Raw genomic sequence first — 115343 nt, forward strand, 5'->3', positions numbered from 1 at the left:
GACAGGATTGACCATTCGTGGTCGGTGAGTTCGTAGCGGCGGCGCGTCATTCCAAGGCTCCCTCATTCGGAAGCCTTGAATCATCGGCGCGACTAAACAACAAGTGGTTTTATGAGTTTACGACCTAGGGGGGTCGAAGATGACCTTTGATAACGACGTTGAGCTGGCGCTTGCTACCGCCTGCGAAGAACTTGAGATGACGCGACAAGATATGATCCGCCTCATCATGCGCGAATGGCTGGAGCAGTACGGTTTTCTACCGTTCCGTGAGCTGCACAAGGGCAGCGAAACAAAGGAAATGCATAGTACCGAAGTCGCTGGCTAACTCAGCTCGAGCACCCCCGCACCATCCTCTCGCTCCCTGATCCCCTTGAAACGAGGCGTGCCGTAGCTTCCCGTCATCCGTCCAGGCGCGATATTCGACCTCGGCAAGCTAGGGCCGGCGAATGAACCAAAGGGCCAACTTATCCGTTAGCGCCTGAACGGAGGCGGAACGGAGGCGGCGATGGAGCAGCACCAAATGATGAGCATGGGGTGGGGCCGTTTCGTGGCGATGATCGCCACATCGACGGTCATCATGTTCTTTCTGATGTACCAGCTCGTTTACAGTTGGGACCATGCGCTGTTCAGCTTGACCCGGTTCATTTCCTCCCTGGTGATGGGCTGCGTCATGACAGCGGTAATGCTGGGTTTCATGTGGCGGATGTACCGGCCAGAGGTCGCGAAAATTGCCGTACTTGCGGTGGCGATCATCGGATGCGGGGTGCTGCTGATGGTGAACCGCAGCCAAGCGCTAATCGGCGATATCGACTTCATGAAAGCGATGATCCCGCACCACTCCATAGCCATTAACAACGCTCGACAGGCTGACATTCGTGATCCGCGTGTGCGCTATTTGGCAGACAGGATTACTCGTGATCAGGTGAAGGAAATTGCCGAAATGAAAATGCTGATCGAGGACATTGAGCAGCATGGCAGGCGCGCCAACGAACCGCTGGCTGCCGGTCCTGCGACTTTGAAGACCGAGGGTGCGAGCGAGGCACGGGATTTGTTGAGCGGCAAGTTACTGACGGAAAAGCCGCTGTAGCCGAGACCCGCTAGTTGGCCCCTTGCTCTGAGCACCAGCCGGAATGGAACTCTGGGCCCGCAGCTAATCAACATTGACACCACTCGCCCGCTGCCAGGTTCGGCGCGCGCGTGTTTGGTTAGTTAAGCAGCAACTTAATAAAGACTTAATTTTGAGGGATAGCACCTATCTCAGGGCTTGCTTGGCCTCCGGTGCATTTCCGCCCCGCCCGTCAGACTCCCCCACTTCCGACACGCAGCCAGCCGTGCCGCTGCCTAATGGAAAACTCCAGCAGCGACCGTTGCAGCGTCCGTCACCGTTGGCTGTACCGTGTTTCAACACCTACCGAGCGGGTCCATTGCCCGACGCAAGGGAGGGTTGCAGTGAAGAGCAAACACGATGAGGACGCGAGCATTATCAGCGGCTGGGAGTCTCGAGGAGGAGATCCGGATCGGTCTGGGCAATCCCACCAGTATGGCCGCCGCTTCGAGGGGGATGGGACCTATACGATCTATCATGTTTTCTCCGGGAACGTCGCAACGATCGGCGCCTGGAAGATGGAGGGGCTCAGCCCAAAAAATGCAGCGAGGGCATTGCGTGTATTAAACAACCCACCTGGAGGTCTGCGTTAATGACGAAATCTTATGTTGGAAGCTTTGGCTATCATTTCAGCTTGGTCGATTTCGTGATCAAGTCAATGCCCGTACTATGCATCGGAACGGCCATTGTCATTACCCTTTGGGAGGTGCTCTGGTAATCCCGCAAAGAGGGCCCGCTAGCGGGCCCTCTTCTAGATCAATCGACTAATGAGCAAAGTTAATAAATAGACGTCTGAAAGACGCGGGTATAACTCCCCTGACTTCGCCGGTCCAATCACTTTAGTAATTCGTAATTTACGACGTTCGGAAAGACCCTGCCGAATACCTACCGGACGGAAGCGGCATTACAGAGCACCAGCTACTGCAACGGCTGTTGACGCGATTGAAAGGTCAGCAGGCGAATGACTGGCAGAGATGGTGGCCGGACGAGGATGGCGGTGACCGATAGGGCACGCTCAACTTTATAGAATTCGTGCTCGCGACGCCTTTTGCGGCGAAGTTTGAAACTCTTCCTTGCCAGGTCGGCCAGATCACGTGCATGATCTTAGCCAAGATACGTGGCAGCCCAAGATCCCATGCGCTTGGGCAATGAAGAGGTCGCGCGATGTTGGGCAACACGAACAGGCAAACACGATTCTGCCTGCTGGCATCAACTTGCTGGACGAAGTTTTCACTAAAATTCTCACGAAAAAAGGCCTTCCGCGCGATAGCGAAGCGGCTGAACGGATCGCCAGAGCGCTATTGTCCATCACCAGTCCGGCGTGCGTGAGCGGGCCGCATGCGAGAAATGGTCGAGCGCGGCGAATAAGAGCTCTCGAACTGACGCCTATCAAGCTGATGCCAGCGGTGGTCTGTCGGCTAGAAGCTGGGAAACTGTCGTCACTAGGTCTTCTAAGGGGAACGGCTTTTCGAGCATGACACTGTTCGATACACCCTTTGACTGCCAATCTAGGGAGCCATGTCCACTGATATAAACGATAGGTAAATCCGCATTCTTCTCTCGCGCAATGCGCGCGACGTCCCAGCCGTCAGGGACCGAACCGAAGCGAATATCAGTCACCACTCCTGCAATTTCCGAGTCTGTAGAGTTTAGGAGTTCTATCGCCCTAAAGCCGCTCGTTACCGTCAGGACGAGGAATCCGGCGTCAGCGAGGGCGCCTTCAAACTCGATCAGGAGCAGTGCTTCGTCATCCGCGAGTAATATTGTAGCCGATTCCATGTCCGGGTCCTCGCGCGATGATATCTCGCCAACGCCGTGAGGCTCAAACAGTTCCCGTTTCGACAGAAGTAAAAGGTATTTTGCTCCCCCGGGCGGCCCGCGCTGAGCGCGCCTTCGTTGAAATCCTATCCCTTGGTTCGCAGTCCTAGTAACGGCGTGCGGCTGCGAAAACTGGTGACCCTCACTAACTCACGGAACCATCGCTGGTCCAGAACGTTGCGCGCCCAAATACCACAGCCCCGGAGTTTATGCTCTGCCCTGATGGGCTGTCCCGGGCAGAACGAACCGCGCCGAGCGAATGGCTGAGACTTCAGATTGACAGAGCGCCATAACGTCAGCTCCAGTCGGCTCCTGTACGCCCTCCAACTGCCGGAGCTGGCCTGAGCAGGCAGCGCCCTACCTCGCCGGGGGGGCTGTCAAACCCGGGCTACGGCTCGCAACGTTATCAACGCTTCGTCGAGTCGGGGTTTCTCCCCATTGCCTTTGCAAGCCATTTACGATTCACAAACCGTTCACTCTAGCTCGCCGCTTTCGGGCTTGCCTTTTGCTCGTCTGCGCTCGTCCAGCAGATTGAGCAAATCGGTGAGATCGTCCGCATCGAAATAATCCAGGCCGGTCTGCGATATGCCCTCCCATCGAGCAGGCCAGCCAGTGAAGCGATCAATCACGCTCCAAAAGCCGTTGCTGTCGTCATGCAATTCGTATCGCTGGGTCATACCGGCAGTTTAGCGCGCCCTTGATTGCTGCGCTACAGCGCCTACGCGCTGGCAACGATTGACAACGTTGGTGGCCGGATGACAACGACGACGGCGGCTTCGGCGGCGGCCCGCCCCTCGCCTCGAAATGGCGGCCAAATACAACGCTGCAGTCGGAACCATCTGCCCGGCTGATCGTTAAACCCGGTCTCCGACGGAGCGGCAGCGTCCTCGTTCCCTCCCATCGCCCCCCCCCCACGCATAAAGGCGCGCCCACGCGGTGACGTGGTCGTGATGGTCATGTGGAATTCCTGTGGTGGTGGTGACAGGTGAACAGGGGGGAACCGTCACAGACGGCGCCGAAGTCCGCGCGCTTCTCAAACGAACCCGGCATGCTGCGCGAGCAGATGAACTCGGGCACCGCCTTGTGTTTGGTCCATGGGATGGGCGGATTAAAAACGATAGGCGACTGTGCAGCGGTATATGCGATGCGACTCCTCCCAAGCGCATCGCCAGGTATCGCGTATCACTCTCGCCTGTCGCTGATGCATCGGCGCCAGGCTTTTCTTTGCACACATACAAAGAAGCGGCGACCTCAACCCGAAGGGAGCCCGCCGCAAGCAGCATGGCAACGACCGCGACGCTGCCGACAAGGCGGGAAGCCGTTTGAAGGGCTGAGCGATCGTGTATGATGCGAAGGAAACTCGGGGCTTCAAATGGCAAGTGTTCTTAATCAGGCGCTGGTTGACTTAATCAGCGAGCAAATCAAGCAGCGGCATGTGAGCGAACTCCGCGCCGTGCTCTCGACTGGCAACGAGATCACCATGCATGCGGAGTTCACGGTCGGCCGCGACTTCATAATCTATCGGACGGCGAAGGATAGCAGCGGCAAGTGGGCGATGACCCCGTTCGCTCACATCGTTCAGCTGATCGTTTAATTGCGGCCGCTCAGCCCTACAATCGTCCGTCACCGGGGCGCCATGGTAACTGACCCGCCATGCTTACTAAGCAGGGGTGCCGACACTCTCGAATAATTGCTGATGCCGCGACACGGAGCAGTTGACGGGCTCATAGCTTTCTCTACCATCAAGGTCTCACCACGGGAGGCTTAAATGGAAAGCGCAGGTGTAGGCTGGATTGCTGCAATCATCATCGGTGGGGTCGCCGGTTGGCTCGCCGAGATGTTCATGAAGTCCAACATGGGACTCATTATGAACATCGTCCTTGGTGTCGTTGGCGCGTTCGTGGCCAACCTTTTACTTAGCCTGATCGGCGTGAATCTCGGTGGCTGGATCGGGTACCTAATCGCCGGTTTCATCGGGGCCTGCATTCTCATCGCAGTTGCCCGAGCGATCAAACGATAAAAACAAGAAGCGCCAGGGACACGGATGCCGAGCTCAACCTGGCGCATGATTGCCATGTCGCGAACGACACCACACGCCGCCTGCCCTCGTAGGCGTGAAAGTCGAAAGGCTTGAAGAGAAGCCCCGGCATCGCCTCCAGAAGTACCTCCTGGAGCTTCTGCGGAACGATACCCGCTTGGTAGCGGAAGCCCTCAGGCAGATTGCGGCGCGGGTTTCCGAATAGGTCTCCTTGCACTGAAGCACCTCGTTTTCGGGACGCAAGCCTGCCTTGGAGAACATTCGAGAGGCTCGCACGTTCCCCGAAGCGCCAAGCGGGAGTTTACCGCCCGACCTGGGGGAGAATATCAATCAGCCGGACCGGACGCAGGCCTCTCGCATCCACCCCCACATCGAACTGCCGCGGGATCGGCTTCAACCTGCCATGGGAGTGCCCGTGCAGATTAATCGACTTCTTTCCCATCTGGTTCCATGTCCGGAACGGATAATGGCAAAGGACGAGCAGCCGTCCATCGACCATCAGCTCCGCGTAATGCTGCACGCTGTGCCAGCCGCTCGCCCCGGTCGTGTCGATCGGGTCGTTGTTGCCTACGATGAGGTGCTTGCGGCCGTTCAGACGGGACAGCAGATCTTCGGCAAGTCCGGTTCTCTTTGCCGCGAAGTCGCCAAGGTGCCAGACGTCGTCCTGCGGCGAGACGGTTTCGTTCCAATTGGCGATCATGGCGGCGTCATGCTCGGCCATATTGGAAAACGGGCGGCGGTCGATGCGAAGCACACGCGGATCGCCGTAATGCGTGTCGCCCGTGAAATAGATCATCTCGCCAACCGCTGTCCCTGCCCGGCCGCCGCGGTCGTACCGCATGCGAACAATCTTCGGAACATTCATCCGTTTGCCGGGTTCTGGCAACCCCTGCTGCCTCGCGCGACTGACCTGCCCCGCTCCGGTGCGCAGGATGCCGCGACTGATGCAAATCGAGAGGGTGTGCTCATGCCATCTCCCCACCGAACGCCTAAGGCGGCACCCATCCCGCCTGCCGGCTCAGCGCTGATCCTGCTGAAGATCAACGGCGTCGACCATTCCCTGTCGATCGACCCGCGTACCTCTCTGCTGGACGTTCTGCGCGAGCATTTGAGCCTTACCGGGCCCAAGAAGGGATGCAACCAGGGCGCCTGCGGGGCCTGCACGGTTTTGGTGGACGGTCAGCGCGTCCTGTCCTGCCTGTCGCTAGCGCTTCAGCTTGAAGGACGGGAGATCACCACGATTGAAGGCATTGCCAACGGCGAGCTTCACCCGCTTCAGACCGCATTTATCGAGCATGACGGTTTCCAATGTGGTTATTGCACCCCCGGGCAGATCTGTTCGGCGATCGGAATGTTCCGAGAACTTCAAAGCGGCTTGCCGAGCGCCGTGACCGGGGACATGGCCGCGGCTACGATCGAATTCTCGGACACCGAGATCAAGGAACGCATGAGCGGAAACCTCTGCCGTTGCGGGGCTTATGTCGGCATCTGCGAGGCGATCCACAGCGCATTTGACCGCAAGGTGGCGAAATGAAGAGCTTCGCCTATGCGAGAGCGACTGATCTGGAAGCCGCCGTGCAGCTCCTCTCCAAGACGCCGAATGCGAAGTTGCTCGGCGGCGGCACCAACCTTGTGGACCTGATGCGCGAGAACATCGAACAGCCGGACGCGCTGGTGGATGTGACCGGGCTGCCTCTGGACCGGATCGAGGAGCGGCCGGATGGCGGCCTTGCTATCGGTGCGACGGTGCGGAACACGACGGTCGCCGGTCATCCGGTCGTGCGGGACCGCTATCCGCTTCTGGCCCAGGCGATCGTGTTCGGAGCATCGGGCCAGATCCGCAACATGGCGACCGTTGCGGGCAACCTCATGCAGCGAACGCGTTGCCTCTATTTCTACGACCACGCGGCGCGCTGCAACAAGCGTGCACCGGGAGCGGGATGCGATGCGATCGGGGGATTCAATCGGATGCACGCGATCCTCGGAGCCTCGGACAGCTGCATCGCCACGCATCCGTCCGATATGTGCGTCGCCCTGGCGGCTCTCGATGCGAAGGTGAACGTCGTCGGGCCCAGCGGCGCGCGCACGATTGCCTTAGAGGACTTCCACCTTTTGCCGGAGCATACCCCCCATATCGAGACCGATCTGCAGCCCGGCGAACTTATCACCGGCATCGAGATCCCGCCGCTCGGCTTCGCCAGGCGCTCGCTCTACCGGAAGGTCCGCGACCGCGCGAGCTATGCTTTTGCCCTGGTCAGCGTGGCCGCCGCTCTGGAGATCGACAGCGGCAAGGTCAGGAACGTCCGCCTGGCGCTCGGGGGCGTGGCGCACAAGCCGTGGCGGGCTACCGAAGCCGAGCGCGTCCTGACGGGAGCGAACGCTGGTGCCGAGAGCTTCAGACAGGCGGCGGAAGCCGAACTCGCGCCGGCAAGAGGCCTAGCCCATAACGCCTTCAAGGTCGAGTTGGCGAAGCGCACGATCGTCGGCGTGTTGGGCGAATTGGCCGGAGGGTAAGATGAGCGTCCTGCAGAAGCTTATGGAAACCGTCGTCCAGTTCATGCCCGACAAGGCGCCGGACCCGCTCATCCACAAACACGGTTACCTCGGCACGCCCGTCAGCCGCGTTGACGGGCAGCGGAAGGTGAAGGGTGAAGCGCGCTTCGCCGCGGAATTCGAGATCGAACATCTGGCCTATGCCGTTCCGGTCTCCAGCACGATCGCCAAGGGACGGATTGTCGGAATCGACGCCTCCGATGCGGAAAGGAGTCCAGGCGTCATAACGATCGTCACCGCCGAAATCGCCCCGAAGATGAAACGACCGCCACTCATGGACGTAAGGCACATGGACAAGGGGTTCGCGGCCAGTGATCTCGCTGTTCTGCAGGACGACGAGATCAGTTGGAATGGGCAGCCCGTCGCGGTTGTCGTTGCCGAAACGCTCGAACAGGCGGAGCATGCGGCTTCGCTCGTGCGCGTCGACTATGATGAGAAAGCAGCGCGGGTTTCGTTCGCGGACCTCAAGGCGGAAGCGACCGTGCCGTCCGCCGTCATGGGCGAAGATCCGGAACTGAAGATCGGCAACCCGGAGAAGGCTTTCGCGGCGGCGGCATTCAAGGTCGACCATCTCTACCGGACACCGCACTACAACCACAACGCCATCGAGCCGCATGCGACGATTGCCGCCTGGGACGAAGACGGCAGGTTGACGGTTTTCGACTCGACCCAATTCGTAAACGGCTGCAAGCACGCACTCGCCGGGATGTTTGGCCTCAGGGGGGACGACGTGCGCGTCATCGCGCCATTCGTCGGCGGGGGCTTCGGCGGCAAGGCCGCCTTGTGGAATCACACCGCGCTCTGTGCGGCGGCGGCCGAAGTCGCCAATCGCCCCGTCAAAATGGCGCTCGCCCGCGAAGACGTTTTCCGCCTCATCGGCGGCCGCACGCCTTCGGAACAGCGCGTCGCGCTCGGCGCCGATGAGGATGGAAAATTCGCGGCGATCATTCACACCGGGGTGACGGCGACGACGACCCACGCCAAGTTTCCCGAACAATTTTCATTGACTCCGCGGCATCTCTACGCCTCGCGGACAATGTCCGTCGGTCAGAAGGTCGTCGATCTCGATACCGTCGCCAACACATGGATGCGCGCGCCGGGGGAATCGATCGGCACTTTCGCTCTGGAATCGGCCATAGACGAACTCGCCTACGCGATGAAGATCGATCCGGTCGAACTTCGCCGCTTGAACGAGCCCGAAAAGGATCCCACGAAAGGCACGGAATTTTCGAGCCGTCATCTCGTCGAGGCCTACCGGCGCGGCGCGGAAAAGTTCGGCTGGAGCCGGCGGCCGGCCGAACCGTGTTCGCAGCGCGATGGAAATTGGCTGATCGGACAAGGCGTGGCGACGGCCTATTACCCGGTCTTCCGCTTTCCCGCCGCAGTTCGCCTTCGCATTTCCGCCGACGGCAGCGCAGTCGTGCAAGCGGCGGCAAACGAAATGGGTATGGGAACGGCGACGGTGCAGATTCAGCACGCAGCCGACCGTCTCGGCCTGCCGCTGGAGATGGTTTCATTCCGCTATGGAGACTCCGCCCTGCCGGACTCGCCGATCATCGCCGGCGGCTCGAGCCAGACCGGCAGCATCGCCGCGGCGGTGCAGGTGGCAGTCGAAAAGATCCATCGCGAACTCATCAAGCTCGCCGGTAACGGCTCGCCGTTGGCAGGTGCAAACGTAGAGATCGAGGCACGCGACGGCGGGCTTTTCCTGTCCGGCGAGGGAAACAAGGGCGAGACCTATGCCTCGATCCTGAAGCGCGCCGGCCGTGATTTCATTGAAGTGGAAGAGACTTCGGGAATGCCGTTCGAGGTAATGAAGTACTCCATGGCCTCCTACGGCGCGCAATTCTGCGAAGCTCGCGTCAACCGGGAATCGGGCGAAGTGCGGATTTCGCGCTGGCTCGGCTCCTTCGATTGCGGCCGGATCCTCAATCCGAAAACGGCCGTCAGCCAGCTTCGCGGCGGGATCGTCATGGGGATCGGCATGGCTCTCGCGGAGGAAACCCTGCTCGACGCGCGCCGCGGGCGGATCATGAATCCGTCACTCGCCGAATATCATGTCCCGGTGCATCTCGACGTGCCGCATATCGAGGTCATCTACAACGACATTCCCGACGAACATACGCCGCTTGGCGCACACGGGGTCGGCGAAATCGGCATAACGGGCGCAGCTGCGGCAATTGCGAATGCCATCTTCCACGCGACGGGAAAACGCATTCGCGATCTGCCGATAACGCTCGACAAGCTGCTATGAGAGCGCTTTCAGAACGACGCACTTTCCTCGGAAGAGCCTTAGCTCCGTCCATCCCGGATCATCGAAAAATAGTCGTCGAACCCGACCTGGCCGCCCTTCAGAGCGACCTCCATGCCGTCCACCCTCGGATCGGCGCTATGCGCGGTGCAGAGAGGCGATCCCGGCGACTGCGGAAGCGGCAGCCGCAATGTAAGCGCGTCGACAGAAAGCTGGCCAAGGGCGTGGCTCGACGTATCGCCCCCGGCGATCACAGCGCGGCGGAGCCCGGCCCGCGTCACCAGTTCTCTCAGCAGCGATCCGAGCCGTTCGCCGATCCGGTGACGCGAGCCATCCTCCAGAGGAATGGCTTCGCCCCGATCGGCAGAGGGGCCGAGTGCGGTATAGAGAATGATGCTCCGGCCCTTTTCCAGACAGGCAAGCCCCCGCGCAACGGCATCCTCGAATGTCGAGCCGGCATCCGTCGCCGCGAGTGCGACTGCATCGAGCCCTATCCCCTCGAAACCGTTCTCCATCGCATGACGGATTTGCCGCTCCGTGGTCGGAGAGACGCTGCCCGAAACCACTGCGATCCGGTCGACCGGTCCAGGCGACGCGAATGCCGGCGCTTCGCCGAGCAGGCCAAGGCGACGCCATTCGCGAACGAGTGCATATTCGATGCCGGACGAGCCGCAGACGAATTGCCCTTCCGCCGTTCGCGTCCGCCAGAGCTGGCGCCCGACGACGGCCTGGCTCCCCTCATCCGCGACATCGAAAAGGACGAGTTGGTGATCCGCGAAAGCCCTGTCGGCGAACGCGTCCACGTCCGGCGACGCGAGTTGCACGAGGTCTACAAGAGCCGCGCTGAGCGATGTCTGACGCGAAAGGTGAAGGCGGATATCCGCCTCGTTCATCGGGGTTACCGGATGCCTGCTCATCACCGGATGGCGATCGATGCGGTAGGTTTCGCCGCGGAAAGGGGCGAACAGATTGCCGAAGGCGGTGTAACGGCGGATCTGCGGTGCGCCGATGACGAGCGGTACCGGTGCGGCGCCGAAGACATCCCGCCCGATCTCGATCGCCTTGCCTATGTTGCCGACACCGGGGCTCGAATCGAAGGTCGAGCAAACCTTGTAATGGGCGATCTCCGCCTTCAGCGCCTTCAGCCACAGAAAGGCCGGAGGAAGGTTTTCCGCCATCCAGCCCGGCGTCTGGCTGCGGCTGGTGCCCGCGAGCCCAAAGGCACGGCAATGGCCGAAGCGCTCGAAGAGCGAAGACTCGGGCACCTTGAGAAACAGCGCGGTTTCGACCCCGTGGGAGGAGAGTGCCTCCATCACGTCGGTCGAGCCGGTCAGATCGTCCCCGTAGTAGCTGAGCAAGGGAATGTGCATTGGGGTCTCCGGTCGCGCGGAAGTCAGGCGCCCTTGCCGACGGCGAATTTTTCGAGCGATTGCGCCAGTTCGGGGTGATCCCTGGCATAATCGGCCAACGGGATGCCGGCGACTGCCGCCTCCCAAGCTTGGCATACGGCCCTGACGCCGGCGCCGGGTCCGCCCGGATGGCTGACGATGCCACCGCCGCAGAGATAGAGCAGATCGGTCGTATGCCCGGTCCGTGCATAGGTCTCGGGCGCCTGTCCGCCCCATTGACCCGACGCTACGACCGGCAGCGGACAATCCTCCTTGGAAAAGAGCGGCGTGCTCACGGCCTCGAAGGACTTCACGAAGCTCTCGTCAGGTTCCCAGTATTTGACGCGGATGCCGTTGATCTGGAACTGGTCCACCCCCAGGAGGCGCCAGAATTGCTGCCAGACCGAAAACTCCATGCCCAAGCCGCCATGACGCGTGAGAATGTCCCACCCGTTGCGATGGGCGTGGAGAACGAGGCCGGAGCGCTTGCGCAGGAAAGCGACGCCGCCCATTCCGACGGAATTGATGTTGACGACCGCCGCATTGCCGCCGGCCGCGACCACCAGATCGTGGTTTCGCATCATCTCATCCGGATCGGTATGGGATATGCCGAAGGCATACATCACCTTCTTGCCGGTCTTCTGCTCGTGGTCGAGGATTCTCGGCATGATGGCTGCAATCCGCGCACTCAGCGGCGAATAGGCCGGGCTCATCAGCTTCTCGTCATCCTTGATGAAATCCACCCCGGAGGAAAGCAGGTCGCCGACGAGCATCGCCGTTTCCTCGGGCCGCAAACCCAGCGCCGGCTTGACGATCGTCCCGATGATCGGACGGCCTTCGACACCGGTCAAGCGCCGGCTGCCGGCAACACCGAACTGCGGGCCCGGATGCGCCGCCGCGAACTCCGGCGGCAGCTTCATATCCACGATGCGGATGCCGGTCATTCCCTTGATGGAATAGACGCCGCCGATCGCAATGGTCATCAAGGCGGAAAGATCCGTTCCCACCGCATCGAGCGGGAAGGCAATCTCCGCATCGGCCCGGTTAAAGCGCGTGGCATTTCCCGCCTCGTCCGGCCATGAGGCTCGATCGGCGGTTTCGAGGTGGCGGATAGCCACTACGCGAGCGGCCGCCCGCGCCTTCAACTCTTCGCTTTCGCCCGGCACCGGCACGAACGTTCCGGTCGACTGGTCGCTTGCGATCTTTCTCGCCAGGACTTCGATGTCTCCCGGGGTCTCGATGCGGTAAGTGATGCGTATCACGGCAGCGCTCTTTGCATTGGATTCAGTAGCGTCTCTCGTGCAACTGGTATAATGAGTATCTGAGTTAGGCAAGAGAAATCTCGCCTGCCGGAAGAAACCTGCCTATAGAGAATGATCCGCAAGCTGCTGGAGTTCACATGGTCATGCAATCCGAGCCCATCATCCGCAGGAAACTTTCCGACGAGGTGTTTGCGCGGCTGAAGGCGTTGATCGAAACCGGCGAGCTGCAACCGGGAGACGAAATGCCCTCCGAGCGGATGCTGATGGAGCGCTTCCAGGTGGGACGCCCGGCCATTCGCGAGGCGATGCAGGCACTTGCCAATATGGGGCTGATCGAGATTTCGCATGGCGAGCGGGCCAAGGTGCTGCAGCCGACGGCGCGGTCGCTGCTTCGGCAGGTGGATGCCGCGGCCAAGATCATGCTTGCGGCCTCCTCGGATTCGCTGGAACACCTGAAGAGCGCGCGCATCTTCTTCGAACGCGGCATGGCGCGGGAGGCGGCAAGCAGGGCCGAGGCCGCCGATATCGCGGCGCTGGAGGAAACCTTGAAGCGGCAGCAGGCGGCACTCAAGGATCCCGATGCCTTCATCGCCGCGGACATGGCGTTCCACACCCGCATTGCCCAGATTTCCGGCAATCCGATATATACCGCCGTCAGCGAGGCGATGCTCGGCTGGCTCAAAGAGTATCATACGGAAATGCTGATCTGGACCGGCCGGGAGAACGTGACCCTCACGGAGCACGAGGAAATCATCGATTGTATCCGCCGCGGCAATCCGGACGAAGCCGAGCAGGCGATGATCAGACACCTCGAGCGCTCCCGCACGCTCTATGCCCCGAAGGGCAGGTAGACCGGAGGCATCCCGCTCGGCTGCAGTCCGCTGATCAGGCGGTTCGCGTGCGGCCGAATGCGCGCAACAGCAAATTCACCGAAACGGCGATCTTGTCGATATCGGGAACGTCCCGGGAATAGCGCCCGGTGTAGAGCTTGATGATCATCTTGTCCCGCTCGAATCCACGCAGGTCGTAGTGAAGATGAAGGTAGTAACGCTGCTTGTCGCCGGTGCGGGTGATGTCCCCGCGCCGCTGCGTTACCTGCTTCAGATCCGCTTCGAGCGGCGCGAAGCCTTCGATGTTCAGCTTGACCTTGGTCGATTTGAACCGTGTTTCCGTCGAAACCGCCACCACCGCCTTGTCCAGCGAGAGGCTCACGAGGCGGCCTTCGAGGCCATCCACATCCACCGGCTCGTCGAGCTTGAACGCCTGCAGCAGGCGCCGCGGCTTCTCGAAGCAGATAAGCGAGGCGATGATCAGCACCACGATGTTGATGCCCGACCAAAGCGCAGCAATGGCCGAGAACGAACCCTCTACCCGCGCCGTCTCCGGAACGATGTTGATCAGGAGGCCCAGCGCGGTAACCACGATGAAGCCGGCGATCCAGGTGAAAGTATAGGCGTCGAAGACGTTCTCCTCATTGCTGCTGCCCTTCGGGGTCACCTTGAATGGCTTGCCGAAGGGCCTGACCAGACTCGAAAGGACGGTCGGCAGCATGCGGAAGGTCGAGAAGGTACCGACGGCAGTGGAAACCACCGGAAGGTAGCGCGTCGGCGTGAGCCAAAACATCAGCAGGAAATAGGCCGCGAGCAGGGGCACCTGGTTCGAGACATAGTCGGCGACATTCGTGAAATAGAGCGGCAGGGCGCCGAACCACAGATAGATTATGGGAATGAGAAGCACGATGAAGCGGACCAGATATTGCACCAGCCACGACATGGGCAGGAACATGACGCGCTGAAAGAGCGAGAGACCCGGCCCGCGTAAGGGGCCGTTGTGCAGGTAGAGCGTCTGGATACCGCCTTGGCACCAGCGCTCGCGCTGGACGAAATAACCGGTGAGATTCTCGGCCGCCAGCCCCATCGAGAGCCGCTCGTTGAGATAGCGCGTCTTGAAACCCCTGTTGAGCATCGACAGCGTCGTCAGCAGATCCTCGGTGATCGACTCGGTCGGGAAACCGCCGATGGCGTCTACCGCCTTGCGCCTCGCGATCGAACAGGAGCCGCAGCAGAAGCTGACGTCCCAGCCGTCGCGGCTCGGGGCGATCTCGTCGAAAAACAAGCGTTGCTCGTCGGGCCATAGGTTCTCCAGTCCGAGATTGGACTGGATCGGATCGACGTTGAAGAAGTGCTGCGGCGTCTGCACGATACCGATCGTCTCGTCCATGAAGAAAGGCAAGGTGCGCCGGAGGAAACTGCGATAGGGCACGAAATCGGCATCGAAGACTGCGATGAAATCGCCTGAGCTGACGCGCAATCCGTTGTTCATGTTCCCGGCCTTAGCATGCGCGTTGTCGCTGCGCGTCACATGGATCGCACCGCGCCCCTCGCAGAAAGTCCTGAGCCAGTCGCGCCGGCCGTCGTCGAGCACATAGACCTTCAGCTTGTCCTTGGGATGATCGAGCGCAAGCGCCCCGACGATCGTCCGTTCCAGAACGTCGAGCGGCTCGTTGTAGGTCGGTATGAAGACGTCGACCGTGGGAAGTTCCCGTTCGTCTCGCTCAAAGAACTGCCGCTCGAGCCGATCCCCCTCGGCGCTGCGGTCGACGTAGCGGCTCATCAGGATGAGGAAGAGCACGACCTCCGAAAAGGCGAGGAACTCCACGATGAAGACGAACCAGACCCAATAGAAATTGGCGCCGTCGTTCGGATAGGGAAGAACGGTCTCGGTGAAGCGCCAGATCAGGTAACGCAGCGCGATGGCAGCGACGAAGACGCAGGTGACAGCGCGCGACCAGCTCCTGTGGCGCGACCAGTTGAACGGCCCGAGGAGAAAAAAGGCGATGACGAGTAAGGTCGGCGCCAGCGCTAGAAGAGACTGAACCACAAGCTTTGAACCCACTGCGCCAGGTGAAGGCTGCGCTTGGAGAAACGAACCTGGGCCGTTCGCCCGACCTGACAGAAATTCGCGAAATCGGTGTTGAGTGCCGACGGAGCGAGCGTGACGCGGATGCGGGCATTTCGCTCCTCGGTCTCCGGCTCGTTGGCGGCCAGCGTGTCCTTTTCCACGACCGCGGACGACCCCCTGACCGCTTGCACGCGGCCTTTGAAGACATCTCCGCGACCGAAGAGCCGGACCTCCGCCTCGCGGCCGGGATAGATCTCGTCATAATCGACTTCAGGAACCAGAATATCGACGAACAGCTCGCGGCAGTCGAGGATGCGCATCATCTCGTTGTTCAGAATGACATTGGAACCGCTGACCACGTTGCGGCTCCAAACGACGCCATCGATGGGCGACGGGATCGTCGCGGCTTCGAGACTGAGAACCCGCCTCTCCTCCTCGGCTATCTGCTCGTCCGTCTGTTTTGCCCGTGCCTCGTTCTCCGCGATCCGCGTATTGAGATCGTGGATGCGGACGATCACCTCGTCCTGGCGCTGTCTGGAATAAGGCACGTCGTTCTGGCCATCGCCGACGATGAATATGCCCTGACGCACGGCTTTGAGGCGTTGCTGCAGCAGTTCCACGGTCAAATTGCTGATCTCGAGTTCGCCGCCGGCGGCCGCACCGGCGGCTTCCGCCGCCTCCACCATCTTGCGGGTGAATATCCCCTTGGCCTCGAGGTCCTGCCGCCGGACGAGGTCGACCCTCGCTACGACGTCCTGCGCGCGCGACACTTCGACCCTCTTCTGCAGGATCTGAACCTCGCGCTCCAGGCTGGCGATGGTCGCGTTCCTGAAAATGTCGAGCCGCCCGGCTAGATCATCCCGCAATCGCGCGAGTTCATCCCGCTCCCGCCGCAGCGCCGCGACGCGCTCGACGGCGGTTCGATGATCGGTGCGCAGCGACGCCAGGATCGCTCTGTTGACACGCTGGTTACGGATCGTCGCGAGCGTTTCACCCTCTGCCACCGGCGTTCCGATCCGAGGCGCCGGTTTCTCGATCTCACCGTCGATCGGCGCATTTATCACGGCAAGGCGTGCGTTTACCGTCCCATCCAGGCTGCTGTAGCCAGTCAACCCGGGCAGCAGGACGGCAATTGCAAGCGCCAGGAGGAGGATGCCGACGGTAATACGTGTGAGCCGATGGTTGAGGATCATGTCAAATTACTCACTCGGGTCAGCCGGTTCGGCTGATACGCTGCTGCAACTCTTCTCGCGACGCCGCGCCCCAACTCAAGTCCGGCTCGCCGCATCCCGTCACGATTGAATGGTATTCTTTGCTGAGCAACCCTCAAATTTGCATGTTTCCGTGGTGAACTGCGCAAAACTTCGGCGAGTGACGGAGAGTGCCCGCATTACTCTAAGGTTTAAGGATAGCGCGCCGACGTTTTTTTGCGATAGGTCGGAGGGCCGCCGGGCTTCCCCTAACAAGGGACGGGTCGCCCGGATCGCCATCTTTTACGAACGACGGAGACAGAAATGGGACAAGCCGTACGAATCCCCACGAACGAGCGTCAAAGGTTGCTCGCAGTCCGTTCGCTCAATTCAATCGGCAGCGCTCCCACGCCCGAACTCGCAACACTGGCCGAGCTTGCCAAGGGCATCTTCGACGTTTCCTACGCCGCCATAAACATCATCGACGAAGACTGGCAGCGGATCGCCGGTCAGGCGGGCTTGAGGATCGGCGAATGCTCGCGCGAGATGTCCATATGCACGCGGGTCGCCTTCGCGGACGAACTCCTCATTATCCCGGATCTGGCGGAAGACCGTGAACTGAAAACGAGACCGTATGTGGTCGGAAGCCCGCACTTCCGCTTTTACGCCGGCGCGCCCGTCTATGTCGAGAACCTGCCCGTCGGCAGCTTCTGCATCCTCGATGGCCGGCCAAGGGATCTTTCCGACGAGCAGGCGCAGAACCTGCGCCGATTTGCGGCGGTCGCCAGTGCGCTTTTGAGCCTGCAGAAGGCGAATCTCGTCATGGGCCTCGCCCATAACCAATTACAGAATGCGGCCATCACCGATCCGTTGACGGGCCTGTTCAACCGCTCGGCCCTGTCGTCGATCGTCGACGGGGCTCTCCACCACGCGATCACGGCGGGTCAGACCTTCGGGGCTCTTTATCTCGACATGGATGGATTCAAGGCGATCAACGACGAGCTTGGCCATCACGCCGGCGACGAGGTTCTGTACGAGGCCGCCAACCGGATTCGCTCGGTCATCAGAGCAGGCGACATCGCGATCCGCATGGGCGGCGACGAATTCGCCGTTTTCATTCCGAATCCGCCCAATGCACCGGCGTTCGCAGCGGTTTCGCAGCGGCTGGTCGCGGCCTTTCGCGAACCCTTCCAGGTAGACGGCAAGGCGGTCCTCGCACGCATCAGCATCGTCGGCGCCCTCGCCCCGTCCAACGGGCAGCAACGAGCGGAGCTGCTGAACAGTTGCGACAGGGCTCTCTACGCGGCAAAGCGTGACGGTCGCGACCGTTTCGTCGTCCTCGACGCCTGACGGAAAGGCAACGACAATGAGAGCTGCATGGTACGAGAAAAATGGCGCCGCCCGCGATGTCCTGGAGGTTGGCAGCCTTCCCGAGCCTATCCCCGGCCCCGGAGAGGTCCGCGTCCGCATACATGCGTCCGGCGTCAATCCGTCCGACGTGAAGGCCAGGGCGGGACGGCCCCTCATTGCCGGGAGAATGATCCCGCACAGTGATGGCGCGGGCATTATCGACGCCGTGGGAACGGGCGTCGCAGGCGAGCGCATCGGCGAGCGGGTATGGACCTGGAATGCCGCCTGGCGACGTTCGAACGGTACGGCTGCCGAATATGTGGTCCTTCCGCAGGATCAGGCGGTTCACCTGCCCGATAACGTATCTTTCGAGGAGGGCGCCTGCCTCGGCATTCCAGCGCTGACGGCACTTCGCGCGGTGACCACGGACGGAGCCGTATTTGGAAAAACCGTGCTGGTCACCGGAGGTGCGGGCGCAGTCGGCGCTTACGCCATTCAGTTCGCCAGGCTTTATGGCGCGGCGCGCATCGTCACGACCGTCAGCTCGTCGGAAAAGGCCGAAATCTGCACGCGGCTGGGAGCCGACTACACGATCAACTACAGAACGGAAGATGTCGTCGACCGGATAGGGGGCATCACCAACGGGCGCGGCGTCGACCGAGTCATAGAGGTGGACGCCGCCACGAATGTCGAGATGCTGCCAGGCATCATAGCGCGGGACGGACTTTGCGTGATCTACGGCTCCAGCAAGCCGGAAATCTCATTCGAGTTCTTTCCGATGATCCTCGCCGGCGCCGCGGCGCGGTTCTTCATCGTCTATGAGATGTCGCCGGAAGTGCGCGAGCAGACCGTCGGCGCGCTGCAGGGACAGCTGGCATCCGGGCTTCTCAGACATCATATCGCCGAAACATGCGCGCTGGACGACATCGCCGCAGCCCACGAGGCGGTCGAGAGCGGGAAACCGGTCGGCAACGTCATCGTTTCTCTCGCTCGGTAGGCCGCGGCAGGGCCAGGCGGTCTTCTGGTCGGTGCACATCTCGGAGGCCCCGGTCACCGGCGAGCTTCGCGCCTCCCTTTCCCGTGCGGGCGACAGTCGTCACGGAGCTCCTTTCACCCGGCATCCGCCTGGAAATCCTCGCCACTGCGGTCTGCTCCCCGGATTGAGCAGTTCAAGCGACAGCCCAAGCCGGCTGCACGCGTTGCTGCTGCAACGGAGTCCTTCGCCGCATTTGAGATTCTTGCGACTCGCGGCCTGGCCGGGCGGGCGGGCCATTCTCAACAAATTTCCGCGAATTCAAGCAGCGCGGCTTGACCGGCATGCGCATGTGGTGCTTACTGGTAATACCAGTTGGGACCATTTGCATGAACCCTGTGCTATCCGAAGGCGCCGATGAACTTGCGGGAACGGAAAAGGTGCTCTCCTTCTTCCGGGAGCAGCTGTTGTCCGGTGCGCTCAAGGTGGGCGACAGGCTGTTGGGCGAGAGGGAGCTTTGCCTCGCTCTCGGCGTATCGCGGCCGGTGCTGAGGGAGGCTTTGCGGTCACTCGCCAATCTCGGCTTCCTCGATATCCGCCATGGCAAGGGTGCTTTCGTGCGCAAGGCCGACGTGGGCGTCTTCGGTGATTTCCTGACGTTCTGCCTCGCCCAGCAGCCCGATATGCTCGACGACATCATGCAGGCTCGTGTCGCGATCGAATGCCAGGCTATCCGTCTTGCCTGCATCCGCGCGACGGATAGCGACCTCTCACGCATCGGCGGCCTGCTGACACGGCTGATGGACACGCTTCACGACGCCGAAGACGGGGGCGCTGCGGACTTCGCCTTTCACATGGCGATCGTCGAGGCCAGCCGCAGTCCCGCGCTCGTCACGGTTTACCGCTCGATATCCGACCTTCTGAAGCGCAGCCATGTCCAGCGGCGCGCCGAGACGAGCGACGCGCCCGGCATCACCGACTATCTCGTGGAGGCCCATCGGGAGGTCTTTCTGTCCATTCTCGCGCGCGATCCGGACAAGGCCGACAGGATGCTGCGCGAACATTTCGCCATCGGCGACGAGCTTCGGCGCAAAAGCTACATAGCTGCCTTCACCAGGAAGGGCGCGCCGCAAGAAGAGGAAAAAGAAGCAGACAGCTAGTTTTATCCAGGGAGGAGGAGAGCATGCTGAACTTTCTGAAACATGGCCGGATGGCCGGCGCCGTGCTGGGAGCCGCATTGTTTGCCGGAGCCGCTTCCGCAACCGAACTGCGCTACGCGCATGTCGGCGCAGAAGGGGACATCCAGACGGTCTATGCGGCACAGGCGGCGGAGGGCATCGCGGCCGCGACCGGCGGCGAAATCACCGTCACAGTCTATCCCGCCAGCCAGCTCGGCGGGGTTGCGGAAATGGTGGATGGCGTGCGCATGGGCTCGATCTCCATGGGCCATCATGATTTCGCTTCCCTCGCACGACTGGTGCCTGAGGTCGCCGTCTTCAACGCGCCTTTCATCTACCGCGACGGCGCCCATGCGCTCGCTGCGACGGACCCGCAGTCGTCGCCCGCCCTCCAGGCGATCAACGAAAAGCTCATCGCACAGGGCGTGCGGATCATCGGGCGCATCTATCGCGGCGACCGCCACATCTCCTCCAACTTCCCGGTAAAGACGCCGGCGGACCTTGCCGGCAAGCCTTTCCGAGCGGTCCCGCTCGAGCTATGGGTTTCGATGGTCAAGGGCTTCGGCGCCATTCCCACCCCGGTCGAGGTTGCCGAACTCCCGACCGCGCTGATGACGGGCGTGGTTGTCGGCCAGGAAAATCCGCTGACCATGATCGCCTCCAACAATCTCAACGAGGTGCAATCGCATCTGTCGATGACGGGTCACATGCGCGCCGTGCTCGCCGTCTTCATCAATGAGGAAGTCTGGCAGGGATTGAGCGAAGAGCAGCGGACGGCTCTGACGAAGGTCCTCGACGAGGAGGCTCAGAAATCGCTGAAGATGGCGACCGAATCCGAAGCCGATCTGGTGAAGGAACTCAAGGGCCGCGGCATGACCGTCATCACCGAGGCCGAAGGGCTCGACGTCGCGGCGTTCCGTGAAAAGGTCAGCGCCCAGATCCGGCAGGACTTCCCGAATTTCGCACCGCTCATCGAGCAGATCGAAGCGGTGAAGTAACCGAACAGCTGCAGGGGCAAGCCACTGTCCCTTGTCCCTGCAGCGCCTGTATTTTTCAGCCAGAATGGGAGGGGAGAAGATGCGTCTGCCCGAACGTGTCCTGACGATTGTCGTGGTTGCCGTGATGGCGGGGCTGGTCATCGTTCCGACGGCTCAGGTCGTCATGCGCAGCGTCTTCGGCCTGCCTTTCATCGGTGCGGAGGAACTGACGCGCTTCCTGCTCATCTGCCTGGTGTTCCTCGCCTATCCACTCGTGGTCGGGCATGGCGAGAATATCGTCATGGGCGAGTTCAAGGCGGCAATGTCGAGGAAGGCGCGCGCGATCGTGAATGTCGCGATCTCGGCCTGCGCGATCGGCGTCACGGGGTTCATCGGCTGGGTCACGGCCATGAACATCACCCGGAACCTGACCAACGCCACGCCGACCCTCGGCATCCCGTTCTGGATATTTCTGGGCGCCACGCTCTTCGGTTTCGCGGGTGCGGCGCTCGTCCATCTTCTGCATCTGCGCAAGCCGCCGCAGGCGGATAAGAACGTCGCAGTCTGAAAGGTTGGTTTCATGGGTTTTCTGGTCGTTGCGGCCTTCCTCGGTCTGTTCATGCTTGGCTTCCCGGTGGTCTACGCCATCCTGATGCCGTCAATTCTCTACGTACTTGTCGAGGGCTTGCCGTTCGGGCTGCTTGCCCAGCGGATCACCTACGCGCTGGATTCGTTTCCGCTGGTGGCCGTGCCTCTCTTCATCTTCGTCGGCAACCTCATGAACCTCTCCGGCATTACCGATCGCATCTTCCGCTTCGCCTATACGCTCGTCGGGCGAATGCCGGGCGGCCTGGCGCAGGTCAACGTCTTCGGAAGCCTGATCTTCTCCGGAATGTCCGGGGCGGCGCTGGCTGACATCGGGGGCCTGGGGCGCATCGAAATCGACGCCATGAAGAAGCGCGGCTTCGATCCGTCCTTCGCAGGCGCGGTAACTGCCGCTTCCGCCACGCTCGGGCCGATTTTCCCGCCTTCCATCCCGCTTATCGTCTACGGCTCGGTCACGAGCGTCTCGATCGTCCAGCTCCTCGTAGCGGGCATCATGCCCGCCGTGCTGTGTACCGCCCTGCTGATGCTCACGGTGCTGATCGTCGCCATCCGACACGGCCATGCGCGCGCGGAGCGCTGGCCGACGGCAGGCGAGCTGGTCGGCACGCTGGTGCCGGCGCTACCGGCCATTCTTGCTCCGGCGCTCATGGTCGGCGGCATGACGGCTGGCGCCTTCACACCGACCGAGGCGGCCGCGATAACGGCCGTCTATGTCATCTTCATCAGCGGCGTCTTGTACCGTGAACTGACGCTGGCGCATCTGTGGCATTCGGCGGTTCTGACGGCCCGCAGCTCCAGCGCGATCCTCATCATCGTCGCCTCGGCCGCGCTTTTCGGCTGGATTCTGGCGGTCGAGCAGGTGCCTCAGACCTTTGCGGCGACACTGCTCGGCTGGTCGAAGGACCCGCTGATGCTGCTGATCATCGCAAATCTGATCTTCTTCGTCGCCGGCATGTTCCTCGACTCGACGACCGCAACGCTGCTTCTCGTTCCCATCATAGCCCCGCCGCTCGTGATGGCCGGTGTCGACCCGGTTCAACTCGGCATCGTGACGATCTTCAACCTGATGCTCGGACTGCTGTCGCCGCCGATGGGTTTGTCGCTGTTCCTCGTGTCGGATATCGCCAAGGTGTCCATCCGGCAGCTTCTGCGAGCGCTTGTGCCCTTTTACGTTCCGCTGGTTTCCACGCTTGTTATCCTCACTTTAGCGAAGGACTTCACGCTGTGGCTGCCCCGCCTGATCGCCCAGTAATCTTTTCTCCAGGAGACACCAATATGCGTATCGTCATCGGTTCCGACCATGCTGGCTTCCACCTCAAGGCCACGATCATCGACCACGTCACCTCGCTCGGCCACGAGGTGTATGACGCAGGCTCGTACGATGCGAACCCGGTAGACTTCCCCGACATCGCAAAGACGGTCACTTCCTCGATCATCGAGGGCAAGGCGGATCGCGGGCTAATGGTCTGCGGCACCGGAGTCGGCGCCTCGATCGCGGCCAACAAGGTGAAAGGCATTCGCGCCGCAGTCTGCCATGACGTGCATTCCGCCCATCAGTCGGTGGAGCATGACGACGTCAACGTCATGTGCATCGGCGCCCAGATCGTCGGCGCATGGTTGGCAAGGGATCTCGTTGCAGCCTACCTCGCCGCCGAATTCTCCACCGACGAGGATTTCCGGCGCCGGGTGCGCAAGCTCGCCGAAATGGACGAGCAGCGCTGAGTATCCGCCGGGCCGGCTCCGCGCCGTCCGGCCAAACTCGCGCGTCTATTCTTCCTTGCTGACCTCGCCATCCACGAGGTGGATGCGGCGATCCATGCGAGCAGCCATGCCCAGGTCGTGCGTCACAGCGACGACCGTCTTGCCGCGCTCGCGGACAAGCCCGTCGAGAATTGCGAATACCTGCTCCGAACTCCTGCTGTCGAGGCTTCCGGTCGGCTCGTCGGCCAGGATCAGCGGCGGATCGTTGGCCAGCGCCCGTGCGACCGCCACGCGCTGGCGCTGGCCGCCCGAGAGCTGATCCGGCCGCTTGTCGAGATGATCGGCGAGGCCGAGCGAGGACAGCAACTCGGTCGCCCGGGCCCGCATCGCGTCGCGGTCGAGGCGGGCGAGCTTGCGCATCGGGATTTCAACGTTCTCACGCGCGGTAAATTCCGGCAGGAGGAAATGGAACTGGAAGACGAACCCCATCGTGGCGAGGCGGGTCTCCGCCCGCTCCTTCTCGCTCATGGGCTCCGTATCGCGGCCGCGGACGCGGAGCATGCCTTGCGTCGGCTTGTCGAGCAGCCCCAGCAGATAGAGCAGCGACGACTTTCCCGATCCCGAGGGGCCGGTAACGGCCACGAACTCGCCTTCCTCGATGATGAGGTCGATGTCCTTCACCAGCGTTACCGGAACCGTCTCATGCAATATACGCGTGAGGCCCTGAGCCTCGATCAGCGGGCTCATGTGGCACCCCTTATGATGTCCACCGGATTGACGCGTGCTGCCCGGCGCGCAGGCAGGTAACCGGCGACCGCTGCCGAGGACAGGGCGAAGGCTGTCGCTACGGCATAGTGAAGAATGCTCCACGCGATCGGCAGCCTGGTCATTTCCTGGCCGGTCGCGGCAATTTCGAACCGCACCCGGGAAAGGGCGTAGGTGATCGCGAAACCGAGCGCCCAGCCGAGAAGGGAACCCGCTATGCCGATCGCCAGGCCCTCGATCACGAACAGACGTCGCATGTCGGCTTGCGAAAAGCCCAACGACTTCATGATGGCGATGTCGCGCGCCTTCTCGTGCGTGATGGTCGAAACGATGTTGAAGATGCCGAAACCCGCTACCAGCATGATCGCGGCGACGACCGTGTACATGATGACGTTGCGCACGACGAGCGCTTCGAGAATGGACTCGTTCGCCTCCTGCCACGCGACCGCCTTGTAGCCGAGTTCGGCCTCCACGCGACGCGCCACGGTGGGCGCGGCGTTCGGGTCGTCGAGCTTGATGCGGATCTCGTTGATTGCATTCGGCCTGTTGGACAGGATCTGGGCGTTCTTCAGCAGCACATAGGCTTCGCCTTCGTCACGCGCCGTGGTGCCGGTATGAAACAGGCCGACGATCTTGAAGTTGCGGGCAAGGCCTTCCGAAGACACGGCGGTAATCGTATCGCCGAGCCCGGCACCCAGCCTCGAGGCCATGGTATCGCCTATCACGACGTTGTTGCCGCCGGCCGCAAGCGCGCCGAAGCTGCCGGACTCGAAATCCTCTACGATGGGCGAGACCTTCACCTCCTTCTCCGGCTCGATCCCGATCACCACGGCGCCGACTTCCCGGCCCGAGTAGCGGATCACGCCCTGAACGTTCAGGACCGCGGCAAGCCTGCCGGGCATCCAATCTTCCAGCCAGGAGACCGCCTTGGTCGGATTGATGATGCCGCGCCGGTCGTCCCGCGGCCTCAGCCCGGATATGGCGACGGCTGCGAAGAGGTCTTCCGCCGGCTGCCGCCGCGCCGAGCGCTGTTCATCGGTGACATCGACATGCGGCATCGTGTCGACGAGCTGGCGAACGAAATCGTCCTGCCCTCCCTGCATCAGCGCCGCCATGGCGATCGAGAAGCCGACGCCGACGGCGACACCGATGACCGCGACGAGGGTCTGGCGGCCGCGGCCGGCGACGTGCGTCAAGGCAATATCGAAGATCAGGCGCATGGCGTTCAATTCGTCGTTGTTTCAACTACATCCACCCGAGTCCCGTCGGTTAAATCGGGGGGCAAGGGCGAGATTATGCGTGCGGTTTCCTCCAGGCCGGAAAGGATCTCTACGCCGTTCGTGCCGCGGATGCCGGTCTTGATCTCGCGCAGTTTCGCCGTCCCGCCTTCTACCACCGCGACTCTAGTGCCGCTGACCGCTGCCGCGGGGATGACCAGAGCGTTGCGCGACACGCGGACCACGATGTTTACGTCTGTGGACATACCGATTCTGAGCGGCGTGTCCTCCGGCAGCCGAAGGCGAACACGGTAAGTTTTCGTAACGGGATCGCCCTTCGGCGTGATGCTGTCGACAACCGCCTCGAGCGCGCGCTCTGGAAACGCATCCGACCGAAGGTAGGCATTCTGGCCCACTTCGACCCGCGGAATGTCCTCTTCGTTCACCTCCGCCTCCACGATCAGCGGTCGCGGCTCTCCGACCCAGAAGAGAACGGTCCCAGGCTCGGCGACCTCGCCGATCTCTCCATCCTGCCGTAGCACCCGCCCGTCGCTGGGCGCGCGCAGCACATAGGCCGCAAGTCGCGCCTCCTGCCCCGCGATCAATGCCTCCAATTGAGCGACGTCGGTGCGGGCCCTGTCCACCGTCTGCTCGCTTATCGTGTTTCTTTCGGCTAAGGCGAGCTTGCGGCGGTATTCTTCCTGGGCAAGCGACAGGCGCGCCTGCAGCTCGCTCAGAATCGCCCGCGCCTCCGTATCGTCCAGGCGCGCGAGCGCGGCACCCTTTTCCACCCGGTCGCCCTCGCAGTTGCACTGCTCGACGATCCGCTCGCGCACTGTCGAAGTGACCTTTGCCCAAACGCGCGGCTCCACGACGCCGCTCGCATAAACGATCTCAGCCGCATCACCGCGCTTCGGCATCACGACCGAAACAGGCACCGCCCGGGTCGCATACCAGAAGGCAACCGCACCGACTGCGGCGGCTATCGCAATACCCGCCGCGTAGCGCCTCATCTGCCGCATAAGCCGCACGAACCACTCCTGAAACTCACTCGCATAGACTGTCAGGATAGCATTAGACCGACCGTCGGTCTATAATCGCACACAGGACTTCGCGCATCCTGCCAACACGTGTAGAACGTTCTTCTCCGGTTCAGGACAAGTCTATGCCACGAATCAAGAAATCGCCTGACGTCAGAACGAATGAGATCATCGGCTGCGCTGAACGCCTGTTCTTCGAGCAGGGATACGAAAACACGACCGTTAACGACGTGATCCGGGAAGCGAATGTTTCCAAGGGCGCGTTCTATCACTACTTCGTTTCGAAGGAGGCACTGCTGGAGGCAGTCGCCGCGCGCATGGCACGCCAAAGCTTGAAGGAACTGCAAACGGTATTCGAGGATCCCTCCCTCGACGCCGTCGGCCAGCTGAATGCCCTTTTCGCGGGTTCGCGGCGCCTGAAAGTGGACATGGCGCCGCAATTGAAGAATACATTCAACGCACTTTTCAAGCCGGAGAACATCGTCCTCTATCATCGCATCGACGTAGCGGTTAGCGCTGTGACACTCCCCTTTCTAACCGAACTTCTGAGGCGCGGTCACAAGGAGGGGAGCCTCGACGCACCCGATCCTGAAGCGCTCGCGCCGATGCTGTTGTATTTGCGGCTTGGCGTCGCCAAGACGATGCATCGGGCTCTGCAGCAGACCGAAGCCGGCGACCTGGACGGCGCGGCGCGGACGCTGGATGGCTGGATGCGCACCTACGGGATGGCTGTCGAAAGATTGCTGAAGATCCCCGAGGGGACGATCGAAGTAACGGAACCGGGCTTTTCGCGCGCATTTCTGGAAGCTTCCGTCTAGCTCCTTGAAGCCGATACTTCCGGACGGAAAACCGCTGCGCACTTTTCCTGGAAGTGCGTTAACCCCATTAAGCTTCGCACTTCCGGACGGAAAACCGCTGCGCACTTTTCCTGGAAGTGCGCTAACCCCATTAAGCTTCGCACTTCCGGACGGAAAACCGCTGCGCACTTTTCCTGGAAGTGCTCCGGATATCCCCGATATTCACCGGCGATAGCCCTGATGGGTCAGTGGAGCCGAAGCATTATGCGTGCTAGTCCTTCGTCAGCCGTCTCGGACGGGGGAAGACGGTCAGAGGCCTGGCGCTTCAGCGACTGGCCTCGCCGGGGGCTGGGGCACAGCACGCCGGCAATCCGGATGGGTTCGAAGCTCGACGTCCTGGCGGAATCAGGGCTTACCCGAGCGAAAGGCCCTGACCGTTATCGGCCAGGGCCCCATTCATTTCCCACCAGCTCAATAAGACAGCACGGACACGGCAATACGGTCTCCAGCACAGCCCATTACAAGCCATAGCGATGCAAGAAGATGTGTCGGTGCAAGTGGGATATTACACAAACGTATTACTATAACCAGTAACAAATTGGGGGTATTCGCATTAAATCGGCTCGTGAATACCATCTGCTCCGAGCCGAACCGGAGCTACCCTCCCCGGACGGATGAGCGCCAAATGAGATCAGGCCGGAAGCGAACCGATCGGTCGACCGGCTCCTGCCTCTCGTTGACGAGCCAAGCAACCGCCTCCCGGGCTATCCTGTCCACGGGTTGCGCGAAAGTGGTCAGGTCATAGGAGGACCAGGCGGCCTGTTCAATGTCGTCGAAACCCGCGACACAGAGCAGATCGGGAATGGAGACACGGAACTGGTGGCGCGCGGCATCCATGAAGCCGCATGCAAGGAGATCCGTGGCACAGAAGACCGCATCGGGACGCTCGACGAGTGTCAGCAGCCGCTGCGCCAGAACGCGGCCGCTTTCGTAATTTGTCGGCCCGTGACGCTCGACCAGAACCGGGAGGCCCGCTGCTTTTGCCGCCGCCACGAAACCGTGTTCGCGCGCCATCAGGCTCGGGGTGCCGGCTTGCGAATTCGCGAAGGCAAGACGCCGGCAACCCGCGCGCACGAAAGCGGTGACGACCCGCCCCGCCGCCTCCGCGTCATCGAGATTGATCCGAAGCGGGCCCTGCTGGTCGTCGTCGCGGTTGATGAGGACGAGGCGCTGGCCGTTCTTGAGGCAGAGCTGGGTAATCGACCGGTCGGGCATTCCGGACAGGATGATCGATGCATCTGCGCGGTACCGGATTGCCTGTCGCAACGCGAGATCGACGCTGCCGTCCGAGCGGTCCGTGTTGATCAGCATGGCGACCTTGCCGGCGTTCTGCAATTGCTGCGTCATCCCCCGGATCAAATTGGCGCGGTAGGGCGTGCTCATCTCGGATACGATAAGGCACACAATGCCACTCTCGTTTCGCATCAGTCCGCGCGCGAGATGGTTGACGTGATAGCCGAGCGCTTCCGCCGCCTCCACCACCCTTCGCCGGGTTTCGGGCGAGACGCTGGCGCCCGGCGTAAAGGTACGGGAGACGGCTGAGCGTGAGACGCCCGCCCGCTCTGCGACTTCCTGGGCGCTGACAAACGGCTTCTGCGGCATTCACGACCTCTCCTCGATCCTGCACGCAGAATTGCACCATTTTGCAATTGCGTGCAACGCCATCATATCACGCCCTATCGAACAAATTTATTGACACTCCCCATATCATCGTGCAGCATTTGCACGCGCTTGCAAAAAGCGTCCGGCTCGGAGGCGCCGGCACAATCTGGGAGGAAACCGATGGGTTTGGTTAAACTGGCCGCGGCAGCGCTCGCCGCGGGTGCGACGTTCTTTGCCTTTTCCGCGCAGGCCGACGGAAATCTCAATCTGATCTGCTCGGCCGACGTGGTGATCTGCGAGCAAATGAAGGGCGTCTTCGAAAAGAAGACCGGCATCTCCGTCAACATGGTTCGCCTGTCTTCCGGCGAAACCTATGCGAAGATCCGGGCCGAGGCGCGCAACCCCAAGACGGACATCTGGTGGGCGGGCACCGGCGACCCGCATCTGCAGGCCGCCTCCGAGGGACTGACGCTCGAATACAAGTCGCCGATGCTCGGCGAATTGCATGAATGGGCCGTCAAGCAGGCCGAGAGTGCCGACTACCGCACGGTCGGCGTCTATGCCGGCGCGCTCGGCTGGGGCTACAACACGGAGATCTTCAAGCAGAAGAACCTGAAGGAGCCGAAGTGCTGGGCGGACCTGCTCGATCCGTCCTTCAAGGGTGAAGTCCAGATTGCCAATCCCAATTCTTCCGGCACCGCCTATACCGCGCTTGCAACGCTCGTTCAGATCATGGGCGAGGACGAGGCTTTCGACTATCTGAAGAAGCTGAACGCAAACGTGTCGCAATACACGAAGTCCGGGTCCGCACCGGTGAAGGCCGCAGCGCGGGGGGAAACGGCAATCGGCATCGTGTTCATGCACGATGCGGTGGCGCAGACGGTGGAAGGCTTCCCGGTGAAGTCCGTGGCGCCCTGCGAAGGCACCGGCTATGAAATCGGCTCGATGTCGATCATCAAGGGTGCAAAGAACCTCGAGAGCGCCAAAAAGTGGTATGACTGGGCGCTCTCCGCCGACGTGCAGTCCAGTATGAAGGAGGCAAAATCGTTCCAACTTCCTTCCAACAAGACGGCCAAGGTGCCGGAAGAGGCGCCGAAGTTCGAGGACATCAAGCTGATCGATTACGACTTCAAGACCTACGGCGATCCGGCCAAACGCAAAGAGCTCCTGGAGCGCTGGGACCGGGAGATCGGCGCTGCCGCGAACTGATCGCGCAACGCGCCTTTCAAACGGGTTCGAGCCGCCGGGAAACCGTCGGCTCGAATCCGGCAATCTCGGCCAGATGAGCTGTTCCGCTCGCATCGCGTCCTTTGTAACGGCAGCGATCTCGCTTGTATTCGGAAGAACTCATCGTGACACGGCGGGACGGACAGCCCATCCATGAAAACCCACAACCGCAGACTGGATATCGCGCTGGCTCTCGGGCTTGCTGCCTTCCTCCTCCTTCCCTGGTACAGGATCGACGGCGGTTTCTTCGCCTTCGGCTGGCTTTCCGCTTTTCCGGAAGAACCGGCCGCAGCGCCGGGTCTGCTTCAGATCGCTTCCTTCGGTAAATGGTGGCTGATACTTCCGGCGCTGGCCATGATGGTCGCCGCCGCTGCTCGCCTCATCGGCGATCCCGCGCGGCGAGGAAGCTTCCTTGCCTGGACAGGCGCAGGCGGCATCGCCGTTTTGGCTCTTCAGGGCCTCGCCATCGGCTTTTCCGGCTGGAACTGGACGATCAGCGAAGCGCTGTTCGGCGCGCTTGCGGACGGCCAGCCCTCGATGGGCGCGGGGGCGGTGTTCGCGGCGCTCGTCTTCGTCCTCCTTTTCGCCTTCGGGCTGGCCGAACGCGGCGTGATGAAGGGCGACGCCTTCGTCGTCTCGGCCATCTCGATGCTTGTCTTTCTCGTCGCCGTCTTCGTCTTCTATCCTGTCGGGAGCATGCTGGTCGGCGCCTTCCAGGATTTCGACGGCTCCTTCAATCCGGAAGGCTTCACCCGCAATATCGTGGATCCGTCGATCTGGAGTCTCGACTGTGTCGTCGGCGGCGGGCGCTGCGGGATCGCGTGGCGGACTTTCTGGCTGGCGGTGATGACCGCAGGCGGCTCGACCATCCTCGGCCTTGCCTTCGCCCTGGTCGCGACCCGTACCGGCTTCCGTTACAAACGGAGCCTCCGGCTGTTGACGGTGCTGCCGATCATCACGCCGCCCTTCGTGGTCGGCCTCGCGCTCACTCTGCTCTTCGGTCGTTCAGGCGTCATCACCGAAGCCCTGTCCACGCTGATCGGCGTCGAGCCCGGCCGCTGGCTCTATGGCCTCACCGGCATCTGGATTGCGCAGGTCCTGTCCTTCACGCCCATCTCCTTCCTTGTGCTGATCGGCGTCGTCGAAGGCGTCAGCCCGTCGATGGAGGAGGCCTCGCAGACGCTGAGGGCGGACCGCTGGCGCACTTTCTGGCGCATCTCGCTGCCGCTGATGAAGCCGGGGCTCGCCAATGCATTCCTCATCGGCTTCATCGAAAGCATGGCCGATTTCGGAAATCCGCTGGTGCTGGGCGGCAGCCATGGCGTTCTTTCGACGGAAATTTTCTTCGCCGTCGTCGGCTCGCAGAACGACCCCTCCCGCGCCGCCGTGCTCGCCCTCATTCTCCTTTGTTTCACGCTGACGGCCTTTTTGGCGCAGCGCTTCTGGCTTTCGGGAAAGAGCTTCGCAACGGTTACCGGCAAGGGCGACAGCGGCAGCCACGCCGCCCTGCCGCGCACGGTTTCAATCGCGGTCCATGCCCTGGTCATCCCCTGGGCGCTCTTCACGCTCGTCGTTTACGGCATGATCCTCGTCGGCGGCTTCGTGAAGACCTGGGGGCTGGACAACTCGCTGACGCTCGCCCACTACGTCAAGGCATTCTCCGTCGAGTTCCGCGACGGCAGCATCGCCTGGACGGGCGTTGCCTGGAACTCCTTCTGGACGACGATGGAGATCGCCCTGATATCGGCACCGCTCACGGCAGCCGTCGGGCTCCTGACCGCCTATCTGATCGTGCGCCAGAGGTTCGCCGGCCGCGAACTCTTCGAGTTCGCCCTGATGATGAGTTTCGCCATTCCGGGGACGGTCATCGGCATCAGCTACATCATGGCCTTCAACCTGCCGCCGCTCGAAATGACCGGCAGCGCTCTGATCCTCGTTGCCTGTTTCGTCTTCCGCAACATGCCCGTCGGCGTGCGCGGCGGGGTGGCGGCGATGAGCCAGCTCGACGGAAGCCTCGACGAGGCATCTCTGACGCTCCGGGCCGATAGCTTCCGCACCATCCGCAAGATCATTCTGCCGCTTTTGCGGCCGGCGATTACGGCCGCCCTCGTCTATTCCTTCGTGCGCGCGATCACTTCGATCAGCGCCGTCATCTTCCTGGTCAGCGCCGAGTACAACATGGCGACGGCCTATATCGTCGGGCTGGTCGAAAACGGCGAATACGGGGTGGCGATCGCCTATTCCTCCATGCTGATCGTGGTGATGATATCGGTCATTGCCGGCTTCCAGCTTGTCGTCGGCGAACGCAGGCTTCGGCGCGAAAACCGCATCCAGGCCGTTGCCCGCGCGCCCACTCCCCTTCCCCAGGAGAAAACCGCATGACTGTCGTGGCTCCCGGTTCCGTCGTCTTCCGGAACATATGCAAGAAGTTCGGTGCCTTCACCGCCATTCCCGACCTGTCGCTGACCATAGAACCAGGCACGCTCGTCACGTTGCTCGGACCCTCCGGCTGCGGCAAGACGACGACGCTTCGGATGCTGGCCGGCCTCGAACATCCGACATCCGGCCGCATCCTGATCGGCGGCAAGGACGTGACGATGCTGCCCGCAAACGAGCGCGACGTCTCGATGGTCTTCCAGTCCTATGCTCTCTTCCCACACATGAACGCCCTCGACAACGTGGCCTACGGCCTGGAGTCGTCAGGCATGAAGCGCAAGGAAGCGCGCGAAAGAGCCGAGGAAGGACTGGCCCTGGTCGGCCTGCCCGGCATGGGCCAGCGCCTGCCGGCCGAGCTCTCCGGCGGGCAGCAGCAGCGCGTCGCGGTCGCCCGTGCACTGGTGCTGGAGCCCCAGGTTCTTCTCCTCGACGAGCCGCTGTCAAATCTCGATGCAAGGCTGAGGCGCCGCGTCCGGACCGAAATCCGCGAACTGCAGCAGCGGCTCGGTTTCACCGCGGTCTATGTCACGCACGATCAGGACGAAGCCCTCGCCGTCTCCGACCGCATCATCGTGATGAAGGACGGGAGCATAGCCCAGGAGGGCGCCCCGCGCGAACTCTACGAAACGCCGGCCTCCGCCTTCATCGCCGACTTCATGGGCGAAGCCAATGTCGTTGCCTGCGACGTGATCGACGTCGACGGTCACGAGGCCACGATCCGTGTGGAACGGCTGACGCATCGCGTGAGCGGCCGCGGAATGCGCCCCGGACCGGCGAAGCTTGCGGTGCGCCCGAACGCGATCACGCTGGAGCCGTCCGCAGCCGGCAGTTTTTCAGGCGAGATCACCCATACGGCCTATCTCGGCGATCATGTGGAGTACGAAGTCAAGACGGCAGCCGGGACGCTCTTCGTGGTCGACCCGGCGGTGGAGCGGGCACTTGCGCCCCAAACGAATGTGGCAATCGCCTTCAAGGAGCGCGGCATTGCCCTCATCAACGGTTAGCCCCGGCAATTTGCAACCAAGGATTCCCTCATGACTTCTCACGTCGTCCCCGGGCTCGAAGCCCGCCTGGCATTGGCCGAAACCATCGGGCGCGAGGCGGGCGCAATGGCGCTCGATTTTTTCGCTCGCCGCGAAACGCTGATCATCGAAACGAAGCGCGACCCGCAGGACCTGGTTTCGATCGCCGACCGCGAAGTCGAAAATCTCATCCGCGATCGGATCGCCGAGGCGTACCCGGACGATGGCGTGCTCGGCGAGGAGTATGGTCTCGTTCCCGGCCGCTCAGGCTTCACATGGGCGGTCGATCCGATCGACGGCACGAGCCCTTTCGTCAACGGCATGCCCAACTGGTGCGTCTCCATCGCCCTCGTTCATGCCGGCATACCGGTGGTGGGGGTCATCGCCGCACCATGCCACGGTGAACTCTACGCGGCAGCACTCGGCCTCGGCGCGCGTCTCAACGGCAAGGCGCTGACGCTCGATGGTTCGCGCACCATTCGCAACCACGTGACCGGGCTCGGCGCCAACAACTATGTCAAGCCGGCCTTCGTCGGACAGATGGTCGAAAACCTGCTGGAGGCCGGCGGCACCTTCATGCGCAACGGTTCCGGCGCACTCATGCTTGCCTATGTCGCCGCCGGCCGTCTGGTGGGCTATTACGAGCCCTATATGCACGCATGGGATTGTCTCGCCGGCTACTGTCTCGTCCAGGAAGCGGGCGGCTGGCACCTGCCCTTCCCCACTGAGGGAGAAAGTTTGACCCGCGGCTCGATCGTCCTTGCCGCCGCGCCCGGAGCAGTCGACGACCTGAGGAAGCTTGCGGGCGTCTGACACTCGCGACCATGCTGAATTGGGATTGCTACCTGAACGGCACGGCTGCAACTTTGAGCTCGCCACGTTCCTGAACAGCCAAGGCATGCTCCTTGACCCGGGATTCGGCGTCCCCTATTTCAGCTCCATGGATATGACTGACCAGCTGCGGGCGCATTCGAAGTTAAATTCGACAAGGCTGGCGCTTCAGAGATTGGAACGCGGACGGGACCCGTGGGCGTTGCGCTGGCAGGCGCTGCTTGCCATCATCGACCTCAGCATCCTCGCCTTTTTCATCCTGGGCCCCTATCTGAGAGCGGGTCCGTCCTATCTCATCATCGACTACATCATCGCCGCATGGATCGGGTGCGAGCTCATCGCGAGAGCGTTGGCCGCGCCTTCGATCGAGCGTTTCCTCCGGCGGCCGATGACCTGGATCGATGTGGTCATTCTCGGCACGCTTCTCTTCCCCGACCTGCTGTTCAACTTCGCCTTCCTCAGGGTGATGCGCATCTGGGCGATCGGCAAGAGTCCGCTCCTGCTCGAAGGTCTTCGCCGCGCCGGGTGGTCGCATCTGCAGGATGTCTTCCGTGCCTGCCTGAACTTTCTCGTATTCCTCTTCGTCGTCACCGGCTTCGTTTACACGACGTTCTTCTATCACCGGGAAGGCGGCGAAGGTTTCGTCGATGCACTCTATTTCACGGTGGCTACGATCACCACGACGGGCTTCGGGGACATCACCCTGCCGGGCACGCTCGGCAAGCTCACCTCGGTCATCACGATGATCGTCGGCATATCGCTGTTCGTAAGGCTCGCCCAGGCCGTTGTCAGACCCTACAAGGTCAGTTTCCCCTGCCCTCAATGCGGCTTGCAGAGGCACGACACCGACGCCGTCCACTGCAAGGCCTGCGGTCATCTGCTCAACATACCCGATGAGGGTGACTGAGATGTACGAGACGTGAGGCTTTCAGTGTTTCAATGAAGAAGTGAAACGCCTTTAAATATTACACATCTCCGCCCGAAAACCGCTGCACCTAACCCTTCGTCTTGGCTGTCGCGACCGGCTCCGTGGTCAGATGAAAATCAACCATCTCCTTTTCAGTCAGGTAATAGAGCCGGTCCGGCGGTGTTTCGAGAGCATTGATCCAGAGGCCGGGGCCGACTCCCATCGTATCGAGATGGCGGGCGACTCTGGCAGTGGTGGATTGTGCGAAGGACATGGCTTGGGCCGGTGTCGGCCGTTCCTCGCCGCCGCTGAAAACCTGATGCACGCCGATCAGTGCGTCCTTTTCCGCCACACGCGCGACACCCCCTGCAAAAACGATCGGGCAGGAGGACGCGCAGAGCGCCTTCGATGCCACCTTGGTATCGAGCTTCTTCTCGCGGATCAGTTTCGACATCGCGAGCGCATCGTCCACCGAACCACCCGGCGAGTTGAAGGAAACGGTCCTTACATATTCGCCGCGCGCTTCGATCTCCTCGGCGAAGCGCGAACCGGCGCCGAGGTCGATCGTGCCCTCGGCGATAAGTACGCCGCCGGATCGGAGATCGAACCTCATCGGCTGGCGCAGCACTTCGTCGGAGCTTCCGGGTTGGACTGACGGGCCGTTGGGCGCAGCTTCGGTCACTGCCGGAGGCAGGACCGGCCGATCCTCGAGCATCGGATCGAAGCCGGGCAGTCCGGCATTCATCGCGGAGATTTCGCGCAGGTCGATCAGCAGGAAGACACTCGCGGCCGCCAGCATCGCGAAGAAGGCGCCGCGCATCAGCACACCGTCGTCGATCCGGACCAGCGCCTTGATCGCTTCATCGATCCTCATGCGACCGATCCTTTGCACGCGTCCTCGGGTCGAGGCTGGTGATGTTGTTCGGCTCCTCCGCTTCCGCCTGAGCCACTATGTCGCCGAGTTGCCCGCCATTCGCCGTCACGGCGCGCTGCACTTCCAAGGCCTGCAGGAGCTCGGCCGCCGTGATGCGCTCGGCAAAGGGCAGCTTCTCCTCCTGCTTGCGGATGGCGCTGTGAACCGCGGCCAGAATGAAGACCAGCACCCCCGGCAGCAGGTCGATGGAAATGGCGCCTGCCCAGGCGGGAATGAAATCGGTCGCATAGCGCAGTACCGCCTCGGCGGACGAAAGCGGAACGAAACGCCGCTCCGCCACCGGCGCACGCGCCAGTATTTCGTCAGCCGCTTCGGAGAGGACCTTGGATTGCGCCGCCACCGAGGCTCGGACAGTCTCCATCACCCGGTCCTGGCGATTGACGAGATCGGCATCGCCGCCGTCGGCCACGGGTGCGATGAAGCCGAGCGACAGGTCGTCTGCGGCACGGCGGATCGAAGGCGCGATCGAAGTCTGTCCGAGCGACGTTATGACGCCTGTGAGCGCCACCACTTCCGAGGAGAACTGATCGGCGCGCGGTGCGACCGCACCCGGCGCGGAAACCAGCGTCCGCATCGTCTCGAGCCGCTTCTGCCCCTGGTTGAAAAGTACCGTCACCTGTTCGCGGGAGGCGTTGATACCGTTTTCCAGATCCTTCATCTGAGCCGACATTTGCGACAGAAGCTGCACCACGCTTCCGGACCCCGTCGTGCCGGTGAGCGCTCCCGATTGCCGCTCCGAAGCGGCAAGCTGGGCGAAGCGTTCGGATGCGCGCTGGATATCGGGCAGCAGGCTCTGGGCCGCAAGCGCGTTCTGATGCGCCTGGTCCAGGTCGGCGGTATAATCCTCCACCGTTTCCGCAAGATGCTGTTCGAGCGCGGCGGAACCTGCCAGCGCCGCCGCATTGAGCCAGCTCGACATGGCGATGATCATTGCCGCACCCAGAGCCATCACGCCCAGCATGGCGGCCCGGCCCGTATGGTGGGTCACATGCGGATAGAAGCGGGCCATATAGGACCAGAAGGCGTAGATACCGACGGAAACCGAGGCCGAATAGATGATCGCCGCGAAGAAGACCGACGTCGGGGAGCCGTCGAGAATGCTGCGGACGCCGAGATAGGTATAGACGCCCGAGGCAAGCGCCAGCACCGCAAGTGCAAAACGCGTCATGGTTTCCACGGCCGCAACACCGTCATGCAAACGTTGGGATGCGCCGAGGGCCATGAGCACCATCTCCTCAGAGGAATGTATTCCTTAACAGAGAATGAAGAAACGGGCGGAATAAAGGCTGCCCGCAGGGCGAAGAACTGGGATGCCGGAAAGAACCTTCCCGGAAACCGGAGGCGTCATCGAACGAGGTAGCTCTCGACTGCGCCTATGCCCCGTAGCTCCAGCGCGCAACGGCGCTCGAGCGTCCATTGACTGCGCAGCGCGCGCTTCGTCGCCTCGGAGATCTGTATGCAATCGGCCACCCCCTGGGATTCGAGCCGGCTCGCTATGTTCACCGTTTCTCCCCACACGTCGTAGACGAACCGGAGCCGCCCGATCAGTCCGGCGACGACTGGCCCCGTATGGATTCCGATCCGAACCCGAAAACGGTCGGGTCCGGCTTCCGTGTCCTGCAAGGATCGAAGCATGGACTTTCCGAGGGCCACGACCCGGTCGGCATGATCCGGCGCAGGCTCCGGGATCCCGCAGGCGGCCATATAGGCGTCTCCTATGGTCTTGATCTTCTCGACACGGTGCTGCTCCGTAAGCAGATCGAACCTCCTGAACATTCCGTCCAGACGCCTGACCAGATCGGACGCAGTCGATCTTGCTGCAATGGGCGAAAAGCCGACGATATCGGCAAATAGAATGGAGACCTCTTCGAAGCGGTCGGCGATGATCTCTTCGCCATCCTGCAGCCGCGCAACGATCTGGTCGGGCAGGATCGCGCGAACGAGGGAATCCGCCCGCAGCTTTTCCGCTTTTATCTCCTGGAGGTAGCGATGCTCCCGGTCGAGCCAGCGCTTTTTCTCGAGCGTGGAATTGATCCGCGCGCGCAGAAGTATCGGATTGAAAGGCTTCGTCAGATAATCGTCGGCGCCGGCCTCGATGCAGCGGGCTACCGCCGTGACATCACTCAAGCCCGAGATCATGATGACCGGGACGTGCTTCCATCGCTCCTCGGACTTCAATCGCGACAGCATCTCGATGCCGTTCATGTCCGGCATCAGAATGTCGAGCAGGATGAGGTCGAACTCGCCCTCGGCCAATTTCGCCAGCGCGGACAGTCCGGATTCGGCGGTGACCACGCGGTGACCTTCGCGCCGCAGCCGCCGGGACAGGAGATCACGATTGCTGGCCACGTCGTCGACGACGAGGATCCTGCCCCCCTGCTCCGGCCATGCAATCTCTTGCGCCTTGAACAGAAGTCGCTCGAGCCCTGCCGCGTCGATTTCGGCGCGTTCCCCCGGTTGAAGCATCTCGACCGTTTCCCCGCGCGAAAGACTGGCGATGGCGTCGACCTGCCTCAGGAGCTCCGCCGCCGCCGACAGTATCACATGGAGGTCTTCCTTCAGCGCGTGCTCCGGCGCATCGCCTGCCTCTTCGAGGATCATTTCGGAATAGCCTATGATGGCGTTGAGCGGGGTGCGCAGGTCGTGGCGGAGTCTTGCCTCCGCCTCCGCTTCTCCTTCCTCCAGGGCGCAGGCCGTGCCCTCGAGAAGGCGATCGATAAAGCCGTTCAGTTGCCTTGCTGCAGCACCGATCCGGTCGAGATCGCTGTTAATGTGGATCAAACCGAGATCCCGCGCCTGCTCGATCAGCAGTTCCTGGAAGCCCAGGATTGCCCGCGCCGGGCCGGCCAATCGCTGGGCCACGTGAGCGGCGATCGCCTGGTGCTGGAAGTCGTTGCCGGTGGTCATTTTCCCACCTATACCGCGAGCAGCTGCTCGATCTTGCGAACGAGTTGGGGCAAGTCGACCGGCTTGCTGTCGTAATCGTCGCATCCGGCTTCAAGGGCCATCTCCCGGTCGCTTGCCATTGCATGCGCCGTCAGGGCGATGACCGGTATTCCGGATGTCAGCGGATTGGCCTTGATCCGTCGTGTCGCTTCCCAGCCGTCCATCACCGGCAGGCTCATATCCATGAGGATCAGGTCCGGCTTTTCGGATGCGGCAAGTTCGACGCCGGCCTTTCCGTTTTCAGCAATCAGCACGTCGAAGCCCCGGCGAGACAGCCGCCGGGAAAGCATGTCGCGGTTCATTTCATTGTCTTCCACCAGAAGGATTCTCGTCATTTGCGGCTCTCCTCCTGCCTATGTTCAGCCGTCCGCGAGGGCTTTGCCGACCGAAGCGCCCGTTCCGATCTGACGTTCGAGTGCCGCGACCAGCTGGGAGCGGCTGTTTGCGCCTTTGTTCACGACAGCGACCGCACGGTCGCGCAACCATTTCAGCTCGTTTGCGGAGAGGTCCTTCGACGTGACCACCACCACCGGAATGTTCTGCAGCTCCGGAATCCTCTGCATTTCGCTGAGCGTCTGGAACCCATCCATTTCCGGCATCAGAAGGTCGAGCAGGACGAGACGCGGCAGAATCCGCTTCATCATTTCCAGTCCGCGGATCCCGTCGCCCGCTTCGTGTACGGTCCACTTTCTCTTGACCAGAATGCGCCTGAGAAACTCGCGGGAGGCCTGGTCGTCGTCGACGACCAGAACGTCGTGCTTGCCGCCCCCGAATGTCTCGATCGTCCGGACCAGCTTGTCGGTATCGATCGGCTTCGTCAGATATTCGACCGCGCCGAGCGAAAGACCCAGCTCGCGGTCTGCCAGGATCGTCGCCAGGATCACCGGGATCGTGCATAATTCGGGATCGTTCTTCAGAGCGCGCAGGACCGACCAGCCGTCCTGATGCGGCATGATGATATCGAGGATGATCGCGTCTGGCCGATGCTTGCGTGCGGCAGCCAATCCTTCCTGTCCGTTCGATGCCTCGATCGAAGCGAGGCCCGCTTCCGCCAGTGCCTTTGCGATAAGGCTGCGGGCAGCCGGCTCGTCGTCGATGATGAGTGCGGTGCGGCCCGACCCGACCTGCGGTACGGGTTCGGCCGGCGGTCCGTCGGCCTCTCTCTCGCACTGCGCCGGCACCTCCATGGTGAACATGGAACCCTTGCCGAATTCGCTTTCGACGGTAACGACGCCGCCGATCATGCGGCAGAAGCTGCGCGTGATGCTCAAGCCCAGGCCCGTGCCGCCGTAGTTTCGGGTGGTTGAGGCATCCGCCTGGGTGAAGGCATTGAAAAGCCGTTCCTGCTGCTCCGGTGACATGCCGATGCCGGTGTCGGAGACCTGGAACACAAGCCAGTCGCGGTCCGATCTTTGCTCGCGCCGGACCCTCAGGGTCACCCGCCCGCCATTCGTGAACTTGGCCGCATTGCTGAGCAGGTTGAAAAGGTTCTGGCGCAGCTTGGTCTGGTCGGAATGCATCTCGCCGAGATCGGCTTCGAAGTCGTGCGTGAACTCGTTTCCGTTCCTGGCCATCAACGGCGCGACCGTCGCCGCAACGTCACGGAGCAGGTCGGCAACGCTGAAGGTCTCGAGGAAAACCTCCATCTTGTTCGCCTCGATCTTCGACAGGTCGAGAATGTCGTTGATGAGCGAAAGAAGATGGCGACCCGCGGACGCTATCTTGTCGAGGTCCGGGACGAGCTCCTCATCCTCGTGGTCGCGTGCCTCCTCTATCAGCATCTCGCTGTAGCCGATGATCGCATTGAGGGGCGTGCGCAACTCGTGGCTCATGGAGGCGAGGAACTGGCTCTTGGCCTCGTTTGCCGACTCCGCGTGGCTCTTCGCGCGCTCGAGTTCGACCTGCCGCTGCTTGAGCTCGGTGATGTCGGTGTAGACGGCGACCGTTCCGCCATCCGGAATCTTTCGTTTGCTGATGCGGACCCACTTGTCGCCGAACCGCTTCTCGTCAACGAGGCCGGCAGGGTCCCGATGCAGCCTTACGCGCTCGTCGACCCACTCTTGCGGCGACTTGCCTTCGAGATCCACCTGGCCCATCTCCAGGTTCTGCTCCACGATTTCGCGGAAGCTCCTGCCGCGGAGCGTATTCGGCTTGTGGCTCGGGAAGATTTCGCAATATTTGCTGTTGGCGACCAGGATTCTGTCCTCGGAATCATAGAGGACGAAGCCATCCGAAATCACCTCGAGCGCGGCTGCGATCGTCCGCCGCTGCCGCTCCGCTTCGTCTTCGAGTTTTTTCTTTTCGATGGCGCTTTCCCGGAAGAGCGAAAGCGTCCTTGCCATCGCTCCCAGTTCGTCGCCGCCCTCTTCGGGGATATCGACGTCGTAACGTCCCTCCGTCAGGTCGCCGATGACGCGATTGAGGCGCCGCAGCGGGCCGACGATAGAGCGCAGGACGAGGAGCGTCAGCAGCGAACCGATCAACACCACGCCGCCCACCAGGATGGCCGCGGTCGTGGCTGTCTTCTCGGTTTGCACGACGACCTCGTTGCGGGCAGCTTCCGCCTCGGCCTTTACCTGTTCCACGAGCCTGTTGAGATCCGCATCGACCTTGCCGCTGTGGGTGCGCGCCTTTGCCAGCAAGGCGTTGCCGACGATGCGGTTGTCCTGGGTGTAACTGTCGGCTGCCTGCAGAGCCGTTTCGACATAGGCGTCGACTTCCGTACGAATTGCCTCCACCGCCTCGGGCGCGTGCTTCGCGAGGCCCGCCAACTGCTCCTGCAACCGTTCGCGGGCCTCGTCGGCGTTGCGCTGTGAGTTCATCAGCAGACTGACGGAGAGATCGGTCAACCAATATCTGAGATCGCCGAATGCCACATGGGCCGATGCAGCCGATGCCGCCCGATCGAAGAGCTCCCTGGTTTCGGCCATGCGCTCGGCACTGCGATAAAGCGCCTGCGTGAGAAACAGAGATGAAAGGACAAGGCTGATCAGGCCGGCCGCCGTGAGCGCGGCCACGCGGGCAGAGATCGGCAGATCGGTGATCCGGCTGTCGAGCCTTTTCGCGGGCCGGGCGGCCTGTGTCGACCCGAGCTCATGCCCAAGCGCGCTCATTTGAACAAGACGATGCTGATGGCACCGCCCAGATCGCCGGCCTTGCCGCCTTCCTTCGGATAGCCGGTGACGTCGATTTCACCCTTAGGCGAACCATGACAGGAAAGACAGGACTCCGTGTAATATTCCGGCAGCAGCATCCGGAACGCCGGGCGGCCGTTCACCTGCGTCACTTCCGTATAGAGTTCACCCTTCGGCCTCTGCGGATCCGAGAAGACCTCGTTGATGACCCGGGCCTCCCAGGCATCGGGAAGCGACTTGCGGTTACGCACCAGAACCTCCGGCGCCGTCACGCGGACCAGCGCCTCATTGCCCGCCTTGACGGCAAATTTCTCGTTCATCAGACGCGCGAAAATGGCCGGGACGAAACCCTTGAACCCGATACCGGGGCGGTTTATGTCGTCCTGCTCTTCATTCACGACTTCCCGCATCGCCTCGATCTGCGCCTGGAGAAGCTTGCGGTCGCGATCCCCGAGATCATCCGAGATCAACGGATGGCCGGTGCGCTCGCCATAAAGGGCGATCGCTTCGGCCGTGAACCGCTCGCCGTCGAGTTTCTTGTCTCCGATTGCCGGGTCATTGATGAGCGACTGGTAATTCGAAAGAACGTTTCGGGCGGCTCGCAATAATTCGGCAAGCCGCGTCCCGGTCGCGACGTCATCGGCCTCCTCGGCAGCAAGCGAAGGTGCGAAGAGCGCGCAACCGCACAATAGCGTGACGATGCAGTTTCGCGCCAGGGCTGCAAGAGCTTCCATTTTCTTACCCCCCAGGAGGAAGCGCAAGCCCAGAGGATACCACAGGAGGGCGCGTGGAAGGAGTCACCAGTAGTCGTCGCTCTCGCGCTTTCGCGCTCAAGCCTTCATCCGACCGACGTGAATCACTGCATATCGATGCGGGCAGCCGCATAAGCGGGCAGGTCGAGGCTGTCGCTTTGGTGCGCTTTCGCCTCCGGTCCCTCCGCGCCATCGCGCAACCAGCTCTCGTCGAGGAGCGTAAGGCTACGCGCGCCGGCCTCGGGAAGCGTCACCCGTTGCAGATCGGGTGTGAGATTGGCAAGCAACAAGATGGCCGTTCCATTCAACGCCGCACCAAGGCCGGCAACGCGTTCGGGCGCGGATGTTTCGACCGCGATCCGCATGCCGTCCGACAGCTGCGCGAGCCAAGTCAGGACATGTGACAGCGGTCTCGTCCGACCGGCTTCGACGGGTTCCCCGGCGCCGGCGATCAGCCCGAATGGTCCGGTAAGCGTTGAAAGCGTCAATAGCTCGGGCTCCGCATCGGCAACCGTCGCGGCATAGGCGAGCGTCCAGGCAGCGCCGAAGAGCGCATTATGTCGGGGGTCCCGCGCCGCCATGGCGATCCGCTTGCCGAACGGATTGTCCTTCGTCGCGCTGCCATAGGGGTTCTGGCGCATGGCAATCGTGGAGGGACCGATGCGATAGGGCTTCGCGCCATAGATCGCGCGGACGGACCGGGTTACGTCCCGCAACGCCTCGAAGGTCTGCATCACGCTCGTGTCGTCGGCCGCATGGACGATCGGGCTGGTGCAGTGGGTGACGTAGGAAAGTCCTTCGGCGGGCACCCGCTTACGGTTGAGCTCGGTGAAATAGCTGAACATGCCGCCGCCAAGCGGTACGCCCGGAAACGCCTTCCGAGCGGCCGCATAGATGTCTTCGAGCGGCGGGCAGTCCGGCCAGACGCTACCGGGCGGCGTCGACTGCCGGTCGACCGAGGGAGAGACGGCCAGGCTTGCGAGATCGAGGCCGCTCTGCAGCACAAGCTGCGCGATCTCGCCGAGTTCCGCATCGAGGGGGCGCTTGCATGGAACGAAACATTCGAGTGTCACCGCACAGCCCGACGCGTCGGCCACGCTTCGGAAGTGCCGAAGGTCAGCCAGACCGTGTCCGGCATCCGGATCGAAATGGCAGACGAGATGCCGTGCGCCGACCTGCTTCAGAAGGCCCGCATTGCCCAGCTCTTCGGCTGCAGCGTCCGGCCGCAGGCCGATGCCGATCTCGGGCAATCTTCCCGCATCGCGCCTGAGCGAAAGGCGAATTTTGCCTTGCCTGCTCTCTTCCGGCTCGACGGTGTCCTCAGCCGCGAGAATCGAAAGCGTCACGCCCTGGTGCACCGTCTCACCCGCCTTCAGCAGATAGGGCCAGGGCAGTTCCAGCGGGCGCACGTAGGTCTTGTAGGAGCCGTCGGTCCAGTTCCGCTGGTCCTCCATCTCGAACACGTCGCCGGCGAAGCGGCATTCGGCCTTGATGCCGGGCGAAACTTCGTGGGTAATCGCGGCGATGTCCATGAACGGCTGCCAGGGCTCGATGAGGTCCGGGAAGACCGACCGTCCGACCGTGCCGTCTCCATGCTCCACCTCGACCGGCCGCCCGGCCAGACCGACGATCGGATGCAGGACGGCGAAGCCGGCGCGCGCCGTTTCGAAATCACGATCCGGCGTGAAGCGCGCGCCGAAGGCGAGGCGGCCGGGCTTCAGGTCGATGGTGGCGCTGCAATCGAGAAGAGCCCCGTTCGGCGACCGGAATCTGGCGGAGTACCGAACGACTGTCCCGGCCCGGCCCTCCTCAACCGTCAGGTCGCCGATTTCCGCCTCGCAGGTGCCCCAATCCCGGTCTCGGACGAGAAAGGAGATGGCCCTGAGTACCTCCTTGCCGGCAAAGCGGATCGTGCGCAGATTGCCGCTAACGAAATCGGCGCTCAAGCGGCCCGCCTCGATCCTGCGCGCCTCCGGCTCCTTCTCGTCGGTGCCGAAGAGGAGAAAGGCACGGGAGACCGTCATCCGAGAACCTCCGCGGGTGAAACGGTCCGCCCTTCCGCCGCGCTCAGATAGGAGGCCTCGACCAGGGCGAAGGTCTCGAGATTGTCGCGGCCGGACGTATCCGGCTCGCGTCCGGCCCGCAAGGCTTCGATCCAATGCTGCTGGATCAGCGCGACGCTCTCCTGAATGTTGTGCCAGGGAGGCGACGCCCAGGAAAGGACGGGCGGTTCCACATTCGTCAGCTTGGTAGCCCCCTTCGCGTGAACGGCAAGGTGATAGCCCTGCGTTAGCCGCAAGGTGCCCTTGCTCCCGTCCACCTCCACGAGGGTCTCGGGAAAGGGCTCGATCGGCAGCCTGGTCGCGTAGCTGCAGTCGACGATCGATGTGATCCCCCCGTCATGGTCCAGGAGCATCGTCGCGACGTCCTCGCCGGCAATCGCCGGATTGACCCGGCGCGTGCGCGCGGTCACCGCCGTCGCATCACCGAAGATGTAGCGCGCGACGTCGAGCGCATGAATGCCGAGATCCTCGATGATGAAGCGTTTGCCCGTTGCGAGATAGGGCTGGCCGGAGAAGACGTCATAACCCGATCGGAAGCTTATCCGCCCCCAGAACACCTCGCCGATCGCGCCGCTGTCGATCGCCGCCTTTACCGCCCGTATCGGCGACTGCCAGCGGAAATTCTCGTGAACCATGAACGCCACGCCTGATTTCGCGCAAGCCGAGACCATTGCCTTGGCGTCCGCCATGGTGGGCGCGATCGGCTTCTGACAGATCGTCGCGACCCCGTGTCGCGCGGCCATTTCCACCAGCGCCCGGTGACTTCCCACGGTCGTGGCGATGTCGACGAAATCGAAGCCGCCATCGGCAAAAAGGTCCTCGGCCGAGGTGTAGCGCCGCTGAATGTCGAACGCGTCGCCGACCGCCTTCAGCCTCTCGGGATCACGATCGCAGATGGCCACGATGCGCGCCCCTTCGGCGTCACGCCAGCCGTGCATCTGGTTGACTGCGAAGAACCCGCAGCCGATCAGCGCGCCTTTGAGGTCTGTCATGCCCGTCACCCCTTTTTCGCAAGCTGCATCAGCGTGACCTGTTGCTGCAGCCGGCGTTGCGCCTGATCCACCACGACGGCGACGATGATCACGATCCCCTTGATGACCATCTGCCAGAAGGACGAGATGCCCATCATCACGAGACCGTCGGAAAGAATGCCGATAACGAAGGCGCCGATGATGGTGCCGCCAATCGTCCCGCGGCCGCCGGACATCGACGTGCCTCCGAGAACCGCTGCGGCAATGGCATTGAGCTCGAAGGAATTGCCCGTCGCCGGGTGCGAGGCCATGAGTTCCGACGATATGACCAGTCCGACGATCGCCGCGCAGAAGCCGGAGAACATATAGACGAACATCTTCACCCGGTCGACCCGGATGCCGGACATGCGGGCGGCACGCTCGTTGCCGCCGACGGCGAAGATATGCCGGCCGATCGGCGTGTACCTGGCCACGTACGCGGCCGCGAGCGCCACGACGATGAGGATCCAGATCGAAACCGGCAGGCCGAGAAGCCGGCCGGAACCGAGGAAGGCAAAGCCCGTCGTCGCGAGTTCCGGCTTGCCGACGAGGTTGGGGAATGTCTGGCCGCCCGATGAAAGCAGGGCAAAGCCACGCGCGACATAAAGCGTGCCGAGCGTGGCGATGAAGGGTGCGACGTTGAGCTTGGTGATCAGGAGCCCGTTGACCGCGCCGATGACGATCCCGACGGCGAGCGTGATGAGGCAGACCTCGACGACGTTGAAATAGACCGTGTAGCCGAACTGCAGATCGATGCCGTTGAGGATGAGCCCGCCGGCAACCATGCCGCAGAGCCCGACGATCGAACCGACGGAAAGATCGATGCCGCCGGTGATGATGACGAAGGTCATGCCCATGGCCAGGAAGGCGTTGAGCGCCACATGCTTCGACATCAGGATCAGATTGGCGGTCGAAAGAAAGTTCGGCGCGAAGATCGAGAAGAAGGCGATAACCGCGAAGAGGGCGATGAACGTCCTGAGCTTCATCAATGTGAGCAGCACCGAGCCGCTCGTCGCGTCGGTTGCGTTGGTGGTCGTCGTTGCCGTCGTCATCAGGCGTGTTCCCTTGTCGTTTTATGACCCTCGGCCGAAGCCTTCACGATCATCTCTTCCGTGGCGTCCGCGCGGTCGATGACCGTGACCAGCCGTCCGTTGCTCATGACGGCGATGCGGTCGGAGAGCGCCATGACCTCTTCGAGGTCGGAGGTGGAAAAGAGGATGGCGAGCCCCTCGCCGGCAAGCCGGCGCATGGTGCGGAAGACGTCCGCTTTGGCGCCGACATCTATGCCGCGGCTGGGTTCGTCCATCAGCAGCACCTTCGGTTTGGTCATCAGGGCCTTGCCGATGACGACCTTCTGCTGGTTGCCGCCGGACATCGAGGTCACCTCGAAGTCCGGGTTGGGTGCCTTGATGGAAAGATCGCGGATGGCCGCAGCGATCGAGGCCCGCTCCCGCGCGCCGACAATATGGAAGCCGAAGCGCACGAAGCGGTCGAGGCTCGCAAGCGTCAGATTGCTGGCGATGGAAAGCGCCTGGACGAGACCCTCGCGCTGGCGATCTTCCGGAATGAGCGCCAATCCTGCGCCGATCCTGCCCGACGTGTCGCTGGCGTCGACCTCCGTCCCGCCGACGAAGATCCGCCCCGAGGAATGCGGGTGCTGACCCATGACGCATTCGAAGAACTCGCTGCGGCCGGCCCCCATCAGCCCGTAGATACCCAACACCTCGCCCGCACGTACCGAGATCGAGACATGGTCGACCGCGAGCCCGCCGGTCCGGCGCGGCAGGCAGATCTCCTCGGCACGGAACGCCTCCTCCCCGAGGCGGTGGTCGACCGATTTGGCGAAGTCCTTCGCGTCCGAGCCGATCATCGACCGGACGATCCATCTGGTGTCGATGTCCTTGACCATGGCGTGGCCGGTGATCTGTCCATCCCTGAGCACGGTGATGTAGTCGCCGATCCGCATCAGCTCTTCGAGCCGGTGAGAAATGTAGACGATCGCCACCCCTTGCGCCTTCAGCTCGCGGATGACCTTGAAAAGGACATCCACCTCCGCCGCCGAAAGGGCCGACGTCGGTTCGTCGAGAATAAGGATGCGGGTATCGAGCGAGATCGCCTTGGCGATCTCCACCAGCTGCTGCTGCCCGATCGGCAGGTCTTCGACGAGCGTCTCGGCATCGATCCCGGCATCGAGCCTGTCGAGGAACCCGGTGGCCCTCTCGACCTGCGCGCGATGATCGATGCCGCGAATGCCCCGGTTCAGCTCACGGGTCGCGAAGATGTTCTCGGCAACCGAGAGGTTGCCGAACAGGTTGAGTTCCTGAAAGACCATGCCGATGCCGTGGCGCTGCGCGTCGGCGGGCGAATGGAATTCCACCGCCTGGCCGTCGAGCAGGATGCGGCCGAGCGAGGGCTTCTCGACGCCGGCGATGATCCGCATCAGGGTCGACTTGCCGGCACCGTTTTCGCCGACGAGCACGTTCACGGCGCCGCGCCGGAGCGAAAGGTTCGCATGGCGCACCGCAACGATGCCCGAATAGACCTTCGTCACGTCTTCGAGGCGCAGGACGCAATTGTCGTCGTCAGCTGGGTGCATGATCATCCGCCCACCGTCAGCTGAGCCGGAACGAACAGCGGCAACTGGCCCTTGGCGGGCAGCGGATAGGCGCCGACAGCGTCGAGCTTCTTGCCGACAAGTCCGTCGCGGGACAGCTTTTCCAGCACCAGTCCGTTGACATGCGTGTTGAAGGCCTTGCCGAACTGCGCCCACTCGATCTGGTTCTTGAATTCGTTGAAGTTGACGAAGTCGAGGCTGTCGCGGATCGCCGTGCCGCGGATTGCCGGGCCGATCTGCACGCGTGCGTCCGCCTTGCCGTCGCCGTTCGCATCGACTTCCACATAGGCCGAACGCGACTTCGTCTCGGCCTTGACGATGGTGCCTGAGAGACGCGCCGCAAAAGTCCAGGGGGCACTTCCCTGCTTTTCCTTGTGGCCGTATTTGGCACCCGCCGCCTGCGGATCGCTCTCGGCGAGAGCTGTCACTTCGACGAACGGACCGGCCTTTCTGTCGAGATAGGGAAGCACTTCTGCGTCCCAGATCTCGGCGACCATGCGATTGGGATTGAAGCCGCCGGAGGCAGCCTCGGCCGCCTCTTCGGCAGTCGGCGTCTTGATGATCTTGCAGCCCGAGAGTGCCATCACGCCCGCAACCACAAGTGCGGCCGCGACCTTAAACTTCGGCATCGAAATTCACTCCATGACAGGACAGGCGCGCAGCGTATCGGCCGCGTGCCCAGCGCATCGCCCCGAAAAACGAAGCCGGTTTTCGGTAAGCACGGTGCGCAGATTCAAAGCCTTAGCGGGTGCGGACGGTTTTCGCCCGCTCCCGCTCCAACCCCCTGGAACCCGATCAATCCGCCAGCGCGAAGGTCTCGAGCTGGTCGGCGTTTTCGCTATTGATCAGCACGCAGTCCATGAGCTGTTTTTCTTCCGCCGGCGCCTTGCCGGTGGTGATGTATTCGTGAGCCTGCTGCACCGCCATCTGCGCCTGGGCGTAGGCCGGCTGCAGGACGGTGGCCTTGATGCCGCCGGACTTGATCGAGTCGCGAACGTCGTTGGAGCCGTCGAAGCCGACGACGATCACGTCCTTGCGGCCGGCCGCCTGCAACGCAGCGATCGCGCCCATGGCCATCGTGTCGTTGCCGGAGATAACGCCCTTGATGTCGGGATTGGCCTGAAGGATCGTCTCCATCTTGCTGTAGCCCTCGGTCTGGCTCCAGTTCGCCGACTGCTGCGCCACCATCTTCATCTCCGGATATTCGTCGATGACGTCGTGGTAGCCCTTCGAACGGATGCCGGCGTTGAGATCGGCTTCGCGGCCGAGCAACTCGACATAATTGCCGGACTCGCCCATCAGCTTCACGAATTCCTCGGCACCGAGCTGCGCGCCCTGATAGTTGTTGGAGACGATCTGCGAGACGGCGACACCGGTAGCATTGATCTCACGATCGATCAGGAAGGACGGCACGCCCGCATCCTTCGCCTTCTGGACGGCCGCAATGGAGGCTTCAGAGCCGGCATTGTCGAGAATGATCGCCTTGGCCCCGCGGCCGATCGCGGTGTCGATCAGCTGCGATTGCTTGTTCGCATCGTCGTCATGCACGAGGACCAGCGTTTCGTAGCCGAGTTCCTTCGCCTTGGCCTCAGCACCCACCGCTTCGGCCTTGAAGAAGGGGTTGTCGTGCGACGGCGTAATGATGGCGATGAGATCGGCCGCATAGGCCGGAATGGCGGAGCTCGCCGCCAATACCGCCGCGAAAGCGGCGATGGTCATTCTGCGTGTCAGTTTCATCTGCTTTTCCTCCCAGGTTGAAAAAACGTCGGAGCTGTCCTCACAGGCTCCGGTATTCCGTTCGCGCGATCAGGTGATGCGGCGGATGCTGTCGGCGATCTCCTGCGGCTCGAAGACGCGTTTCCAGTCCTCGCGCATGAGCATCGGCTTGCCGAATTCGATGGCCTTGTTGCAGGCGTCGGAGAAGACGCCGGGCGCCTCTTCGAAGATCACGGCGCCGAGCACGTTCATGTGGCCGAGCAGGAAGTCGCGCGCGGCCTCTTTCGGGACGCCACGCTTGACGCACTCCTCCATCGCCTCACGCATGACGACCAGCAGCGAGGCGCAGACCGTTTCGGAGAGGCCCGGCTCCAGCAGCGCAATCTGTTCGACCGTCACCCGGTGCGAGCGCATTACCGGCGCCCAGATGACCTTTGCGATCTCCTCGCCGAGCGCGTAGGCCTCTTCCGGCCCCTGCATCAGTGCGGAGACGATGTGCTGCTTGGCCGCGACACCGCCGAAGAAGTCGCGCTTGGCCGCCGGGTCCGTCTCGTCGTTGAAGATCGGCGGGTGGCAGGGATGGGTAACGAAATAGGTAAGATCGCCGCGCTCCGGCAGATGACCGGCATAGGGTGCCGCCGCATCGAGGACGATGACCATCGTGCCGGGCTTCAGCCTATTCACAATCGCAGAAGCAACCTTGCCGATCGCCGTATCCGGCACCGCCAGAATGACCACCTCGGCACCGTCCAGCGCCTCATCGGCAGCGACGGCCTGAAGCCCGAGCTCGTCGGCCAGCCGCGCCTTGCCCGCCTCGCTCACTTCGACATGGCGCACGTCGAAACGCGAGCCTTTGAGGTTCTTGGCCAGGCGGCAGCCCATCTTTCCGCCGGCGCCGAACAGGGCAATCGATGTCATTCGCAACTCCTCAGCTATCTCGACGATCCGAATAGCCGAACTGGTATAATGAGTCAATGAGCATATCAGCAGCCGATAGCCGCAAAGTAGCCAGCGGTTGACAAGTAACGGTGTTCGGATTATTACTGACGAAATTCGAAATTCATCACTCATCAGCAGGAGACAGGATGAGCGATCTCGCAGACAACGCCGCCGATGCAGCCCGCCAGGAAAACGTGACGCGTATTCTTGAAGCCGCGGAGCGGCTGTTCCGCCATTACGGCTATGCCAAGACAAACGTCGCCGATATCGCGCGCGAGCTCGATATGTCGCCGGCCAACATCTACCGTTTCTTCGCGTCGAAGACGGAAATTCATCAGGCGCTTTGCTCGCGCATGCTCGGGGCAAGCTACCAGCAGGCGCTGGAAATCGCGCGTCTGCCGCTCAGCGCTTCCGAGCGGCTGAGGCGCTACGGGCTGGGGCAGCACAAGCTCACCGTCGAGACAATGCTCGACGAACAGAAAGTCCATGAAATGGTCGTCGTGGCGATCGAGCGCGACTGGCACGTGATCGAGAAACATATCGGCCGTCTGGACGAGCTCCTCGCAGCTATTATCCGCGAGGGGATCGAAGCCGGAGAGTTCGCCGAACAGGACCCCGCTATCGCCGCCAGATGCTTCGGCGCCAGTCTCGTCACCCTTTGCCATCCGCAGATCGTCGCCCAGTGTCTCGCCAAGGAAAACCGCGCGACACCCGAGGAGCTCATCGAGTTCGCGATCCGGGCGCTGAAAAATTAAGGCTTGCCGCTCCAACATGTGAGCGGTTTCGGGGCGAAGCCATGCACAAAAACGCCGCGCCGCCGCAGAGCGGCCAAGGAGAGTAAGAGCGATGTTTTCAGGAAGCCCCCTCAACCGACCGTTCGCCGCCCGTCTCCTCACCGCGATTCTGCTGGGTGCCGTTCTCTCCGGCTGCTCGGAGGAGAAAGTCGAGACGAACGAGACCATACGCCCGGTCAAGGTCGTGGAGATTGCTCCGGCCGGCGAGCCGCGGGAGCTTCACTATTCCGGCTCGGTCAAAGCGCGCACGGAGATGAATCTCGGTTTCCGCGTCGGCGGCAAGATCACCGAACGGCTCGTCAATATCGGCGACCGGGTCAAGCCGGGTGACATTCTCGCCCGTATCGACGCCACCGACTATCGGCTTGCGGTCACGAGCGCAGAGGCAGACCTGCTTGCCGCCGAAAAGCAGGTGCGGACGACAGCGCTTGCGAAACTCCGGGCCGAACAGCTCTTCAGCAAATCGTTTTCCTCCCAGGCTCAACTCGATCAGGCAACCCTTCTTTACGATCAGGCGGTCTCGACGCGAGACGCCGCGGCTTCGTCGCTGAGCCAAGCGAAGAACCAGGTAAACTATACGGACCTCAAAGCCGACCAGAACGGCATCGTCACGATCGTAAACGCCGATATCGGCCAGGTCGTCGGCACCGGAACGCCCGTCGTGACCGTCGCGGTCGACGGCGAGAAGGAAGTCGAAATCGCAGTGCCGGAGACGGATATTGCCGAATTCAAGCCCGGCAAACCGGTCGGGGTGCGCTTCTGGTCGAACGACATGCTTGTGCTCGACGGGCATGTGCGCGAAGTCTCCGGCAGTGCCGATCCGCGCTCACGCACCTTTGCCGTACGCGTCAGCCTGGCGAACGACGGGCGCGTGCTTCTCGGCATGACGGCGACGGTCGAGGCGGCTGCGGAAAGCTCGGCGCCGCTCGTTTCCATCCCCCTGAGCGCGCTGTCGAAGAAGGACGGCCAGAATATCGTCTGGATCGTTGACCGTGACTTCTCGACCGTCCATGCGCGCCCGATCAAGCTCGCCGATTTCGCCGATAACGGTGTGCGGGTCGCCGAAGGCCTCGGCGCCGGCGACCTCGTCGTCGCCGCAGGCACACAGTTCATGGCCGAGGATCTGAAGGTGAGACTGCAGGCGGCGAACAGCAATCGGCCGAGCAGCAGTCCGCCCGAGCCGAAACGCCCGAAATTCTCCGTTAGAGCTCGCAGCAAAGTAGCGCTCTGACCCTTTGACTATGCACTTCCCACGGAAAACCGCTTTCCACTTTTCCTGGAAGTGCTTCAACCTCCACCGGTAGAACGGGACGACGGCCATGCACGCCTCCACCGAGGACAAGAAACCGTTCAATCTTTCGCGCTGGGCGATCGGGCATCCGAGCATCGCGCGCTTCCTGCTGGCGCTGATCATCATCACCGGCGGGCTTGGGCTCCTGCGCATGGGGCAACGCGAGGATCCGGAATTCACGTTCCGCGTCATGGTGGTGCAAGCCGTATGGCCGGGAGCTTCCATCCAGGAAATGGAAGACCAGGTGGTCAACAAGATCGAGCGCAAGCTGCAGGAAACGCCGCATCTCGATTTCGTCCGTTCCTATACGCGCGCCGGCAGCGCCATCATCACGGTCCAGATCGAGGGCGATACCGACGCAGACGAGGTCGCCGACGCCTTCTACCATGTGCGCAAGAAGGTGGGCGACATCGCCAACGAGCTGCCCGAGGGCGTGCTCGGCCCCTATTTCAACGATGAGTTCGGCGACACCTTTATCACCCTGCATTCGATCAGCGGCGACGGCTTCAGCTATCCCGAACTGAAGCGCTTCGCGATCGAGGGGCGCGACATGCTGCTGACGACGCCAGGCGTCGAGAAGGTCGTGATCCTCGGGGATCAGCCCGAGAAAATCTATATAGACCTCTCCTCCAAGGTTCTCGCGGAGCGCGGCCTGACGTTCAACGACCTGCGCAATGCGATCGCCGGTCAGAACAATGTCGATCATGCCGGCTCTGTCGACACCGGTACGCGCTCGGTGCGCATTTCGGTCGAAGGAGACGTCACCAAGGTCGAGGACATCCGTGAACTGCGGCTGAGGGCGGGAAACCGGACCATCCGGCTCGGCGACATCGCGACCGTGACCTCCGGGCTGGAAGATCCCTATGCACGTAAATTCCGATTCAACGGCCGCGACAGCGTCCAGATCGGCGTAGTAATGGCAAAGGGCTTCAACGTCACGGACGTAGGCAAGGCAGTGGAAGCGACCTACGATCGCTTTGAGTCCGCCCTGCCCTACGGCGTGTCGGTCGATCAGGTCTCCAATCAGCCGGAAGTCGTCACCGAAGCGATATCCGAGTTCAGCCACGCGCTCATCGAAGCGCTGATCATCGTCCTCGTCGTCTCTTTCCTGTCGATCGGCTGGCGCTCCGGTCTCGTGATCGCGATTGCCATTCCGCTCGTACTCGCGGCCACCTTTGCGATCATGTACGAGCTGGGCATCGACCTCCAGCGCATCTCGCTCGGGGCGCTGATCATCGCTCTCGGCCTGCTTGTCGACGACGCGATGATCGTGGTCGAGATGATGGAGCGAAAACTCGAAGAGGGGCTGGAAAAGATCGACGCGGCGAGCTTCGCCTATTCCTCGACCGCTTTTCCCATGCTGACCGGCACTCTGATCACCACCGCCGGCTTTATCCCCGTCGGCTTCGCGGAATCGACCGCCGGCGAATATGTGCGCTCGCTCTTCTATGTCGTCGGCATCGCACTGGTGGTCTCCTGGTTCGTGGCTGTCTATTTCACGCCCTGGCTCGGCTATATGATCCTGAAGCAGCGCCACCACGCCGGCACCCATCACGACGTCTTCGATACGCGCTTCTATCGCCGCCTGAGGGCGACCGTCGGCTGGGCAGTGCGCCATCGCGTCGTCGTGCTCCTGACGACGCTTGCCATCTTCGTGACGAGCCTTTGGGCATTTCAGTTCATTCCGAAGAATTTCTTCCCGCAGTCCTCGCGCCCGGAAATTCTGGTCGATCTCTGGCTGCCGGAGGGAACGAGCATCAAGGAGGTCGAAAGGCAGGCGAAGGCGCTCGAGGAGCGGATGATGGACGATGAGGACAAGCGCTTCATCGCCACCTATATCGGCGAAGGCGCCCCGCGCTTCTTCCTGCCGCTCGACCAGCAGCTTCGCAATCCGAACTTCGCGCAGCTCCTCGTCATGGCAAAGGACGAGGCGGCCCGCGAGCGGCTGATCGTCAAGCTGCGCACGATACTCGCCGAGGATTTCCCCTCCATCCGCACCAAGGTCGACCGGTTGTTCTTGGGACCACCGACCGGATGGCCCGTGCAGATGCGGGTGATGGGCCCCGACCGCGAGGAAGTGCGTCGCATCGCCGACCAGGTGAAGACGAAATTTCAGGAAAACCCGCTGCTCGGCGCCATTCATGACGACTGGCTCGAACCTGTGCCGGCGATGAAGCTGGTGATCGACCAGGACCGCGCCCGCGCCCTCGGCATTACGTCGCAGCGCATCCGCCAGATGTTGCAGGCGGCAATGTCCGGCGCCCCACTCGATAGCTTCCGCGACGGCGAGGAAACGGTCTCCATCGTGGCGCGGGAACCCGGCGGCAATCGCCACCTGCTCTCTGCCGTCCAGTCGGTCTATGTGCCCACCGATTCTGGCGGCTTCGTCCCGGTCTCGCAGATTGCCAAGGTCGTTCCCGTCATGGAACAGGGTATTGAGTGGCGGCGCGACCGGCTGCCCACGATCACCGTGCGCGGAACGCTGCCTGACGGCGTGCAGCCGAACGACGTGGCGATGCAGCTCTTCGACGAGCTCAAGGGACTGAGGGAGGGCCTTGCGCCCGGCTACAAGGTGGAGATCCAGGGCGGCGCCGAAGACAGCGCCGAGAGCCAGGCCTCTATCGCCGCCAAGGCGCCGATCATGCTGGTGGTGATCGTCATCCTTCTGATGGTGCAGCTCCAGCATTTCGGCAAGGCGATGCTGGTGCTCGCAACCGGTCCGCTCGGCATCATCGGTGCGGCGGCGGCCCTGCTCATCAGCGGAGCACCCTTCGGCTTCGTCGCCATCCTGGGGGTCATCGCGCTGCTCGGCATCATCATCCGCAACTCGATCATTCTGGTGGACCAGATCGACCAGGACATAGGGGGCGGGATGGAACGTTCCGAGGCGATCGTCGGCGCGGCGGTGCGCCGCTTCCGACCGATCATGCTGACGGCGCTCACCGCGGTGCTGGCATTGATCCCGATCTCCCGCGGCGTCTTCTGGGGACCGCTGGCTTATGCGATGATGGGCGGGATACTGGTTGCCACCGTTCTGACGATCCTGGTTCTGCCGGCCGGTTATGCGCTCTTCTTCGGCAAGGAGCCGAAATCGCGCAAAACGGACCCGGAGCCTGCGGACGCGCAGGACGTTTCGGACGAACAGGAGCGCTACCCGGCGCCGCTTGCGGCAGAGTAAGTGGAGATCGGCCACTCTTGCCCAATTCTGTCGAAATCGAAATAATGTGATAATCTCACCGGGTTTCGATCCCCATGATCGGACACAGGATCAGAGGCAGGAGCAGGAATGAGCACGATCATGTTCCCGCAAAGGGACCTGCGCGAAGAGACCGCAGCCCTTCGCGCGCAGATTCTCGAAAGGCTGTCGAAACTGCCCTGGGACGGGCTTTCCTTCGCGCATCCCGTTCCGGGCCTCTCGCTCTATCGCATCGTCGAGCCGGCGGGCCCCTTTTCGAGCGTTTACGAGCCAAGCCTCTCTTTCATCATCAAGGGAAGCAAGAATGTCCGCGTCGGCAACGAGACGCTCGTCTACGATGAAGGCTTCTTCTTCCTGACCGCCATCGGCCTTCCCGTAACTGCGCAGATCTGCGCGGCAAGCGAAGGGGAGCCCTATGTCGCAGCGGCCTTGCGTCTGGACATGGAAAAAGTGCGGCGCATCATTGCCGATCACGACATACACCCGACCGACATTCCCGAGCGCGACCTTGGTGTGGCTGTCGGCACCGCGACGCGCGAGCTCTTCGATGCCCTGTTCCGGCTGATTTCGCTTGCAGGCTCGCCGGCCGACATTCCGTTCCTGGCCGGCCATATCCAGAACGAGATCCTCTATCGGCTTCTCACCGGCGAGCAGGGCGCGCGGCTCCGGCGCTTCGCGCTCGCGGGCACGAACAGCAACCGCGTCGCCAAGGCGGTCCTATGGCTGAAGGAAAACTACACCAAACCGCTTCGCGTGGAAGAACTGGCCGAGATCGCCAATATGGGCGTCTCCACGCTGCACCACCACTTCCGAGCCATGACCGCGATGAGCCCCCTGCAGTTCCAGAAGCATCTGCGACTGCATCACGCACGGGAACTGATGCTCTCCAAGTCGCTCGATGCGGCGACGGCGGCGCTGCAGGTCGGCTACGAGAGCCCGACCCAGTTCAACCGGGAGTATCGCCGGGCATTCGGCCATCCGCCGCTGCGCGACATCAAGGCGATTCTGAATTCCAGCGATTCGACCAGGCGGAACTCCGCGGGATGATTGCTGCCCCACCCGGTGCGATGATCACGATCCCGTCAACCTGGCAGGAATGGGCAATAATTCGGCAGGATTGAATCTACCAGCCCGGCGAATGGTCTTCTAAGCTCCAGGTCTCGTTCATGGTCTTAGGTCAGGTTGCCTGGCTCGTGAGCGTGAGTAATTCCAAGAGCTTGAGCGGCATGTGGGCGGAAGACCTTTCCACATCCGCGCCAGCGGCAGTCCGGCATGTGGCAGCGGCATCCGCTTCACGCGCCGAAACGCGAGGAGAACACCATGGTGACTGTTAAGATCAACGGCGTCGAACACAAGATCGAGGCCGAGGCGGATATGCCGCTTCTGTGGGCAATCCGGGACCTTGTCGGGTTGACGGGCACGAAATTCGGCTGCGGCATGGCGCAATGCGGCGCCTGCACGGTCTATGTCGACGGCTCGCCCACTCGGTCCTGTCAAACCTTCATCGGCGATATCGAAGGAGCCGAGGTGACGACGATCGAGGGCCTGAACGGAAAGGTTGCCGAGACGGTGCAGGCGGTCTGGGCCGATCTCGACGTTCCGCAATGCGGCTACTGTCAGTCCGGCCAGATCATGTCCGCTACGGACCTTCTGGCCAACAATCCCAAACCGACGGATGCCGACATCGACGCCGCCATGTCCGGCAATCTCTGTCGGTGCGCCACCTACCATCGTATCCGCGCGGGCATTCACGAAGCCGCGAAGCGTCTGGAGGCCTGACATGATACCGAAACTGATGCAATCGATCGCCCGTCCTGCCGCCCGGATGGAAACGTCGCGGCGACAATTCCTGCTCGGCGCGCTCGCGGCCGGGACCGGCATTGCCGTCGGATACCGGGTTCTCGCCGCCTCCCCGGCATTTGCGGGCGAGGCGGAAACGGAGAGCGGCTCACACGCATTTTCTCCCTACCTGATGATCGGAGCGGACGGAAAGGTGACCGTGCTCTCGTCCCAGTTCGAAATGGGTCAGGGTTCCTATAACGGCGTCGCCACGCTGGTGGCGGAAGAACTCGACGCCGACTGGTTCACGATCGACGTCAAGGGCGCGGCCGGCAATATACCGGCCTATGGCAATATCGCCTTTGGCGGGACCATGCAGGGCACGGGAGGCTCGACCTCCATGTCCACCTCCTGGGAACGCTATCGCAAGGCAGGTGCCGCCGCCCGGGCGATGCTGGTTGCTGCAGCCGCGGCCGAGTGGGGCGTCGACGCGGCCGAGATCACCGTCGAGAACGGCACCCTTGCCCATCCCTCCGGCAAGAGCGGCGGTTTCGGCGCATTTGCGGCAAAAGCGGCCACGATGCCGGTGCCGACCGACGTAAAGCTCAAGGGACCGGGCGACTGGAAGCTCATCGGCAACGCCAAGCTGAAGCGCTTCGACAGCGCCCGGAAGGCAAACGGAACCGAGCAATACACGATCGACGTGAAGCTCCCGGGAATGCTGACGGCGGTGATGATCCACCCGCCCCTCTTCGGCGCCAAGGTCAAGTCCTTCGACGCTACGGCCGCCCGCGCCATTAAGGGTGTGGTCGACGTGGTGGAAACGCCGCGCGGCGTGGCGGTGGTCGGCGAGCATATGTGGGCCGCGATCAAGGGCCGGGAAGCGGTTACCGTCGAGTGGGACGAAACGGACGCAGAAAAACGGGGCACGCCCGAGCTCATCTCCACCTATCGCGACCTTGCCGGCAAGACACCGGCCGCATTCGCGCGCAAGGACGGGGATGCCGACGCTGCATTCGCATCGGCCGCAAAGGTCATCGAAGCGACTTTCGAATTCCCCTATCTCGCGCATGCCGCCCTGGAACCCCTGAATGCGGTCGCACGCAGGAACGAGGACGGCACGATCGAGATATGGGGCGGGCATCAGCTCCCCGACGTCTACCAGAAACTCGCCAGCGAAATTGCCGGCGTACCGGTCGAAAAGATCCGGCTCAACGTCATGAAGACCGGCGGCAGCTTCGGCCGGCGCGCGGTATTCGACGGCGACGTCGTGGCCGAAGCCGTCCATGTGGCAAAGGCTCTCGGTTTTCGTGCACCGGTCAAGGTGCAATGGACCCGGGAAGACGATACGCGCGCCGGGCGGTATCGGCCGGCCTATGTGCACCGCCTGAAGGCCGGCATCGACGCAAGCGGGAAACTCGTTGCCTGGAGCGATCACATTGTCGGTCAGTCGATCATGGCGAAAACGGCCTGGGACGGGATGGTCCAGAACGGGGTCGACCCGACATCCGTCGAAGGAGCAAACAATCTGCCCTATGCCATCCAGAACCAGACCGTCGGGCTCACGACCACCGACGTTCGCGTTCCGGTCCTCTGGTGGCGCTCCGTCGGCTCGACGCACACGGCATTCGCAGCCGAAGCCTTCCTGGACGAGGTCGCCGAGGCTGCCGGGCAGGATCCCCTGGAGTTCCGCCTGTCAATGCTGGAGCCCGGCTCGCGCCACGCGACCGTTCTCAAGCTGGCGGCGGAAAAGGCCGAATGGCAGAAACCTCTGCCCGACGGCCGCTTCCGCGGGGTCGCGGTCGCCGAGAGCTTCGGTTCGGTGGTGGCTCAGATTGCCGAAGTTTCCATTGATGGCGAGGGCATCAAGGTCGAGCGCGTCGTTGCGGCCGTCGATTGCGGCCTGGCGGTCAATCCGGATCAGGTCCGCGCTCAGGTCGAGGGCGGGATCGGCTTCGGGCTGAGCGCCATCCTGGGCGAGGAAATCACGCTCACGGAAGGCCAGGTCGATCAGGGCAATTACGATATGTACACACCGCTCAGGATCGATGCGATGCCGAAGGTCGAGGTCCATATCCTCGCCTCTGCCAACCCGCCGTCGGGGATCGGCGAACCCGGCGTTCCGCCGATCGGGCCTGCGGTTGCCAACGCAGCCTTCAAGGCGCTCGGCAAGCGGATTCGCGTCCTGCCCTTTGCAAAGTCGCTCAACGCCTGAGCGCTCATGCCGGCCGCCAGCGCGGCCGGCATCTTCCCGCGTGATCCGCGCCGCCCAAGCTACACCGAAGAATTTGCGGAAGCATCATTTCCTCGGAACCATCCGCACCGCAGGCTGTTAGGCGCCGTCGCTTCCTCGAGGCGACACGTTCAGAAGAGCGGGTCGGCTCTCGTCCCGCCGCCGGAGCCGACCCGGGCGGCGTCCCTCCCTCTCTCCCCCTCCCCGGGGGCGCCGCCGAGCGCTGCGGAAGGTGCCTCCTCCGCAGCGCCGCCGCCTGGAAGGCACCGCCGATGCTCATTGCGCGATCGCGGTCGAAGAAATCGCCACGCAGGATGCGGCTCCTGTGGGAAGAGCATCGCATGGCCCTGACCGTTACCGAGCTGGTAGGTCTGGATACCTGAAAGCGTGTCGACTGCCGTGCTGCCCTTGGGCGGCACCCAGCGCAAGCAGCAGGCGGGAACTCGGCCGGCTCGAACCTTGAAAGATGGCGACGAAACGTACCTTATAGGCAAATATGGGTTGCGCATCAGGACGCAACGACACGCATAGGTTGATATGTTTTACTCGCCGTTATGCTGTAAGCGATTTGATAATCGGCGATTTTCCGCTCCGGCGCATTACGCCCGCTCCGAGTGGTGCCGCAAACGGCGCAGGCTCCTCTTCGAGGCGTTGCGAGGCGTCGGGTGATTCGTGAAGCGGACCGGACCCCGCTTCCAGGCGCGCAGGGCTAACCGAAGAACAGGGACGCGATCATGATGGCGGAAACCAATCCGAGGGCGGCGATGAACACGATCAGGTCGATCATGGGGTGATGGCGCAGACCGCGTCGCATGGCGAACTCCTCCACCCGTTGCGGGTCAAGCAGAACGTCCATGCGGCGGATTTGTTCATCCTGCGGTCATTCGATCACGCGCAGCCGGATGCTTCCCGATCAATGTCCGCCCTTACGGCGAGCATCGTGGCTGTGATGGCGGTCGTGCTCGCCTCCGCCTCCGGAAACCTTGCTGCGCGTCCGGCGCTCGGAATCGGCCGGCGGCTTCTCTATTTCGAGCGGAGCTTTCGCATTTTCATGGGAGGCGCCCGGACCGCCCTGGCGGATACTTGCGGGTGTCTTCTTGGAAGTGGACATGCGCTCTGCCTCATCTGTCCTGCTGATAGCCCTGATGGGTCGTGTTGACCTTGGTGTTGCCCTGCTGCCCCTTCTTCTCCGGATTTTCTGCGAGGTCGGGCTTCTTCGCCCCGGCGGATACGTTTCCAGACTCTCCGGCTCCCTTGTGGCTGCGGTTGTCCGACGGGACGGGTGGTGGTCGGCTGCTCATTCGAGACCTCCTCACTGTGCCGTGGCGTCTTTAGCGCCAGCGTCTTGCGGGTATGCGGCCCTAACCTGTCAGGACGGGCGTTGTTCCTGGTCGTCGAAAGGCAGGACCGTGCCGGCAGTTGCGGCATGCAGGTATGTTCCGAGGACAAGGCCGAGACCCATGGCGACATAGGCCATCATCAGGTCCGACTTCGGCAAAGCGAGTTCCCAGCCGGGCGTGAGGCGCTTGGGGACGAGGCCGTAATCGACGAGGGCTGCAAGGGCGGTGGTGCCAGCCGCGGCGGCGACGACCCGAGAGGGTGAAGGCCGCGCGCTGCGCCCGATCATTGCCGAGAACGGGAGCGCCCACCAGAACGAGGCGAGCATGTGCGTTGTAAAGCCGGTGCCGGTGTGGGCGAGATCGGGACGCGATACCGACCCCGAGCGCGGGCCGTGTATCCAGTGGCTCGTCGCGTTGATCGGCCGCCACGGGCTCCTGTTCCGGCGCTCGGCCGCAACCGCCAGCGCCGCAAGGGCGGCGAGGCCCGCGCATAATCCGCTGGCGGCTATGAGTGATACTCGTGCCATCCGTCTCTCCCGAAATCGTGACAGGCCGACGGATGAACCGGCGGCCCGCCTCTTTGTTCCGGCAAGAAGGCGGTGTTCTACTCTGCCGGCTGCGGAACCGCTGCGGGGAGCGCTCCGCCGCCCGCAAGGCTACGCTGGCCGGCCGCTATCGTCACCACGGTCGCCACCCCGGCGGCCACTGACACCCAGAAACCGTTCTGCGCGCCGAAATTGTCGACTACCCAGCCGGAGACGAACGCGCCCAAGGCCATGCCTATGCCGATGCCGGTCATCACCCAGGTAACGCCCTCCGTCAGCATCGACTCGGGTACGCGCCGCTCGATCAGGCCGAATGCCGTGATGAAGGTGGGCGAAATCGCGATGCCGCTGGCGAAAACCGCCAAGGCGAGGAGCGGCACGGTGTTCGCAAAGAGAAGAGGCACCGACGTTATGGCGATGACGCTCACGGCGATCAGAAGCTGCCTGTGCAGGGGCATGGCGGGGTTCAGGGCACCGAGCGCCAGGCCCACCAGGAAGGAACCGACCGCATAGACGCCGATGACGAGGCTGGCAGCCTGCGGCTCTCCGAGTTCCTTGGTGATCGCGACGGCACTGACTTCCGCCGTGGCGAAAATCGAACCGACGAAAATCAGGGCAAGCGTGATGATCTGCACGGGACGCTGACGGATTGCCGAGACCTGCGAGACGCCGGCCTCCAATCGGCGCACCTTCGGCTCGGTCGAGCGCTGCAGGATGAAAGCCGCCGTCCCGAGCGCGAGGAATATCGTGCTCGTCAGCATGCCGGCTTCCGGAAACAGAGCGACGGCGAGGCCGACCGACAGCGAGGCGCCAGAGATATAGACAAGCTCGTCTGCCGACGATTCGAAGGCGAAGGCTGTGTTCAGCTCGGGTTGATTGCGGAAGATCTCGGTCCAGCGGGCGCGGACCAAGGCGGGTATGCTGGGCATCATCGCCGCGAAGAAGGCAGATGCGAACAAAGTCCATTCGGGCCAGTCCCGGTTGGCCGCAATGATCAGCGCCAGGAATGCGGCTACCGATACGATCGTCGTCGGGACGACTACGGCGGTCTGGCCGAGGCGGTCGACCAGCCGCGATATCTGGGGCGCGACGAGCGCATTGGTGAGGGCGAAGGTAGCCGAAACCGCGCCTGCCAGCCAGTATTCGCCATGGGTCTGCGACAGCATTGCGACGATCCCGATCGGTGCCATCGCAATCGGCAGTCGTGCGAAGAAGCCTGCTGCCGAAAAGCCCTTGGCTCCCGGCGCCCTGAAGATTTTCCCGTAGGGATTGGACATGAGACGCTCCAATGAAGGATGGTGCTAGATGACATACGCCGCGTATGTCATCTAGTTAGTTGCATACGCGTCGTATGTCAAATAAAATACGAGGCGTATGCGAAACGGGAGACGATATGAACAGACCGCGAAAGGAAATGATCGCCGAGACCCGCGCAAAACTGATCGCGGCCGCCAGGCATTCCTTCGGCACCATCGGCTATGCGGACTCGTCGATGGACGATTTCACCGCCGAGGCCGGCTTGACCCGCGGTGCGCTCTACCATCATTTCGGTGACAAAAAGGGGCTGCTGCAGGCGGTGATCCGGGAGATTGACGCCGAGATGACGGCGCGCCTGAACAAGGTCTCTTCGGAAGCACCGACGCGCTGGCAGGGATTCGTGGACGAGTGCGTCGCCTATATCCGCATGGCTCTCGAACCGGAAATTCAGCGCATCATGTTCCGTGACGGACCAGCGGTGCTTGGCGATCTATCGCAATGGCCCATGAACGAAGGCTGCATAGCGGCGCTGGCGGGCAGCCTGGCTCGCCTCAAGGCCGAAGGGGCGGTCATCGACGTCGACACGCAAGCTGCAGCCCGTCTTATCAACGGAGCGAGCAGCCACGCGGCGCTATGGATCGCCAATTCCGACGACCCGCAGGAAACGTCGAAAAAGGCTGTCGAAGGCTTTCGGGCGCTGCTCGAAGGCCTGAGGACCGAAAAGGGCTGACTGCCGCGTTTCAGTGTTCCAGCAAAACGCCGGAATGCTTCTAGAGCATTTGATCCAACGCACTTCCGGACGGAAAACCGTTACACACTTTTCCTGTATGTGCTCTAAAAGCGCACCACGAGCCCGAGGATCGGCCCCTGCTCGACGACGTCGAAGACGAATCCGTCATTGCTGTAGTCGACACCCAGCGCGCGGTAACCGGCAAGCGCCGAAACGGTATCGCTGAAGCGGTAACCGATAGCCGCGGCGACATCCCAGTCCAGATCCGCGCCACCGGCGCCGACAAGGCCCCAACCGGTCATGTAGATCTCGGGCGTAAACGAATAGGTCCCGCGAAAGCCGGCGATTCCGTCCACCCAGGTCGCATCGTCGGTTCTCGACACACCATCGAGAACGCCCCCTTGGAAGGAGAGCTCGCTCTTGACGGACCAAACACGCAAGCCTCCGACGACATCGAGCCGTGCAGCGCTGTCCTCATAGATCGCGTAGCCAGCGCCGAGTGTGCCGGCGAAGGTCTCCGTCGAAAGCTCGACATCGTCGGCGAGAACGCCCCTGGGCGTGCCGCCCTGGCCGGAAAGCTTGATGTACATCGCGTCCCCGAAGATGCTGTAGGGTCCGTTGCGCGCTTCGGCGATCGCCATCGCAGCGAAATCCAGGTGGTCGAAGACATCACTGAAACTCGCGTCGACGTCGACCGCAGGCAAGCCGAACTGCTCGATATCCCCCGAAAGCCCCGCCGCCCAGAAGTAGGGCGCGAAGGAAAACGTCCAGCCGCCCTCCGTGGTGACCTGCTGGGTTTGCGGTGCCACCGGAGAATAGATGTCCGCCGCCGTGGCACCGCCGGCAAGCAGGCAGGCTCCGATGGAAGCCAGAGTCGCTATGAAACGAGATGTCATCACATCCTCCGATATTGCCCGCCGGCACGATCGGCCGCGGCTCGACAAAGTCTTTCAATCCTTAGGCGATTCAAACGCCCCAACTCACTGAAACCAGGCAGTTCCGCACGAAAAATCTTCCCGTAATTCGCCGGGAACCGTTCTAAGTCACTGGGTCGGGTCTTCGCTTTTCTCGGCGCTTGTCAGCGTCTCCTCGAGGTTGACCTTCTTGCGGCGCGTCCCGCTCTGTTCGATGATATTGACCGGCGCGGAAATCGTGGCGGCCGCGACGTTCCCGACATTTTTGGCAGTGCCGGCGACTACGGCGGTGATTCCGTCGCCCAGCGTGATTTCGGAATCGGTAAGCGTCTGGCCCTTGATGATCCGCTGCCCGATCAACTGCACGATTTCAGGACTTTCGGCGAACTTGCCGTGATGCAGGCCGTCCTCCGTCTCGACCTTGGTCAGGTCGATTGCGGTGATTCCGGCACGTTCCAGTTGGGTACGGTAGGGTTCGGCAGTCGGATCGATCGCGCCGAGCCGCGACACGTCGCCGGAGATCAGCCGCGAGACCGCCAGCGCGCGGTCGTCCTGTGAAACGAAGACCGTGAACTTCGGCCGCGCCTTGCCCATGTCGACCCATTGCTTGGCGAAGACGTCGAGGTCGATATCGGGCGAAGCAAGGATCACGTTCTCGATCTTCGGCGCGATCTTTCCGTCACGAATTCCCATCTGGCGCAGCGATTCCATCGTCAGCCACGTTCCCATGGAATGAGCGAGGATGGTGACGTCCTTGACATGCGGAGAATTCGCAAGCGTGCGCAGCGTATCTTCGAGCGCTGTGCGGGAGTAGTTGGTGCTCTCCCTGTCGTAATTATAGTCGAACACGCGCGCCCGTGACGGCCAGGTAAACAGGATCGGCGTCGCCTGCGCACCGGAATCGTGCACGATCTGCGCCAGCCGGAAGACCGCATCTTCGTAGCGATTGTTGAAGCCGTGAACGAAGAGAAGCACGTGGCCGCCCTCATTGTGCATCTGGAACCAGCTGCGCGCCTCGTCATCCGATGCCAGCTCGCGCACCCGCGTCACGGCGAAATCCGTCTCCGGGTTGGGCGGCAGCTTGCGCGGCCACTGCACCGTGCCCGGCTTGCGGCGCGAGTCCGGCGGGATCGAGACCGCAACGTCGGTCATCGAAAGCGTCGGACTGCGCTCACCCGAAAACAGGGTCGCCGGGTCTCCCGAGGGCTCGCGGGTCGTGGCCACCAGCATGTCGACCTGAGACGTCGTAGATGGCTGCGCCAGAGCCACCGGAGTCATCACGCCTTTCGGGTGACCTCCGCAGCCGGCCAGAAGGGCGAGCGCGACAAACCCCGACAGAGCCGCGCCCCAGGCTTTCGCAACGCGGAGCCGCCCTCCGCACGAACCTATACTCAGCAAAAACAACGCCTCACACTCCAGGCGCCGTCGCGCCGCCCCTCACATTCGACCTGCAACTTAGACCCTTACACGGCAAGATTGAAGTCCGTGTAACGATCCCATTCTTCAACCTGCGCATCCCCGGCCGGACGCCCAGCCCCGCGTCTCAGCGGACGCGCCTGACACAACGGAAACCGACATGGCTCGTCGTCGTATCCGTCTCCTGAGCGTGGCGGGCTGCGGGACGGTACCGCCGGCAATAGTTGGGCGCGCAGAGATGCGATCCCCCCTTGAGGACGCGGCGCGGAACCTTCACTCTTGCCGCGGGATCGATGCTGGCTTCCATATCCCCGTTGCGCGGATTGCTCGGAATGCAGCACGGTTTCGCAGCCGCCTCCGGGTGGCGCACGGACCAGTAATCCGTGGTCCACTCCCAGACATTGCCGATCATGTCGTAGAGCCCGCAGCCGTTCGCCGGGTAGAATCTCACCGGCGACGTCCGCGCGAAGCCGTCCTCCAGCGAATTCTCGATCGGGAAGCTGCCCTGCCAGGTATTGGCCATGTGATTCCCGCCCGGGGCGAATTCGTCCCCCCAGGCAAACTCGGCCTGATAGAGACCGCCGCGCGCCGCGAGTTCCCATTCGGCCTCGGTGGGCAACTCCTTGCCGGCCCATGCGGCATAGGCCTTTGCATCCTCATAGGAGACATGGACGACGGGGTGATCCAGAATCGCTCCGATGCTGCTCTTGCGCCCGAGCGGGTGCCGCCAGTTGGCGCCGAGGGTGAATATCCACCATTGCGATATGTCGCTTCCCCTCAGCGGGTGTTTCGGCGGCGTGAAGACGAGCGAGCCTGCTCTCAGATTGGACGGCGGCGCGCCGGGATAATCTTCCGCACGCGGCCGCTTTTCTGCGAAGGTCACATGTCCGGTCGCGTTTACGAACTCCAGGAACTGACGGTTCGTGACCGGCGTCTCGTCCATCCAGAACCCGTCGACCGTCACCGGGTGCACGGGCGCTTCCTCGGGATAATGGTCGTTCGACCCCATCATGAAGGTCGCACCTGAAATCCAGACCATTTCCGCCGCGGGTTGAAGTTCGGCCGCGGTGTGCAAAGACGACTTCATTGGCATTCTCACTGAAACCGGTTCCCAGATCTACCGCCGACGGCTAGCTGCCCAATTCATGCAGGGCATCTTGGACCAAGCTCGCGATCTTGTCCGCATTCGCCTTCCGACAGAATGGCTGCAGGCGGCATAATATTTCCCTGCTGTTGCCGACGCATCGCACCCTTTCGCATCACACGGCTGCCGCTGCGGCGCCGTTCCGGCAAGCCCGGCGCACCGGGTTCGCGCCCTCAGTCCTCGGCGATCGCCCAAGCATCGCTCGGATTGAATGTGCGGATGTCGGCGGCAGTTTTCTCAGTTTCTTCCCCGAGATCCGCTTCGTAGACGATGCCGTTGCGGTTGACCACGAAAGTCTTCACCCCCGAGACACCGTATCTCACCGGCCAGGCCACCAGGCCGAAGCCGGCAATCATGTTGCCGTTGATGATATAGTCGAACTTGCCGCCCGTGATGTTGTCGCCCTGACTGGTCAGGATACGGTAGCGATAACCTTGATAGCCCCGGCCGGCCTTCGCCCGTTCCACGGCATCGCCCTCTGCAAGAGCCGCGGCTGCAGGGCTCTCCTCGCCTTCGAATTTTTCTGCAGGCCAATAGAGCCCGTTCTGCGTACCCACGTCGCTGATCAGTTTCTGCGCGTATTCCAGGACGCCGTCGCCGTCGTGGTCGCCGAGCGCATACTCCTCCTGCGCTCCGACATAGGCGCGCATGGTGGCTAACGTCGCAAGTTCGTTGTCACCGACCCGCCGGTTGGCGATCTCCTCCAGTCCGACAAAGGTGTCGAAGGCCCATTTGCCGTCGTCCCCCTTCGAGATCGGAAAGGGAAACGGCCACAGCTCGTCGCCGATCTCGAGGACCTTGCGGCCCTCCACTTCCTCGACGACGACCTTCTCCTTCACGCCCTCCTGTATGTCGGCATAGGTCTCCATCACCCCTTCGCTCGACCTTGTCTTGGCCGGGTCCAGCCCGACCAGCACTGCGAGCTTGTCGAAATCGCCGCCGGTGACGGTCGTCTTGAAAGCGTCGACCGCCAATTCCGGCGTGTCGAAAACGGGCGGATCTTCTGTCGCCGCATAGTCTGCAAGCGGCGTATCCTCACCGGCTTCCTGGGCCAGGACTGCCGGAGCGAGCGCCGTGCCGCCGAGGAGGATCATCCCGAAGAGCGACAGAGCGATCCCGTCACGAATGGATTTGGTCATCCTAGCCTCCCGATCTGATTACCGCCGGCGTCCGCCGCCACGCTTCACCATCTTGTGCCCACCGCCGCCACGATGACCGCCGCCCATGGAATGGTGGCCGCGGCTGGACGACATATGGGTTTGCCGCTTGTTGCCGACCTTGCCGAGCGCCGAGTGCTTGCCGCCGGACGAATGTCGCACGTTGTGTGCACCCGGTTTCGGTGCATGCGCCTTGCGGTGGACGTTCGACCGTGCGCCTGCGGCCTTGCCTGTGCTTGCACGGGCGCGGTTCGCCGCAGCCCCGCCATCGCGACGCGGTGCGTCCACACGACGCTGGGCATTGCCCGCCCGCTCCCGTTCGGCCCGAACGCGGTTCGCATCGACCTTGCTCTTGCGGATGTCGTCGACGGAAACCTTGTTCGGTCTGCGGGCGATTTCGTCTCGGTCGCGGCGCACGTCCTTCGCCCGATTGGCGATGTTGTTGTCGCGGTTTGCCTTGAAGTCGTTCGTAAACTTGTCGCGATCGATATTGGCAAACTGATTCTTGTCGAACTTGATCTTGGACCGGTCGACATTCTTCCAGTCGACATCGTTCATCTTGAATTTGTCGCGGTCGATATCGATGTCGTTGAAGCAATTGTCGCAGTCGATGTCGACGTCGCCGTTCCAATGCCCGCCCCAGACGCCCCAGTCGTCCCAGTCGACGGCCGCCGCCCATATCGCAGCCCCGGTGATCGCGGCGGCGAAATAGGCGGCGGTCGGGTAGTAATAGCTCGGATAGGGATCGGGATAATAGGCGATTGGCGCCGGCGCGTAGCCCGGCTCGTAGAGCATTTCCGGCTCGTATCTCGGGACGTAGATCTTTTCCGGATCCGCCGCCTGGATGACGATGTTGTCGCCTTCGTTGACGACCTTCACCTTGTCGTCGGTCTTGATGACGCCGTCCGCTACCGCCTTGTCGCGCAGAGTCTGGACCGCGATTAGAACGTCTTTCTGCTGGTAGGCGAGCGCGCTGCCGAGCGCCTGCGTCCAGTCTAGATCGTCGCTCATCATCTTGACGATCTCGGGATAGTTGAGAAGCGATATTACGCTGTCGTCCCAGCTCTCCTTCGGCTGCAGCCCCTTGTTCGTCTTCTTCTCTTCGAGGAACCGCGCCGCCTCCACGATCTGCAGCGGAAAGAGCGAAGCGGAGCTGACCAGCGCGACGAGCTCGTCCGGATAGAGCGCGATGCGCGCGACCATGGTTTCGAGCTCTTCCTCGGTCAGGAGATCGGGTTGATCATCGCTCGCCTCGCCCGCCTGAGCCTGCGCGGCCTGCTGAGCAAGACCTCGGGGAACCAGGGCCGGACCCGCAGCCATCAAAATTGCGAGCCCCGCGACACCGATCGGACGGGCGATCAGTCTGAGCAACTCAGTCGGCATAGCCTCACTCCCTGCGTTTGCACTTCAGCTTACGGTCTCGAGCGTCAGCTCGACCTCTCTCATGCTTTGCGGGCCCGCCATGGCGCCGCTGAACTCGTTGCGAAGCGCTCTGGAGCTCTTCGCGGGCCCACCTCACTTCGGGAAAAGGAAGGTGACGGCGAGGCGTGCGCCCCAGCCCTGCGGCCCGTTGTCCGGTGCGGCCGCCCAGTAACGGGCGCCGGCAGTAATACTCACCGGCTGCTCGCCGAACTTGACCAGCTTGGACACCTGGAAGTTGACCGGGACGGACCACTCGTCGCTTTCCCAGTCATAGGTGCTTTCGGTGTTGAGCGCGAATGTCCAGGCGTCCGGTGTCGTGTAGGAGACGAAGGGCTGCAGGAAGGTCGAGTTGACATCGGCCCTGTCGTCATTGCCTGCGAAGGACCAGATGTGATTTGCCAGAGCGCCATAGGTCCATGGGCCATCCTGCTTCAAGACGACGGCCGTCGGTCCGATGCCCCATTTCTCGCTGCCGAGCAGATCGTCCGTGGCTGTCGGAATGAGAAAGACGGGACCGACACCCCAGATGATCCCGCCCGCCGTCGGCTCCTTGGGCGAGAAGAAGAAGCTCTGCACGGTATCGCCCAGTCCGAACTGATCGCCGGAAGGCCCGGCAATGTCGTCCTGAGAGATGATCGGCAAGATCGTTCGCGAAATCAGGTTCCAGTCTTCATTGAGGCTGATCGGTATCACCGGCTGCACGTTCAAGGTGACCCGGTGCCCGTCATCCGGTCCGAAACCACGGTCGTAGTTCAGTTGGAACGGAACGCTGATGAGCGAGGCGATTGGGTTCGACAGCTGCTTGGCGAGGTCGGCGCCGGAGGAATCCTGTGCCTGGGCAACGCCGCAACCCGCCGCGACCGCAATGGCAAGCGCCGCTGCACGCGGGAAGGTCGGCGCCGATGTTCCTGCCCTACGCACCCGACCTGCTCCTTCTGATCGTTTTCTGTCGAGCGTCATCCAAGATGTCTCCCTGCCTGCACGTCCGTCCGATTGCAAGAATAACTACCGGACTTCCCTTGGTAGAACGCTAGCGCGGAAAGTAGTTGCACCACTGGCATTACTTGCGGATACGTGGCGAATTGAACAGCGGCAAGTTGGCCTTTGGTCCAACTATCGCTGCTCCGCAAACAGCCGAATGATATTGTCGGCGTGCGTCTGCGAAGGAATGCCTTTTGCCACTGCGTTCGATCCGCGGCCGGCATGCCGGCGCGTACATTCGGAAGCCTCGACGTCCTCGTCGCCCAGGGCGTTCGTTCATCGTCAACGTCAGTTCAGGAAGATAGATCATGTTCGAGATCAGCCGCCGCTCGGCCTTGAAAATCGTCGCTTTGACAGCCGCGAGCTCCTCGGTTCGTCATGCACTGGCCGAAGGCACCGAGACCTTGCCCTCATGGGCCGAGGGCGACGCAAAGGCGCGTATCCTAAAGTTCGTGGCGGCGACGACGACGAAAGGCAGCCCCGATTTCGTCGAGCCTGCGGCCCGCATTGCAGTGTTCGACAATGACGGGACGCTCTGGGGCGAACAGCCCATGTATGTGCAGCTTGCTTTCGCGCTCGACCGCGTCAGGCAGCTGGCGCCGCAGCACCCGGAATGGCAGACGACGGAACCGTTCAAATCAGTGCTCTCCGGGGACATGGCCGGCGTCGCGGCCAGCGGCGAGCGTGGACTGCTGGAACTCGTCGCCGCAACCCACGCCGGCATGTCCGCCGAGGAATTCGAGAAGATCGTCTCCGATTGGATCGAAGGCTCTCGGCATCCGACATCGGGCAAACCCTATACCGCACACATCTTTCAGCCGATGGTCGAACTGATCGACTATCTGAAGGCGAACGAGTTCGCAGTCTTCATCGTCTCGGGTGGCGGAGTGGAGTTCATGCGCCCGTGGACTGAACGCGTGTACGGGATCCCCCCGGAAAACGTCGTCGGCTCCAGCATCAAGACCAAGTACGAACTGCGGGACGGCCATCCGGCGATCACGCGTCTGCCCGAAATCGACTTCATTGACGACGGTCCGGGCAAGCCCGTCGGCATCCACAAGTTCATCGGCCGACGGCCGATCGCCGCCTTTGGAAATTCCGACGGCGACTTCGAGATGCTGGAATGGACAACCTCCGGCCCCGGGCGCAGCTTTGGCCTGATCGTTCACCACGACGACGCGCAGCGGGAAAACGCCTATGATCGCGACTCCCATTTCGGCCGCCTCGCACGCGGCCTCGACGAGGCGTCTGCGCGCGGCTGGACGATCGTGAGCGTCAAGAATGACTGGAAGGTGGTTTACCCGGAGTGAAGTGAGCGATAACCCAGAAGGCGGAGCTACCGTCTCTCATGCGAAATGCACTTCCGGAGGGAAACACTCATTCCGTTCACCGGGTCTATCGGGAGCGTGGCGCCGATATCGGTCGGCGTTCGTCTCGCAGGTCGTCGATTGCCGCTGACAGCGAGGCGCGGGAGAGCGGCTTGTTAAGGAAACCCGCGGCGCCCGCGCGCATGCAGCTCTCACGCACCCCCTCTTCATCCGCGCCGCTTATGACGATTACGGCAAGCCTTGGCTGCCTTCCCCTGAGCTCGTGCAATATGTCGAGCCCGTTCATGTTCGGCATGTGAAAATCAAGCAGTACGCAGGACGGCTTGGCCTCTTCGAGTTCCTCGAGGAACATCTCGCCGGAGGCGAACGCCACCGGCTTGAAGGACAGCGACAGCACGAGTCGGCAAAGCGCGCGACGAACCAGCTCGTCGTCATCGACAATGGCAATGATACGCTGACCCTCGCTCATCCATCATTCATATATCAAGGCCCTGGCTGATCGTAGTTGGACTTGGGACCAATGCCACCGGCAGGCGGGTCTGCAACAGCGACCAGGCGAACGAGGTCGGCGACCGTTCGTACGCCCAGTTTCGCCATCATACGGCCGCGATGAACCTTGATGGTCTTTTCGACCGTCCCGAGATCGGCCGCTATCTGCTTGTTGAGCAGGCCGGCCACGACAAGATGCATGACCTGCGTTTCCCGGGCGGTCAGGCTTTCGAGCCGCCTCACCACGCTCGCCTTCTTCTCTTCCGTCTCACGCCAGGAGCGTGCGCGCTGGCGCGCCACGTTTACGGCAGCCAGCAGCGTTTCCGCCTCGACGGGCTTCGTCAGGAAGTCGACGGCACCCGCCTTCATCGCACGCACACTTGCCGGAATATCGCCCCTGCCCGTCAGGAAAACGATGGACTGGCTTCCGCCAGCCGCTGCGAGCGCCTCCTGCACGCGAAACCCGTCGGAGTCCGGCAGGCTTAGATCCAGTATGACGCAATCGGCCGTGTGGAGATCCTCGGATGCCAGGAACGCGCCGGCGTCCCGGTACACCGCCACCAGGTAACCCGAAGCCGAAAGCAGCCTCCTCAGAGACCGCAGCACGGATTCGTCGTCGTCCAGCAGCAGTACTTTTCCGGCGTTTTCCCCCATAAGACACCTCTAGGCTGACGGCAGAATAACCACGGCCCGCGCTCCCCGTTTTGCGGCATCGTCGAAGAACAACCTCCCGCCCTGCGCCTCGACGATGCTCCGGCAGATGGCGAGGCCGAGACCGAGGCCGCCCTTCTTCGAGCTCACAAACGGCTTGAACACCTCGCTGCGCATCTCAGCGGGAATGCCGGGTCCCATGTCCTCGACGGACAATTCACAATACCCATTCTTGCCTTTCGCAACCGCTATTTCAACCCGCCGTTGCTTTGGCGGGATGTCATTCATCGCATCCGCCGCATTCACGAGCAGGTTCAGGATCACCTGCTGAAGCTGAACGAGGTTGGCCTTGACGCGCACGCTCGCCCAATCATCCTGGACCTCCACCTCGGTGCGGCGCGCCACCATCTCCGCCCGCGCCAAAGCGACGGTCTGGCGTACGGCCTCGTTGAGGTCGAGGATTTCCTGTGAGGACTCACCCTTCAGCATCATGCTGCGCAACTGCGAAATCACCGAGGAGGCGCGTCTGTCGTCTGCGACGATATCATCGAAGATCGCACGGATTTCTTCCATGTCCGGCGCCGGCTCGCTGGCGATCTTCTGCCCCGACTCGGCGTTGGCGAGAATGGAGGTAAGCGGTTGCGTCAGTTCATGCGCGAAGGCGCCGGAGAGCTCTCCGAGTTGCGACCGTCTGGAAAGGTGTGCAAGCTCGATACGTTCGGAGGCGAGCGTCGCTTCGAGCCTGCGACCCCGCTGGTTCTGGTAGACGAGCGCGGCGATCGTCAGCATTTGCGCCGCCATCACCAGGAGTGCCGCGCTGATGGGCATGCGGTAACGCTCCCAGGCGCTTGGCTCGAAGCCCACGATTTCTGCGCCGTCGGGTATCAGAACATCGTCGATCCCCCAATGCTGGACTGCGCCCCAATCGACGACCGCCGCCTCACGTGCGGGGGTGGTCTGGGGCGCCGAATGATCACCGCGTAGGATGTCGAGCGAAAGCGCCGCCATCTGCGCTCCGATAGACTGGAACGTGCCCACGTGACCGCCTACGACTTTCGGGCCGAAATAGGAACCATAGACCGAGTAGACGGGCGCATTCGATGCTTCCGTTATCGCGGCTGCCGCGTCGCGAGGAACGAATTTCGTGCCCTCGGCATCCTCAAAGACGGTGAGTATGACGAGGGCCGTGTCGGAGGAAAGGCCGGCGGCCGTGCTCCGGAAGCCGTCGAGCGAGAGACCGGAGACATATTCGACGTCGAGGCCGGCGTAACGCTTCCCCAGCACGGCGAACGCGGTGTCGCCCCATCGCCGGTCGAACGGCGCCGAGCCGTACATGACCGTGAGTTTGCGTGCCTGCGGCTGAAGACGACTGGCCAGCTGAACGGTCTTGGCCAGATCGAATCGGCTGATCACGCCCTTGACGTCGGCGGGAAGGCTTCCGGCGGCCGCGGAACTCTCCGTGACCGCACCGAAGACGACGGGGACGTTCCTGGCGAAACGCTCACGAGTCTCCACGACGAACCGCAGCGCCCCGGGGCCTGCGGCCACCACGACATCCAGGTTCAACGGACGGTATTTAGCTTCCAGAAAACCTGCAAGCCGGGCTCGGTGCTCCGCCGTCGAAAAGCGAAGGGTGTCGAGATATTCCGTATAGTATTCGATGTGTTCCGGCGCGTTCGCTTCCATATACTCGTGGAAGCCCGAGGCGATCTGCTCGGCGGCGAGGAGCGTACTTTCGCTTTCATAGACCAGCAGCACGCGCTTGGGATGATCGGCACGGCCACCAAAGGCCATCGCCAACAGCACGAACAAACTAAGAATGACCGCTCGCGGTCGAAGTCGCAGCACCATGCCCCCTGGCCGTACTCCATTCATCAACCAACCGGCCCACCGAATAGTGACGGATATACATGTCAAGCCGGTGACTATTTACCGTTGTGCGGCCTGCTTGGCTCAATTGCAAGCCATGAAGTTTTAGGGGTATTCGAGCCACAATCGGCAGGCGGAAGAACCGGCGGACCCGAGTTGGCCCTTGGTCCATCTATCACTCATCCCGAAAATCGCTGATGGATAAATTACGGGCTCGTCGGCATATGCGAGTGCCGGCCCCGTTTTTGAGCGATGAACTATGGTGGTCATGAGCGTGAACGGTGCTGCACATCCGTCGGCGAATAATGACGCGGTAGGGAACTCCCCATCGGCCAGCCTCGCCAATTTCCGCGCGTCGCATGGCGGACCCTTTTTCGAGTTGCAGGCGCAACTGAGGCTGCTGCGGGAAAACACGCTTCGGGCGGGAACGAGAGCCGTTCTCTTCGTTGCACTGGCCTGGGGCGTGCCATTCCTGCTCGGCATTCCGCGCAGCTTCTCTCTTGACCACAGCCACAACGCCTATCTCGCCGACCCCGGAGTGTGGGCGAAGTTCTTCATCGGCATCGGCGCCTTCGTTCTGGCAGAGCAGCAGGTCGAACGGGGTCTCAGGGCTCGCCTGGCGCAGTTCGTGCGTGCCCCGATAATCGCGCCGACCGCGATGGCCCAGGCCACGCGCGAACTGTCGGAGGCGCTGCGTCAACGTGACTCGCGACGGGCGGAACTCGTATGTCTCGTGGTCGCAATCTTCGCCGCAGCCCTTTCCTACCTCAACTTCCATACGGTCAACGTTTCCTCCTGGGCGGTCGAGCACCGGCCCGAAGGCAACAGGATTTCTGCGGCCGGCTGGTGGTCGATCTGCGTCAGCCTTCCCCTCTTCGTCTTTCTCTTTCTCAGGGGCATGTGGCGGCACCTCGTCTGGGCGCACCTTTTGCGCCGTATCGCCGGGCTCGACCTTCGGCTCGTCGCGACCCATCCGGACGGAAAGGGCGGATTGGCCTTCATCGCCCAATACCCGAACGCTTACGTCTTCTTCGTCTTCGGGATGAGTTCGGCAATTGCGGCCGCAATCGCAAAGAACCTCCTCCAGGAGGGTCTCTCCATGACGACGTTCAGCATGGTCATGACCGGCTGGCTCGCAATCGTGATCGCCTTTTTCGCCTATCCGCTTTCCGCCTTCACACCTCCGCTCTCCCGCCTGAAGCAGGACGGCCTGGCATTGCTCGGCGCCCAGGCGACACGCTACCACCGGGCCGCCGAACGCAAGGCGGTGGGCCGCAATATCTTCGAGGACCCCACGCCAGAGCCGGCAGACGAGATTGCAGATCCGAGCAAGCTGTTCGATGCGACGCAGAAGCTTAAGACGGTGCTGGTCAGCCGCGCGGCGGTGGTGCCGGTGGCCGCAGCGGCGCTCATTCCCTTTGCCGTCGCCGGCGCGACGAAACTGCCCTACAAGGAGGTTTTCTCAGTGATGAAGAAGCTGCTCCTCCTTTAAAGGAGGCGGAGTGGTCTCAAGGTCCCGGGCGCCGAGCCGAGCCAATCCCGGCAGTTTGAGTGTGGTCATCTTACGACGCGTTGCCGACCATTCGTTGCACGCACATTCTATTTTTACCGTTTCCGATGGGAGCATCAGTGACATTCATCCAGTCCCTTCTGCATCAGTCTCCCGAAAATAGCGTTTTTTCTGGCGCTGGCGGGCGGATACTGGATTGGCAAGTTCCAGTTCGGGAATCTCGAACGTATTGCTGCCGCTCATTGGGCCTGTGGTGGTCGCCCTGGCCGCGATGCTGGCAAGTCAACGCGTACCAAGGGAAGCTTGGCGCTTATTGATGCAACCTTCACGTGCACGTGCCGTGCATCGAAACCGACTGCTCGAATGGGTAAAATGCGTACGCGAATGGACAGAGGGGAACGCGATGGGAAACCGGGAAGACATTCAAGCACTCGGCAAAAGGATCGGGCAATCGATCATCGGCCAGGAAGCTATGATCGAGCGTCTTCTGCTCGGCCTGCTCGGCAACGGCCACCTTCTTGTCGAGGGCCTGCCCGGGCTTGCCAAGACCAGGGCGATCAAGAGCCTCGCCAAGAACCTCGAGGCCAGCCTGTCGCGCATCCAGTTCACCCCCGACCTGCTGCCCTCCGACATTACCGGCTCCGAAGTGTATTTCAGCGAAGGCGGCAAGGGCGAGTTCAAATTCCAGCAGGGGCCGGTCTTCGCCAATCTGATCCTCGCCGACGAGATCAACCGCGCGCCGGCAAAGGTGCAGTCGGCGCTACTGGAGGCGATGGAGGAACGGCAGGTCACGGTCGGCGGCAAGAGCCACCCGCTGCCGGCCCTCTTCCTGGTCATGGCAACGCAGAACCCGATCGAGCAGGAGGGTACCTATCCCCTGCCCGAGGCTCAGCTCGACCGGTTCCTGATGCATGTCCGCGTCGACTATCCGGATGCGAATTCGGAAGTCGCAATCATGGAGCTCGTCCGTTCCGAGGAAAAAGCGCCGCACGCAAAGAGCACAGAGGTGCAGAAGCTCGCCGCCGAGGTGGTGCTCGCCGCGCGAAGCGAGATATCGGAGGTTGCCGTCTCCAAGGCGGTCGAGGACTATATCGTCGCGCTCGTCATGGCGACGCGCTATCCTGACAAGATCGATCCGGAACTCGCCAAATGGATCCAGGTCGGCGCCAGTCCGCGAGGCGTGATCGGGCTCGACAAGGTCTCGCGTGCTCACGCCTGGTTGAAGGGTCGGGATTTCGTGACGCCGGACGACGTCCAGGCGATCGTCCACGACGTATTCCGCCACAGGCTCGTGCTCTCCTACGAGGCCCATGCCGGCGGGATCACCGCGGATCAGGCCGTCGACCGGATCGTGGAGAAAGTGGCAACCGCCTGATCGGGAGGACTTGCGATGGCAATTTCTCTGCCCGCATTCGGAAGAACGAAGGAGATCGTATGCCGGGCCGCAGGCGATACGGATGGCGCCTACGTTTCCGTCGACAATCTCGTGGCGCTGGAATCGATCGCCACCGACCTGACGTTCCTGCGCAAGGCCCCCGTTCGCCGCTTCCTCGCCGGGCGCCATGAATCGCGCATGCGCGGTCGTGGCCTGAGCTTCGAGGAACTTCGAACCTATATGCCGGGGGACGATGTCCGAACGATCGACTGGCGCGTCACTGCCCGCACCGGGCAGCCATTCGTGCGCGTCTATAACGAAGAGAAGGACCGCCCCGCCCTCATCGTCGTCGACCAGCGCACCAACATGTTCTTCGGAAGCCGCCGGTCGATGAAATCGGTAGCCGCGGCCGAGGTTGCGGCGCTATGCGCCTGGCGCGTGATGACGCTCGGCGATCGCGTCGGCGGCGTGGTCTTCAACGACGTGAAGCAGGAAGCCATCCGGCCGCACCGGAGCCGCGGGGCCGTCATCCGTTTCGCCGAAACGATTTCGATCCAGAACAATGCGCTCAGCGCAGATTCCGACATCGAGAGGTCGCCCGGTCAACTGAATGCCGTTCTCGGCAGCGTCGCAGCCCTCGCCCGGCACGACCATCTGATCATTGTCGTCAGTGATTTCGACGGGCATGGGCCGGAGACACGCGATCTTCTCTTGCGAATGTCCGTCGCAAACGACGTCATTGCCGTCCTCGTCTACGATCCTTTCCTCCTCGACCTGCCGCGCCAGGGCGAAATGGTCGTGAGCGGCGGCGCGCTTCAGGCCGAGTTGCAGTTCGGCCGCGGCAATGTTCGCGATGCGGTAGACAGTTTTGCGCGCAACAGGGGCCGCGAACTGCTTTCGTGGCAGGAGGAGATGGGGCTGCCCATGCTGCCTGTCTCCGCGGCCGAAGAAGTGGCACCGCAATTGCGCACGCTCCTCGGCCAACTTGCCTGGCGGCAAAGGAGGCGGTAGATGGACCCGACCCCCGCGCCCGATCCGATGCTCGACGCCACCTTGCGGCAGATGGCCGATATCGCCTTGCCGCCGCACGTATCGATGATGCCGGCCACCTGGGGCTGGGCAGCACTCATCACGGCGGTGGCGCTCGTCCTCGCCGCGCTCCTTTGGCGTTGGCTGCGCCGACGCGCACGGAACCGTTATCGCCGGGAAGCGCTCGCGGAACTCTCCTATCTGGAGAAGGCCATCGACACGCCGGCCGGGCGCAGACACGCCCTGCAGAGCCTGCCCGCGCTTCTCAAGCGCACTGCGCTCGCGGCCTGGCAGAGGGAAACGGTCGCCTCCCTCAGCGGTGAAGGCTGGTCCGATTTCCTCCGCGCACATGCCGGCACGGCGAGGCTGGATGACGAAGCCTGTCGTTTCTTCGCCGAGAGCGAATACCGCCCGTCGGCGCTAGCCTCGACGGACGAGGCTACGACGCGTCGGAGCCTCGCGGCGGCACGCCAATGGATCGAGGCCCACGATGTACGTCCTTGACCATCCCTGGCTCCTCGTGCTCCTGCCCGCGCCCCTTCTCGTCTGGTGGCTGCTGCCGCCATACCGGGAGCAGACGCCGGCGGTGCGCATTCCCTTCTTCGAGGATATCACCAGGGCCGCAGGCATCGGCCCGACGGAAGGCTCGGTCGTGCCGCGTGCCAACCTGCTCCAAAAGATCCTCGCACCGATCTGCTGGCTTCTGGTACTGACGGCGCTCGCCCGCCCGCAATTCGTCGAGCCGCCGATCGAGAAGACCGAGCCGCAGCGCGATCTCATGCTCGCCCTCGACCTTTCCCAATCGATGGACACGCGCGACTTCAGCGATCCGCAGGGTAATCTCGAGGCGCGGGTCGATGCGGTAAAGGCCGTGGTCGCCGACTTCGTCGAGCGCCGCCCGCATGATCGGCTCGGCTTGATCGCCTTCGGCGACGCTCCCTACCCGCTCGTTCCCTTCACCATGGATCATACGACCGTCCGATCCATGCTGACGGGCGGCTTGCCCGGAATGGCCGGCCCGCGAACCGCGCTGGGCGACGCGATCGGGCTGTCGATCAAGCTGTTCAAGGAGAGCCGGGCGCCCGACAAAGTGCTGGTGGTCCTGACCGACGGCAACGACACCGCAAGCAAGATGCCGCCCGACAAGGCAGCCGAGATCGCGGGTCAGAACAACATCCGCATCCATGCGATCGGCATCGGCGATCCAAATGCCGAAGGAGAGGAGAAGCTCGACACGGCAGTTCTGCAGAAGATCGCCTCTGCGACCGGAGGGCGATATTTCTTCGGCCAGGACCAGCAGGCGCTTGCAGATATCTACGCTGTGCTCGACAGCATCACGCCGGCGAACCAGAAGACGCTGAGCTGGCGGCCACGCATCGAGCTGTTCCACTACCCGCTGGGTGCCGCCGTTCTCCTCGTGCTCGGCTATCACGGCTTGATGTGGCTGTTGTCGATCCGCGCCGCCCGCAGGCGTAACAGCGAGGCAGAAGCATGATCGCCGATTTCCACTTCCTTCGCCCGTGGTGGCTGCTTGCGGTCCTGGCGGCGGGACTGCTCGTATGGCTCATGCGCCGGCAATCGGATATGCGCTCCCGCTGGAAGCACCTGATCGCGCCCAATCTGCTCGATCACCTCCTCGTCGACCGCGGCCAGGCGCGCACGTTCCGGCCCATCTATCTGGTGGCCGGCCTGATTGCCCTCTCGGGCCTTGCCGCGGCGGGTCCGACATGGGAACGCGAGCCTCCGCCCTTCGTCGAAGACACGGCGCCGCTCGCGATCGCGGTCGACTTGGGCCGAACGATGAATGCGACCGACATCTCGCCGACGCGGCTGGAGCGCGCCAAGCTCAAGGTGCGCGACATCATGGCCAGACGGAAAGGCGCCCGGACGGCATTGTTCGCCTATGCCGGCTCGGCCCACATGGTGCTGCCCCTGACCGAGGACGCGTCGCTTATCGCCACCTATCTCGCGGCCCTGTCGCCAGCCCTCATGCCCGTCGAAGGCAAGGACACCGCCATGGCCCTCGAAGCCGCCGAGGCGGCCCTGGCCGCCGAGCCGGCGCCGGGCACGATCCTGTTTCTGACCGATGGCGTCGAGCAGGGCGCATTTGCCGCATTCTCGCAATATAAGGGGCGCAACGACCTGATGGTGCTGGGCATCGGCACCGAAGAAGGCGGCCCGGTGAAAATCGGCAGCGGAGAATATCTGACGGACGGCAGCGGCGCCCGCGTTCAGGCACGGCTCGATGTCGACGCCTTGAAGGAACTCCAGTCGGCCTCCTCTGCGCAGGTGGCGACGGTCACCCTGGATGATGGCGACGTCGACTGGATCGTCCGGCGCATACAGACGTCCTTCGCACAAAGAACGGAGGAGGGTCTTACCCGTTGGCGCGATATGGGCTGGTACCTGACCATCGCGGTCGCGATCCTGGTCGCGTTCACCTTCCGCCGGGGTCAGAGCGTCCGTTGGCTCGGGGCCGTCGTGTTGCTCCTGTCGTTCGCCATGTCCGGGCGGGGGGAGGCGGCAGATTTCGTGGACATGTGGCTGACGCCCGACCAGCAGGGACAGCGCGCTTTCTCCCGCGGCGACTATGCCGCCGCGGCAGAACACTTCGCCGAGCCGCAATGGCGCGGTGTTTCGCTCTATCGCGCCGGCCGTTATCAGGACGCGATCGACGCCTTTGCCCAATCCACGGCACCGGAGAGCTATTTCAATCAAGGCAACGCCCTGATGCATCTGGACAAACCCGACGAAGCGATCGCCGCCTACCAGCAGGCTCTCAAGCAGCGCGCCGATTGGACCGAGGCAAAGACCAATCTGGCGCTTGCGCAACGGCGCAAGAAGGAGAAGGACAAGCAGGAAGAGGAAAAGCAGCAGGAGGCCGCCGGACTGGACCCGGACGAAGTACAGTTCGACGACAAGGCCAAGCACGGCAAGGAGGGTAAGGTCCAGGCCGGCGCGCAGACGGCGGAGATGTGGATGCGCAACATCCAGGTTTCGCCGGCCGCCCTTCTCGCACGCAAGTTCGCGATCGAGGCATCGGAAGGGGAGCGACAATGATGACACCAGCGTCCCGTTTGTGTCAACTCGTTGCAGCGCTGTTCTGCTGGATCGCTGCCGCCGGTCCGGCGCTATCCGCCGATCCGCTCGCCCGGGCCGCATTGCAGTCGGAGGGAACGCTCTATGCCGGTCAGCAAATTCTCATAGACGTCGACGTGCTTGTCCCGAATTACTTCCTCCAGCCACCGCAGTTCCCCGCGATCGACCTTCCGGGCGCGATCGTGACGCTTGACGACGGGCGGGCGCTCAACCTCAACGAAACGATCGACGGGACCGCTTACTCCGGCATTCGCCGCACCTATATCGTCACGGCTCAATCGTCGGGCGATTTCACCTTGCCTCCTGCCGTGATCACTTTCGGCTATGCGGCAGTACCCCCTCAGGCCACCCGCGGCGAAGTTACGCTTCCACCGCTTCGCTTCACCGTTCGGGAAGCACCCGCGGATGCCGGAGAACGTCCCGGTGTGGTCGCCGCAAAGGTCAGCATCAGCCAGGAACTCGACCGGGATCCGGCAGCTCTGAAGGCGGGGGACACTCTGGTCCGGACGATCGCCGTGCGCGCCGTAGGCCTTCGCGCCATGATGATCCCCGAGCCGGATTTTTCAGCCCCGGACGGGGTACGCCTCTACCGGCAGGATCCCGCACTTTCGGAAGAAACGGACCGCAACGGCCAGTCAATTGCGGGTATCCGCAAGGATGTTGCAAGCTATCTCTTCCGGGAGCCCGGCACCTATGTCCTGCCCGCGGTGGCCCTGAGCTGGTTCGACCCGGCCTCCGCGGCGACGCAATCGGCAAGCGCACCCGCCGTAAACGTGACCGTTGCAGCCGCGGCCTCCCACTCCCCGGCCATCGCGCCTCCGGCGGCCGAGCCGCAACGCCCGCCCTTCGACTGGCTGCGGCTGACTGTGATCGGCGGTGGCGTGTTGCTCACTGCCCTCGTCCTTTGGGCTGCGGCCAACGGACTGAGTCGGCTGGAAGCATGGTGGCAGGAACGCCGCTCGAAAGAGCGGCAATCGGAACCGGCATTTTTCCGTCAGGTGGAGCAGGCCTGCAGGAGCGGCTCGGACGAGGCCATCGCGCGCGCGCTCGACGCCTGGTCGCGCAAGGCGGCAGTGATGCCGCTCGAATTCTGGCTCGAACGATTTGCCGACGCCGAAACGCAGCAGGTCTACCGGGCCCGGCAAGGAAGGCTTTACGGCCTTGCGAAGGCATCTTCCGCGCCGGTGCGCGGAGACCTGCTCCTTCCGGGGCTGAAAAAGGCACGGAAGATCTGGCTGGCTCAAGGAGAGAAGGCGCCCCGACGACGCGAGCCCGCCTTGCACCCACTCAACCCGACCATGCCCTGATGCGACGAATACGAAACCGGGTCGTCTCATCGATGCGTCGGTGCGATGGGCAGGCGTGCTACTATGCCGGAAGGGATTCGAGGGAGATCACACGTGCTTTTCCTCGTCCGCTCGTGGGCGCAGAATCTGTGGGGAGGTGGCATTAAGTGCAGTATCTCAAAGTGAATATGCCGGTGTTCGTGGGTTCGGTAGGCGTCATCGCTCTGTTCGTCGGGATAGGTGTGGTTGCGCCTAAGAGAGCTGAAGCGATTTTCAGCGGAATGCAATCTGCGATCCTGTCCGGTTTCGGTTGGCTCTACCTGCTCGCGGTCGCGATCTTTCTGTTTTCGATGCTCTTTCTGGCGTTCAGCCGCTACGGCGAGCTGAAGCTCGGGCCGGACGATTCAGAACCCGAATTCAGGTACCTGTCCTGGATCGCCATGTTGTTCGCCGCCGGCATGGGCATTGGCCTCATGTATTTTGCCGTCGGCGAGCCGATGACGCATTTTGCTTCGCCGCCGGAAGCCGAACCGCTGACGATCGCAGCCCAGCGCGAGGCAATGAGCGTAACCTTCTTCCATTGGGGGGTGCACGCCTGGGCGATATACTCGGTCGTCGGGCTGTCACTCGCCTATTTCGGATACCGGTACAACTTACCCCTGACCGTCCGATCCGGCCTCTACCCGCTCCTCAAGGAGGGTATTCACGGGCCGATCGGACATGTCGTGGATATTTTCGCGATCTGCGGGACAATGTTCGGGCTCGCAACCTCGCTCGGATTCGGAGTCCTTCAGATAAACTCCGGACTGAATTATTTGTTGGGTGTCCCCCAGTCGATCTACGTCCAGCTCCTGCTCGTGACCGTGGTCACGGCAATAGCGACGGTCTCGGTGGTCAGCGGCGTCGAAAAGGGTGTCCGCATTCTCAGCGAGACCAATCTGTTCCTGGCAGTAATGCTGATGCTCTTCGTGCTCGTGGTCGGACCGACGGGCACGCTCATGCGCGACTTCGTCCAGAACATCGGTCTCTACCTCGATAGCCTGGTTTTGCGAACCTTCAACATCTATGCCTACGAGCCGCGTCCGTGGATCGACAGCTGGACCCTGTTCTATTGGGCATGGTGGATTTCCTGGTCACCCTTCGTCGGCATGTTCATCGCGCGCATTTCCCGTGGGCGTACCGTGAGAGAGTTCGTCACCGCCGTCCTCTTCGTACCCGCCCTGTTCACTTTCCTCTGGATGACGGTCTTTGGAAACACGGCGATCTACGTGGACACGACGATCGCCAACGGCGAGCTGGCGCGCGACGTGAAGGCGGACCTTTCGGTCGCCCTTTTCCAGTTCTTCGAATATCTGCCGTGGCCCGCGGTAACCTCGACGCTCGCGGTTCTGCTCGTCAGCATATTCTTCGTGACGTCCAGCGACTCCGGCTCGCTGGTGATCGACACGATTGCGTCCGGCGGAGAAACGGCAACACCTGCTCTTCAGCGGATTTTCTGGTGTTCGCTCAGCGGTATCGTGGCGGCCGTTCTGCTCTCCACCGGCGGGCTGACGGCACTCCAATCCGCCACGATCTCCACGGCACTGCCGTTCAGCTTCGTGATGCTCATTCTGGTTTGGTCGCTGTTCGTCGGGATGCGGGCCGATCTCGCCCGCACACAATCACCCGGATCGGTCGGTCCAAGAGCCTATCCCGCGTCCGGCGTGCCCTGGCAGCGGCGCCTGGCGATGACCTTGAGCACGCCGGACAAACGGGCGGTGGAGAAATTCCTGCAAGCCTCCGTGCTTCCGGCCCTGGAGGCAGTGGCCAAGGAACTGACGCGCCGGTCCCGGCCGGCTTCGGTCAATCGGGATGCCGAAACCGGAGCACTGACCCTCACAGTTCCGGCCGAAGGCCATCGCGATTTCGTCTACGGCGTGCAAATGTCGGAACACAAACTTCCGGCCTTCACCGCGCATGACGCAACCGTGGCAGATGTCCGCTACGAGGCGCGCACCTTCTTTTCGGACGGTAGCCGCGGCTATGACATCATGGGAATGGCGGACAACCAGATCATCAACGATGTTCTGTTTCAGTTCGAGCGATACACGGGCTTCGTACGGTCCCCGGCGTCCTCGCTGCTGGCGACCTCGCCCGAAGAGCAATAGAGCACTTCCAGGAAAAGTGTGTGACGGTTTTCCGTCCGGAAGTGCGTGGACTAAAAGGTTAGAACATTGCCAGGATATCCGAAAAGGAAAGGCGGAGGCTTACCCCGCCTTTCCCGAAGATCGCAATAGGGCTGGAATATGCGATCCTCGTTACTCGTCTGAATTGCTCACCCTACTGGAGATAGCGGCGGGCTCCGAAGACGTGCATCAACGCGGCGCCAGGCTTTCCAGCTCCTTGAGCCGTTTCAGCGCCGCCTGCTGCTGCAGCAGGCCGTAATTTATGCCGCTTGCGTTCAGCGTGCTGCCGGTCTGGAACGGGAACTGCTCGAAGTCCGCGAACAGCTCCTTTATCTTTCCTTGTATCGGCACCAGCAGCCACATGTTGCGCGCCAGGAACTCGACCGCACCACCACCGTCCTCCATCGCCCTCTCATAGGGATCCATCCGGAGATTGGCGATCAGGGCCCAACTGGATACCTCGCGGGTCGCGGTTGCGATGTTGCCGTGGCTGGCCGTGGCAAAGCTCAGTTTCCAGTCGTTCCAGCGTATTGCGTTCAGATTACCGCCCTGATCGAAATAGTAGACCGTCTCGCGCGGAGGTTCCTTGGCCTCGCCCTTCAGCAGCTCGGTGAGATCATAGCCGTCGAGGTGAACTTTGAACGTCTTCCCTGCGGATTGGAAGCCGTTTTTCATCTGCTCCTTCAGGTCCGGGATGCCGGCTGCCGTCGCGAATGTCGGCATCCAGTCCATAAGGGTCACCGGCTCGTTTATCTGCGTGCCCGGCTTCACCACACCCGGCCACCGGACCATCATCGGGATGCGGAAACCACCTTCCCAAGTCGTGCCCTTCTCTCCGTGGAACATCGTCTGAGCGCCGTCCGGCCACAAAGCGAGCTCCGCGCCGTTGTCGGTGGTGTAGAGCACAATCGTGTTTTCGGTGATGCCGAGGTCGTCGAGCTGCTGCAGAAGCTGACCCACATGGCCGTCGTGCTCGACCATCCCGTCGGCATGGATGCCCTTGCCGGTCTTGCCCAAAGACTCCGGCTTCAAGTGGGTGAACACATGCATGCGCGTCGAGTTGAACCAGCAGAAGAACGGCTTGTCGGCCTTCGCCTGACGATCGATGAAATCCTTTGCCGCAGCCAGAAATTCCTCGTCAACGGTCTCCATGCGCTTCGTGTTGAGCGGCCCCGTATCCTCGATCTTTCCATCGGCGCTCGCCTTGATGACTCCGCGCGGCCCAAACTCCTTCCGGAATTCCGGATCCTTGGGATAGAAATAACCTTCCGGCTCCTCTTCGGCATTCAGGTGGTAGAGGTTGCCGAAGAACTCGTCGAAGCCGTGGTTCGTCGGCAGGTGCTCGTCGCGGTCGCCCAGGTGGTTCTTGCCGAACTGGCCCGTGGCGTAACCCTTGGACTTCATGACGTCGGCAATGGTGGGCATCCAATCCTGAATCCCGTGCGGGTCGCCGGGCATGCCGATCGTCAGCAGTCCCGTGCGGAACGGTTCCTGGCCGAGAATGAAGGAGGCGCGGCCTGCGGTGCAGCTCTGCTGTCCATAGGAGTCGGTAAAGATCGCGCCTTCGGCCGCGATACGATCGATGTTCGGCGTGCGATACCCCATCAGACCCATGGTGTAAGCGCTGATTTGCGGAATACCGATGTCGTCGCCGAAAATGACGAGGATGTTCGGCTGTTTGCCATTGGCCGGCGCCGGCTGCTCCTGAGCCTTCGCCTCGCCGACGGCTGCAGCACCGTTTGCGGCGGCTGCAGCCGCAAGGATCGTCCCGCCCAGAAGAAGGCTTCGGCGATCTATCGAGAAGGAATTTGTCGCGTCTTTTCGCTTTTCAGCATCTGGAAGGCCCATGCTTCACTCCTTGATTAAACTTGTGCGTTCGAAGCCATGCGGGATCCGCGCACTCTGGAGCCCGCATGATTATCGGCCGAAGCATCTGGCAAGAGAAGTTGGACCAAGGGGCAACGCGACGGACGTTGCGCCGCCGTTTTGATTTTCTACAATATCCGAAAGGACGCACGAAGGCGCAGCAGGCGGTCACTGCCGTTTCCATGAGCTGGTCATGCTCTATGGAAGGCCTAGCGGGCGTCAAAACTCCGCGTCTTAATGGATTCCTTGAAACACCCGCGGTTTGCGAGTAAAATTACGGCAGCAATTCAAAGCGTTACAGAACCGTGCGATCGGAGGCGAACGGAGTTGCAACGTAAGCTGCACGCGAGTGGTGACGCTTTGCCAAACTTCATATGTGGAGGTTGTCATGCCCAACACTCTGATGGCAGGAAGAAGAAGCCAGGATTGGGCAAATCTGGTCTTGGCAGCGTGCCTGTTCCTCTCTCCCTGGGTCATCGGCTTTGCGGCTGAAGCCGCGCCGACGTGGAACGCCTGGATCGCCGGCATCGTGCTCGGCGCCCTTGCGATCGCAACCCTTTCGGCCTTCGCCGAATGGGAGGAATGGGCCAATATGGTAATCGGCCTGTGGTTGATCGTTTCTCCCTGGCTGCTCGGCTTCATGGGAAATGTGAACGCGATGTGGACCCACGTCATTCTCGGCGTGCTCGTCGCCGCAATCGCAGCCTGGGCGGTCTGGGACTATCGTCACCATTCACACGCCTAGATGACGATGACTCCAGGGTCGGATCGACCAGGGTCATGAACGTTTCAAGTGGATTTAAAGCGCGCCGCATCGGTTGAACGCGGCGCGCAGGGTCCAGCGGTCCTGCCGCTTATCACCCCACAGCGCGTTCCTGCACCACCGCGTCGATGTCCGGCACGCCGAGTTCGCGGCGTGAGCGCTCCGTCTCGATGGCGAGATCGAGCACTCTCTGCAGGTCCGCGGCATGGCGGAAACCCGGTTCGACGGTTCGGCCGGCCTTCACCGCCTCGACGAAGCGCTGGTAGTTGGTGGGCACGGTGCCGGCGTCGACGGTCCGCCAAACGGCCTTTTCGACATCGGGCCCCATGCAGCCGCGCAGGCTCGAACCATCAGGCGTATGGATTACTTCCAAGGCTCCCCTGTCGCCGTGCAGCCTGAGCCTCAACTCGTTGAGATGGCCCGTCGCCCAGCGGCTGGCATGAATCACAGCCATCGCGCCGTTTTCGAACTCCGCCGTCATGGCGAAGCTGTCATTGGCGTCGAGGTCGTACTCGCCGATACGGTTATCCGGCGCCTTGTCGAAGGCTTTCAGGCGCGCGAATACCCGCTCGACCGAGCTGTTGGCACCGTAGCCGGCGAAGTCGAGAATGTGGATGCCGACATCGCCAAGCACGCCATTCGATCCGTGTTTCGTCGACAGCCGCCATAGCCACTTCGACTCGCTTGCCCAATCGCCCCAGGCCCGAGACACGAGCCAGCTCTGGAGATAGGAAGCCTCCAGATGCCGCACCCGGCCGATTTCGCCGGCAACCACGAGTTCACGCGCCTTCTGCAGCGGAGCGACGTTGCGATAGGTCAGATTAACCATCGTGACGAGGCCGGCCCGCTCGGCTGCGGCCGCCATCTCGGCGGCCTTCTCATAGTTTTCTGCCAACGGTTTTTCGCACAGCACATGCTTGCCGGCGGCAATGAGCGCCAGGGTCGTCGGGTGATGCGCCTTGTCGGGCGTCACGTTGGTGGCCGCGTCGAACTCTCCCCAGGCGATCGCCTCGTCGAGAGAGGTGAAGGTGTTTTCGATGCCGTGCGTGACGGCAAAGGCCTTGGCACGGGACGGGTCCACGTCGACGGCGCCGACCATTTCGACGCCTTCGATCTCAGCAAAGGCTTTCGCATGGCTGTTGGCCATGCCGCCGGTTCCGAGAATTAGCAAACGCATGGGGGTCCCCTTCATCGATAGCCGGCTTCGCCGGCCCGGTGCAGTCTCGGGCCGCGCTCGACGATCGGCTCCAGAGCCTTCTCTACCGGGACGTTCGGCGCATCATGGATGGCCTTATAGGTGCCCTGCGGGTTATACGCCCATCTCACCGCGTTCCGCAGTACCTTGTGGACGGTCGCGTCGTGATAGGTCGGGTAAGTCTCGTGCCCGGGGCGGAAATAAAAGATATTGCCCGCGCCGCGCCGCCAGGTGAGGCCCGAACGGAAGACCTCGCCGCCGGCAAACCAGGAGATGAACACCGTCTCCAGCGGCTCCGGCACCGAGAATTGCTCGCCATACATCTCCTCGTTCTCGATGACGAAGTTCTCGCCGAGCCCTTCGGCGATCGGGTGGCGCGGATTGACGACCCAGACGCGTTCGCGCTCTCCAGCCTCGCGCCATTTGAGCGCGCAGGGCGTGCCCATCAGCCGCTTGAACACCTTGGAGAAGTGGCCGGAATGGAGAACGATCAGACCCATGCCTTCCCAAACGCGTTTGGCGACGCGCTCTACGATGGCGTCGTCGACGGCGCCATGATCCTTGTGGCCCCACCACAGGAGCACGTCGGCGGCGGCGAGCCGCGCCTCGCTGAGCCCGTGTTCCGGCTCCTGCAGCGTCGCCGTCGTCGCATCGATCCCCGGGTCAAAATTGAGTGCGGCTGCGATCGTGTTGTGCATGCCGTCCGGATAAATCTCCCGAACCACCGCATTCGTCTGCTCGTGGATGTTTTCACCCCACACGATGGCATTGATAGACAAGGTCATTCTCCTCGTGATTTGCGGCACCCGCTGCCGGATGCCGACCGTCCGTGACTTGAAGGGTGGGCGCGGAGCCGGGCCGGGAAAACCACACAGGTCCCCGCCCTTTTCTGCCCTAACGTTTGAGGCTTTGGAATGATCCGAAATCCTTCGGATCAGCCTTGGTTTCGAGACTTTCCAAGCGAAATCGGGTGGCTGCGTTCTAGGCCGCACCCCGCATTTCCGTCCGCCCGAGGGCCCGGCCGCCCGCATCGAAGCGGTGAACCTGGCCGGCGGCCGGCGAGATCCTGATCGTCTGCCCGGGCTGATGCTTGGCGATGCCGCTTTCGCGGACGATCACCGGCTCGCCGGCCCCGATGTCGAGATAAATATAGCTGTCGGAACCGAGCATCTCCGAATGGATGACGGTTCCACTCCACTCACCTCCCTGTTCCTCGATCTCCAGGTGTTCCGCGCGGATGCCTATCGTGTCCGCCTTGTATGGCTCTGCGAAGGCGCCGGAAAGAAAATTCATCTTCGGCGAACCGATGAAGCCGGCGACGAACACCGAATTCGGCGTCTCGTAAAGCTCCAGCGGCGTGCCGATCTGTTCGACGAGACCGTCCCTCAGGACACATATCCTGTCGGCGAGCGTCATCGCCTCGACCTGATCGTGGGTCACGTAGATCATCGTCGTCTTGTGCATGCTGCGGTGAAGTTTGGCGATTTCGAGCCGGGTAGCCACACGCAACGCCGCGTCGAGGTTCGAAAGCGGCTCGTCGAACAGAAAGACCTTGGGATCGCGAACGATCGCACGGCCGATCGCCACGCGCTGGCGCTGCCCGCCCGAAAGCTGGCGCGGCAGGCGTTCGAGATAGGGCGTGAGCTGCAGCATTTCCGCCGCCGCCTCGACCCGCTTGCGGCACTGCTGCTTGTCCTTGCCTGCAAGCTGCATTCCGAAAGCCATGTTTTCGTAGACCGTCATATGCGGATAGAGCGCATAGGACTGAAAGACCATGGCGATGCCGCGGCGCGAAGGCGTCAGCCGATTGACGACCTGGCCGTCGAAGGCAAGGGTTCCGGAGGTGATTTCCTCAAGCCCGGCGATCAGTCTCAGGAGGGTCGACTTACCGCATCCGGAAGGACCGACGAAGACCATGAACTCGCCCGACCTGATTTCCATGCTGACGCCCTTGATCACATCGAAGGCGCCGAAGGATTTGCGGATATCGCGCAATTGAAGCTCTGCCATCTTGTTCTCCTATCCTTTGACGCCACCGGCCGTCAGGCCGGAAATGATCCGCCGCTGGAAGATCAGCACGAGGACCACGAGAGGCACGGTGACGATCACGGATGCCGCCATGATGTTGCCCCAGGGAATCTCGAACTGGCTGCCGCCCGAAAGCAGGGCGATCGCGACCGGCACGGTGCGCTGCGTGTTCGACGACGTGAATGTCAGCGCGAAGAGGAACTCGTTCCATGCCGCAATGAAGGCCAGGAGCCCGGTCGTCACCAGCGCCGGCCACATCAGAGGCATGAAGACGCGGGTGATCACCACCCAGGGCGAGGCGCCGTCAACGATCGCCGCCTCTTCGATCTCGATCGGCAGGTCTCGCATGAAGGTGGTCAGCACCCAGACCGTAAACGGCAGCGTGAAGATCATGTAGGAAAAGATGAGCGCGAGCGGCGTGTTGAAGAGCCCGACGAAGCGGATGAGCTCGAAGAGACCTGCAAGAACGGCGATCTGCGGGAACATCGAGACCGACAGGATCGTCAGGAGAAGCAGACCGCGGCCGCGGAAGCGTACCCGGGCAAGCGCATAGGCTGCGGTCACGGCAAGAAGCAGCGATATGGCAACCACCAGCGTGGCGACGAGGAGCGAGTTGCCGAGATTGCGCACGAAGGTTCCGTGCGAAAGAATATCGGCGTAATTGGCGAGCGAAATATCCGTCGGCCAGTAATCGATGCGAAACAGCGCCGTGCCGGACTTCAGGCTCGTCAGGATCGCGTAATAGAAGGGAAAGACTGCGACGAGGATGATGACGGCAACCAGCGCGTAGAACGCGGCCCGCTTTGCGATCGCGACGGCCATCAGCGTTCCCCTCCGCTCAAATTCAGGCGGCCGAGCCACATGTAGAGGATCGTGATCGTCGCGATGATCAGGAACAGCATGGTCGAGGCGGCCGCGCCATAGGCGAACTTGTCGAAATCGAAAAGGTTTTCGCGCGCCATGACCGACATGGTCTTGGTCTGCGCGTTGTTGGGCGTCAGCACATAGATGAGGTCGAAAATGCGCAGCGCGTCGAGCATGCGGAAGATGACCGCGACCATCAGCGCCGGCCGGATCAACGGCAGGGTGACCCGCCAGAAGATACGTACCGGATGGACTCCGTCGATTCTGGCCGCCTCATAAATATCGCCCGGCACCATTTGCAGGCCGGCGAGGATCAGGAGCGCCATGAAAGGCGTCGTCTTCCACACGTCCACGATCAGTACGGCGATCATGGCTGTGTCGGGGCTGGCGGTCCAGGCGATCTTCTCGCCGATCAAACCGAGGCCGAGCAGCATGTCGTTGAGGATGCCGAACTGGTCGTTGAGCATCCAGGCCCACATTTTCGCGGAGACGATGGTGGGGATCGCCCATGGGATCAGGATCGCGGCACGGACGAGGCCGCGGCCGGGAAACTGCGCGTTGAGCACCAAAGCGACGACAAGGCCTAGCGCCGTTTCGATGCTGACCGAAAGAACCGTGAATTTGAGCGTGTTCCAGACCGCATTCCACCAGGCGGGATCCGCAAGCAGGCCCCTGTAAATCGTCCGCCCGCTCTTCAGGGTGACCCATGAGAGATAATTGGCGAAGCCGACGAATTCGGCGCCCGACAGATTGGTCAGCGACGCATTGGTGAAACTGAAATAGATGGTTCTGATGAGCGGCCAGCCGGCGACGAGCGCCAGGACGAGGAAGGTTGGCGCGAGAAAGAGCCAGGCCGAACGGACCCGTTGCGCCTGCAGGTCCGAGCCTATCCTGCCGCCATGCGCAAGCGCAGCCGGCCGATCCGCGAGGGAAAGATCAGTCATGACGTGAGCCTACCGGTTGGCGCGGGGTCCCGCCCCGTGCCGTTTGATCTTGGCCCGGATGGCATAGCTGCCGTCCGGGCCTCGCGATTTTACCAGGCGTCGCCCTTGAGTTCCGTCAGTTCGACTTCGAGAAGCTCGAGATTCTCCGCCGCCGTTCCGTTACCCGAAAGCGTGTTGTGCACGGCGCTCCAGAATTTGGATGACACTTCGTTGTACTTCACCTTTGCCACGGCCGAGGGGCGCGGCACGGCGCTCTGGAAGATCGGCTTCCAATGCGGCATGAACGGCTGGGCGGCCGCGACTTCCGGATCGTCGTAAAGCGCCGCGATCGTCGGCAGGTTCGAAAGCTCGATGGCGCGCACCTTCTGGGTTTCGGCCGAGCCCAGGAACTTGACGAAGGCGATTGCCGCCTCCTGCTCGTCGGAATATTTCGAGACCGCGAGGTTCCATCCGCCGAGTGTCGACGACGGCTGATCGCCGTCGGTGGCGGCCGGAAGCGGGGCCACCTCGAACTTGCCTTTTACGGCGCTGTCGTCACCGATGCCGAGCGCATAGGCATAGGGCCAGTTACGCATGAAGACTGCGTTGCCGGTCTGCCAGACGCCGCGTGATTCCTCTTCCTGATAGGCAAGCACGCCCTTTGGCGCGATCGTGCCGATCCATTCCTTGACTTTCTCGACGGCCGCCGCCGCCTTTTCGTTGTTTACGGAGATCATGCCGTCGGGCTCGATGATCTGACCGCCGCCGGACGACTTGATCCACTCGAGCGCATTGCAGGTGAGCCCCTCATAGGCATTGCCCTGAAAGACGAAGCCCCAGATATCGGCACTGCCGGCGGCACGCTCCTTGTCCTGAATCTCCTTCGCCGTCGCTGCCAGTTCGTCCCAGGTCTTGGGTGGCGTCTTGCCGTATTTGTCGAGCAGGTCCTTGCGGTAATAAAGCGCCGGCGCGTCGGTATAGAAGGGCAGAGCGACGAGCTTGCCGTTGACCGTCTGCGACTGGATGATCGAGGGGAAGTGCTCGCCGATCACATCCTTCGTCGCCTCCGTCAGGTCGACGAACTGCTCGGCGAGCTGCGGAGCCCAGATGACGTCCGTCTGGTAGACGTCGACATCCTTGTTGCCGGCCGCAAGCCAGAGTCGATACTGGCTGAATTGCTCGCTGCTCGAAGCCGGCATGGTCACCAGGTTGACCTTGTGACCGGTTTCCTTCTCGAACTTGGCGATCTGGTCCCGCAGAAAGCTCAGATTCTTGCCGGTCGAATTGGCCGCCATAGACAGTTCGGCGGCCGCAGCCAGGTCGATTGCGCCCACGATCGCTGCGCAGGAAATCAGCGTCCTTACAAATGGCTTCACGTTCATTGGTCCCTCCAAAACTCCCCCCGGTTCCGCAGGCTCCTCAGCAATTCGAAAACGGTTTGGGTGCGCAGAAGCTGTCAGAAGGGAAATCGGCTGTCAAGCCGAGGTCGAAACGGAAGTAAATGCCATGGCTATTTTGAATTTTTTGGCTTATAATCAGAATGTTAATCGAAAACACAACGGGGCATCGCCACGATCCGGCTCGGCGTTCAACCCGTTTACACGAATACTTCATCCACAGGAATTTAAAACGATTTGGATCGTGCCCGACAGCCTTCTCGATCAAGCCCGGGCAGTGTTCGCGACGCAAAGGCACCGATTGTGACTGCCGGCAAACCGGGTATAGTCCGGCGCGAATGTCTGCAGGGCCGCGCATCGAAGCGATGCGCAAAAACGAGCGAACGCAGCTTCTCGATTTGCGGCGTGACTTGCTTCGGAAGCGATCCCCGGACAATACGCAGAAGGGGCGCAGGGAAGAACAGTGAAGCTTAAGGAATTCGCCCAACAGTTGGGGCTCTCTCCCACGACGGTAAGCCGTGCTCTGAGCGGCTATCCGGAAGTCAGCGAGAAGACCCGCAAGCGCGTTGCCGAGGAGGCCGTGCGCCTCGGTTACCGGCCGAACATCAACGCCGTGCGCCTCGTCACGGGCCGCGCAGGCGCGATCGGCGTCGTTATGGGCCGCAACGAATTCCAGTTTTCCGAATTCATGAGCGGCATGGCCGAACGGCTGGACAGCGAGGATATAGACATTCTCGTGAGCCCGGTTGCCGACCATGATATGAAAGCCGAGCTCCAGCTCTATAGCCGGCTGGCGACGAGCGGACGGGTCGACGCCGTGATCATCCATTCACCGAGGCCGAACGACGAGCGCATTCTGCTGCTCCACAAGCTCGGTATTCCCTTTCTGGTCCATGGCCGCTCCGAGACCGACGTGCCGCACGCCTGGCTCGATATCGACAACGAAGGCGCGATCCGCCGCGCCACCTCGCACCTCCTGGACCTCGGCCATAGACGGATCGCACTCATCAACGGCCGCGACGGTCTCACGTTCACGCACCACCGCGACAAGGGCTATCGCGAGGCGCTTGAACAGCGCGGGCTGCCCTTCGATCCACGCCTCGTCACGCATGGCCAGTTCACCGACGAGATCGGTTTTCGCTCGGCCCGTTCCTTCCTCGAGCAGTCCCCCCGCCCGACGGCCTTCGTCGCCGGCTCGATGATGACGGCGCTCGGCGTCTATCGCGCCGTGCGTTCGGTCGGCCTTGTGGTCGGGCAGCACATCTCCGTCATCGCCCATGACGATGTCTTCCCCTATCTCACGGCCGACAACATGGTCCCGTCCCTTTCGACGAGCCGGTCGTCCCTGCGCGCCGCCGGCGCGCGCTCGGCAGACCTCACCCTGCAGCTGCTCACCGGCCGGCCCGCCACGGAGATTCATGAGCTCTGGCCGGTCGAGCTGATCCTGCGCGAGTCGACCGGTCGGGCGCCGGAGGCTTGACCATCCTTCTCTGGCGGGGGCTCTACTCGCGTCCCTTCAACCGGAACAGCAGGTCCTCATGCACGGCCTTGAGGTGGAAGATCAGGAAGCCGGCCGCCTCCTCGAAAGCGCCCGCACGGCAGAGGCGGATCAGCTCGGCATGCTCTTCCATCGCTCGGGTCATCGCTGCGACGCTTGAGAGCTGGACGCGCGTGTAGCGGTCGCTCGTCTGCAGCAGGGACGCGACGATCTGCTGTGTCCGGGGCATCTCGGCGCGCCGGTAGAGGGCCAGGTGCAGTTCGGCATTGAGCTGGCCATAGGAGTCGATTTCTCCTGCGGCCGTCGCCCTGAGGAATCGGCTTTGAACCTCCTCCACCCGTGCGAAATCGTCGCCATCGAGAAGCGGCGCCGATTTGCGGAAGAGCCGCGGTTCCAGAAGCGCCCGCAGCTCGAAGACGTCGTTGATCTCGGCGAGCGACAGTTCGGAGACGATCGCCCCCTTCTGCGGCACGATCCTGACCAGCCCTTCGGCTTCGAGCTGGAACAGGACCTCGCGCACCGGAATGCGGCTGACGCCGTAGGTTTCGGCCAACGCATCCTGGCGCAGCTGACTGCCGGCCGGATAGCGCCCGGAGAGAATCGCCTGCCGGATTTCCTCGATTAATGCCCCGGAGAGGGTGCGATGTTTGAGATGTGACACCATGGACGCTCGCTACAGGATTACCGCCAAAAATGATATTGACTCGAAGAATGTATAAAATCTACTTTATACGGAAACTAGGGAACAGTCATGAACCAGTCAGTCGCGCCGCCGCTTTATGCGCGCGCCATCGTCTCTCTCTCCGAAGCCATGCTCGCCCTCGAAAAGCGCGCTGTTGCCGGATTGATGTGCGTGCTTCTCGCGCTCATCCTTCTGAACGTCGTCACCCGCTACAGCGGACATCCGCTCTATTGGGTCGATGAATCGGCCGTATACGCCATGGTCTGGCTCGCCTTCCTCGGAGGCTCGGCGCTGACCCGTCTTCGACTCGATTTCGCCGTGACGCTGCTGACGGATTACCTGCCGCCCGCGGCGGCGCGCCGGATGCGCGCGGCCTCGACACTGCTCGTCCTCCTGTTCGCCCTTGCGCTTGCGGCATTCTGCTGGATGTGGATGGACCCCGTCGGCATCATCCGCGCCGGCTTCGACGCTAAGGCCTTCGCGGCCGAGAGCTTCAACTTTCTCTATACCGAGCGCAGCCAGACGCTGAATTGGCCGATCTGGGCGATCAGCCTCGTCATTCCGCTCTTCGCCGTCACCATGACCGTCCATTGCGCCGCCAATCTCGTCGAAGACCTGGGTCTGTCGCCCCAGCGTGAGCGGCGCGAACTTTCCAGCGCCGAGGGAGTGAACTGATGGTCACCACCGCCGCCTTCCTCCTCTTCATGCTCGTCGGCGTTCCGATCGGCGTCTGTCTCTGCCTCGGCAGCATCGTCTATATCTTCGCCTCCGGAAATCCCCTGCTCTTCCAGAGCTTTCCGACGCAGCTCTTCGGCGGCGTCGACAATTACGGGCTGATCTCCATTCCGCTCTTCGTGCTGATCGGCGAGATCATGAACGGCGGCGGCATCACCCGGCGCATCATCGACATGACGATGGCTTTCGTCGGCGCGATGCGCGGTGGGCTTGCCTATGTCAACCTGCTCGCCAACATGTTCGTCGCCTCGATACTCGGATCGGCCACGGCGCAGGTTGCCGTCATGGCGCAGATGATGGTGCCGGAGATGGAGAAGAAGGGCTATGACAAGACCTTCGCCGCCGGGCTCACCGCCTATTCGGGCATGCTCGGTCCCATCATCCCCCCGTCGATCATGTTCGTCGTCTACAGCGTGCTCGCGCAGGTTCCGGTAAGCGATATGCTGGCCGCAGGAATTGTGCCCGGAATTCTGCTGACCGTAGCCTTCTGCCTCGTCATCGCAGCGATGGGTTTCGTCTACAACTATCCGCGCGGCGAGCGCATGAAGCTCAAGGAGCGCATCCGTATCGTCCTGGATGCGCTGCCTACGCTTCTCATCCCCTTCGTTATCGTCGGCTCGATCCTCTCCGGCCTCGCCAACGCGACGGAGGCCGCAGCCGTCGGCGCCGTTGCAGCGGTGCTCGTCGGCCGCTTCTGGATCGGCGAGCTCAAATTCTCCGAGCTTCCTCGAATGATGCTGCGCGCCGGGATCTATTCGGCCGTGGTCCTCTTCCTCGTCGCGGCCGCCGCGGTCTTCTCCTGGGTACTTGTCTACGGCATGGTGCCGCAGCAGGTCGCCGGCTGGGTCCAGACGGTCGCCTCGGATCCGGTCACCTTCATGTTGCTCGTCAACGTCATCCTGCTCGTCATCGGCACGGTGATCGACGGCGCCCCCGGGCTCATCATGACCGTGCCCATCCTCCTGCCGATCGCGACCGAGGTCTACGGCATCGACCCGATCCATTTCGGCGTCGTCGTGGTCCTCAACCTCGTGCTCGGCTTCCTCTCGCCGCCCGTCGGGCTCTGCTTCTTCGTTGCGGCCGCGGTGACCGGCGCAAAGCCCGGCAAGATGTTCCTGGTGACGCTGCCCTTCTTCTTCGTCTCCTGTCTCATGCTCGTGCTCCTGTCGCTCATTCCCTCGCTCTCGACCTTCTTCGCCCGATAACCACAACGAACCAGCCAGAGGATCTTCCATGACATTTTCCCGCAGAACCTTCCTTGGCGGCGTTGCCGCCGGCGCAGCCCTCTCGCTCGCCACGCCGTCGCTCGTGCGCGCGCAGGAAACGCGCACCTTGCGCCTCGGCATCGTCACGCCGCCGGGACATCCCTGGAACAACGCCGCACTCAAGGTGGGCGAAGCCCTCAAGGCAGAGACGAACGGTCGCCTGTCGATCTCGGTCTTTCCGGCCGGCCAGCTCGGCAACGAGGCCGCGATGCTGCAGCAGATGCAGAGCGGCGCGCTCGATCTCGGCTGGATCATGACCGCCGAACTCGGCTCGCGCATTCCCGCCGTTGCCGCGATCAACGCGCCCTGGGTCGTCGATTCGACTGCCAAGGTCGCCAAGCTCGTGCGCGAGCCGGTCGCCATGAAGCTCCTCGACGTTCTTCCGGCCGAGACCGGAACAGTCGGCCTTGCCTGGGGCATCACCACCATGCGCGTCGTCTTCTCGGCCAAGGAGATCGCCGGGCTCGACGACATCAACGGCATGAAGCTGCGCATCAATACGACGCCCGCCTATCGCGATTTCTACCAGCTCCTCGGCGCAGCGCCGACGCCGATTCCGACGCCGGCGGTTTTCGACGCCATGTCGAACGGCCAGGTGGACGGTCTGGAGGCGGACCTCGACTTCTCCTGGAACCAGCGCTTCGACAAGGTGTCCAAGACCATGCTGAAGATGAACGCGATCTTCATGCCCTGCGTGGCGCTGGCCTCCGGTCGCGTCTGGCAGACCCTTCCCGAGGCCGACCGGGAGATCATCGCCCGCCTCACCAAGGCAGCGCTCGACGAGCAGATCGACGCTACCGTCGCCAACGAGCCGGCCCTCCTCGAAAAATTCGCCGGCGCAGGCATTCCGATCAAGGATGTCACCGTCGCCGATGCCGGACGGATCATCGCCGAATACGACAAGATCTGGCTGCCGAAGGCACCGGTTCTCGCCGAACTTCGGAAAGTCGGCGCAACGCTCTGAGGCTCTCGGATGGGGAAAGCGGCCCGCGCCGCCTTCCCCATCCGGTTCGCAAAAACCGCGTACCCTTTTCCCCATCCCGCTACCCCGCGTGCACGCAAATCGCCTCAATCTGCTTGCGCCCTGGCCCGCCGCAGGCCAAGAGAGCCTGAGGAGATCCTGGGTGGTCCACAGATGGAAAGAAAAGAAATCGCAATTATCGGCGGCGGTCCCGCCGGTCTGATGGCCGCGGAAGTCTTGTCCCGCTCGGGCCATGCGGTGACCGTCTACGAGGCTATGCCGACCGCGGCGCGCAAATTCCTGCTCGCGGGAAAATCCGGCCTGAACATAACCCATTCCGAAGCGTACCGGGACTTCGCAGCGCGCTTCGGCGATGCTTCGGCAAGCCTGCGGCCGGCCCTTGATGCCTTTACCCCGCAGGACGTACGCGCCTGGGCAGCCGGACTTGACGCGGAGACCTTCGTCGGCTCTTCCGGCCGCGTGTTTCCGAAGGCTATGAAGGCCTCGCCGCTGTTGCGCAGCTGGCTCCGCCGGCTGGAGGCCCAGGGCGTCCGGCTTCTCACCCGCCATCGCTGGTCGGGTTGCACAGAGAAGGGCTACATATTCGATACGCCGGAAGGGACGACGGTCGTTCGTTGCGACGCGGCTCTCCTGGCGCTTGGCGGCGCAAGCTGGCCACGGCTCGGCTCCGACGCCGCCTGGGTGCCGTTGCTGCGGGCGAGAGGCGTGCCGATCAGCGATTTCCGCCCTGCCAATTGCGGTTTCGATGTCGCCTGGACGCAGGTTTTCCGCGAGCGTTTTGCCGGCCAACCACTGAAAGGCGTTACCGCAACATCCGATGGGGGGACGATCCCGGGCGAATTCGTGGTGAGCCGCCACGGCATCGAAGGCAGCCTCGTCTACGCCCATGCGGCAAGCCTGCGCGACCGGCTGGACCGGGACGGCAAGGCGGCGCTCCTCCTTGACCTCACACCCGGCCGCACGGCCGACAGGCTCGCGCGGGATCTCGCGCGACAAGACCGCAAGGCGAGCTTCTCCAACCGCCTGCGCAAGGGCGCGGGGCTCGACGTTGTCAAAGCGTCATTGCTGCGCGAACTCTCGACGGAGGCGGCACGAGCCGCGCCGGAGCAACTCGCTGCCGGGATCAAGGCCCTGCCCGTTCCGGTGCTCGCAACACGGCCGATCGCCGAAGCGATCTCATCGGCCGGCGGCATCCGCCTGGACGCCATCGACAACCGCTACATGCTGAAGGCGCTGCCCGGCCTCTTCGCCGCCGGAGAAATGCTCGACTGGGAGGCGCCGACCGGCGGCTATCTCCTTACCGCGTGCCTTGCCATGGGCCGTGCTGCGGCCCGCGGCGTCGAAGCATGGCTCGCCGATAATCTGCGGTAACACTGCGGATGATAGCGTCTTCACATCCGTCAGCGCTCAGCTTTTCGGCCTGATGGAGAACATGGCACCGGCGGCGACAATGAAGAGCCCGATGATTGCAAGTTGAAACGTGCTCGGGATGCCGACGAGGATCAGCACATTGTTGACGAGCGTGATCAGCAGTACCCCGAGCAGGGTTCCGAGCACCGTACCCGAGCCTCCGGTGATGCGCGCGCCACCAAGGACGACCGCGGCAATGACGTCCAGCTCCGACCCCGCCAAATCGAAAGGGTTGGCGAGACGATTGCTCGACACGTGCATGATACCCGCGATCCCGGCGAGCAGACCGGCATAGGCAAAGACGAACACGTGGACAGTGCGCAGGTTGTATCCGAGACGCGAAGCGATACTGGCGTTTCCGCCAACCGCATAGATAGCCCGGCCTATAAGGGTCCGCTTGAGGATATACCAGGTGGCGAGCGCAGCGACGACCAGTACGAGGAAATAGGCGGGCAAAGTCGAGACTGCACCATTCGCCCCCTCGTGCCGTAAAAGCGCGAGCTTTCCGAAAGCGTCCATGGATTCGGGGATGTTCATGAACAGTGCCGTTCCGATGAAGGTCAGCAGAAACCCGCGGATCGCATATTGCGTGCCGATCGTCACGATCAGTGAGGGCGCCTTCAATGCGTGGACCAGCAAGCCGTTGCAAATGCCGAGGATCGCGCCGCCGGCGGCTGCGATGCCAAGGATCGGCCAGATGGACAAATCCGGCGCATAATTCGTGACCAGCATGGTGATGACGTACATCACCAGCGCAGCAATGGCCGTGAACGAGACGTCGAGCCCGCCGGATGCCAGCACGACGAGAACGCCAAGCGCGAAGAGGCCGCGCACGACGGTGGAGCGTGCCATGTCGAACAGGTTGGAAACCTGCCAGAAGTCCGGATTGATCGTGCCCACGACGATGCAGACGATCACGACGAGGAGGAAGGTAACGGCCGGAGGGTGGCGGATAAACCAGCGCATGGTCCGGACTGCGGCGGGCACTCCCTCGGTCCCGCTGACGGGGGTCGCTGCGACATCGGCCATGTTATTGAACTCCCTGGCCGTCTTCGGCCATCATCGACTTGTAGATTGCGTCTTCCTCAAGCCCTTCGGCCGGAAAGATATCGGCGACCCGGCCTTTGCGCATCACCATCACGCGGTCGCAGTTCTGCAGAAGCTCGGGCAGATCATCGCTGATGATGATGACGCTCATGCCGTCTCCTGCAAGGCGCTGAATGATGCGGAATATCGTGTCCTTCGATCCGACGTCGACGCCGACGGTCGGTCCGTGCAGGATGAGCAGGCTCGGCTCGATCGTCAGCCAGCGGCCGATCAGAACCCTCTGCTGGTTGCCGCCTGAAAGGGACATGACGGGGTTGTCGATATCCGGGGTCGCCACCTGCAGATCGTCGACCGTTTTCTGTGCCAAAGCCTTCGCCCGGCGGCTGTCGAGCAGGCCGAAAGCCCCCCGCAGTCGGTCGAGGACCGCCATGACGATATTCTCGCGGATGGATTTCCCAAGGAAAAGCCCTTCAGACAGGCGGTCCTCCGGAACATAGCCGATGCCGGCCTCGATCGCAGAGGCGGGCGACGACAGATCGGCCCGTCTGCCTGCGAGCTGTACCGAGCCCCGCCGCGCCGGTTCCACGCCGGCCAGCGAAAGCGCAAGCTCGTTTCGCCCGGAATCGAGAAGTCCCGTAATCCCGAATATCTCGCCCTTGGAAACCGTGAAGCTGACATCGTCGAAGCCGGCGCCCCCGAGCCGCTCCACCGAGAGCAGCGTCTCGTCACCGTGCGAATCGACGCGATAGCGCGTGTCGTCGAGTTTCTTGCCCGTCATCCAGAAGCCCAGTTCGGTCTTCGACTGATTGGCGACGTCGCATTCGGCAACCTTCAGGCCGTCCCGCATGATGATCGCCTGCCCGCCGATCGCCTTGCATTCGTCGAGCTTGTGCGTGACGAAAAGGACAGACACGCCCTTGGCGTGCAGGCCGTGCACGACGCGGATGAGGTTGTCCACTTCGCGCCGCGTCAATGCGGTCGTCGGCTCATCCATGATGACCAGGCCGGCATCGGAAGCGATCGCGCGGGCAATGGCAATGAGCTGGCGCGTTGCGATGGGGAGTTCTTCGACGGGTGTCGCCAGAAAGGCGGGCTCCGTCGGCAGACCGACGTCCTTCAATGCACGGACGGCCGTCTCCCGCAGACCCTTGAGGTCGAGACGCCGCGCGAGGCTGCCGTTGGAGGCAACCAGCTGCTGCGTCAGCGCGACATTCTCCTCGACGCTCAGATTGGGTAGAAGCGACAGGTCCTGATAAACCGTCTCGATGCCGGCTGCCAGGGCGCCGATCGGCGTCAGCCCCACGACCTTTTTACCGTTGATCGCAAGCTCACCGCCATCTGCCGGCTGGGCGCCGGAGATAATCTTGATGAGCGTGCTCTTGCCGCATCCGTTCTCGCCCATGAGATGGTAGGTACGGCCGCGCTCGATCGTGAAGCTCACCCCCTTCAGGGCGCGAACGCCGCCAAAGCGCTTCTCCAGGTCGCGAACTTCCAGGAAAGGCGTCGTATCGCTCCGCGCCTCTGCGGAGGACATCTTCTTCTCGGCAATGATAGTCGACTGCATTGGCATGGTCCGGAGTTGCGGTCAGTTCGCCGGCAGGGTCATCCCTGCCGGCGGATGCGGCTGCAGCCGCGTATCCCTTCGATGCGCGATCAGAACGGATACTGGCTGTAGTTGGACTTATCGACGTCGACCCAGGCTTCGCCGACAACGATGATGCCGTCGCCAGGGCCCTTCTTCACCGACACCTTGTTGTAACCCGGCACCCCGAGATCCATGCCGTCCGTGATTTCCTTGCCCTCGATCACGAGCTGGGCGACCTTGTTCATGACGTAGCCGGCATCCTTCGGGTCCCAGAAGGAGATGCTCTTGACGGCACCCGATTCGAGATACTTGGCCGTGTCCTTCGGCAGACCGAGGCCGACGACGCAAACCTTGCCGACGAGGCCGGCTTCTTCGACCGCGCGGCCGATCCCGATCACGTCAATGGCCGAACCACCCTGGAAGCCCTTGATGTCAGGATACTTGCGCAGGATCTCGCGCGCCTTCTCGTAAGCCTTGTTGGCGTCGTTGAAGGATTCGTTCTTCTCCGAAACGAGTTCCATTTCCGGATATTTCTTGGCGTTCTCCGCGCCGCCGTCGGCCCACTGCACGTGCGTGAGGCTGCCGAGCGACCCGACGAACGACGTCCACTTGCCGGACTTGCCCATGCATTCGGCCAGCTTCTCGTTGAAGCGCGCGCCGAAGACCTTGTTATCGAAGGCCTCGATATCGACCTGCGTGTTCTTCAGGCTGTCGGCTTCGTGCGTGATGATCTTGATGCCGCGGTTCATCGCCCGCTTGAAGACGCCCTCGAGAGCGGAAGGGTCCATCGGCACGACGGCGATTGCGTTGACATTCTTCGCGACGAGGTCTTCGATGAGGCGAAGCTGCTGGGCCGCGTCGGCCTTGGCCGGCCCGATCTGACTCGTAGACACAGCTGGATTGTCCTTGCCATAGGCAACGACACCTTCCTCCATGCGCGTGAACCAATTCTCACCGGTCACCTTGACGACGGTAACGACGGAGGGGGCGTCCTGCGCGACCGCAAGCTGGGCAGCGCAAAGCGCACCCAAAGCGACCGTGCAGGCGGCAATCTTCTTGTAGACAGACATGAGTGTCTCCTCATCACTTGTTGTTTGCCCGACCAGAAATCGACGGCGGGGGGCATTGCGCCGTTTGGGGACCTCGGGATCAGCGTCGCGGCGAAAGATATGCGCGGAGATCGACGCGCGACGTTGCCAGGAACACGATCAGAAGCAGTCCCCAGGCGCAGTCGCGGAAGAAATTCGAGATATCGAGGAAATTGAACAGGCTGGACAGCATCTGAAGCGCCGTCGCGGAGAGGACGACGCAGACCGTGCGTCCATATCCGCCGTCAGGCCGTACACCCGCCATCACGACGATCAGAATGGCGATGAGAACGTAGGAGCTGCCATAGTCCCACTTCACGCTTGAGGTGCGGGCGGCGATGATGATCCCAGCGACGGAAGCAAGCACTCCGCAGACGGTATAGGTCAGAAGAAGCATCCGGCGCTGCGGAATGCCGGCGTAACGGGCGGCCTTGGCATTGCTGCCCATCAGGTAGAGCTTGAAACCGAAAGGCGTGAAGCGGAGCACGACACCGATCAGGACCGCGATGGCGACGAAGAGCGTGAAGCACATCGGCACACCGAGTACCGGGGTATTGCCGAAATTGTCGAGGGGCTCGATATAGCCGAGGGTGATCGCCGAGCCGTTGGTGAAAGCAACGGCGAGACCTGTGAAAAATAGCTGCGTGCCAAGCGTGGCGATGATCGGCGTGAGCCCGGCGAAGGCGATCAAGGCACCGTTCAGCAAGCCGCCGGCGAGACCGATGATCAGCGCCACCACCGCGAACAGCCACGAAAAAGCGAGTGGCGCTTCATCGGCCGAAACCCAATCGCGCACCAGCAGATAGGAGCCTACCCCGGCAAGATTGGCGAGCGCGATGCCGGACAGATCGATGCCGCCGCCTCCCGCGATCATGGCGAGCATTACGCCGAGAGCCAGCAGCGCAAGCTCCGGTACCTGAGCGGACATCGACTGGAAATTGTAGAGGCTGAGAAAGGTGTCTCCTGCGAACACCGCAGCGAGCGCGACCACGAGAGCGTTGGTCGCCACAAGAAAGTTGAATTGCCGGTCGGCAAACATGCTTTTCATTCAGCCTCTCCCACACCGCATTTCAGGGGCGCTTCACACCCCGTCGACTTCCTGCCGGTCCAGCCGATCGCCGGGGGCGACCGCAGTGGACTGACGAGCAAGTCCTTGAGAAGCCATGGAAATCTCGGAAATAACTCCTTCCATCCCTCTCAAATTTTCGGCAATCTAACGTGAATGTTGACATTTGTCGAGCCATGTTTGAATTATGTAGGAAATTCGCAGTACGGCATGATCCGCTGGTCACCAGGGAGGAGCTCTCGATCAAGATTTTCCAGCCGGCCTGGCACGCGAACCGCGCCGGCAGACCTCGATCTGCTCCGGCAGACGATGTTAGATTCAACGTAGTGTTGCGCTGAGCCGTGTCGCCAGCGACGGACAAAAGAGGACTGCCATGCAGCGTTTCATCAACAATCCGGACGAAGTCGTCGAGGATACCGTGAAGGGTTTCGTCAAGGCGCATGCCGACATCGTTCGCCTCGGAGAAAATCCGCGGGTCATCGTCGCCAGGGGCGCGCCGGTTGCCGGCAAGGTGGGTGTCGTGACCGGCGGCGGCTCCGGCCATGAGCCTGCCTTCATCGGCTACACCGGCCGCAACATGCTGGACGCGGTTGCAGTCGGCGAACTCTTTTCCTCACCGACGGCCAAGAGCTTTCACGACGCGATGCGCGAAGCGAACGGCGGCAAGGGCGTCGTCTGCCTCTACGGCAATTATGCCGGCGACAACATGAACGTGAAGATGGCGGTGAAGCTCGCGGCCAAGGCAGGGATCGAAGCCGCGACGGTCGTCGCCAATGACGACGTCTGCTCCGCGCCGCCCGAAGAGCGGGAGAAGCGGCGCGGCGTCGCCGGAGAAATCTTCATGTGGAAGATCGGCGGGGCCAAGGCGGCCGCCGGGGCGAGCCTCGAAGAGGTCCGTGCGGCTTCCCAGAAGGCGATCGACAATTGCCGCTCGATTGGGGTCGGGCTCGGCCCCTGCACCTTGCCCGCGGTCGGGCATCCGAACTTCCGGATCGAGCCCGGCACGATGGAAGTCGGCATCGGCCATCACGGTGAGCCCGGCGTGCGCGTCGAAGCGCTGAAGACCGCCGAAGAGGTCGCGGTCGACATGTGCAAGATCGTGCTGGACGATCACGACCTGCCGGAGGGCACGGAAGTGGCTGTGCTCGTCTCCGGCCTCGGCGCGACACCGCTCAACGAACTCTACATCCTGAACGACACGATCGAGCGCGAGATCACAGCACGGGGCCTCAGGATCTACCGCACCTTCGTCGGCAACTACTTCACCTCGCTCGAAATGGTCGGAGCGACGCTGACGGTCATGGCGCTCGACGACGAACTCAAGGCGCTCCTCGATGTCGAGGTCCGCTGCACCGCCGTTCTCTGAGGAAATGGACATGCAGACGTTTGAAAATGCAAAAGCCGGCGACATCGTTCTTACGCTTGCCGACCGGATCATCGAAAACCGCGCCTATCTGAGCGAGATCGACGGCAAGATCGGCGATGGCGATCACGGGGTGAACATGGCCAAGGGCTTTGGCCTTGCCGCAGAACGCCTGAAGGGCACAGACGCCTCGCTGTCAGAGGCGCTCGATACGCTCGGCACCGTGCTGATGACGGAGATCGGCGGATCGATGGGGCCGCTCTACGGCGTGATGTTCACCGAATTCGCCGAAAAGATCGAGGGCGCCGATGCAATCGACGCCGCCGCCTATAGCCGCATGCTTCATGCGGGGCTCGAAGGCATCCGGTCGATCGGCTCCGCCAAGGTGGGCGACAAGACGCTGCTCGACACCTTGGTGCCCGCGGTGGACGCCTTCGATGCGGCGGCTGCCGACGGCAAGCCCTTCGCCGAAGCGCTCGATGCACTTGTATCGGCGGCGGAGGCCGGCCGCGATTCGACGCGCGATCTCGTCGCCAAGATCGGCCGGGCGAGCCGCCTCGGCGAACGCTCGCTCGGCGTGTTGGACGCCGGCGCCACCTCCTGTGCGATCATCCTCAGGGAGTTGTCGCACGGGGCTCGCGCCCGGCTCGCCTGACGCCGCGGTTTCGCGATTGCGCGCAAAGGGGGGCAGCGGCACCCAGCCCCCATTGCAAAAGCACGGCGTTGCTTCCATCCTCGCGGTCCGAAAACAGGGGAAGTACAGGACTGCATGACGATCAAGACACCTTCTCCGCGCAAGGGCGCTGCCAGTCGAAGCGGTACGGTCGATGCTTCGGACGCGATCCCCTTGCGCTACGGTGACGACCCCTATGTCTGGGCCTGCTGGCTTTATTACGAAGACGGCATGACGCAGGGCGAGATCGCCGAGGCCATGGGTGTGTCGCGGGCGACGGTAAACAGCTATCTCGCCGACGCCCGCGAAAAAGGCATCGTCAACATTTCGATCGAGCCGGCGCGACTGGCATCGCTCACCATCGCCCAGGAACTGAAGCGGCATTTCGGCCTGACCGACTGTCTCGTGGTCCCGAGCGACGACAATGCGCGTCCTTTGATCGACCGCCTCGGAGCGGCCGGGGCGCAGGCGCTTCCAAAACTCCTGAAATCCGGCGATACGCTCGCCGTCGCCTGGGGCCGCACCGTGCTTTCGGTTGGCGAGCACGCCGGTATCGCTTCCCTTCAGGACATGACGGTGGTTCAGGCGACCGGCGGCACCACGGCCTCATTTGCCTATACGCCGGAGCTTTGTGCCTCGGCGGTCGCACGGGCAATTTCAGCCCGCTGCGTCAACATCACCGCGCCGGCCGTGGTCAAATCGCCGGAACTCCTGCATATGCTTCTGGAGGAACCTCTGGTTCAGGAGCAGTTCGCGACTCTGGCAAGGGCAAACCGGGTGCTTTTCGGCATCTCCTCGCTTCGGCCGAATTCCACCATTCATACCAGCGGTTTCTTCGAATCGGTCTCGCTGCAGGACTATCTGGCAGCCGGCGCGGTCGGCGTCGTCGCGGGCCGTTTCATCGATGAACGCGGCCGTCCGGTCGCCGGCCCGCTCGACGATCGTACGGTCGGCATCTCGCTGGACCTGCTCCGCGAGATAGGCACGCGCATTGCAGTCGCCGGCGGCTTCGATAAGGTGCCGGCCCTGCTCGCCGCGCTACGCGGCGGCTATGTCAACGTGCTCATCACCGACGCGGCGACCGGTCACGGCATCTTGCGGGCCGACGGCGTCAGGGCACTCGACGCCAAGCTTTCGCACCGGCCGAAGCTTGTCCAGACACCGAGCTCCTATCGCACCCACGTCAAGAAATTCCTCAACAACCCGAACGAAGTCGTCGAAGAGATGCTCGAAGGGGTCGTCAGGGCGCATCAGAAATATCTGCAGCCGATCAACGGATCGCACCGGGCGCTCGTCGCGCGCAGCGGCCCCAGGCCCGGAAAAGTGGGCCTCGTCATCGGCGGGGGCACGGGGCACGAGCCGTGCTTCCTCGGTTATGTCGGCAAGGGTCTTGCCGATGCGGTTGCCGTGGGGAACATCTTTTCCTCGCCGCCGCCCGATCCGATCGTGCAATGCGCCGAGGCCGCGTCCGGAGGCGAAGGCGTGCTCTTCGTCTACGGCAACTATGCCGGCGACGTGATGAATTTCGAGATGGCGGCTGAAATTGCCGAAGAAAAGGGCATCAAGGTAAGGACTGTCCTGACGACGGATGACGTCGCCTCCTCGCCGGTCGAGGACCGCGAAGGCCGGCGCGGCGTCGCCGGCAACTTCTTCATCTTCAAGGTCGCGGGCGCGGCCTGCGATCGCGGCCTGTCGCTGGAAGCCTGCGAAGCCGTCACGCGCAAGGCGAACCTGCGCACCTATACGGTGGGCGTCGCGCTCGAACCCGGCTCGATGCCGCAGACGCGACGGCACAATTTCGAGATCGGCCCGGACGACATGGAGGTCGGCATGGGCATACACGGCGAACCGGGCGTGACGCGCGAGCGCATCCGATCGGCGGACGAGATTACCGACAGCATCATGGACCGCATCTTCAAGGAGATGAAGACAGCACCCGGCGAGCGCGTCGCCGTGCTCGTCAATTCCTTCGGAGCGACGCCCCTGATGGAGCTCTATATCCTGTTCCGGCGGGTCCAGCAGCGACTGGCGGCAAAGGACATACTGATCGAAGCGAACTGGATCGGACATTATTGCACCTCGTTGGACATGGCCGGCGCTTCGATCACCATTCTCCATCTTGATCAGGAATTGTCCGATCTGCTTCATCACCCTTGCGAAACGGCCTTTCTGAAGGTCAACTAGAACTGGGCGAAGCCCTGGCGGGTGGTTGCGGATCCACCTAAAGGCCGCGGGAGGAAAATGATGCCGGAGAGCGCGGTGCGCCGCTTAATCGAAATGTTCGAGGCGATCTCCAGTGCCATCGAAGCGGAGAGGGACCATCTGTCCGAGCTTGACGGCGCGATCGGCGATGCCGATCACGGGATCACCATGGCGATCGGCTTTTCTGCCGTGACCGGCGAACTTGCGAGAACGGACGCAGGCAGCGCCGGGCTGAGCGGTGTCATGACGGCGGCGGCAAGCGCCTTCCTGAACGCCGTCGGAGCCTCGACGGGACCGCTTTACGCCACCGCCTTCCGACGTGCGGCCCAGGCCCTGGAAGGACGCGACACACTGGACCTCGAGGCTTGCTCCCTTCTCATCCAGGCGGTTGCCTCCGGCATAGGCGAGCGCGGCAAGGGGCAGCGCGGCGACAAGACGATGCTCGACGTCTGGCTTCCCGCCGCCGACGCAGCGGCGCAAGCGGCCGCAGCCGGCAAGTCTGCCGAGGCATTCTGGGCGGATGTCACCGCAGCCGCCGAGAACGGCGCCAGCGCGACGCGTTCCATGGTCGCAACGAAGGGCCGTGCAGCCCGGGTCGGAGAGCGCTCGCTCGGACACATGGATCCCGGCGCCGCCTCGGCCGTCATCATCATCCGGGCCATGGCCCAAACACTGCGGATGAGTTAAGGCCCGTTCGGTTTTGTCGGCACGCATGGCGATGCGCTCGAATTCCTTGCGTACCGACCGTGCGCCACTGCAGGTGTCCTTTGATCGTAGCCGATCAATGGACAAAAACATGCAGCAGCTCAACGTGCTACAGCGACCTTTGCGCGTCTCATAAGACGCGCGGCGCTGTAGGAAACCTTTCGGAGGACTGCAATCTCTCCTCCGTCCTCATCGTGCTCGTCACAGCGATGAGAGCAGCGCCGCGTCTGCGGCGCGGGAAGCGTTCTTTCAGCCCAAGGACTTGGTCTGGCTGGATTCCTGTGACAAGCACAGGAATGAGGAAATCAAACAAGTGCCTTGGACCGAAGGATTGGAGCATTCCGGTGTTTCCATGAAACATTGAAATGCTCTAGGTCGACCCCACGCTTGATGACACAGTTTTCCTGAGGCGTGCTCTAACCCGCATCATCCAGTGCCGGCGGGGCTTCACCCGTCGTCAACATCTGCATCAGCGCGTGTTCGCTCCTCACGCCTTGCCGGTAAAGGTGAAACAGCATCTTTCCCAACTCCGCACCGTGTTCGCTTTCCGGCGCCAGCTCCCTGGAGGAGCAGGCATAAACGTGAACACGTCGCAACATCAAGATTTCGTCGTCGTCAATGGCGAGATCCGAGAAGCGCACCGACATTTCCTTTGACCCTCTAATCAAAGTGGCTTTGTTGATGATGGCTTAATATCGGTGCGGAGACGGCGCGAATCCAGACCCCCCATCATTCTTCAGTGAAGAGAGTTACGCGAACGCCAAGGCCCTCCACTTGCCTTTTGCTCTGCGTCCCATAGTTGAAATAGAAGACAGCATTTTTCAACGAACGGGGCAGACAACATGTCGGTACTGATCAGCATCCTGATCACCTTTCTCGTCGTCATTCTGGTTCTTTATCTCGTCAACCGCCTTCCCCTCGACGGGCGCACCAAGCAAATCGTCCAGGCCATCGTCATCATCATAGGCATCCTGTCGCTGCTGCGGTATCTTGCCGTGTTCTGAACTCCACAGAGGCCGCGGTCCTCTGTCCTTTCTCGGTGGCCGCAAACATGTGAACGCGGCCCTTGCGTATCCGCGGGGAACCTTGGCCCGGCTTCCCCATTAGGGGCCGAGTGAACAGTCCGGTTCGTGAAACGAACGGAGGCGGCCATGTTGCGAGCAGCTGTTTTCCTGGCATTTGCGGCAATGGCCGCTGCGCGGCACGATCCGGCGATCGCGCAGGATTCGCCGCGTATGCTCGACACCGAAAGCGGGCCCGTCAGCGTCGAAGTCTTGGCGGGCGGCCTCGAGCATCCCTGGGGCGCTGTCCTTCTGCCGGACGGCGACATGCTGGTGACGGAGCGTCCCGGCAGGCTGCGCCTCGTGTCGGCCGAGGGAGCCGTCGGCGAACCCATCGAAGGGGTCCCGGATGTCTTCGCCCAAGGTCAGGGTGGACTCCTCGATGTTGCGCTCGATCCGGATTTCGCCACGAACAGGACTGTCTATCTATCCTTTGCCGAGGAACGCGATGGCGGCGCGGCTACCTCGGTCGGCCGTGGCCGTCTGAACGACGACGCCACCGCACTTTCGGATTTCAAGGTAATCTTCCGGCAGGAGCCGGCAGCTTCAGGCGAGAATCATTTCGGCTCGAGGTTGGCCTTCGCGCCGGACGGCAAACTTTTCATCACGCTCGGCGAACGCTTCGACATGCAAGAGGCCCAGGATCCGGCCAACCATCTCGGCGCGATCGTCCGCCTCAATCCCGACGGCTCGATACCGGACGACAACCCCTTCGTCGGCCGCGAGGGCGCCGACGAGATTTGGTCCTACGGCCACCGCAACGTTCAGAGCGCCGCCATCCATCCGGAAACCGACGTGCTTTGGACGGCAGAGATGGGGCCGATGGGGGGAGACGAGTTGAACATACCCGAGGCGGGCAAAAACTACGGCTGGCCCGTGGTGAGCTGGGGCAGACATTATTCGGGCGAACGAATTCCCGATCCGCCGAGCCGCCCCGAATTCGCTGGCTCCATCCATAGCTGGACGCCCGTGATCTCACCCTCGGGCATGATGTTCTATACAGGCGACCTGTTCGCCGACTGGCGGGGCGACCTCCTGATCGGCGGCCTGTCGGCGGGCGGTATCGTCAGAGTGCAGACGAACGGCCGGAGGGTGACCGGGGAGGAAGTTCTTTCGCTCGAGGCACGGGTTCGCGATCTCCTCCAGGCCTCCGATGGCTCGGTACTCGCGCTGATCGACGCCGCATCCGGCAGGATTCTGCGGCTGAGGCCCGCCAACTAGAGCATTCCCAGGAAAGTGTGTAACGGTTTTCCGTCCGGAAGTGCGTTGGAGCAAAAGGTTAGAGCATTTCGGTGTTTTCATGAAACATTGAAATGCTCTAGGTCCGGGATCGCGTGTGCGGGTGAAGGAAACCGCTCGTAACATCCGGGGCATTGGCCTCGGCGAGCCGGGAGAGGAATTGCTCCATGAGCGCGGATTCGCCGAAGCGGCGCATGGAGCGCTCGCTTGCGAGCGAAAATTCCGGGTCCACTTCGGTCAGGCGCGCCATTGTGCGCTGCGCTCCCTCAACGTCTCCCCGCTGGCTCAAAACCGCCGTCTGTATCAGCAGGCAATCCGCCTGCTGCGGCGCCCGGATGAGGCATTCCCGCAAGACCTCATCGGCTTCATCGAGACGACCGGCAGCATAGAGGGCCTGCCCGTAGACATAGGTATAATATTCCGGCGCCATGGGATGCAGCCGGCGCGCCCGCTCGGCGTTTTGCACCGCCTCGTCATAGCTGCCGAACCGGACCTGCGCCTTTGCCAGCGCCATCAGGCTGTCCGGGTCGTTCGGATTGAGTTCGACGGCCCTTTGTGCCGCCTGCATGGCGCCGGGATAATCGCCGGTTGCCGAGAGGCCAAAGCTGAGGACCTGATAGCCGGCAGCGAGGTTCGGATCGAGACGGACTGCCTGACGTGCTTCGCTGAGGCCGGTTTCCACATCGGTCGTCGTCGCCCTGCCGCTGAGGTTCTGCACGAAGTCGACGATATAGGTCATCCCCAGATTCGCGCGCGCCGCGGCGTAACCGGGGTCGAGCTCGAGGGCGCGATGAAGCAGCGCACGGGCGGCGATCAGCGCCTCCGCATCCTTCGAGCCGTGCTTGTAGCGGTCACGCGCCTGGAGCACGAGGTCGTAGGCCTGGAGGTTCTCGGTCGGCCGTTCCGCTGCATTCGAGACCTCCGACTCGCGCACATAGGAAACCAGATGCGAGACGATTTCGGCCGTCAGGTCGGTCTGAACCGCAAATATGTCCTCGACCCGGCGGTCGTAACTGCGCGACCAGAGATGCGCACCGCTGCGCGCATCGATCAACTGCGCCACCACGCGAAGCTGGTCCCCGGCGCGCCGGGCACTGCCTTCGACCACATAGCCGGCACCAAGCCTATCGCCTATCAGGCGGATGTCTTCTGCTTGACCGCGCAGGGCGAAGGTCGAATTGCGGGCAATCACCTGAAGCTCGGGGTTTCGCGCCAGATTGGCGATTATGTCCTCGGTAAGCCCGTCGGCGAAATAGGTCTGCTCGGCGTCGCCGCTCATATTGTCGAAGGGCAGCACCGCGACTGTCGGCCTTGCATCGGCGAGTTCGCCGCCCGCCAGGCGCGCGAGGCTGCCGGCCAGGTCGGCGCCGACGGCTCTTACCTCCGGCGCCTGCGTTGCGGCA

Annotated in this window: 101 protein-coding genes and 2 pseudogenes (1 of these 103 running past the window's edge); 49 read left to right on the forward strand and 54 right to left on the reverse strand. The window is 62.5% G+C overall.

Going from position 1 to position 115343, the window contains the following annotated elements:
* Positions 1-139: 139 nt before the first annotated feature.
* A complete protein-coding gene (locus CN933_RS25240; RefSeq protein ID WP_102762808.1) occupies positions 140-325 on the forward strand; it encodes a hypothetical protein in 186 nt (61 codons plus the stop codon).
* Here the strand turns inward: CN933_RS25240 and CN933_RS32055 are convergent.
* Positions 322-433: pseudogene (locus tag CN933_RS32055) on the reverse strand (ATP dependent DNA ligase); the annotation flags it as partial. The gene CN933_RS25240 and the pseudogene CN933_RS32055 overlap by 4 nt on opposite strands.
* Positions 434-505: 72 nt before the next feature.
* On the opposite strand from CN933_RS32055, the gene CN933_RS25250 reads away from it, so the two are divergent.
* The gene (locus CN933_RS25250) at positions 506-1087 is read left to right on the forward strand and encodes a DUF305 domain-containing protein (RefSeq protein WP_102762809.1); all 582 of its coding nucleotides are present in this window, start codon (positions 506-508) and stop codon (positions 1085-1087) included.
* A gap of 1407 nt (positions 1088-2494) precedes the next feature.
* On the opposite strand, the gene CN933_RS25265 is transcribed toward CN933_RS25250, so the two are convergent.
* Together CN933_RS25265 and CN933_RS25270 are read right to left on the reverse strand one after the other, a co-directional pair.
* Entirely contained in the window at positions 2495-2884 is a 390-nt protein-coding gene (locus CN933_RS25265) for a response regulator (RefSeq protein ID WP_018098449.1), read from the reverse strand.
* 512 nt (positions 2885-3396) lie between these two features.
* Entirely contained in the window at positions 3397-3600 is a 204-nt protein-coding gene (locus CN933_RS25270; protein ID WP_018098448.1) for a hypothetical protein, read from the reverse strand.
* A 695-nt stretch (positions 3601-4295) separates the two neighbouring features.
* Here CN933_RS25270 and CN933_RS25280 point away from each other — a divergent pair.
* Both CN933_RS25280 and CN933_RS25285 read left to right on the forward strand, forming a co-directional pair.
* Positions 4296-4517, forward strand: a complete 222-nt coding sequence (locus tag CN933_RS25280) for a hypothetical protein (protein WP_102762810.1) — start codon at positions 4296-4298, stop codon at positions 4515-4517.
* 174 nt (positions 4518-4691) lie between these two features.
* Complete coding sequence (locus CN933_RS25285) at positions 4692-4943, forward strand: GlsB/YeaQ/YmgE family stress response membrane protein (protein ID WP_018097861.1); 252 nt, start codon at positions 4692-4694, stop codon at positions 4941-4943.
* A 61-nt stretch (positions 4944-5004) separates the two neighbouring features.
* Here CN933_RS25285 and CN933_RS32455 read toward each other — a convergent pair.
* Together CN933_RS32455 and CN933_RS25295 are read right to left on the reverse strand one after the other, a co-directional pair.
* Positions 5005-5178, reverse strand: a pseudogene (locus tag CN933_RS32455) (alpha-ketoglutarate-dependent dioxygenase AlkB); the annotation flags it as partial.
* Between the two features lie 84 nt (positions 5179-5262).
* Positions 5263-5802, reverse strand: coding sequence for a metallophosphoesterase family protein (locus tag CN933_RS25295; protein ID WP_164867016.1), 540 nt, complete (start codon positions 5800-5802; stop codon positions 5263-5265).
* Between the two features lie 126 nt (positions 5803-5928).
* On the opposite strand from CN933_RS25295, the gene CN933_RS25300 reads away from it, so the two are divergent.
* From CN933_RS25300 to CN933_RS25310, 3 genes are read left to right on the forward strand one after another with little or no spacing between them, the layout of a single operon-like run.
* Positions 5929-6495 (forward strand): (2Fe-2S)-binding protein, encoded by a 567-nt coding sequence (locus tag CN933_RS25300; RefSeq protein WP_102762811.1) that lies wholly within the window; start codon positions 5929-5931, stop codon positions 6493-6495.
* Positions 6492-7475, forward strand: coding sequence for an FAD binding domain-containing protein (locus CN933_RS25305; RefSeq protein WP_102762812.1), 984 nt, complete (start codon positions 6492-6494; stop codon positions 7473-7475). The genes CN933_RS25300 and CN933_RS25305 overlap by 4 nt, the downstream gene beginning before the upstream one ends.
* Before the next feature lies 1 nt (position 7476).
* Positions 7477-9768 (forward strand): xanthine dehydrogenase family protein molybdopterin-binding subunit, encoded by a 2292-nt coding sequence (locus tag CN933_RS25310; protein WP_180980813.1) that lies wholly within the window; start codon positions 7477-7479, stop codon positions 9766-9768.
* A 38-nt stretch (positions 9769-9806) separates the two neighbouring features.
* Here the strand turns inward: CN933_RS25310 and CN933_RS25315 are convergent, their stop codons facing one another.
* Positions 9807-11135 (reverse strand): four-carbon acid sugar kinase family protein, encoded by a 1329-nt coding sequence (locus tag CN933_RS25315; RefSeq protein WP_102762813.1) that lies wholly within the window; start codon positions 11133-11135, stop codon positions 9807-9809.
* Between the two features lie 23 nt (positions 11136-11158).
* Positions 11159-12415, reverse strand: coding sequence for a 3-oxo-isoapionate-4-phosphate decarboxylase OiaX (gene oiaX, locus CN933_RS25320; RefSeq protein ID WP_102762814.1), 1257 nt, complete (start codon positions 12413-12415; stop codon positions 11159-11161).
* 137 nt (positions 12416-12552) lie between these two features.
* On the opposite strand from oiaX, the gene CN933_RS25325 reads away from it, so the two are divergent.
* Complete coding sequence (locus CN933_RS25325) at positions 12553-13266, forward strand: transcriptional regulator NanR (RefSeq protein ID WP_102762815.1); 714 nt, start codon at positions 12553-12555, stop codon at positions 13264-13266.
* Positions 13267-13300: 34 nt separating this feature from the next.
* Here CN933_RS25325 and CN933_RS25330 read toward each other — a convergent pair whose 3' ends face one another.
* Both CN933_RS25330 and CN933_RS25335 read right to left on the reverse strand, forming a co-directional pair.
* Positions 13301-15295, reverse strand: a complete 1995-nt coding sequence (locus CN933_RS25330) for a glycosyltransferase (RefSeq protein WP_102762816.1) — start codon at positions 15293-15295, stop codon at positions 13301-13303.
* A complete protein-coding gene (locus CN933_RS25335; protein ID WP_102762817.1) occupies positions 15277-16509 on the reverse strand; it encodes an HlyD family secretion protein in 1233 nt (410 codons plus the stop codon). Before CN933_RS25335 ends, CN933_RS25330 begins: the two co-directional genes overlap by 19 nt.
* 321 nt (positions 16510-16830) lie before the next feature.
* Between CN933_RS25335 and CN933_RS25340 the strand changes: the two genes are divergently transcribed.
* The 7 genes from CN933_RS25340 to rpiB all read left to right on the forward strand — a co-directional run bounded on the left by CN933_RS25340 (position 16831) and on the right by rpiB (position 23312).
* Entirely contained in the window at positions 16831-17856 is a 1026-nt protein-coding gene (locus tag CN933_RS25340) for a sensor domain-containing diguanylate cyclase (RefSeq protein WP_102762818.1), read from the forward strand.
* Between the two features lie 16 nt (positions 17857-17872).
* Positions 17873-18853, forward strand: a complete 981-nt coding sequence (locus CN933_RS25345) for an NADPH:quinone reductase (RefSeq protein WP_102762819.1) — start codon at positions 17873-17875, stop codon at positions 18851-18853.
* A 365-nt stretch (positions 18854-19218) separates the two neighbouring features.
* Complete coding sequence (locus tag CN933_RS25355) at positions 19219-19989, forward strand: FadR/GntR family transcriptional regulator (RefSeq protein WP_180980814.1); 771 nt, start codon at positions 19219-19221, stop codon at positions 19987-19989.
* Between the two features lie 23 nt (positions 19990-20012).
* Entirely contained in the window at positions 20013-21005 is a 993-nt protein-coding gene (locus CN933_RS25360) for a TRAP transporter substrate-binding protein (protein ID WP_102762820.1), read from the forward strand.
* 79 nt (positions 21006-21084) lie between these two features.
* Positions 21085-21552 (forward strand): TRAP transporter small permease, encoded by a 468-nt coding sequence (locus CN933_RS25365; protein ID WP_102762821.1) that lies wholly within the window; start codon positions 21085-21087, stop codon positions 21550-21552.
* A gap of 12 nt (positions 21553-21564) precedes the next feature.
* Complete coding sequence (locus tag CN933_RS25370) at positions 21565-22842, forward strand: TRAP transporter large permease (RefSeq protein WP_102762822.1); 1278 nt, start codon at positions 21565-21567, stop codon at positions 22840-22842.
* Between the two features lie 23 nt (positions 22843-22865).
* Complete coding sequence (gene rpiB / locus CN933_RS25375; RefSeq protein ID WP_018097878.1) at positions 22866-23312, forward strand: ribose 5-phosphate isomerase B; 447 nt, start codon at positions 22866-22868, stop codon at positions 23310-23312.
* A gap of 45 nt (positions 23313-23357) precedes the next feature.
* Here the strand turns inward: rpiB and CN933_RS25380 are convergent, their stop codons facing one another.
* The 3 genes from CN933_RS25380 to CN933_RS25390 are packed head-to-tail and all read right to left on the reverse strand — an operon-like array spanning position 23358 to position 26304.
* Positions 23358-24038 carry an ABC transporter ATP-binding protein gene (locus tag CN933_RS25380; protein WP_102762823.1) on the reverse strand — a complete coding sequence of 227 codons (681 nt, stop codon included), beginning with the start codon at positions 24036-24038 and terminating at the stop codon, positions 23358-23360.
* Positions 24035-25276: an ABC transporter permease gene (locus CN933_RS25385; protein WP_102762824.1), complete on the reverse strand. Its 1242-nt coding sequence runs from the start codon at positions 25274-25276 to the stop codon at positions 24035-24037. Before CN933_RS25385 ends, CN933_RS25380 begins: the two co-directional genes overlap by 4 nt.
* Before the next feature lie 5 nt (positions 25277-25281).
* Entirely contained in the window at positions 25282-26304 is a 1023-nt protein-coding gene (locus CN933_RS25390; protein ID WP_164867013.1) for an efflux RND transporter periplasmic adaptor subunit, read from the reverse strand.
* 134 nt (positions 26305-26438) lie between these two features.
* Between CN933_RS25390 and CN933_RS25395 the strand changes: the two genes are divergently transcribed.
* A complete protein-coding gene (locus CN933_RS25395; protein WP_102762826.1) occupies positions 26439-27131 on the forward strand; it encodes a TetR/AcrR family transcriptional regulator in 693 nt (230 codons plus the stop codon).
* 636 nt (positions 27132-27767) lie between these two features.
* Here CN933_RS25395 and CN933_RS25405 read toward each other — a convergent pair.
* The gene (locus tag CN933_RS25405) at positions 27768-28772 is read right to left on the reverse strand and encodes a LacI family DNA-binding transcriptional regulator (RefSeq protein WP_102762827.1); all 1005 of its coding nucleotides are present in this window, start codon (positions 28770-28772) and stop codon (positions 27768-27770) included.
* A 180-nt stretch (positions 28773-28952) separates the two neighbouring features.
* Between CN933_RS25405 and CN933_RS25410 the strand changes: the two genes are divergently transcribed.
* The 5 genes from CN933_RS25410 (at position 28953) to CN933_RS25430 (ending at position 35195) form a co-directional block, all read left to right on the forward strand.
* Positions 28953-29981 (forward strand): ABC transporter substrate-binding protein, encoded by a 1029-nt coding sequence (locus CN933_RS25410; RefSeq protein WP_102762828.1) that lies wholly within the window; start codon positions 28953-28955, stop codon positions 29979-29981.
* Positions 29982-30152: 171 nt separating this feature from the next.
* The gene (locus tag CN933_RS25415) at positions 30153-32381 is read left to right on the forward strand and encodes an ABC transporter permease (protein WP_102762829.1); all 2229 of its coding nucleotides are present in this window, start codon (positions 30153-30155) and stop codon (positions 32379-32381) included.
* Positions 32378-33439 carry an ABC transporter ATP-binding protein gene (locus CN933_RS25420; RefSeq protein WP_102762830.1) on the forward strand — a complete coding sequence of 354 codons (1062 nt, stop codon included), beginning with the start codon at positions 32378-32380 and terminating at the stop codon, positions 33437-33439. The genes CN933_RS25415 and CN933_RS25420 overlap by 4 nt, the downstream gene beginning before the upstream one ends.
* A gap of 30 nt (positions 33440-33469) precedes the next feature.
* Complete coding sequence (locus CN933_RS25425) at positions 33470-34270, forward strand: inositol monophosphatase family protein (RefSeq protein WP_018097887.1); 801 nt, start codon at positions 33470-33472, stop codon at positions 34268-34270.
* Positions 34271-34397: 127 nt separating this feature from the next.
* Positions 34398-35195: a potassium channel family protein gene (locus CN933_RS25430; protein WP_102762907.1), complete on the forward strand. Its 798-nt coding sequence runs from the start codon at positions 34398-34400 to the stop codon at positions 35193-35195.
* Positions 35196-35283: 88 nt separating this feature from the next.
* Here CN933_RS25430 and CN933_RS25435 read toward each other — a convergent pair whose 3' ends face one another.
* From CN933_RS25435 to CN933_RS25495, 13 genes are all read right to left on the reverse strand, one after another.
* The gene (locus CN933_RS25435) at positions 35284-36069 is read right to left on the reverse strand and encodes a COG3904 family protein (RefSeq protein ID WP_180980815.1); all 786 of its coding nucleotides are present in this window, start codon (positions 36067-36069) and stop codon (positions 35284-35286) included.
* Entirely contained in the window at positions 36056-37351 is a 1296-nt protein-coding gene (locus CN933_RS25440; protein ID WP_026168907.1) for a hypothetical protein, read from the reverse strand. Before CN933_RS25440 ends, CN933_RS25435 begins: the two co-directional genes overlap by 14 nt.
* 122 nt (positions 37352-37473) lie before the next feature.
* Positions 37474-39036: an adenylate/guanylate cyclase domain-containing protein gene (locus tag CN933_RS25445; RefSeq protein ID WP_102762831.1), complete on the reverse strand. Its 1563-nt coding sequence runs from the start codon at positions 39034-39036 to the stop codon at positions 37474-37476.
* 8 nt (positions 39037-39044) lie between these two features.
* Entirely contained in the window at positions 39045-39410 is a 366-nt protein-coding gene (locus tag CN933_RS25450) for a response regulator (RefSeq protein ID WP_102762832.1), read from the reverse strand.
* A gap of 24 nt (positions 39411-39434) precedes the next feature.
* A complete protein-coding gene (locus CN933_RS25455) occupies positions 39435-42188 on the reverse strand; it encodes a response regulator (protein WP_102762833.1) in 2754 nt (917 codons plus the stop codon).
* Positions 42185-42943, reverse strand: coding sequence for a Tll0287-like domain-containing protein (locus tag CN933_RS25460; protein WP_100672409.1), 759 nt, complete (start codon positions 42941-42943; stop codon positions 42185-42187). The genes CN933_RS25455 and CN933_RS25460 overlap by 4 nt, the downstream gene beginning before the upstream one ends.
* Before the next feature lie 122 nt (positions 42944-43065).
* On the reverse strand, positions 43066-44985 hold the full coding sequence (apnL, locus tag CN933_RS25465) for a D-apionate lactonase (protein ID WP_102762834.1): 1920 nt from the start codon (positions 44983-44985) through the stop codon (positions 43066-43068).
* A complete protein-coding gene (locus CN933_RS25470; protein ID WP_102762909.1) occupies positions 44982-46016 on the reverse strand; it encodes a Gfo/Idh/MocA family protein in 1035 nt (344 codons plus the stop codon). The genes apnL and CN933_RS25470 overlap by 4 nt, the downstream gene beginning before the upstream one ends.
* A gap of 5 nt (positions 46017-46021) precedes the next feature.
* Positions 46022-47086, reverse strand: a complete 1065-nt coding sequence (locus CN933_RS25475) for an ABC transporter permease (protein WP_100672412.1) — start codon at positions 47084-47086, stop codon at positions 46022-46024.
* Positions 47086-48636, reverse strand: coding sequence for a sugar ABC transporter ATP-binding protein (locus tag CN933_RS25480; RefSeq protein ID WP_102762835.1), 1551 nt, complete (start codon positions 48634-48636; stop codon positions 47086-47088). The genes CN933_RS25475 and CN933_RS25480 overlap by 1 nt, the downstream gene beginning before the upstream one ends.
* Positions 48633-49277, reverse strand: coding sequence for a DUF2291 family protein (locus CN933_RS25485; RefSeq protein WP_102762836.1), 645 nt, complete (start codon positions 49275-49277; stop codon positions 48633-48635). Before CN933_RS25485 ends, CN933_RS25480 begins: the two co-directional genes overlap by 4 nt.
* 166 nt (positions 49278-49443) lie before the next feature.
* Positions 49444-50385, reverse strand: a complete 942-nt coding sequence (locus CN933_RS25490; RefSeq protein WP_014527519.1) for a D-ribose ABC transporter substrate-binding protein — start codon at positions 50383-50385, stop codon at positions 49444-49446.
* Between the two features lie 69 nt (positions 50386-50454).
* Positions 50455-51282: a phosphogluconate dehydrogenase C-terminal domain-containing protein gene (locus CN933_RS25495; protein ID WP_102762837.1), complete on the reverse strand. Its 828-nt coding sequence runs from the start codon at positions 51280-51282 to the stop codon at positions 50455-50457.
* Between the two features lie 167 nt (positions 51283-51449).
* Between CN933_RS25495 and CN933_RS25500 the strand changes: the two genes are divergently transcribed.
* From CN933_RS25500 to CN933_RS25525, 6 genes are all read left to right on the forward strand, one after another.
* The gene (locus CN933_RS25500; protein ID WP_102762838.1) at positions 51450-52058 is read left to right on the forward strand and encodes a TetR/AcrR family transcriptional regulator; all 609 of its coding nucleotides are present in this window, start codon (positions 51450-51452) and stop codon (positions 52056-52058) included.
* Between the two features lie 91 nt (positions 52059-52149).
* A complete protein-coding gene (locus CN933_RS25505) occupies positions 52150-53328 on the forward strand; it encodes an efflux RND transporter periplasmic adaptor subunit (protein ID WP_180980816.1) in 1179 nt (392 codons plus the stop codon).
* 88 nt (positions 53329-53416) lie between these two features.
* A complete protein-coding gene (locus CN933_RS25510; RefSeq protein ID WP_102762839.1) occupies positions 53417-56566 on the forward strand; it encodes an efflux RND transporter permease subunit in 3150 nt (1049 codons plus the stop codon).
* A gap of 108 nt (positions 56567-56674) precedes the next feature.
* Entirely contained in the window at positions 56675-57631 is a 957-nt protein-coding gene (locus tag CN933_RS25515) for an AraC family transcriptional regulator (protein WP_102762840.1), read from the forward strand.
* Between the two features lie 273 nt (positions 57632-57904).
* Positions 57905-58363 carry a (2Fe-2S)-binding protein gene (locus CN933_RS25520; RefSeq protein WP_018097905.1) on the forward strand — a complete coding sequence of 153 codons (459 nt, stop codon included), beginning with the start codon at positions 57905-57907 and terminating at the stop codon, positions 58361-58363.
* Between the two features lies 1 nt (position 58364).
* Positions 58365-60578 carry a xanthine dehydrogenase family protein molybdopterin-binding subunit gene (locus CN933_RS25525; protein WP_018097906.1) on the forward strand — a complete coding sequence of 738 codons (2214 nt, stop codon included), beginning with the start codon at positions 58365-58367 and terminating at the stop codon, positions 60576-60578.
* 727 nt (positions 60579-61305) lie between these two features.
* On the opposite strand, the gene CN933_RS25530 is transcribed toward CN933_RS25525, so the two are convergent.
* From CN933_RS25530 to CN933_RS25550, 5 genes are all read right to left on the reverse strand, one after another.
* Positions 61306-61452: a hypothetical protein gene (locus CN933_RS25530; RefSeq protein WP_018097908.1), complete on the reverse strand. Its 147-nt coding sequence runs from the start codon at positions 61450-61452 to the stop codon at positions 61306-61308.
* A 57-nt stretch (positions 61453-61509) separates the two neighbouring features.
* Positions 61510-61707 carry a hypothetical protein gene (locus CN933_RS25535; protein ID WP_018097909.1) on the reverse strand — a complete coding sequence of 66 codons (198 nt, stop codon included), beginning with the start codon at positions 61705-61707 and terminating at the stop codon, positions 61510-61512.
* A 10-nt stretch (positions 61708-61717) separates the two neighbouring features.
* Complete coding sequence (locus tag CN933_RS25540) at positions 61718-61897, reverse strand: hypothetical protein (RefSeq protein ID WP_018097910.1); 180 nt, start codon at positions 61895-61897, stop codon at positions 61718-61720.
* A 68-nt stretch (positions 61898-61965) separates the two neighbouring features.
* The gene (locus CN933_RS25545; RefSeq protein ID WP_018097911.1) at positions 61966-62463 is read right to left on the reverse strand and encodes a hypothetical protein; all 498 of its coding nucleotides are present in this window, start codon (positions 62461-62463) and stop codon (positions 61966-61968) included.
* Positions 62464-62540: 77 nt separating this feature from the next.
* Positions 62541-63758 carry an MFS transporter gene (locus tag CN933_RS25550; protein ID WP_102762841.1) on the reverse strand — a complete coding sequence of 406 codons (1218 nt, stop codon included), beginning with the start codon at positions 63756-63758 and terminating at the stop codon, positions 62541-62543.
* A gap of 116 nt (positions 63759-63874) precedes the next feature.
* Here CN933_RS25550 and CN933_RS25555 point away from each other — a divergent pair, with 116 nt between their 5' ends.
* Positions 63875-64468: a TetR/AcrR family transcriptional regulator gene (locus CN933_RS25555; protein WP_018097913.1), complete on the forward strand. Its 594-nt coding sequence runs from the start codon at positions 63875-63877 to the stop codon at positions 64466-64468.
* A gap of 104 nt (positions 64469-64572) precedes the next feature.
* On the opposite strand, the gene CN933_RS25560 is transcribed toward CN933_RS25555, so the two are convergent.
* The 6 genes from CN933_RS25560 to CN933_RS25585 all read right to left on the reverse strand — a co-directional run bounded on the left by CN933_RS25560 (position 64573) and on the right by CN933_RS25585 (position 71442).
* Complete coding sequence (locus CN933_RS25560) at positions 64573-65364, reverse strand: hypothetical protein (RefSeq protein ID WP_018097914.1); 792 nt, start codon at positions 65362-65364, stop codon at positions 64573-64575.
* Positions 65365-65511: 147 nt separating this feature from the next.
* Positions 65512-66780, reverse strand: coding sequence for an alpha/beta hydrolase (locus tag CN933_RS25565; RefSeq protein WP_018097915.1), 1269 nt, complete (start codon positions 66778-66780; stop codon positions 65512-65514).
* Between the two features lie 145 nt (positions 66781-66925).
* Entirely contained in the window at positions 66926-67885 is a 960-nt protein-coding gene (locus tag CN933_RS25570; protein WP_102762842.1) for a formylglycine-generating enzyme family protein, read from the reverse strand.
* A gap of 230 nt (positions 67886-68115) precedes the next feature.
* Complete coding sequence (locus CN933_RS25575; RefSeq protein ID WP_102762843.1) at positions 68116-69081, reverse strand: DUF2950 family protein; 966 nt, start codon at positions 69079-69081, stop codon at positions 68116-68118.
* Between the two features lie 18 nt (positions 69082-69099).
* Positions 69100-70482 carry a DUF3300 domain-containing protein gene (locus CN933_RS25580; RefSeq protein ID WP_102762844.1) on the reverse strand — a complete coding sequence of 461 codons (1383 nt, stop codon included), beginning with the start codon at positions 70480-70482 and terminating at the stop codon, positions 69100-69102.
* 132 nt (positions 70483-70614) lie between these two features.
* The gene (locus CN933_RS25585; protein WP_102762845.1) at positions 70615-71442 is read right to left on the reverse strand and encodes a hypothetical protein; all 828 of its coding nucleotides are present in this window, start codon (positions 71440-71442) and stop codon (positions 70615-70617) included.
* Positions 71443-71810: 368 nt separating this feature from the next.
* On the opposite strand from CN933_RS25585, the gene CN933_RS25590 reads away from it, so the two are divergent.
* The gene (locus tag CN933_RS25590; RefSeq protein WP_102762846.1) at positions 71811-72812 is read left to right on the forward strand and encodes an HAD family hydrolase; all 1002 of its coding nucleotides are present in this window, start codon (positions 71811-71813) and stop codon (positions 72810-72812) included.
* An 85-nt stretch (positions 72813-72897) separates the two neighbouring features.
* Here CN933_RS25590 and CN933_RS25595 read toward each other — a convergent pair whose 3' ends face one another.
* Genes CN933_RS25595 through CN933_RS25605 form a run of 3 tightly spaced genes read right to left on the reverse strand, consistent with a single transcriptional unit; the run spans position 72898 to position 75776 of the window.
* The gene (locus CN933_RS25595) at positions 72898-73299 is read right to left on the reverse strand and encodes a response regulator transcription factor (protein WP_102762847.1); all 402 of its coding nucleotides are present in this window, start codon (positions 73297-73299) and stop codon (positions 72898-72900) included.
* Positions 73300-73313: 14 nt separating this feature from the next.
* A complete protein-coding gene (locus tag CN933_RS25600) occupies positions 73314-73973 on the reverse strand; it encodes a response regulator transcription factor (RefSeq protein ID WP_100672435.1) in 660 nt (219 codons plus the stop codon).
* Positions 73974-73982: 9 nt separating this feature from the next.
* Positions 73983-75776: a sensor histidine kinase gene (locus tag CN933_RS25605; protein ID WP_245425183.1), complete on the reverse strand. Its 1794-nt coding sequence runs from the start codon at positions 75774-75776 to the stop codon at positions 73983-73985.
* Positions 75777-76107: 331 nt separating this feature from the next.
* Between CN933_RS25605 and CN933_RS25610 the strand changes: the two genes are divergently transcribed.
* The 8 genes from CN933_RS25610 (at position 76108) to CN933_RS25645 (ending at position 86285) form a co-directional block, all read left to right on the forward strand.
* The gene (locus tag CN933_RS25610) at positions 76108-77331 is read left to right on the forward strand and encodes a hypothetical protein (protein ID WP_245425179.1); all 1224 of its coding nucleotides are present in this window, start codon (positions 76108-76110) and stop codon (positions 77329-77331) included.
* A gap of 421 nt (positions 77332-77752) precedes the next feature.
* Positions 77753-78724, forward strand: a complete 972-nt coding sequence (locus tag CN933_RS25615) for an AAA family ATPase (RefSeq protein WP_018097926.1) — start codon at positions 77753-77755, stop codon at positions 78722-78724.
* Between the two features lie 15 nt (positions 78725-78739).
* Positions 78740-79735: a DUF58 domain-containing protein gene (locus tag CN933_RS25620; protein ID WP_018097927.1), complete on the forward strand. Its 996-nt coding sequence runs from the start codon at positions 78740-78742 to the stop codon at positions 79733-79735.
* On the forward strand, positions 79736-80257 hold the full coding sequence (locus tag CN933_RS25625; protein ID WP_018097928.1) for a DUF4381 domain-containing protein: 522 nt from the start codon (positions 79736-79738) through the stop codon (positions 80255-80257).
* Entirely contained in the window at positions 80244-81248 is a 1005-nt protein-coding gene (locus CN933_RS25630) for a vWA domain-containing protein (protein ID WP_102762848.1), read from the forward strand. The genes CN933_RS25625 and CN933_RS25630 overlap by 14 nt, the downstream gene beginning before the upstream one ends.
* Positions 81245-82813, forward strand: coding sequence for a VWA domain-containing protein (locus CN933_RS25635; protein ID WP_102762849.1), 1569 nt, complete (start codon positions 81245-81247; stop codon positions 82811-82813). The genes CN933_RS25630 and CN933_RS25635 overlap by 4 nt, the downstream gene beginning before the upstream one ends.
* Complete coding sequence (locus CN933_RS25640) at positions 82813-84159, forward strand: BatD family protein (protein WP_234704961.1); 1347 nt, start codon at positions 82813-82815, stop codon at positions 84157-84159. The genes CN933_RS25635 and CN933_RS25640 overlap by 1 nt, the downstream gene beginning before the upstream one ends.
* 146 nt (positions 84160-84305) lie before the next feature.
* Positions 84306-86285, forward strand: a complete 1980-nt coding sequence (locus CN933_RS25645; RefSeq protein WP_026168911.1) for a BCCT family transporter — start codon at positions 84306-84308, stop codon at positions 86283-86285.
* 207 nt (positions 86286-86492) lie between these two features.
* On the opposite strand, the gene CN933_RS25650 is transcribed toward CN933_RS25645, so the two are convergent.
* Positions 86493-88151 carry an arylsulfatase gene (locus tag CN933_RS25650; protein ID WP_018097933.1) on the reverse strand — a complete coding sequence of 553 codons (1659 nt, stop codon included), beginning with the start codon at positions 88149-88151 and terminating at the stop codon, positions 86493-86495.
* A 406-nt stretch (positions 88152-88557) separates the two neighbouring features.
* Between CN933_RS25650 and CN933_RS25655 the strand changes: the two genes are divergently transcribed.
* Positions 88558-88914: an SPW repeat protein gene (locus tag CN933_RS25655; protein WP_018097934.1), complete on the forward strand. Its 357-nt coding sequence runs from the start codon at positions 88558-88560 to the stop codon at positions 88912-88914.
* Between the two features lie 112 nt (positions 88915-89026).
* On the opposite strand, the gene CN933_RS25660 is transcribed toward CN933_RS25655, so the two are convergent.
* The 6 genes from CN933_RS25660 to CN933_RS25685 form a co-directional block, all read right to left on the reverse strand.
* Positions 89027-90109 (reverse strand): Gfo/Idh/MocA family protein, encoded by a 1083-nt coding sequence (locus CN933_RS25660; protein ID WP_014530777.1) that lies wholly within the window; start codon positions 90107-90109, stop codon positions 89027-89029.
* Positions 90110-90120: 11 nt separating this feature from the next.
* Positions 90121-90906, reverse strand: coding sequence for a ThuA domain-containing protein (locus CN933_RS25665; RefSeq protein WP_180980819.1), 786 nt, complete (start codon positions 90904-90906; stop codon positions 90121-90123).
* A 202-nt stretch (positions 90907-91108) separates the two neighbouring features.
* A complete protein-coding gene (locus CN933_RS25670; protein ID WP_102762851.1) occupies positions 91109-92137 on the reverse strand; it encodes an ABC transporter ATP-binding protein in 1029 nt (342 codons plus the stop codon).
* Positions 92138-92146: 9 nt separating this feature from the next.
* On the reverse strand, positions 92147-92977 hold the full coding sequence (locus tag CN933_RS25675) for a carbohydrate ABC transporter permease (RefSeq protein ID WP_102762852.1): 831 nt from the start codon (positions 92975-92977) through the stop codon (positions 92147-92149).
* Complete coding sequence (locus CN933_RS25680) at positions 92977-93963, reverse strand: carbohydrate ABC transporter permease (RefSeq protein WP_100672450.1); 987 nt, start codon at positions 93961-93963, stop codon at positions 92977-92979. Before CN933_RS25680 ends, CN933_RS25675 begins: the two co-directional genes overlap by 1 nt.
* 89 nt (positions 93964-94052) lie before the next feature.
* Entirely contained in the window at positions 94053-95324 is a 1272-nt protein-coding gene (locus CN933_RS25685; RefSeq protein ID WP_102762853.1) for an ABC transporter substrate-binding protein, read from the reverse strand.
* Positions 95325-95802: 478 nt separating this feature from the next.
* On the opposite strand from CN933_RS25685, the gene CN933_RS25690 reads away from it, so the two are divergent.
* Positions 95803-96819 carry a substrate-binding domain-containing protein gene (locus CN933_RS25690; protein WP_018097941.1) on the forward strand — a complete coding sequence of 339 codons (1017 nt, stop codon included), beginning with the start codon at positions 95803-95805 and terminating at the stop codon, positions 96817-96819.
* Positions 96820-96841: 22 nt separating this feature from the next.
* Here the strand turns inward: CN933_RS25690 and CN933_RS25695 are convergent, their stop codons facing one another.
* Positions 96842-97501 carry a GntR family transcriptional regulator gene (locus CN933_RS25695; RefSeq protein ID WP_018097942.1) on the reverse strand — a complete coding sequence of 220 codons (660 nt, stop codon included), beginning with the start codon at positions 97499-97501 and terminating at the stop codon, positions 96842-96844.
* An 87-nt stretch (positions 97502-97588) separates the two neighbouring features.
* On the opposite strand from CN933_RS25695, the gene CN933_RS25700 reads away from it, so the two are divergent.
* The 4 genes from CN933_RS25700 (at position 97589) to CN933_RS25715 (ending at position 101872) form a co-directional block, all read left to right on the forward strand.
* Positions 97589-98194 carry a TRAP transporter small permease gene (locus tag CN933_RS25700; RefSeq protein WP_018097943.1) on the forward strand — a complete coding sequence of 202 codons (606 nt, stop codon included), beginning with the start codon at positions 97589-97591 and terminating at the stop codon, positions 98192-98194.
* The gene (locus CN933_RS25705) at positions 98194-99459 is read left to right on the forward strand and encodes a TRAP transporter large permease (RefSeq protein ID WP_018097944.1); all 1266 of its coding nucleotides are present in this window, start codon (positions 98194-98196) and stop codon (positions 99457-99459) included. The genes CN933_RS25700 and CN933_RS25705 overlap by 1 nt, the downstream gene beginning before the upstream one ends.
* Positions 99460-99487: 28 nt before the next feature.
* On the forward strand, positions 99488-100483 hold the full coding sequence (locus tag CN933_RS25710; protein WP_017271755.1) for a TRAP transporter substrate-binding protein: 996 nt from the start codon (positions 99488-99490) through the stop codon (positions 100481-100483).
* A 171-nt stretch (positions 100484-100654) separates the two neighbouring features.
* On the forward strand, positions 100655-101872 hold the full coding sequence (locus CN933_RS25715; protein ID WP_018097945.1) for a TIGR03862 family flavoprotein: 1218 nt from the start codon (positions 100655-100657) through the stop codon (positions 101870-101872).
* 36 nt (positions 101873-101908) lie between these two features.
* Here CN933_RS25715 and CN933_RS25720 read toward each other — a convergent pair whose 3' ends face one another.
* From CN933_RS25720 to CN933_RS25735, 4 genes are all read right to left on the reverse strand, one after another.
* A complete protein-coding gene (locus CN933_RS25720; protein ID WP_018097946.1) occupies positions 101909-102940 on the reverse strand; it encodes an ABC transporter permease in 1032 nt (343 codons plus the stop codon).
* A 1-nt stretch (position 102941) separates the two neighbouring features.
* Positions 102942-104522, reverse strand: a complete 1581-nt coding sequence (locus CN933_RS25725; protein WP_180980820.1) for a sugar ABC transporter ATP-binding protein — start codon at positions 104520-104522, stop codon at positions 102942-102944.
* 89 nt (positions 104523-104611) lie between these two features.
* Positions 104612-105613 carry an autoinducer 2 ABC transporter substrate-binding protein gene (locus CN933_RS25730; RefSeq protein WP_018097948.1) on the reverse strand — a complete coding sequence of 334 codons (1002 nt, stop codon included), beginning with the start codon at positions 105611-105613 and terminating at the stop codon, positions 104612-104614.
* A 79-nt stretch (positions 105614-105692) separates the two neighbouring features.
* The gene (locus CN933_RS25735; RefSeq protein ID WP_018097949.1) at positions 105693-106679 is read right to left on the reverse strand and encodes an ABC transporter permease; all 987 of its coding nucleotides are present in this window, start codon (positions 106677-106679) and stop codon (positions 105693-105695) included.
* A gap of 391 nt (positions 106680-107070) precedes the next feature.
* On the opposite strand from CN933_RS25735, the gene CN933_RS25740 reads away from it, so the two are divergent.
* The 4 genes from CN933_RS25740 (at position 107071) to dhaL (CN933_RS25755) (ending at position 111622) form a co-directional block, all read left to right on the forward strand.
* Entirely contained in the window at positions 107071-108063 is a 993-nt protein-coding gene (locus CN933_RS25740) for a dihydroxyacetone kinase subunit DhaK (protein WP_018097950.1), read from the forward strand.
* Positions 108064-108073: 10 nt separating this feature from the next.
* Complete coding sequence (gene dhaL / locus CN933_RS25745) at positions 108074-108715, forward strand: dihydroxyacetone kinase subunit DhaL (RefSeq protein WP_020487511.1); 642 nt, start codon at positions 108074-108076, stop codon at positions 108713-108715.
* 114 nt (positions 108716-108829) lie between these two features.
* Complete coding sequence (locus CN933_RS25750; protein WP_018097952.1) at positions 108830-110917, forward strand: bifunctional sugar-binding transcriptional regulator/dihydroxyacetone kinase subunit DhaK; 2088 nt, start codon at positions 108830-108832, stop codon at positions 110915-110917.
* A gap of 60 nt (positions 110918-110977) precedes the next feature.
* Positions 110978-111622 (forward strand): dihydroxyacetone kinase subunit DhaL, encoded by a 645-nt coding sequence (gene dhaL / locus CN933_RS25755; protein ID WP_180980821.1) that lies wholly within the window; start codon positions 110978-110980, stop codon positions 111620-111622.
* 434 nt (positions 111623-112056) lie between these two features.
* On the opposite strand, the gene CN933_RS25765 is transcribed toward dhaL (CN933_RS25755), so the two are convergent.
* Positions 112057-112287 (reverse strand): hypothetical protein, encoded by a 231-nt coding sequence (locus tag CN933_RS25765; RefSeq protein WP_018097955.1) that lies wholly within the window; start codon positions 112285-112287, stop codon positions 112057-112059.
* Positions 112288-112482: 195 nt separating this feature from the next.
* Here CN933_RS25765 and CN933_RS25770 point away from each other — a divergent pair, with 195 nt between their 5' ends.
* Together CN933_RS25770 and CN933_RS25775 are read left to right on the forward strand one after the other, a co-directional pair.
* Entirely contained in the window at positions 112483-112644 is a 162-nt protein-coding gene (locus CN933_RS25770; RefSeq protein ID WP_017266304.1) for a Thivi_2564 family membrane protein, read from the forward strand.
* Positions 112645-112791: 147 nt separating this feature from the next.
* Positions 112792-113922, forward strand: a complete 1131-nt coding sequence (locus tag CN933_RS25775) for a PQQ-dependent sugar dehydrogenase (protein ID WP_018097956.1) — start codon at positions 112792-112794, stop codon at positions 113920-113922.
* Positions 113923-114019: 97 nt separating this feature from the next.
* Here CN933_RS25775 and CN933_RS25780 read toward each other — a convergent pair whose 3' ends face one another.
* A protein-coding gene (locus CN933_RS25780; protein ID WP_018097957.1) for an adenylate/guanylate cyclase domain-containing protein crosses the window boundary here: on the reverse strand, positions 114020-115343 show its 3' portion. 590 nt of this gene lie beyond the right edge of the window; the window shows 1324 of its 1914 coding nt (coding positions 591-1914); its start codon lies beyond the right edge, outside the window — the gene reads right to left on this strand; it ends in the stop codon at positions 114020-114022.

It is taken from the genome of Sinorhizobium sp. M4_45, from assembly GCF_002885915.1.
Lineage (GTDB): Bacteria > Pseudomonadota > Alphaproteobacteria > Rhizobiales > Rhizobiaceae > Sinorhizobium > Sinorhizobium meliloti_A.

What these genes read in the sequence shown, in the direction of transcription:
- CN933_RS25455 (WP_102762833.1), bottom strand. Translation starts at nt 42,188, where the DNA reads ATGAGCGCGCTTGGGCATGAGCTCGGGTCGACACAGGCCGCCCGGCCC.
- CN933_RS25295 (WP_164867016.1), bottom strand. Translation starts at nt 5,802, where the DNA reads ATGCGGTACGACCGCGGCGGCCGGGCAGGGACAGCGGTTGGCGAGATG.
- CN933_RS25610 (WP_245425179.1), top strand. Translation starts at nt 76,108, where the DNA reads ATGAGCGTGAACGGTGCTGCACATCCGTCGGCGAATAATGACGCGGTA.
- dhaL (WP_020487511.1), top strand. Translation starts at nt 108,074, where the DNA reads ATGCAGACGTTTGAAAATGCAAAAGCCGGCGACATCGTTCTTACGCTT.
- CN933_RS25560 (WP_018097914.1), bottom strand. Translation starts at nt 65,364, where the DNA reads ATGACATCTCGTTTCATAGCGACTCTGGCTTCCATCGGAGCCTGCCTG.
- CN933_RS25420 (WP_102762830.1), top strand. Translation starts at nt 32,378, where the DNA reads ATGACTGTCGTGGCTCCCGGTTCCGTCGTCTTCCGGAACATATGCAAG.
- CN933_RS25335 (WP_102762817.1), bottom strand. Translation starts at nt 16,509, where the DNA reads ATGATCCTCAACCATCGGCTCACACGTATTACCGTCGGCATCCTCCTC.
- CN933_RS25670 (WP_102762851.1), bottom strand. Translation starts at nt 92,137, where the DNA reads ATGGCAGAGCTTCAATTGCGCGATATCCGCAAATCCTTCGGCGCCTTC.
- CN933_RS25625 (WP_018097928.1), top strand. Translation starts at nt 79,736, where the DNA reads ATGGACCCGACCCCCGCGCCCGATCCGATGCTCGACGCCACCTTGCGG.
- CN933_RS25580 (WP_102762844.1), bottom strand. Translation starts at nt 70,482, where the DNA reads ATGCCGACTGAGTTGCTCAGACTGATCGCCCGTCCGATCGGTGTCGCG.
- CN933_RS25340 (WP_102762818.1), top strand. Translation starts at nt 16,831, where the DNA reads ATGGGACAAGCCGTACGAATCCCCACGAACGAGCGTCAAAGGTTGCTC.
- CN933_RS25640 (WP_234704961.1), top strand. Translation starts at nt 82,813, where the DNA reads ATGACACCAGCGTCCCGTTTGTGTCAACTCGTTGCAGCGCTGTTCTGC.
- CN933_RS25595 (WP_102762847.1), bottom strand. Translation starts at nt 73,299, where the DNA reads ATGAGCGAGGGTCAGCGTATCATTGCCATTGTCGATGACGACGAGCTG.
- CN933_RS25405 (WP_102762827.1), bottom strand. Translation starts at nt 28,772, where the DNA reads ATGCCGCAGAAGCCGTTTGTCAGCGCCCAGGAAGTCGCAGAGCGGGCG.
- CN933_RS25490 (WP_014527519.1), bottom strand. Translation starts at nt 50,385, where the DNA reads ATGAAACTGACACGCAGAATGACCATCGCCGCTTTCGCGGCGGTATTG.
- CN933_RS25685 (WP_102762853.1), bottom strand. Translation starts at nt 95,324, where the DNA reads ATGAACGTGAAGCCATTTGTAAGGACGCTGATTTCCTGCGCAGCGATC.
- CN933_RS25480 (WP_102762835.1), bottom strand. Translation starts at nt 48,636, where the DNA reads ATGATCATGCACCCAGCTGACGACGACAATTGCGTCCTGCGCCTCGAA.
- CN933_RS25765 (WP_018097955.1), bottom strand. Translation starts at nt 112,287, where the DNA reads ATGTCGGTGCGCTTCTCGGATCTCGCCATTGACGACGACGAAATCTTG.
- CN933_RS25515 (WP_102762840.1), top strand. Translation starts at nt 56,675, where the DNA reads ATGAGCACGATCATGTTCCCGCAAAGGGACCTGCGCGAAGAGACCGCA.
- CN933_RS25280 (WP_102762810.1), top strand. Translation starts at nt 4,296, where the DNA reads ATGGCAAGTGTTCTTAATCAGGCGCTGGTTGACTTAATCAGCGAGCAA.
- CN933_RS25740 (WP_018097950.1), top strand. Translation starts at nt 107,071, where the DNA reads ATGCAGCGTTTCATCAACAATCCGGACGAAGTCGTCGAGGATACCGTG.
- CN933_RS25720 (WP_018097946.1), bottom strand. Translation starts at nt 102,940, where the DNA reads ATGGCCGATGTCGCAGCGACCCCCGTCAGCGGGACCGAGGGAGTGCCC.
- CN933_RS25650 (WP_018097933.1), bottom strand. Translation starts at nt 88,151, where the DNA reads ATGGGCCTTCCAGATGCTGAAAAGCGAAAAGACGCGACAAATTCCTTC.
- CN933_RS25735 (WP_018097949.1), bottom strand. Translation starts at nt 106,679, where the DNA reads ATGAAAAGCATGTTTGCCGACCGGCAATTCAACTTTCTTGTGGCGACC.
- CN933_RS25325 (WP_102762815.1), top strand. Translation starts at nt 12,553, where the DNA reads ATGGTCATGCAATCCGAGCCCATCATCCGCAGGAAACTTTCCGACGAG.
- CN933_RS25270 (WP_018098448.1), bottom strand. Translation starts at nt 3,600, where the DNA reads ATGACCCAGCGATACGAATTGCATGACGACAGCAACGGCTTTTGGAGC.
- CN933_RS25265 (WP_018098449.1), bottom strand. Translation starts at nt 2,884, where the DNA reads ATGGAATCGGCTACAATATTACTCGCGGATGACGAAGCACTGCTCCTG.
- CN933_RS25510 (WP_102762839.1), top strand. Translation starts at nt 53,417, where the DNA reads ATGCACGCCTCCACCGAGGACAAGAAACCGTTCAATCTTTCGCGCTGG.
- CN933_RS25485 (WP_102762836.1), bottom strand. Translation starts at nt 49,277, where the DNA reads ATGCCGAAGTTTAAGGTCGCGGCCGCACTTGTGGTTGCGGGCGTGATG.
- CN933_RS25425 (WP_018097887.1), top strand. Translation starts at nt 33,470, where the DNA reads ATGACTTCTCACGTCGTCCCCGGGCTCGAAGCCCGCCTGGCATTGGCC.
- CN933_RS25570 (WP_102762842.1), bottom strand. Translation starts at nt 67,885, where the DNA reads ATGAAGTCGTCTTTGCACACCGCGGCCGAACTTCAACCCGCGGCGGAA.
- CN933_RS25630 (WP_102762848.1), top strand. Translation starts at nt 80,244, where the DNA reads ATGTACGTCCTTGACCATCCCTGGCTCCTCGTGCTCCTGCCCGCGCCC.
- CN933_RS25775 (WP_018097956.1), top strand. Translation starts at nt 112,792, where the DNA reads ATGTTGCGAGCAGCTGTTTTCCTGGCATTTGCGGCAATGGCCGCTGCG.
- CN933_RS25450 (WP_102762832.1), bottom strand. Translation starts at nt 39,410, where the DNA reads ATGACGAGAATCCTTCTGGTGGAAGACAATGAAATGAACCGCGACATG.
- CN933_RS25530 (WP_018097908.1), bottom strand. Translation starts at nt 61,452, where the DNA reads ATGGACGTTCTGCTTGACCCGCAACGGGTGGAGGAGTTCGCCATGCGA.
- CN933_RS25715 (WP_018097945.1), top strand. Translation starts at nt 100,655, where the DNA reads ATGGAAAGAAAAGAAATCGCAATTATCGGCGGCGGTCCCGCCGGTCTG.
- CN933_RS25415 (WP_102762829.1), top strand. Translation starts at nt 30,153, where the DNA reads ATGAAAACCCACAACCGCAGACTGGATATCGCGCTGGCTCTCGGGCTT.
- CN933_RS25615 (WP_018097926.1), top strand. Translation starts at nt 77,753, where the DNA reads ATGGGAAACCGGGAAGACATTCAAGCACTCGGCAAAAGGATCGGGCAA.
- CN933_RS25555 (WP_018097913.1), top strand. Translation starts at nt 63,875, where the DNA reads ATGAACAGACCGCGAAAGGAAATGATCGCCGAGACCCGCGCAAAACTG.
- CN933_RS25705 (WP_018097944.1), top strand. Translation starts at nt 98,194, where the DNA reads ATGGTCACCACCGCCGCCTTCCTCCTCTTCATGCTCGTCGGCGTTCCG.
- CN933_RS25535 (WP_018097909.1), bottom strand. Translation starts at nt 61,707, where the DNA reads ATGTCCACTTCCAAGAAGACACCCGCAAGTATCCGCCAGGGCGGTCCG.
- CN933_RS25635 (WP_102762849.1), top strand. Translation starts at nt 81,245, where the DNA reads ATGATCGCCGATTTCCACTTCCTTCGCCCGTGGTGGCTGCTTGCGGTC.
- CN933_RS25590 (WP_102762846.1), top strand. Translation starts at nt 71,811, where the DNA reads ATGTTCGAGATCAGCCGCCGCTCGGCCTTGAAAATCGTCGCTTTGACA.
- CN933_RS25660 (WP_014530777.1), bottom strand. Translation starts at nt 90,109, where the DNA reads ATGCGTTTGCTAATTCTCGGAACCGGCGGCATGGCCAACAGCCATGCG.
- CN933_RS25750 (WP_018097952.1), top strand. Translation starts at nt 108,830, where the DNA reads ATGACGATCAAGACACCTTCTCCGCGCAAGGGCGCTGCCAGTCGAAGC.
- CN933_RS25600 (WP_100672435.1), bottom strand. Translation starts at nt 73,973, where the DNA reads ATGGGGGAAAACGCCGGAAAAGTACTGCTGCTGGACGACGACGAATCC.
- CN933_RS25520 (WP_018097905.1), top strand. Translation starts at nt 57,905, where the DNA reads ATGGTGACTGTTAAGATCAACGGCGTCGAACACAAGATCGAGGCCGAG.
- CN933_RS25475 (WP_100672412.1), bottom strand. Translation starts at nt 47,086, where the DNA reads ATGACGACGGCAACGACGACCACCAACGCAACCGACGCGACGAGCGGC.
- CN933_RS25770 (WP_017266304.1), top strand. Translation starts at nt 112,483, where the DNA reads ATGTCGGTACTGATCAGCATCCTGATCACCTTTCTCGTCGTCATTCTG.
- CN933_RS25620 (WP_018097927.1), top strand. Translation starts at nt 78,740, where the DNA reads ATGGCAATTTCTCTGCCCGCATTCGGAAGAACGAAGGAGATCGTATGC.
- CN933_RS25655 (WP_018097934.1), top strand. Translation starts at nt 88,558, where the DNA reads ATGCCCAACACTCTGATGGCAGGAAGAAGAAGCCAGGATTGGGCAAAT.
- rpiB (WP_018097878.1), top strand. Translation starts at nt 22,866, where the DNA reads ATGCGTATCGTCATCGGTTCCGACCATGCTGGCTTCCACCTCAAGGCC.
- CN933_RS25540 (WP_018097910.1), bottom strand. Translation starts at nt 61,897, where the DNA reads ATGAGCAGCCGACCACCACCCGTCCCGTCGGACAACCGCAGCCACAAG.
- CN933_RS25300 (WP_102762811.1), top strand. Translation starts at nt 5,929, where the DNA reads ATGCCATCTCCCCACCGAACGCCTAAGGCGGCACCCATCCCGCCTGCC.
- CN933_RS25310 (WP_180980813.1), top strand. Translation starts at nt 7,477, where the DNA reads ATGAGCGTCCTGCAGAAGCTTATGGAAACCGTCGTCCAGTTCATGCCC.
- CN933_RS25380 (WP_102762823.1), bottom strand. Translation starts at nt 24,038, where the DNA reads ATGAGCCCGCTGATCGAGGCTCAGGGCCTCACGCGTATATTGCATGAG.
- CN933_RS25395 (WP_102762826.1), top strand. Translation starts at nt 26,439, where the DNA reads ATGCCACGAATCAAGAAATCGCCTGACGTCAGAACGAATGAGATCATC.
- CN933_RS25410 (WP_102762828.1), top strand. Translation starts at nt 28,953, where the DNA reads ATGGGTTTGGTTAAACTGGCCGCGGCAGCGCTCGCCGCGGGTGCGACG.
- CN933_RS25385 (WP_102762824.1), bottom strand. Translation starts at nt 25,276, where the DNA reads ATGCGCCTGATCTTCGATATTGCCTTGACGCACGTCGCCGGCCGCGGC.
- CN933_RS25470 (WP_102762909.1), bottom strand. Translation starts at nt 46,016, where the DNA reads ATGACAGACCTCAAAGGCGCGCTGATCGGCTGCGGGTTCTTCGCAGTC.
- CN933_RS25495 (WP_102762837.1), bottom strand. Translation starts at nt 51,282, where the DNA reads ATGACATCGATTGCCCTGTTCGGCGCCGGCGGAAAGATGGGCTGCCGC.
- CN933_RS25355 (WP_180980814.1), top strand. Translation starts at nt 19,219, where the DNA reads ATGAACCCTGTGCTATCCGAAGGCGCCGATGAACTTGCGGGAACGGAA.
- CN933_RS25460 (WP_100672409.1), bottom strand. Translation starts at nt 42,943, where the DNA reads ATGGAAGCTCTTGCAGCCCTGGCGCGAAACTGCATCGTCACGCTATTG.
- CN933_RS25725 (WP_180980820.1), bottom strand. Translation starts at nt 104,522, where the DNA reads ATGCAGTCGACTATCATTGCCGAGAAGAAGATGTCCTCCGCAGAGGCG.
- CN933_RS25730 (WP_018097948.1), bottom strand. Translation starts at nt 105,613, where the DNA reads ATGTCTGTCTACAAGAAGATTGCCGCCTGCACGGTCGCTTTGGGTGCG.
- CN933_RS25370 (WP_102762822.1), top strand. Translation starts at nt 21,565, where the DNA reads ATGGGTTTTCTGGTCGTTGCGGCCTTCCTCGGTCTGTTCATGCTTGGC.
- CN933_RS25435 (WP_180980815.1), bottom strand. Translation starts at nt 36,069, where the DNA reads ATGAGGATCGATGAAGCGATCAAGGCGCTGGTCCGGATCGACGACGGT.
- CN933_RS25675 (WP_102762852.1), bottom strand. Translation starts at nt 92,977, where the DNA reads ATGGCCGTCGCGATCGCAAAGCGGGCCGCGTTCTACGCGCTGGTTGCC.
- CN933_RS25285 (WP_018097861.1), top strand. Translation starts at nt 4,692, where the DNA reads ATGGAAAGCGCAGGTGTAGGCTGGATTGCTGCAATCATCATCGGTGGG.
- CN933_RS25315 (WP_102762813.1), bottom strand. Translation starts at nt 11,135, where the DNA reads ATGCACATTCCCTTGCTCAGCTACTACGGGGACGATCTGACCGGCTCG.
- CN933_RS25550 (WP_102762841.1), bottom strand. Translation starts at nt 63,758, where the DNA reads ATGTCCAATCCCTACGGGAAAATCTTCAGGGCGCCGGGAGCCAAGGGC.
- CN933_RS25250 (WP_102762809.1), top strand. Translation starts at nt 506, where the DNA reads ATGGAGCAGCACCAAATGATGAGCATGGGGTGGGGCCGTTTCGTGGCG.
- CN933_RS25365 (WP_102762821.1), top strand. Translation starts at nt 21,085, where the DNA reads ATGCGTCTGCCCGAACGTGTCCTGACGATTGTCGTGGTTGCCGTGATG.
- CN933_RS25440 (WP_026168907.1), bottom strand. Translation starts at nt 37,351, where the DNA reads ATGGCCCTCGGCGCATCCCAACGTTTGCATGACGGTGTTGCGGCCGTG.
- CN933_RS25695 (WP_018097942.1), bottom strand. Translation starts at nt 97,501, where the DNA reads ATGGTGTCACATCTCAAACATCGCACCCTCTCCGGGGCATTAATCGAG.
- CN933_RS25680 (WP_100672450.1), bottom strand. Translation starts at nt 93,963, where the DNA reads ATGACTGATCTTTCCCTCGCGGATCGGCCGGCTGCGCTTGCGCATGGC.
- CN933_RS25700 (WP_018097943.1), top strand. Translation starts at nt 97,589, where the DNA reads ATGAACCAGTCAGTCGCGCCGCCGCTTTATGCGCGCGCCATCGTCTCT.
- dhaL (WP_180980821.1), top strand. Translation starts at nt 110,978, where the DNA reads ATGCCGGAGAGCGCGGTGCGCCGCTTAATCGAAATGTTCGAGGCGATC.
- CN933_RS25345 (WP_102762819.1), top strand. Translation starts at nt 17,873, where the DNA reads ATGAGAGCTGCATGGTACGAGAAAAATGGCGCCGCCCGCGATGTCCTG.
- CN933_RS25710 (WP_017271755.1), top strand. Translation starts at nt 99,488, where the DNA reads ATGACATTTTCCCGCAGAACCTTCCTTGGCGGCGTTGCCGCCGGCGCA.
- CN933_RS25305 (WP_102762812.1), top strand. Translation starts at nt 6,492, where the DNA reads ATGAAGAGCTTCGCCTATGCGAGAGCGACTGATCTGGAAGCCGCCGTG.
- CN933_RS25575 (WP_102762843.1), bottom strand. Translation starts at nt 69,081, where the DNA reads ATGACCAAATCCATTCGTGACGGGATCGCTCTGTCGCTCTTCGGGATG.
- CN933_RS25545 (WP_018097911.1), bottom strand. Translation starts at nt 62,463, where the DNA reads ATGGCACGAGTATCACTCATAGCCGCCAGCGGATTATGCGCGGGCCTC.
- CN933_RS25240 (WP_102762808.1), top strand. Translation starts at nt 140, where the DNA reads ATGACCTTTGATAACGACGTTGAGCTGGCGCTTGCTACCGCCTGCGAA.
- CN933_RS25430 (WP_102762907.1), top strand. Translation starts at nt 34,398, where the DNA reads ATGGATATGACTGACCAGCTGCGGGCGCATTCGAAGTTAAATTCGACA.
- CN933_RS25525 (WP_018097906.1), top strand. Translation starts at nt 58,365, where the DNA reads ATGATACCGAAACTGATGCAATCGATCGCCCGTCCTGCCGCCCGGATG.
- CN933_RS25445 (WP_102762831.1), bottom strand. Translation starts at nt 39,036, where the DNA reads ATGACCACCGGCAACGACTTCCAGCACCAGGCGATCGCCGCTCACGTG.
- CN933_RS25505 (WP_180980816.1), top strand. Translation starts at nt 52,150, where the DNA reads ATGTTTTCAGGAAGCCCCCTCAACCGACCGTTCGCCGCCCGTCTCCTC.
- CN933_RS25360 (WP_102762820.1), top strand. Translation starts at nt 20,013, where the DNA reads ATGCTGAACTTTCTGAAACATGGCCGGATGGCCGGCGCCGTGCTGGGA.
- CN933_RS25500 (WP_102762838.1), top strand. Translation starts at nt 51,450, where the DNA reads ATGAGCGATCTCGCAGACAACGCCGCCGATGCAGCCCGCCAGGAAAAC.
- apnL (WP_102762834.1), bottom strand. Translation starts at nt 44,985, where the DNA reads ATGACGGTCTCCCGTGCCTTTCTCCTCTTCGGCACCGACGAGAAGGAG.